Source organism: Microbacterium terrisoli (assembly GCF_030866805.1).
GTDB classification, from domain to species: Bacteria; Actinomycetota; Actinomycetes; order Actinomycetales; family Microbacteriaceae; genus Microbacterium; species Microbacterium terrisoli.
Genome location: NZ_CP133019.1, coordinates 1092973 through 1207540, shown reverse-complemented (window position 1 = coordinate 1207540; position 114568 = coordinate 1092973). Strand labels below are relative to the sequence as shown.

Annotated in this window: 104 protein-coding genes and 2 tRNA genes (2 of these 106 running past the window's edge); 50 read left to right on the top strand and 56 right to left on the bottom strand. The window is 69.7% G+C overall.

What is annotated here, in order from left to right; genetic code table 11:
- The 6 genes from QU603_RS04995 to QU603_RS04970 form a co-directional block, all read left to right on the top strand.
- Nucleotides 1–144, top strand: the end of a protein-coding gene (locus QU603_RS04995) for an NADP-dependent oxidoreductase (protein ID WP_308493391.1). 795 nt of this gene lie to the left of the window's left edge; only the last 144 of its 939 coding nucleotides appear in the window; its start codon lies beyond the left edge, outside the window; the stop codon is at nt 142–144.
- 48 nt (nt 145–192) lie between these two features.
- The gene (locus QU603_RS04990) at nt 193–1134 is read left to right on the top strand and encodes a LysR family transcriptional regulator (protein ID WP_308493390.1); all 942 of its coding nucleotides are present in this window, start codon (nt 193–195) and stop codon (nt 1132–1134) included.
- Between the two features lie 124 nt (nt 1135–1258).
- Nucleotides 1259–2464 (top strand): FAD-dependent monooxygenase, encoded by a 1206-nt coding sequence (locus tag QU603_RS04985; protein ID WP_308493389.1) that lies wholly within the window; start codon nt 1259–1261, stop codon nt 2462–2464.
- 21 nt (nt 2465–2485) lie between these two features.
- Nucleotides 2486–3106 (top strand): NADPH-dependent F420 reductase, encoded by a 621-nt coding sequence (locus QU603_RS04980; protein WP_308493948.1) that lies wholly within the window; start codon nt 2486–2488, stop codon nt 3104–3106.
- Nucleotides 3076–4431 (top strand): ABC transporter substrate-binding protein, encoded by a 1356-nt coding sequence (locus QU603_RS04975; RefSeq protein WP_308493388.1) that lies wholly within the window; start codon nt 3076–3078, stop codon nt 4429–4431. Before QU603_RS04980 ends, QU603_RS04975 begins: the two co-directional genes overlap by 31 nt.
- A 71-nt stretch (nt 4432–4502) precedes the next feature.
- A complete protein-coding gene (locus QU603_RS04970; protein WP_308493387.1) occupies nt 4503–5969 on the top strand; it encodes a DUF222 domain-containing protein in 1467 nt (488 codons plus the stop codon).
- A 95-nt stretch (nt 5970–6064) separates the two neighbouring features.
- Here the strand turns inward: QU603_RS04970 and QU603_RS04965 are convergent.
- The 4 genes from QU603_RS04965 to galU form a co-directional block, all read right to left on the bottom strand.
- A tRNA-Ala gene (locus tag QU603_RS04965) sits at nt 6065–6140 on the bottom strand.
- Nucleotides 6141–6200: 60 nt separating this feature from the next.
- Nucleotides 6201–7217: a large exoprotein gene (locus tag QU603_RS04960; protein WP_308493386.1), complete on the bottom strand. Its 1017-nt coding sequence runs from the start codon at nt 7215–7217 to the stop codon at nt 6201–6203.
- Between the two features lie 96 nt (nt 7218–7313).
- Nucleotides 7314–7943: a GNAT family N-acetyltransferase gene (locus QU603_RS04955; protein WP_308493385.1), complete on the bottom strand. Its 630-nt coding sequence runs from the start codon at nt 7941–7943 to the stop codon at nt 7314–7316.
- Between the two features lie 21 nt (nt 7944–7964).
- Nucleotides 7965–8849 (bottom strand): UTP--glucose-1-phosphate uridylyltransferase GalU, encoded by an 885-nt coding sequence (galU, locus tag QU603_RS04950; RefSeq protein ID WP_308493384.1) that lies wholly within the window; start codon nt 8847–8849, stop codon nt 7965–7967.
- A 32-nt stretch (nt 8850–8881) separates the two neighbouring features.
- Between galU and QU603_RS04945 the strand changes: the two genes are divergently transcribed.
- Nucleotides 8882–9478, top strand: coding sequence for a 5-formyltetrahydrofolate cyclo-ligase (locus QU603_RS04945; protein WP_308493383.1), 597 nt, complete (start codon nt 8882–8884; stop codon nt 9476–9478).
- Between the two features lie 12 nt (nt 9479–9490).
- The gene (locus tag QU603_RS04940) at nt 9491–9793 is read left to right on the top strand and encodes an FmdB family zinc ribbon protein (RefSeq protein WP_308493382.1); all 303 of its coding nucleotides are present in this window, start codon (nt 9491–9493) and stop codon (nt 9791–9793) included.
- A gap of 77 nt (nt 9794–9870) precedes the next feature.
- Here the strand turns inward: QU603_RS04940 and QU603_RS04935 are convergent, their stop codons facing one another.
- Both QU603_RS04935 and QU603_RS04930 read right to left on the bottom strand, forming a co-directional pair.
- Nucleotides 9871–10299, bottom strand: a complete 429-nt coding sequence (locus QU603_RS04935; protein WP_308493381.1) for a large conductance mechanosensitive channel protein MscL — start codon at nt 10297–10299, stop codon at nt 9871–9873.
- 319 nt (nt 10300–10618) lie between these two features.
- Nucleotides 10619–14329, bottom strand: a complete 3711-nt coding sequence (locus QU603_RS04930; protein WP_370655346.1) for an AAA family ATPase — start codon at nt 14327–14329, stop codon at nt 10619–10621.
- Nucleotides 14330–14529: 200 nt separating this feature from the next.
- Between QU603_RS04930 and QU603_RS04925 the strand changes: the two genes are divergently transcribed.
- The 3 genes from QU603_RS04925 (at nt 14530) to QU603_RS04915 (ending at nt 16803) form a co-directional block, all read left to right on the top strand.
- Nucleotides 14530–15051: a methylated-DNA--[protein]-cysteine S-methyltransferase gene (locus QU603_RS04925; RefSeq protein WP_308493380.1), complete on the top strand. Its 522-nt coding sequence runs from the start codon at nt 14530–14532 to the stop codon at nt 15049–15051.
- A 479-nt stretch (nt 15052–15530) separates the two neighbouring features.
- Entirely contained in the window at nt 15531–16379 is an 849-nt protein-coding gene (locus QU603_RS04920; protein WP_308493379.1) for a LuxR C-terminal-related transcriptional regulator, read from the top strand.
- 64 nt (nt 16380–16443) lie between these two features.
- Nucleotides 16444–16803 carry a histone-like nucleoid-structuring protein Lsr2 gene (locus QU603_RS04915; RefSeq protein ID WP_308493378.1) on the top strand — a complete coding sequence of 120 codons (360 nt, stop codon included), beginning with the start codon at nt 16444–16446 and terminating at the stop codon, nt 16801–16803.
- Nucleotides 16804–16810: 7 nt separating this feature from the next.
- On the opposite strand, the gene QU603_RS04910 is transcribed toward QU603_RS04915, so the two are convergent.
- Nucleotides 16811–17860 (bottom strand): putative FMN-dependent luciferase-like monooxygenase, encoded by a 1050-nt coding sequence (locus QU603_RS04910; RefSeq protein WP_308493377.1) that lies wholly within the window; start codon nt 17858–17860, stop codon nt 16811–16813.
- 163 nt (nt 17861–18023) lie between these two features.
- Between QU603_RS04910 and cysK the strand changes: the two genes are divergently transcribed.
- Together cysK and epsC are read left to right on the top strand one after the other, a co-directional pair.
- Complete coding sequence (cysK, locus tag QU603_RS04905; protein WP_308493376.1) at nt 18024–18977, top strand: cysteine synthase A; 954 nt, start codon at nt 18024–18026, stop codon at nt 18975–18977.
- Nucleotide 18978: 1 nt separating this feature from the next.
- The gene (epsC, locus tag QU603_RS04900) at nt 18979–19548 is read left to right on the top strand and encodes a serine O-acetyltransferase EpsC (RefSeq protein WP_308493375.1); all 570 of its coding nucleotides are present in this window, start codon (nt 18979–18981) and stop codon (nt 19546–19548) included.
- On the opposite strand, the gene QU603_RS04895 is transcribed toward epsC, so the two are convergent.
- The 9 genes from QU603_RS04895 to argS form a co-directional block, all read right to left on the bottom strand.
- Entirely contained in the window at nt 19545–19946 is a 402-nt protein-coding gene (locus QU603_RS04895) for a phage holin family protein (RefSeq protein ID WP_308493374.1), read from the bottom strand. The genes epsC and QU603_RS04895 overlap by 4 nt on opposite strands.
- Nucleotides 19947–20060: 114 nt before the next feature.
- Nucleotides 20061–21140, bottom strand: coding sequence for a peptide chain release factor 1 (gene prfA, locus QU603_RS04890; RefSeq protein WP_308493946.1), 1080 nt, complete (start codon nt 21138–21140; stop codon nt 20061–20063).
- A gap of 36 nt (nt 21141–21176) precedes the next feature.
- A complete protein-coding gene (rho, locus tag QU603_RS04885) occupies nt 21177–23348 on the bottom strand; it encodes a transcription termination factor Rho (RefSeq protein ID WP_370655329.1) in 2172 nt (723 codons plus the stop codon).
- A 177-nt stretch (nt 23349–23525) separates the two neighbouring features.
- A complete protein-coding gene (gene thrB / locus QU603_RS04880; RefSeq protein WP_308493373.1) occupies nt 23526–24500 on the bottom strand; it encodes a homoserine kinase in 975 nt (324 codons plus the stop codon).
- Nucleotides 24497–25633 (bottom strand): threonine synthase, encoded by a 1137-nt coding sequence (thrC, locus tag QU603_RS04875; RefSeq protein WP_308493372.1) that lies wholly within the window; start codon nt 25631–25633, stop codon nt 24497–24499. Before thrC ends, thrB begins: the two co-directional genes overlap by 4 nt.
- Before the next feature lies 1 nt (nt 25634).
- Nucleotides 25635–26981 (bottom strand): homoserine dehydrogenase, encoded by a 1347-nt coding sequence (locus tag QU603_RS04870; protein WP_308493371.1) that lies wholly within the window; start codon nt 26979–26981, stop codon nt 25635–25637.
- The gene (gene lysA, locus QU603_RS04865) at nt 26978–28378 is read right to left on the bottom strand and encodes a diaminopimelate decarboxylase (protein WP_308493944.1); all 1401 of its coding nucleotides are present in this window, start codon (nt 28376–28378) and stop codon (nt 26978–26980) included. The genes QU603_RS04870 and lysA overlap by 4 nt, the downstream gene beginning before the upstream one ends.
- Before the next feature lie 104 nt (nt 28379–28482).
- Nucleotides 28483–29514 carry an LmeA family phospholipid-binding protein gene (locus QU603_RS04860; protein WP_308493369.1) on the bottom strand — a complete coding sequence of 344 codons (1032 nt, stop codon included), beginning with the start codon at nt 29512–29514 and terminating at the stop codon, nt 28483–28485.
- 24 nt (nt 29515–29538) lie between these two features.
- Entirely contained in the window at nt 29539–31203 is a 1665-nt protein-coding gene (argS, locus tag QU603_RS04855; RefSeq protein ID WP_308493367.1) for an arginine--tRNA ligase, read from the bottom strand.
- A gap of 135 nt (nt 31204–31338) precedes the next feature.
- Between argS and QU603_RS04850 the strand changes: the two genes are divergently transcribed.
- A complete protein-coding gene (locus QU603_RS04850) occupies nt 31339–31902 on the top strand; it encodes an NADPH-dependent FMN reductase (protein WP_308493366.1) in 564 nt (187 codons plus the stop codon).
- A 7-nt stretch (nt 31903–31909) separates the two neighbouring features.
- On the opposite strand, the gene QU603_RS04845 is transcribed toward QU603_RS04850, so the two are convergent.
- The 3 genes from QU603_RS04845 to QU603_RS04835 form a co-directional block, all read right to left on the bottom strand.
- Nucleotides 31910–33163 carry an MFS transporter gene (locus QU603_RS04845; RefSeq protein WP_308493365.1) on the bottom strand — a complete coding sequence of 418 codons (1254 nt, stop codon included), beginning with the start codon at nt 33161–33163 and terminating at the stop codon, nt 31910–31912.
- Between the two features lie 69 nt (nt 33164–33232).
- On the bottom strand, nt 33233–34879 hold the full coding sequence (locus QU603_RS04840) for an ABC1 kinase family protein (protein ID WP_308493364.1): 1647 nt from the start codon (nt 34877–34879) through the stop codon (nt 33233–33235).
- Between the two features lie 109 nt (nt 34880–34988).
- A complete protein-coding gene (locus QU603_RS04835) occupies nt 34989–35552 on the bottom strand; it encodes a PadR family transcriptional regulator (protein ID WP_308493363.1) in 564 nt (187 codons plus the stop codon).
- Nucleotides 35553–35797: 245 nt separating this feature from the next.
- Between QU603_RS04835 and QU603_RS04830 the strand changes: the two genes are divergently transcribed.
- A tRNA-Arg gene (locus QU603_RS04830) sits at nt 35798–35870 on the top strand.
- Nucleotides 35871–35998: 128 nt separating this feature from the next.
- Here QU603_RS04830 and QU603_RS04825 read toward each other — a convergent pair.
- The gene (locus QU603_RS04825; RefSeq protein ID WP_308493362.1) at nt 35999–36553 is read right to left on the bottom strand and encodes a TetR/AcrR family transcriptional regulator; all 555 of its coding nucleotides are present in this window, start codon (nt 36551–36553) and stop codon (nt 35999–36001) included.
- Nucleotides 36554–36643: 90 nt separating this feature from the next.
- Here QU603_RS04825 and QU603_RS04820 point away from each other — a divergent pair, with 90 nt between their 5' ends.
- Nucleotides 36644–37591, top strand: a complete 948-nt coding sequence (locus QU603_RS04820) for an NADP-dependent oxidoreductase (protein ID WP_308493360.1) — start codon at nt 36644–36646, stop codon at nt 37589–37591.
- A gap of 3 nt (nt 37592–37594) precedes the next feature.
- Here the strand turns inward: QU603_RS04820 and trmB are convergent, their stop codons facing one another.
- Nucleotides 37595–38332, bottom strand: a complete 738-nt coding sequence (trmB, locus tag QU603_RS04815; protein WP_370655328.1) for a tRNA (guanosine(46)-N7)-methyltransferase TrmB — start codon at nt 38330–38332, stop codon at nt 37595–37597.
- 35 nt (nt 38333–38367) lie between these two features.
- Complete coding sequence (locus QU603_RS04810; protein WP_308493359.1) at nt 38368–39207, bottom strand: DUF3097 family protein; 840 nt, start codon at nt 39205–39207, stop codon at nt 38368–38370.
- 127 nt (nt 39208–39334) lie between these two features.
- On the opposite strand from QU603_RS04810, the gene QU603_RS04805 reads away from it, so the two are divergent.
- The 4 genes from QU603_RS04805 to QU603_RS04790 all read left to right on the top strand — a co-directional run bounded on the left by QU603_RS04805 (nt 39335) and on the right by QU603_RS04790 (nt 43567).
- Nucleotides 39335–41329 carry a TPM domain-containing protein gene (locus QU603_RS04805; RefSeq protein WP_308493358.1) on the top strand — a complete coding sequence of 665 codons (1995 nt, stop codon included), beginning with the start codon at nt 39335–39337 and terminating at the stop codon, nt 41327–41329.
- A 54-nt stretch (nt 41330–41383) separates the two neighbouring features.
- The gene (locus tag QU603_RS04800) at nt 41384–42169 is read left to right on the top strand and encodes a PspA/IM30 family protein (RefSeq protein ID WP_308493357.1); all 786 of its coding nucleotides are present in this window, start codon (nt 41384–41386) and stop codon (nt 42167–42169) included.
- A gap of 91 nt (nt 42170–42260) precedes the next feature.
- Nucleotides 42261–43115, top strand: a complete 855-nt coding sequence (locus tag QU603_RS04795) for an arginase family protein (RefSeq protein WP_308493356.1) — start codon at nt 42261–42263, stop codon at nt 43113–43115.
- Complete coding sequence (locus QU603_RS04790) at nt 43112–43567, top strand: Fe-S oxidoreductase (RefSeq protein WP_308493355.1); 456 nt, start codon at nt 43112–43114, stop codon at nt 43565–43567. The genes QU603_RS04795 and QU603_RS04790 overlap by 4 nt, the downstream gene beginning before the upstream one ends.
- Before the next feature lie 16 nt (nt 43568–43583).
- On the opposite strand, the gene QU603_RS04785 is transcribed toward QU603_RS04790, so the two are convergent.
- Entirely contained in the window at nt 43584–44066 is a 483-nt protein-coding gene (locus QU603_RS04785; protein WP_308493354.1) for an SIP domain-containing protein, read from the bottom strand.
- A gap of 89 nt (nt 44067–44155) precedes the next feature.
- On the opposite strand from QU603_RS04785, the gene QU603_RS04780 reads away from it, so the two are divergent.
- The 8 genes from QU603_RS04780 to QU603_RS04745 all read left to right on the top strand — a co-directional run bounded on the left by QU603_RS04780 (nt 44156) and on the right by QU603_RS04745 (nt 51609).
- Nucleotides 44156–45118, top strand: coding sequence for an alpha/beta fold hydrolase (locus QU603_RS04780; RefSeq protein ID WP_308493353.1), 963 nt, complete (start codon nt 44156–44158; stop codon nt 45116–45118).
- 120 nt (nt 45119–45238) lie between these two features.
- A complete protein-coding gene (locus tag QU603_RS04775; RefSeq protein WP_308493352.1) occupies nt 45239–46744 on the top strand; it encodes an ABC transporter substrate-binding protein in 1506 nt (501 codons plus the stop codon).
- Entirely contained in the window at nt 46741–47691 is a 951-nt protein-coding gene (locus QU603_RS04770; protein WP_308493351.1) for an ABC transporter permease, read from the top strand. The genes QU603_RS04775 and QU603_RS04770 overlap by 4 nt, the downstream gene beginning before the upstream one ends.
- On the top strand, nt 47688–48602 hold the full coding sequence (locus QU603_RS04765; RefSeq protein ID WP_308493350.1) for an ABC transporter permease: 915 nt from the start codon (nt 47688–47690) through the stop codon (nt 48600–48602). The genes QU603_RS04770 and QU603_RS04765 overlap by 4 nt, the downstream gene beginning before the upstream one ends.
- Entirely contained in the window at nt 48599–49387 is a 789-nt protein-coding gene (locus QU603_RS04760; RefSeq protein ID WP_308493349.1) for an ATP-binding cassette domain-containing protein, read from the top strand. Before QU603_RS04765 ends, QU603_RS04760 begins: the two co-directional genes overlap by 4 nt.
- Nucleotides 49384–50205, top strand: a complete 822-nt coding sequence (locus tag QU603_RS04755) for an ABC transporter ATP-binding protein (RefSeq protein ID WP_308493348.1) — start codon at nt 49384–49386, stop codon at nt 50203–50205. Before QU603_RS04760 ends, QU603_RS04755 begins: the two co-directional genes overlap by 4 nt.
- A gap of 50 nt (nt 50206–50255) precedes the next feature.
- Complete coding sequence (locus tag QU603_RS04750; RefSeq protein ID WP_308493347.1) at nt 50256–51314, top strand: M4 family metallopeptidase; 1059 nt, start codon at nt 50256–50258, stop codon at nt 51312–51314.
- Entirely contained in the window at nt 51301–51609 is a 309-nt protein-coding gene (locus QU603_RS04745; RefSeq protein WP_308493346.1) for a protealysin inhibitor emfourin, read from the top strand. The genes QU603_RS04750 and QU603_RS04745 overlap by 14 nt, the downstream gene beginning before the upstream one ends.
- A 47-nt stretch (nt 51610–51656) precedes the next feature.
- On the opposite strand, the gene QU603_RS04740 is transcribed toward QU603_RS04745, so the two are convergent.
- From QU603_RS04740 to QU603_RS04725, 4 genes are all read right to left on the bottom strand, one after another.
- The gene (locus tag QU603_RS04740) at nt 51657–53219 is read right to left on the bottom strand and encodes an HNH endonuclease signature motif containing protein (protein ID WP_308493345.1); all 1563 of its coding nucleotides are present in this window, start codon (nt 53217–53219) and stop codon (nt 51657–51659) included.
- A gap of 210 nt (nt 53220–53429) precedes the next feature.
- Nucleotides 53430–54122 (bottom strand): uracil-DNA glycosylase, encoded by a 693-nt coding sequence (locus tag QU603_RS04735; RefSeq protein ID WP_308493344.1) that lies wholly within the window; start codon nt 54120–54122, stop codon nt 53430–53432.
- A gap of 58 nt (nt 54123–54180) precedes the next feature.
- On the bottom strand, nt 54181–54900 hold the full coding sequence (locus QU603_RS04730) for a type 1 glutamine amidotransferase family protein (RefSeq protein WP_308493343.1): 720 nt from the start codon (nt 54898–54900) through the stop codon (nt 54181–54183).
- Nucleotides 54897–55670: an SDR family oxidoreductase gene (locus tag QU603_RS04725; RefSeq protein ID WP_308493342.1), complete on the bottom strand. Its 774-nt coding sequence runs from the start codon at nt 55668–55670 to the stop codon at nt 54897–54899. The genes QU603_RS04730 and QU603_RS04725 overlap by 4 nt, the downstream gene beginning before the upstream one ends.
- Nucleotides 55671–55805: 135 nt before the next feature.
- Between QU603_RS04725 and QU603_RS04720 the strand changes: the two genes are divergently transcribed.
- Nucleotides 55806–57128 (top strand): bifunctional o-acetylhomoserine/o-acetylserine sulfhydrylase, encoded by a 1323-nt coding sequence (locus QU603_RS04720; protein WP_308493341.1) that lies wholly within the window; start codon nt 55806–55808, stop codon nt 57126–57128.
- Nucleotides 57129–57291: 163 nt separating this feature from the next.
- Here QU603_RS04720 and QU603_RS04715 read toward each other — a convergent pair whose 3' ends face one another.
- Nucleotides 57292–58239 (bottom strand): hypothetical protein, encoded by a 948-nt coding sequence (locus QU603_RS04715; protein WP_308493340.1) that lies wholly within the window; start codon nt 58237–58239, stop codon nt 57292–57294.
- Between the two features lie 107 nt (nt 58240–58346).
- On the opposite strand from QU603_RS04715, the gene metX reads away from it, so the two are divergent.
- Nucleotides 58347–59555: a homoserine O-acetyltransferase MetX gene (gene metX, locus QU603_RS04710; RefSeq protein ID WP_308493339.1), complete on the top strand. Its 1209-nt coding sequence runs from the start codon at nt 58347–58349 to the stop codon at nt 59553–59555.
- A 33-nt stretch (nt 59556–59588) separates the two neighbouring features.
- On the opposite strand, the gene QU603_RS04705 is transcribed toward metX, so the two are convergent.
- The 4 genes from QU603_RS04705 to QU603_RS04690 are packed head-to-tail and all read right to left on the bottom strand — an operon-like array spanning nt 59589 to nt 62815.
- Entirely contained in the window at nt 59589–60323 is a 735-nt protein-coding gene (locus QU603_RS04705) for an NUDIX hydrolase (protein WP_308493338.1), read from the bottom strand.
- Entirely contained in the window at nt 60323–60649 is a 327-nt protein-coding gene (locus QU603_RS04700) for a thiamine-binding protein (protein WP_308493337.1), read from the bottom strand. The genes QU603_RS04705 and QU603_RS04700 overlap by 1 nt, the downstream gene beginning before the upstream one ends.
- A 10-nt stretch (nt 60650–60659) precedes the next feature.
- Complete coding sequence (locus tag QU603_RS04695; RefSeq protein ID WP_308493336.1) at nt 60660–61874, bottom strand: glycosyltransferase family protein; 1215 nt, start codon at nt 61872–61874, stop codon at nt 60660–60662.
- 59 nt (nt 61875–61933) lie between these two features.
- Complete coding sequence (locus QU603_RS04690) at nt 61934–62815, bottom strand: ADP-dependent NAD(P)H-hydrate dehydratase (RefSeq protein ID WP_308493335.1); 882 nt, start codon at nt 62813–62815, stop codon at nt 61934–61936.
- 30 nt (nt 62816–62845) lie between these two features.
- On the opposite strand from QU603_RS04690, the gene QU603_RS04685 reads away from it, so the two are divergent.
- Complete coding sequence (locus tag QU603_RS04685) at nt 62846–63928, top strand: NADH:flavin oxidoreductase/NADH oxidase (RefSeq protein WP_308493334.1); 1083 nt, start codon at nt 62846–62848, stop codon at nt 63926–63928.
- A 34-nt stretch (nt 63929–63962) separates the two neighbouring features.
- Here the strand turns inward: QU603_RS04685 and QU603_RS04680 are convergent, their stop codons facing one another.
- Entirely contained in the window at nt 63963–65033 is a 1071-nt protein-coding gene (locus QU603_RS04680; RefSeq protein ID WP_308493333.1) for a hemolysin family protein, read from the bottom strand.
- Nucleotides 65030–66364 carry a hemolysin family protein gene (locus QU603_RS04675; RefSeq protein ID WP_308493942.1) on the bottom strand — a complete coding sequence of 445 codons (1335 nt, stop codon included), beginning with the start codon at nt 66362–66364 and terminating at the stop codon, nt 65030–65032. Before QU603_RS04675 ends, QU603_RS04680 begins: the two co-directional genes overlap by 4 nt.
- A 720-nt stretch (nt 66365–67084) precedes the next feature.
- On the opposite strand from QU603_RS04675, the gene QU603_RS04670 reads away from it, so the two are divergent.
- The gene (locus tag QU603_RS04670; protein ID WP_308493332.1) at nt 67085–68044 is read left to right on the top strand and encodes a hypothetical protein; all 960 of its coding nucleotides are present in this window, start codon (nt 67085–67087) and stop codon (nt 68042–68044) included.
- Between the two features lie 271 nt (nt 68045–68315).
- Here the strand turns inward: QU603_RS04670 and guaB1 are convergent, their stop codons facing one another.
- Complete coding sequence (gene guaB1 / locus QU603_RS04665) at nt 68316–69773, bottom strand: GMP reductase (protein WP_308493331.1); 1458 nt, start codon at nt 69771–69773, stop codon at nt 68316–68318.
- Between the two features lie 175 nt (nt 69774–69948).
- Between guaB1 and QU603_RS04660 the strand changes: the two genes are divergently transcribed.
- Nucleotides 69949–73671: a multifunctional oxoglutarate decarboxylase/oxoglutarate dehydrogenase thiamine pyrophosphate-binding subunit/dihydrolipoyllysine-residue succinyltransferase subunit gene (locus QU603_RS04660; protein ID WP_308493330.1), complete on the top strand. Its 3723-nt coding sequence runs from the start codon at nt 69949–69951 to the stop codon at nt 73669–73671.
- Between the two features lie 115 nt (nt 73672–73786).
- Here the strand turns inward: QU603_RS04660 and QU603_RS04655 are convergent, their stop codons facing one another.
- The 3 genes from QU603_RS04655 to QU603_RS04645 form a co-directional block, all read right to left on the bottom strand.
- On the bottom strand, nt 73787–75211 hold the full coding sequence (locus QU603_RS04655; RefSeq protein ID WP_308493329.1) for an APC family permease: 1425 nt from the start codon (nt 75209–75211) through the stop codon (nt 73787–73789).
- 85 nt (nt 75212–75296) lie between these two features.
- The gene (locus tag QU603_RS04650) at nt 75297–76862 is read right to left on the bottom strand and encodes a glycerol-3-phosphate dehydrogenase/oxidase (RefSeq protein ID WP_308493328.1); all 1566 of its coding nucleotides are present in this window, start codon (nt 76860–76862) and stop codon (nt 75297–75299) included.
- Nucleotides 76859–77470: a TetR/AcrR family transcriptional regulator gene (locus tag QU603_RS04645; RefSeq protein ID WP_308493327.1), complete on the bottom strand. Its 612-nt coding sequence runs from the start codon at nt 77468–77470 to the stop codon at nt 76859–76861. Before QU603_RS04645 ends, QU603_RS04650 begins: the two co-directional genes overlap by 4 nt.
- Before the next feature lie 34 nt (nt 77471–77504).
- Between QU603_RS04645 and QU603_RS04640 the strand changes: the two genes are divergently transcribed.
- A complete protein-coding gene (locus QU603_RS04640; protein WP_308493325.1) occupies nt 77505–79214 on the top strand; it encodes an FAD-binding oxidoreductase in 1710 nt (569 codons plus the stop codon).
- Nucleotides 79211–80110 carry a diacylglycerol kinase gene (locus QU603_RS04635; protein ID WP_308493324.1) on the top strand — a complete coding sequence of 300 codons (900 nt, stop codon included), beginning with the start codon at nt 79211–79213 and terminating at the stop codon, nt 80108–80110. Before QU603_RS04640 ends, QU603_RS04635 begins: the two co-directional genes overlap by 4 nt.
- Nucleotides 80111–80153: 43 nt before the next feature.
- Here QU603_RS04635 and QU603_RS04630 read toward each other — a convergent pair whose 3' ends face one another.
- Both QU603_RS04630 and QU603_RS04625 read right to left on the bottom strand, forming a co-directional pair.
- On the bottom strand, nt 80154–80399 hold the full coding sequence (locus QU603_RS04630) for a zf-HC2 domain-containing protein (protein WP_308493323.1): 246 nt from the start codon (nt 80397–80399) through the stop codon (nt 80154–80156).
- A complete protein-coding gene (locus tag QU603_RS04625; protein ID WP_308493322.1) occupies nt 80396–81061 on the bottom strand; it encodes a sigma-70 family RNA polymerase sigma factor in 666 nt (221 codons plus the stop codon). Before QU603_RS04625 ends, QU603_RS04630 begins: the two co-directional genes overlap by 4 nt.
- A gap of 36 nt (nt 81062–81097) precedes the next feature.
- On the opposite strand from QU603_RS04625, the gene aroA reads away from it, so the two are divergent.
- The 3 genes from aroA to bcp all read left to right on the top strand — a co-directional run bounded on the left by aroA (nt 81098) and on the right by bcp (nt 84077).
- Nucleotides 81098–82429: a 3-phosphoshikimate 1-carboxyvinyltransferase gene (aroA, locus tag QU603_RS04620; RefSeq protein WP_308493321.1), complete on the top strand. Its 1332-nt coding sequence runs from the start codon at nt 81098–81100 to the stop codon at nt 82427–82429.
- Nucleotides 82430–82442: 13 nt separating this feature from the next.
- Nucleotides 82443–83492, top strand: a complete 1050-nt coding sequence (rsgA, locus tag QU603_RS04615) for a ribosome small subunit-dependent GTPase A (protein ID WP_308493941.1) — start codon at nt 82443–82445, stop codon at nt 83490–83492.
- Nucleotides 83493–83609: 117 nt separating this feature from the next.
- Nucleotides 83610–84077, top strand: coding sequence for a thioredoxin-dependent thiol peroxidase (bcp, locus tag QU603_RS04610; RefSeq protein ID WP_308493320.1), 468 nt, complete (start codon nt 83610–83612; stop codon nt 84075–84077).
- 53 nt (nt 84078–84130) lie between these two features.
- Here bcp and QU603_RS04605 read toward each other — a convergent pair whose 3' ends face one another.
- Nucleotides 84131–84550: a histidine kinase gene (locus tag QU603_RS04605; RefSeq protein WP_308493319.1), complete on the bottom strand. Its 420-nt coding sequence runs from the start codon at nt 84548–84550 to the stop codon at nt 84131–84133.
- A 178-nt stretch (nt 84551–84728) separates the two neighbouring features.
- Here QU603_RS04605 and QU603_RS04600 point away from each other — a divergent pair, with 178 nt between their 5' ends.
- Nucleotides 84729–84977 carry a WhiB family transcriptional regulator gene (locus QU603_RS04600; RefSeq protein WP_039397845.1) on the top strand — a complete coding sequence of 83 codons (249 nt, stop codon included), beginning with the start codon at nt 84729–84731 and terminating at the stop codon, nt 84975–84977.
- 43 nt (nt 84978–85020) lie between these two features.
- Here the strand turns inward: QU603_RS04600 and QU603_RS04595 are convergent, their stop codons facing one another.
- Genes QU603_RS04595 through QU603_RS04585 form a run of 3 tightly spaced genes read right to left on the bottom strand, consistent with a single transcriptional unit; the run spans nt 85021 to nt 88493 of the window.
- Complete coding sequence (locus QU603_RS04595) at nt 85021–86514, bottom strand: sensor histidine kinase (protein WP_308493318.1); 1494 nt, start codon at nt 86512–86514, stop codon at nt 85021–85023.
- Nucleotides 86515–86524: 10 nt separating this feature from the next.
- Nucleotides 86525–87793: a CpaE/TadZ family protein gene (locus QU603_RS04590; protein ID WP_308493317.1), complete on the bottom strand. Its 1269-nt coding sequence runs from the start codon at nt 87791–87793 to the stop codon at nt 86525–86527.
- A gap of 43 nt (nt 87794–87836) precedes the next feature.
- Complete coding sequence (locus QU603_RS04585) at nt 87837–88493, bottom strand: SAF domain-containing protein (protein WP_308493316.1); 657 nt, start codon at nt 88491–88493, stop codon at nt 87837–87839.
- 97 nt (nt 88494–88590) lie between these two features.
- Here QU603_RS04585 and QU603_RS04580 point away from each other — a divergent pair, with 97 nt between their 5' ends.
- Nucleotides 88591–88872 carry a helix-turn-helix domain-containing protein gene (locus QU603_RS04580; RefSeq protein ID WP_308493315.1) on the top strand — a complete coding sequence of 94 codons (282 nt, stop codon included), beginning with the start codon at nt 88591–88593 and terminating at the stop codon, nt 88870–88872.
- 63 nt (nt 88873–88935) lie between these two features.
- Here QU603_RS04580 and QU603_RS04575 read toward each other — a convergent pair whose 3' ends face one another.
- Entirely contained in the window at nt 88936–89544 is a 609-nt protein-coding gene (locus QU603_RS04575) for a hypothetical protein (protein WP_308493314.1), read from the bottom strand.
- A gap of 151 nt (nt 89545–89695) precedes the next feature.
- Between QU603_RS04575 and QU603_RS04570 the strand changes: the two genes are divergently transcribed.
- On the top strand, nt 89696–90115 hold the full coding sequence (locus tag QU603_RS04570) for an Rv3235 family protein (RefSeq protein WP_308493313.1): 420 nt from the start codon (nt 89696–89698) through the stop codon (nt 90113–90115).
- Here the strand turns inward: QU603_RS04570 and QU603_RS04565 are convergent, their stop codons facing one another.
- The 3 genes from QU603_RS04565 to QU603_RS04555 all read right to left on the bottom strand — a co-directional run bounded on the left by QU603_RS04565 (nt 90116) and on the right by QU603_RS04555 (nt 94986).
- Nucleotides 90116–91345: a pyridoxal phosphate-dependent aminotransferase gene (locus tag QU603_RS04565; protein ID WP_308493312.1), complete on the bottom strand. Its 1230-nt coding sequence runs from the start codon at nt 91343–91345 to the stop codon at nt 90116–90118.
- A gap of 43 nt (nt 91346–91388) precedes the next feature.
- On the bottom strand, nt 91389–94208 hold the full coding sequence (gene secA / locus QU603_RS04560; RefSeq protein ID WP_308493311.1) for a preprotein translocase subunit SecA: 2820 nt from the start codon (nt 94206–94208) through the stop codon (nt 91389–91391).
- 118 nt (nt 94209–94326) lie between these two features.
- Nucleotides 94327–94986 (bottom strand): hypothetical protein, encoded by a 660-nt coding sequence (locus tag QU603_RS04555; RefSeq protein ID WP_308493310.1) that lies wholly within the window; start codon nt 94984–94986, stop codon nt 94327–94329.
- A 113-nt stretch (nt 94987–95099) separates the two neighbouring features.
- Between QU603_RS04555 and QU603_RS04550 the strand changes: the two genes are divergently transcribed.
- Both QU603_RS04550 and QU603_RS04545 read left to right on the top strand, forming a co-directional pair.
- Nucleotides 95100–95708: a PadR family transcriptional regulator gene (locus QU603_RS04550; protein ID WP_308493309.1), complete on the top strand. Its 609-nt coding sequence runs from the start codon at nt 95100–95102 to the stop codon at nt 95706–95708.
- Nucleotides 95709–96050: 342 nt separating this feature from the next.
- Entirely contained in the window at nt 96051–97079 is a 1029-nt protein-coding gene (locus QU603_RS04545) for an endonuclease domain-containing protein (protein WP_308493308.1), read from the top strand.
- 261 nt (nt 97080–97340) lie between these two features.
- Here the strand turns inward: QU603_RS04545 and QU603_RS04540 are convergent, their stop codons facing one another.
- The 3 genes from QU603_RS04540 to QU603_RS04530 are packed head-to-tail and all read right to left on the bottom strand — an operon-like array spanning nt 97341 to nt 101970.
- Nucleotides 97341–100109 carry a multicopper oxidase domain-containing protein gene (locus QU603_RS04540; protein ID WP_308493307.1) on the bottom strand — a complete coding sequence of 923 codons (2769 nt, stop codon included), beginning with the start codon at nt 100107–100109 and terminating at the stop codon, nt 97341–97343.
- Complete coding sequence (locus QU603_RS04535) at nt 100106–101311, bottom strand: DUF8744 domain-containing protein (protein WP_308493306.1); 1206 nt, start codon at nt 101309–101311, stop codon at nt 100106–100108. The genes QU603_RS04540 and QU603_RS04535 overlap by 4 nt, the downstream gene beginning before the upstream one ends.
- Nucleotides 101308–101970: a helix-turn-helix transcriptional regulator gene (locus QU603_RS04530; protein ID WP_308493305.1), complete on the bottom strand. Its 663-nt coding sequence runs from the start codon at nt 101968–101970 to the stop codon at nt 101308–101310. The genes QU603_RS04535 and QU603_RS04530 overlap by 4 nt, the downstream gene beginning before the upstream one ends.
- 27 nt (nt 101971–101997) lie before the next feature.
- Between QU603_RS04530 and QU603_RS04525 the strand changes: the two genes are divergently transcribed.
- Together QU603_RS04525 and QU603_RS04520 are read left to right on the top strand one after the other, a co-directional pair.
- Nucleotides 101998–102357 carry a DUF2249 domain-containing protein gene (locus tag QU603_RS04525; RefSeq protein ID WP_308493304.1) on the top strand — a complete coding sequence of 120 codons (360 nt, stop codon included), beginning with the start codon at nt 101998–102000 and terminating at the stop codon, nt 102355–102357.
- 142 nt (nt 102358–102499) lie between these two features.
- Nucleotides 102500–103849 carry a hypothetical protein gene (locus QU603_RS04520; RefSeq protein WP_308493303.1) on the top strand — a complete coding sequence of 450 codons (1350 nt, stop codon included), beginning with the start codon at nt 102500–102502 and terminating at the stop codon, nt 103847–103849.
- Between the two features lie 86 nt (nt 103850–103935).
- Here the strand turns inward: QU603_RS04520 and hpf are convergent, their stop codons facing one another.
- The 5 genes from hpf to mtrA form a co-directional block, all read right to left on the bottom strand.
- Nucleotides 103936–104601: a ribosome hibernation-promoting factor, HPF/YfiA family gene (gene hpf / locus QU603_RS04515; protein WP_308493302.1), complete on the bottom strand. Its 666-nt coding sequence runs from the start codon at nt 104599–104601 to the stop codon at nt 103936–103938.
- Nucleotides 104602–104696: 95 nt separating this feature from the next.
- Complete coding sequence (locus tag QU603_RS04510; RefSeq protein WP_308493301.1) at nt 104697–105386, bottom strand: ComF family protein; 690 nt, start codon at nt 105384–105386, stop codon at nt 104697–104699.
- A 123-nt stretch (nt 105387–105509) separates the two neighbouring features.
- Complete coding sequence (locus tag QU603_RS04505) at nt 105510–107219, bottom strand: LpqB family beta-propeller domain-containing protein (protein ID WP_308493300.1); 1710 nt, start codon at nt 107217–107219, stop codon at nt 105510–105512.
- Complete coding sequence (gene mtrB / locus QU603_RS04500) at nt 107216–108916, bottom strand: MtrAB system histidine kinase MtrB (protein ID WP_308493299.1); 1701 nt, start codon at nt 108914–108916, stop codon at nt 107216–107218. The genes QU603_RS04505 and mtrB overlap by 4 nt, the downstream gene beginning before the upstream one ends.
- Before the next feature lie 7 nt (nt 108917–108923).
- A complete protein-coding gene (gene mtrA, locus QU603_RS04495) occupies nt 108924–109604 on the bottom strand; it encodes an MtrAB system response regulator MtrA (protein ID WP_308493298.1) in 681 nt (226 codons plus the stop codon).
- Nucleotides 109605–109768: 164 nt separating this feature from the next.
- Between mtrA and QU603_RS04490 the strand changes: the two genes are divergently transcribed.
- The 5 genes in view from QU603_RS04490 to QU603_RS04470 are tightly spaced (at most 18 nt apart) and all read left to right on the top strand, a layout consistent with a single transcriptional unit that may run on beyond the window.
- Complete coding sequence (locus QU603_RS04490) at nt 109769–111091, top strand: DUF7847 domain-containing protein (RefSeq protein WP_308493297.1); 1323 nt, start codon at nt 109769–109771, stop codon at nt 111089–111091.
- Nucleotides 111088–111813, top strand: coding sequence for a DUF4129 domain-containing protein (locus QU603_RS04485; protein WP_308493296.1), 726 nt, complete (start codon nt 111088–111090; stop codon nt 111811–111813). The genes QU603_RS04490 and QU603_RS04485 overlap by 4 nt, the downstream gene beginning before the upstream one ends.
- Nucleotides 111810–113030, top strand: coding sequence for a DUF4350 domain-containing protein (locus QU603_RS04480; protein ID WP_308493295.1), 1221 nt, complete (start codon nt 111810–111812; stop codon nt 113028–113030). Before QU603_RS04485 ends, QU603_RS04480 begins: the two co-directional genes overlap by 4 nt.
- A complete protein-coding gene (locus QU603_RS04475) occupies nt 113027–114043 on the top strand; it encodes an AAA family ATPase (protein ID WP_308493294.1) in 1017 nt (338 codons plus the stop codon). The genes QU603_RS04480 and QU603_RS04475 overlap by 4 nt, the downstream gene beginning before the upstream one ends.
- Before the next feature lie 18 nt (nt 114044–114061).
- Nucleotides 114062–114568: the 5' portion of a DUF58 domain-containing protein gene (locus tag QU603_RS04470; RefSeq protein WP_308493293.1), read on the top strand. It continues 795 nt past the right edge of the window; 507 of the gene's 1302 nt are visible here — the first part of the coding sequence; its start codon is at nt 114062–114064; the stop codon falls past the right edge of the window.

The following is a 114568-nucleotide window of genomic DNA, read 5'->3' as shown; positions in this document are numbered from 1 at the left end:
CGCATCGTCGCCTTGATCGACAGCGGAGAGCTCCATGTCGAGATCGCCCGGCACGCTCCGCTGAGCGACCTTCCCTCGATCCACCAGCAGGCAGCGGCCGGCCAGGTCCACGGAAAGATCGTCATCGTCCCGCCCGCTGCCTGACTCTTATCGGCACGGGCCGACGCGAACGAACTACTTTAGGATTGCTCAATGGGATCCAGCAACCTTCAGGCGCTCGATCTCTTCCGGCTGCGGATCTTCACCACTGTCGTCGAACGCAACGGCTATTCGGCCGCCGCCCGCCACCTCCACCTTGCGCAGCCCACCGTTTCACACCATGTGGCAGAGCTCGAAAAGGCGCTCGGCTCCGACCTTCTCCGGTATGAGCAGCGGGCGATACACCTGACGCCTGCGGGCAAAGAGGTGTACCACTCCGCCCTCCTCATGCTCCGTGAGCAAGAGTCGCTGCAAGAATCGCTCAACGACCTGCACCACGGTCGACGCGGCAGGGTACGCATCGGAGCCAGCATCGCGTTTGAACAGAGATACTTCGTCGACCAGGTGATTGCTCCGTTCTGCCGAGCACACCCCGGCATCCTGCTCTCTCTTCGATTCGGTCACAGCGGCCAGTACGCCCAAGCGGTCTTGGACCGGGAAGCCGACCTCGCCTACGTGCTCAAGTGGCAACTGCCCCCTGATGCATCCTTCGAGCTCCTGCACGAGGCGCCTCTGAGGTTTCTCGCCCCAAGTTCCCATCCCCTGGCCCAGCAAGAGTCCGTCGATGTCGAGGACATCGCGAAGGCAGGCCTGATCTCCGGCCCTCTTTCGGGCCTCGAATCGATCTACTACCGGCAGTTCCTCCGCGAGAGCGGCATCACCGGAGAACATTCCGTCATCGAGGTCGACGGCCTGCACGCTCGCGTCCTGGCGGCGGAAGCAGGTCTGGGCATCGTGGCGACGTTCATCCCTCACTACGCCCACGGTGCCGTCATGGCCCCACTCGTCGAGCTCCCCGTCAGCGGCCCGACGGCCCAAGCCGAGATCGGTCTGGTCCGTCGACCCGGCGACGACGGGTCGGAAGGTGCCAACGAGCTGGCAAGCTGGCTGCGCCGGCTGACGTCGGCTCCGGACCCGGTCGGGCCGACGCAGTAGCCATTGAAGAACTCTATACATCCATCGACGCCAGCCCGTTGAGGAGGGTGTAGACGCCGCATACGCTCGCTGCCAGTGGCGCGCGATGAAGGTGTCGCGCGACTCCCGCAATCGAGGAGAGCCGATGGCAAATCACACGGTCAGAGTCGCAATCATTGGCGCCGGGATCGGGGGCCTCGCCGCCGCGATAGCGCTCACAAGGATCGCGGGCGTCCAGGTCACCGTGTTTGAGCAGGCGCGGCACATTGCCGAAGTGGGCGCCGGGTTCGGAGTCGCCCCCAACGGTCAGCGCGTTCTCGACCGCCTCGGGCTGCTTGACGAGACCAAGCTCGCAGGCGCTGTCATGGAAGGACCTGACCTCTACAGGAATGCCGACAGCAGGATCATCGCCGAGGGAGCCTACTCAGATTCGTCGGGTCGATACCACACCCTCGGCATGCATCGAGCTGACTTCGTCGACATGCTGACCCGGCAGCTTCCCAGCGGCACGGTACACACAGGTCACAGGTTGACGTCGATTCGTGCTTCCGACACGAGCGTACGTCTCGAATTCGAAAATGGCACGGATGCTGAATTCGACGCCGTGGTGGGCGCGGACGGAATACATTCAGTCGTGCGAGAGTCGATCACGCAGCCGTCGAACCCCGTCTATTCAGGATCCATCGCCTATCGCGGAGTGCTCGACGCGAGCCTTCTGCCCAAAGATTGGCCCATGAAGATTCAGATCTGGATGGGCAAGGACAAGCATTTCATGTGCTACCCGCTGCGCCATCGCACACTGTTCAACTACGTCGGATTCGTCTCGAGCGATAAGCCTCTCAAGGAATCGTGGTCCGCCGCCGGAGACGTCGACGAGTTGGCCGCCGAGTTCGCAGGCGACGGATGGGACCCACGTCTACGCGAGTTCATCGGACGAATCGACAAGACATTCTGGTGGGGTCTTTACGACCGAGAGCCTCTGAGGAACTGGACGCGAGGGCGAGTCACACTGCTGGGTGACGCGGCCCACCCGATGCTGCCCCACGCCGGCCAAGGGGTGAACCAGGCACTTGAAGACAGCGTCACCCTTGCAATGTTCGTGGGCGAAGTCAGGAACTCCAACGATATCGTCACCGCATTCAAGCGCTATACGTCAGCGCGCATGCAGCGAACGGCGATCGTCCAGGCGAATTCCCGCAGGAGCGGCTCGCAGCGCGACTCGCAGGCTGAGTTCGAGGATCTGCGCAGACGCGACGCGGAGATGCGAGCGGGGCGCGACTTCCGCAGGAGTTTCATCTTCGACTACGATGCGGCCGCCGTCGCCCAAAAATATCTGACGCGATCATATTAGGGGAAGAAGGGCGTTGTGAGTATGACATCGATCAGCATCATCGGCACCGGAAAAATGGGCTCGGCAATTGCCGATGTGGCTTCGAGAGCGCATGCGCATATTCAATTGCTCAAGCGAAAGGCCGGCGTCGGCGCCACAATCGAGCGCGACGACGTCGAGTATGCGGTGATGGGCGATGAACTCACCGGTGAACTCGTGGTCATCGCGACTCCGTACGCGGCAATCCCAGACGTACTCGCACGATATGGTGATCGACTGGCCGGAAAAGTGGTCATCGACATCAGCAACCCCATCGAGTTCGTCACGTTCGATGGATTGACCGTTCCTGCGCATTCCTCCGCTGCGGCTGAGATTGCCGAGGCCGTTCCGAACGCCGCCGTCGTGAAGGCGTTCAACATAAATTTCGCTGAAACGTTGACGACCGGCATCAATGGCGGAATGCACACGACGGTCATCGTGGCCGGAGATGATGCCGACGCGAAGATCGCCGTGATGGATCTGGTCGAAGCGGCAGGAATGAGGGCCGTCGACGCCGGTCCTCTTTCGCGCGCGCGGGAACTGGAGGCGATGGGCTTTCTTCAAATCACCTTGGCAGCGCTCGCAAAGACCCGATGGGAGTCCGGGTTCGCGCTGATGACATAAGTAGAGACTTCGACGACAGCGGTGTCGCCGGAGGAAACCGAATCAGAGAGGCAAGATCAGGCATGAACACGCGCAAGACGAAGAGAGCCGTCGGTCTTATCGCCACGGCATCAGCGGTCGCGCTCATCCTCACCGGGTGTGCGCGCGGCGGTGAAACGCCTCAGACGAGCGACGGCGGCTCCGCATCCAGCCCGGGTATCACCGACACGACGCTCACGTTCGGCATCACCACACCGCTGAGCGGCGCTTCGGCCGGCGTCGGCGCCTGCACGGCAGATGGTGCACTCGCCTACTTCGGGCAGAAGAACGCTGCTGGCGGCATCACATTCGGTGACGGCAAGACACGCACGATTCAGATCAAGACCTACGACGACCAATACGACCCGCAGAAGGCGAACGCCAACTTCCAGCAGATGGCCTCCGGCGACGTGTTCGCCGCCGGCATCGGACTCGGCACGCCGACCAATCGCGCATGGCGTGAGGCAGCGATTCAGAGGAAGTTCCCGCAGGTGCTTGTCACCACGGGCGACAAGCTGTTCAGCGATCGCCAGGAGAGCCCGTGGCAGCTCGGCTTGATACCGACCTACCCGCAGGAGGGAGAAGCGTTCGGCAAAGCACTGGTCGCATCGGGCCAGCCGCACAAGGTCGCGGTCCTGTCGCAGAACGACGACTATGGCAAGGGCTACGTCGAGGGCTTGAAGAAGGCCATCGCCGACCACCCGGAGATCCAGATCGTCGGAGAGCTGACATACGAGACGACCGATACAAGTGTCGACGCGCAGCTCACCGAGCTGGCAGACACCGGGGCGGATGTCTTCTTCAATGCCATGTCGATCACCCCGCTGGTGATCTCGTCGCTGCAGAAGGCGCAGCAACTGGGATGGAAGCCGAGCTGGTTCCTGCCCGCGAACACCTCGAGTCCGAAGGCGATCCTCGAGCCTGGCGGCGGTGCGGCGTTCCCCGGCATCTACACCACCGCCTTCGCCGAAGCCGCGGCCAGCCCCGCGTTCCAAGACAGCGACGCAGGCAAGAGCTTCATGTCGGCGCTCGCTGAGTACACGAAGCAGGACGGCATCCCCGCGTTCCCGCAGTGCGTGTGGAGCTGGATCGCCGCCGAGACACTGCAACAGGCGTTTGAGAACATGAAGGAGCCCACCCGGGAGAGCTTCATGACGGCGCTGCGCAGCATCTCCGACTTCCACGCCTCGTTCATGTTGCCCGGCGCAGCGATCGACACGACAAAGGACGGTGTCCCCGCGGTGTCACAGGTTGTCGTGCAGAAGTACGACGGCAAAGGTTACGACACGGTCCAGGCCTTCGGCTGATCACGCCGTACGAGACGAATATTCGAGTCTGGGCACTTCCGAGTATCGAATGTCTGTGCTAGACTGTGGGTATGGATGTTCTCGAGCACACCGACACCGTACGGGTGGACGACGTGTTCGTGCTCAATGCGTTGTTCGAGGATGCCGAGGCGGTCCAGTACGAGTCGAACCGGCGGGACGCGGCCCGGTGTGAGGCGCTCGCCGATGCGCTCGCGTTCGCACGGAACAACCCGGAGGTCTATGTTCGGGCGGACGTGGACGCGGATGATCCGCTGGGCAAGAGACTGGACCGCACCCGGCGGCGTGACCCGGTCGGGCTGCTGGGCGGGGAAGGCGAGCTCGCGGTGCGGTGCGCGGCCGGGGAGGCCGCGTCCCGACTGTGTCTGACCGAACACCAGGTCCGGTCCCTGGCCGGGACCGCCGACCGTGCCCGGACAGACCTGCCGCACGCGTGGCACGCGGCCCGTGAGGGCTTTCTGACCATCGCGCACGTGAACGGTCTGCTCGCCCAGGCCGACGCGTTCGCCGCCTGCCCCGACCTGCTGATCATCTTCGACGAGGTGATGACCGCGGTCGGGGTGGGCGCCTCCGCGTCCTACACGAAACGCAAAGCGAGGGAGCTGGCCGACCAGCTCACCGCCCGCACCCGCACCGACCGGCACGCCGACGCGCACGCGAAACGCTGCGTGTACGTGGAAGACGCCGACGATGGGATGTCGTGGCTGCACCTGCTGATGCCCACCCGCACCGCGCACGCCATCGACCATTCCCTGACCGCGACCGCCAAGGACATGACCGACACCGACCGGGACGGCCGCACCCGGGAACAGATCCGCGCAGACCTGGCCACCGCCCTGCTCACCCGCGAAGACACCGACCACCCGATCGTGACGACGAAAGTGTTCGTCACCATCCCGCTGAACAAACTCACCCCCGACGCACGCGCCACCGTCCGCACCCGCAACACCAAGACCCGGACCGGGACCGCACCGCCCGCGGGGCTGGATCTGAACCGGGACTGCCTGATCCCCGGGCAGGGCACCATCGACGACGCCACCGCACGGCAGACCCTGCTGGAGGCCGGCGCATTCACCCGGGTCATCACCGACCCCGTCACCGGCGTCATCCTGGACATGGACCGCCGATCCCGCACAGCCACGGCCGCGCAACGCGCGTGGCTGGCCCTCACCTTCGGCACCTGCCTGCGCGACGGCTGCCACCGCCTCGCCCTGAACGCCGACATCGACCACCACTGCGCCTACCACGGCCCCGCCCGCGGCACCACCGACATCACCAACCTCGATCCCCTCTGCGACCCCGACCACACCCTCAAAGACGTCACCCTCCTGGAACACCACCGGCGCGAAGACGGCACCATCCAGATCCGGTACCCCACCGGACACCACACCACAAACCCCAACAACGCATTCCGCCGACTCCTCCACGACAAACTCGGGCTCCCCGAACCCCCGAGCCGGCGTCCCGTACCACCCGCCGACAACGGCAAGAACGCCGGCGGTGACGACCCGCCCTTCTGATTCGACTTCGTGCACAGGCGCACGCACGAACCGCTCTCGCGGGCAACACAAAACGCCCGGCCTGGCGATTTCTCGTCTGACCGGGCGTTTCTCTATGGTGGACCTGAGGGGATTCGAACCCCTGACCTCTTCATTGCGAACGAAGCGCGCTACCAACTGCGCCACAGGCCCGTGAACCTCAGCAAGGTTATCACGACTGCAGACCGTGCCAGAACCGCTGCGGAGGTCGTTTCACACCGCGGTGCGCTGGTGCAGAAGCTGCCGCACGTGCGCTTCGATCTCGGCATCGTCGACGTGTCCCATGCGCGCCACGCGCTCCGCATCCAGCCCCGCGGGACGCTCCCGTTCGGCGCGTTCGTGCAGCGACTCGTCCAGCGCAGCCTGTCGCAGCTGCTCGTGGGCGTCCGCGGCATCCAACACGGCTGCAGCGCGCGAACCGGCCGACGCCGTCAGCGGTCGGGGCAGTTCACGCGGCTGCCAGACGCGCTCATCCTCGAGCGAGACGTCTTGCGCTGCCTGCCGTGCACGCGGACGGAAGGATGTCACCACCTGTCCATCCGCCACCGTCGCACGTGCACCGACACGGGCCATCCGCACGAGCAGCAGCGCGCACGCGATCGCAAGCGCGGAACCTGCGACCAGCGGCACGACCATGTCCATGGCCGCCAGCGCATACACACCCCACGCGGCAAGGCCGAGCGACAGCATCCCGATCATCGTCGTCGCCAACCGCACGCGCCGACGCACGCGCGCCAGCCGACTTCGCGCCGCGCGGCGACCGGCCACGGGGTCCTGTCCGGCGGCCGCGATCGAACCGCCTTCGGGGGTGGGCCGCGGCCCAGCCGCACGTGCCAGCGCAACCTGTTCGCGGGCGAGCAGCTCACGCCGAGCCACGCGGTCACGGGCGACCTGCGCATCGCGGGCCAACGCGTTGCGCTCCGCCTGCGCCTTGCGCGCAAGCTCGTCGCGCTCTGCCTGCGCCTTGCGTGCCAGGTGCTCGCGGTCGGCCTGCGCGCGCCGCGCGATCTTCTGCTGAGCCATCGCCGTGCGCGCCGTCAGCTCCAGACGCACCTCGTCGGGGGTCTCGCTCGTCTCGGCGAGCACCCGCAGCGCCTGGTTCAGCCGCACGGCGTTGCGCTCAGCCGCGTCGTACTGATGACGCTGATGCCAGCTGGGCAGCAGATACACCAGCCACAGCACCACCGTCACCAGGACGATGATCCCCCCGCCCAGCACCTGCCCACCCATGTGATTACGGTAAGCGACCGAACGCCGCGCCGGGCTCAGCGGCGCGCGTGTCGGATGACAGGCTCGTGTGCCCGGCGAACCCGGGCAGCTGCCCGCTCACGCCGGCAGCGCATCGGCCGGAGGGATGGATGCCGCGTCCTGCGGCGCCCGTCCGGCCAGCCATCGCGCCAGCACGCCCTCCGGGACCTCTTCGCGGGTCAGCGCGAACGCGTAGTGATCGCGCCACTCGCCGTCGATGTGGATGTACCGACGCCGCAGCCCTTCATACCGGAAGCCGAGCTTCTCGACCACGCGCAGGCTCGGCTTGTTCTCGGGTCGAATGCAGATCTCCATGCGGTGCAGGCGCATCTCGGCGAAGCACACGTCGGTTGCCAGCGCCACCGCGGTGGGGGTGACCCCGCGACCGGCGAACCGCTCGCTGACCCAGTAGCCGATCGTGGCCGAGGCCAGTGAACCGCGGGCGATCCCCCAGACGTTCAATTGCCCGGCGATCTCACCGTCCCACTCCATGACGTAGGGCACTCCGGCGCCGTCGCGGTACTGCTGCAGCAGCCGACGCACACCCAGCCGCATGTCGAACGACACCGGCCCGTCGGGGCTGGTCGCCTCCCAGGGGCGCAGCCAGCCGCGATTGCTCATCAGCTCATGCTGCAGCGTACGGGCGTCCTTCTGGCGGATCAGCCGGATCGAGACGGCCCCGTGGTGATGCGGATCAGACAGCTCCACTTGGTCCCCTTCGGCGGACGGCTACAGCGTCGCCGCGAACTCCTTGAACCACGGCCGCAACTCCGGCCCGAGGTCCTCGCGGTCAGCGGCCAGTTGCACGATGGCCTTGATGTAATCCAGCTTATCGCCAGTGTCATATCGCCGACCGCGGAAGACGACGCCGTACACCCCCCGCGCGGGGTCGTGCGCCAGTTCTTGCAGAGCATCGGTCAGTTGGATCTCGCCCCCCTTGCCCGGCTTGGTGCGCTCGAGGATCTCGAAGACCTCCGGCGGCAGCACGTAGCGTCCGATGACGGCCAGATTCGAGGGGGCATCGGCCGCGTTCGGCTTCTCGACCATTCCTGTCACGCGCACGACATCCGGGTCGTCGGTGGGCTCGACCGATGCCACGCCGTACAGGTGGATCTGCGCCGGATCGACCTCCATCAGCGCGACGACGGTCGCTTCGCGCTTGTCGTACTCGGCGAGCATCGTCTTGAGCAGATCGTCGCGTTCATCGATCAGATCATCGCCGAGCAGCACCGCCAGCGGGTGGTCGTCGACGTGCCCCTTGGCTCGCCACACCGCGTGCCCGAGCCCCAGCGGCTCACCCTGCCGCACCATGTGGATGTCGGCCAGGTCGCTGGCGTGCTTGACCTCGGCCAGCCTGTCGTGGTCGCCTTTGCGCTCCAGCGTCGACTCGAGCTCGGGAACCGAATCGAAGTGGTTCGCGATGTTGTTCTTGTTGCGACCGATGATGATCAGGATGTCTTGGATGCCGGCATCCACCGCCTCTTCGACGACATACTGGATCGCCGGCTTGTCGACGACGGGCAGCATCTCTTTGGGCATCGCCTTGGTGGCGGGCAGGAAGCGCGTCCCCAATCCTGCGGCAGGGATGACGGCTTTGAAAGGCTTGTGCGGCATCGTTCCACTCTAGCGACCGTAGAATCGGGGATATGCCCGATCGGATCGATGATGCCAAGCGCGCCCAGCGCGCGGAACGGCGTGAGCGCCGACAGCAGCTGAGCGATGCGAACCGCACGACGGCCGAGGCCGGCATCACCCGGCAGCTCGATGCGCTGGTCGCCGCGCACGACGCGCGCTCGGTCTCGTGCTACCTGTCCACACCGATGGAACCGGGCACACGGCGCTTCGTCACCGGCGCCATCGACCGCGGCATCCGTGTGCTGCTGCCCATCATGCGCCCGGACGGACTGCTGGACTGGGTCGTCGCCGACCCCGACGCACCCGAGCACGAAGCCTCATTGGGCGTCACCGAGCCCGAAGGCGAACTGCTCGGCCCGATCGCGGTCGGCGACGTCGATCTGATGATCATTCCCGCCGCCTCGGTGGATCGCACGGGCATGCGGCTGGGCTGGGGACGCGGCTACTTCGACAAGACGATCGGCTCGATGGAGAAGCCGCCGCCGGTCTATGCCGTCATCTACGACAGCGAGTTCGTCGACGAACTCCCGCGAGACGTGCACGACCAGTACGTCACCGGCGTCGTCACGCCCACACGCACCCTCACACTCGCGCCCGCCGGGCGCTGAACGGAAAGATCCATGCCCACCTACGCCTACGCCTGCAAACACTGCGGCCACGCCTTCGACGCCGTGCAGTCCTTCGCCGAGCCGTCCTTGACGGTCTGCCCCGAGTGCGGCGGCGCGTTGCGCAAGCGGTACGGCTCGATCGGAGTGACCTTCAACGGGCCGGGCTTCTACCGCACCGACTCGCGCAAGACGCCCTCCTCCGGTGGTCATGGGCACGGCCACAGCTCGGACAGCGGCACTGCCACGCCGGCGAAGACGGAGAAGGCCGAGAAGTCGAAGGCCGCACCGACGCCCGCGTCGACGCCGGCGTCCTGACACGCGCACCGGCCCGGACCACGACCAGACGACCAGACGCCCCGCGGAACGGATCCGCGGGGCGTCCGGTGTGTCGATCAGGCCGTCGCAGGCTGCTCCGTGCCGCAGTGCAGGCACTTGCTCGCCCCGACCGGGAGGTCTTCGGACAGGCACGCGGGGCATGTCTTGGTGGGGGCCGGGTCACCGAACACCGTCACGCCGCGTCGGGCCTGGATCGCCTTGAACGGCACGACGATCACGAAGTACACCACCGCCATGAAGATGATGAAGTAGATGATCGCCGAGATGAACGAGCCCAGGTCGAGGTAGGTGGCCTTGTTTCCCGGCGCGCCCAGCTGCCAGCCGAGGCCGAAGCTCTTGCCGCCCCCCGCAGCCGCGATCAGCGGGTTGATGACGAAGTCGGTGAAGGCCTTCACCAACGTGCTGAACGCCAAGGCGACGACCAGCCCGACGGCTACGGTGATCACGTCTCCGCGCATCAGGAAGTTCTTGAATCCACGTATCATTTCTGCCCCTCCGACTGGAGACGGTGGTGAAACCGCCGCATCACACAATAAGGGAACGGCGTCCCGATGTCAGTCCGCCCCCGCGCGTGTCGGCCCGCCGGTCGATCAGTAGTGCGGCGGCTTCTCGCGTCGCATGCTCGCGTCGTTCGGACCGGTGCCCGCCCACGGCTTCTCCTCATCGGCAGCCACAGGCTCGTCCGTCGTTCCCGGCGCGGGGGTCAGTTTCGCGCGGCGCGAACCAGGCTGGTGCACGATGTGCTGGCGCTCCGACTCCCCCGCAGGCTCTGACTCCCCCGCGGGCTCCCGCCCCGACGGCGCCTCAGTCGACATCGATCGGCTGGGTGTCGTCATCCGCCCGCGGCGTTTCGGGGCTGACGCCCAGAATGCCGGCGATGCGCTGCGCGACCTCGGACGGTTCGCTGTACAGGTCGAATGAGTGCACGCGCACGTAGTGCCATCCCAGGCGTCGCAGCACCTGCGGGCGCAGCCGCAACGATTCGCGCAGCGACCCGGTGCCGGCCTCGGGGTCGCTCTCGACCGCGACGGCCTTGCCGCCGTATTGCGCCACCAGGGGCAGCAGGCCGCGATAGTGCACGTCCACCGATACGCCCAGCCGCCGCAGCTCGCGGGCGAGGGCCCGTGTCAGCGGGTCGGCCAGGTCTTCCAGCCGCGCCTCGCGCGCCCGTGCCGCGATGCCGCCCAGAACGTTCATGAGCGTGGCCGCCCCGTACTGCAGTCGTCCCTCGTCGAACGCAGACGGACGGATGCACGAGACGATCACCATGGACCGCCGCGCACGGGTCATCCCGACCGTGAGCAGCCTCTCGCCGTCCGGGCCCGACAGGTCGCCGAAATCGCTGAGCACACGGCCGTGGCGTGTCAGCCCGAAGCCGAGCGAGAAGATCACGCGGTCGCGGCTCTCGGCGACCGACTCTTCCAACGTCAGCACTGCGAGCGGCTCGGACGTGTCGCGCGAGACGAAATCGGCGACGTCCGACCGTCCGGCGAAGGCCGCATCGACGGCCGCACGAACCCGCTCTGCGTGCTTCGCGCTCGCGGTGACGACCATGAGCGATTCGGTGCCGCGATTGACGGCGTGCTCGACGACCAGGGTGACCACGCGCGCGACCTCGGCGTCGGGGCTCTCCACCGCCCCTGTGTCGGGATCGGGCACTCCCGAGCCGCCCTCGACGTAGTCCACCGACAGGCTCCCGCGCCCGAGATACGATCCCGCCCACGGCAGCGACACCAGTTCGCCGCCGTAGAACGCCTCGTTGACGAGTTCGGCGAGGTCTTCACCACCGGCGCGGTAGCTGTGGGTGAGGGTGTCGACGGGCACGAGTTCGGCCAGCCGCTCGAACACGCTCACCGCGTCGAACGGTTCCTCGTCTTCGCCCGGCTCGTCTTCGGGGAGCGGTCGGCCGGCCGCGATGCGGAACGGGGTGGGCTGCTGCGTCACGGGATCGCCGAAGGCCACGACCTGCCGTGCCCGGCGCAGCGCCGGGGCAGCCTCGGCCAACGACAGGGCGCCGGCATCGGCCAGCAGCACCACGTCGAATGCGACGTCTTCGGGAATCGAGACGACTTCGTAGGGCGATGCGATCCACGCCGGCGCCAACGTCGCCGACAGCGCCGGGGCCACACGGACGAACTCGGCGGGGGTGGGCGAGCCCGCCTTCAGCGTGCGTTTGAGCCCGTCGGCTTCCACCGCGTGGTCGACGATGCCGATGCGCCACTGCGTGGCAAGGCGCGCCGCAAGCAGGGGGCCGGATGCCGCGACATGGGCTTCGTCCACGAGACGGAAATCGCGCTCGAGCCGGTCGACCACCGATGTGTTCGCGCCCAGCAGCGCACGGTCAGTGCGCAGCAGGTGTTCGAGCGCCGACTGCCACCATGCGTATTCGAGCTCTGCGCGCACCTGGTCTTCGGGCACGTGCCGGACGCTGAGCTCGACCAGCAGCGGTTCCAGGCCCAGCGCCGCCAGGTCCGTGCGCAGGCTCGCGCGCTCGACGAGGTTCTCGAAATACGCCGAGTCCGCAGCGAGCGCCCCGAGCCGTCGCACCATCGCCTGAGCAGGCAGTGCGCTCAGCCGCGCGGAGTCGTCGCGCCCGACGATCTCATCGAGGCGGTCCAGGCCGTCCTGCGCCCGCTGCCAGAGGGTGCTGACCTCGCCCAGCCCCACCGGCACCTCGGGCATCACTGCTCCGGTTTCGGCGAGCGACTCCCACTCCGTGCGCTGGCGCTGGATGCGCACGAGGGCATCGTGCATGTCAAGCACGTGAACACCCGGTCGCACGTACTCCCGCGCCAACCGGCGCAGGCGCCGACGACTGGCGCCGTTGAGCCCAGGCGCGTCGCGCCGCGGTCCGTGCGCCTGGATGAGCTCGGTCAGCGGATGTTCGAACACTGTCGAGCTGAACCTGTCGAGCGAGTCGCGAATGCCCTGCAGCAGCCGCAGATAGCCGCCGAGCTCGGCCACCGAGCGGAAGGGGCGCATGCGCGTCTGGGCGATCACCTCATAGCCGCGCTCGAGCAGAACCGGCACGTCTTCGTGGTGCAGACGGCGGGCCAGGGCATGCGCGTCGCGGGCCTGCTCGGTCGTGGTGAAGGTGACGCCGTACCACGCGGAATCGTCGGGACCGTACCTGAACTCGCCCAGCCGGGCGGCCGCCACCAGCTTGTCGGCGGCCTCGCTGCGCGTGTTCTTCAACCGCTGCAGTGTGACCGCGTCGAAGCGCGTCGTCGTGATCGGCGGTGCCTGGGTCGCGGCCAGTGTGGTCAGTTCCCGGACGATGTCCAGAACCGATACGTCGAGCTCTCCGCGCACGCGGGTCAGTGCGCCGCGATAGTCGCGCAGCACGGTGCGCAGCCGCACGAGGGCGTCATCGATGTCGGCGATGCGGGGCTGTTCTGCCTTCTCGTTGCGTCCGATCGCCCGGATGAGGTCACGGCGCAGCTGACGGGGTGAGACCGCGAGCCCGCCCAGACCGATGCCCGCAAGGCGATGCCGCACGCCTTCGAGGGTGGAGCGGCGGGCGCTGACGACCAGGACGCGCTTTCCATCGTCGACGAGGGCGCCCAGCGCGTTGATCACGGTCTGTGTGCCACCGGTGCCCGGCAGAGTGTGCACGACCAGCGACTGCCCGTCCGTGATCCGCGCGAGCACGTCCTCCTGCTCAGCATCGGCATCCAACAGCAGGGTGTCGGATGCCGGAGGCCGGTCATCCGGATCGGCCACCGGGGGCCGATCCCGGCGCAGCGAGAGCCGTGCGCGGTCGTCGGCGTGTCCGGCCAGGGCGTTGAGCACGGGGTGGTCCAGCGACGTCAGGTCGCGCGCGAGCTGTGCGCCCACGTCGCCGAACGTCGAGATCACCAGCCGCGGGCGCACGGTGAACGTCGGGATGTGCGCGGTCAGCTGCCGCAGTCGATCGATGACCGGCTGCGGTTTGAACAGTCCGCCGTCGATCGCCAGTTCGGCAAGACCTCGCCCGTCGATCTCGAGGCCGAAGTGGTCGGACAGTGCACGCACCAGCTCGGTGTTCACCACGAACGAGCCGTGGAGCTTGACCTCGAAATCGGAGTGGTGCCGACGGATCGCCGTGGGACGCAGCAGCACGGGGGCGCAGAAGGACTCGCCCTCCACCGACCATGAGGCCAATCCCACCGCGAGCGCGACCAGATCCAGGCCCCGAGCGGTGCGCAGTTCCACGCTCTTGGCCGCGACATGAGCTGCCGCGATGCGCGCCGTGCGCAGTGCGACCTCGTCGCGGAAGAGGTTCGAGAGCAGTGTCGAGCGCCCGGTGATGAACTGCGGCAGGCTGCCGGGGTGGGCTTTGGTGATCTCGATGCTCGCATCGCCGGCATCGGTGAAGCGCAGCAGGGTGGAGCGCCCACCCAGCATGGCTGCTTGGGTGCGGATGCGTTCGCGCTCAGGCTCGGCCACGTGCATCACGGTCACCCCCTGCTCTGCAAGCCGCAGCGTGTGCGGAGCCACCACCGCCGGGGCGGAGGGATCTTGCACACCCGCCACCGCATTGCTTTCAGCTCGCCACACAGAGATACACTATGCGGCCCTGCTGGGCGAGCCCGGCACCCCGCCCGAGTTTCGCGGGATCACCGGCCCAGAAGCCTCCACCCGGCGTCTCCTGCACAGGGCTCGCACGTGCCCCCGTCATCCACGGATCGGGTCGGCGAGTCCCCGCGGCACCCACGGCCGAGCAGGATGGAGGCATGAACCACCCCACCTTCACGGTCCATCCCACTCCTGTCGGCGACGTGTTCCTGACCACGACCGATGCCGGCCTGGTATGCGCGCAGGTGCTGGAGGGTGACGACGAACAGGGCGTGGGCGAGCAGCTGGCCGAGCTGACCCGTTCTCTGGGCGAGACGCCGGGCCGCGATGACGCCGCGGCCGACGCCGCCCGCCGTCAGCTCGACGAGTATTTCGACAGCCGGCGCCGCGCGTTCGACCTGCCGCTGGACTGGCGCCTGGTAGGCGGGTTCGCGCGCGAGGCGCTGCAGCGCGTCCGCGACATCCCGTACGGCCAGACCGCCGGCTACGGCGAAGTGGCCGTGATGGCCGGCATTCCGCGGGCTGCGCGCGCCGTCGGCAACGCCTGTGCGCGCTCGCCGTTCTCGATCGTGGTGCCGGTGCACCGGGTCGTGCACGCGGACGGCTCGATCGGCGGGTACGGAGGTCGAGCTGAGATCAAGCGGTTCCTCCTCGCACTCGAGCGCACCGCCGGCGAGTAGGCCGCCGACGGAGCACGATCGGCCCGGGCGCGTCTCGTCCGGGCCGATCAAAGTCTGATATTCACCGCGATCGCGTTCCGAATACCGCGGAATAGTGCGGCCGAGTGTCGGTCTCCCGAGATCCCCGATCCATTCAGGGGACCGCGAAAGAACGCACCGCCGCGTAATAGTCGGCGACGGCGTGGTAATTGCGCCCAGGGCTAATGACGTTGAACACAGCCCATGCGCCGCATCCTGACCTCCGTCGGGATCGCTGCCAATAGGCTCGGTCTTCGGTCCACGTTTGCGGTTCGCGCACGACACCTACCACATCGTGATCGCGAACGTCGAGCGGAAAGGCAAGACGTCGGTGCGTCTTGTTCACTGTTCGCAACGGCGCACCGCACAGATGACCGCGTGATCGGGGCTCGTCACACGAGTAGGGTTGGCCCTACGAGACGCCTGTGTCCGACCGTCACCCCCGGAAGTAGGTATTGCCTGTGCGTGCCGCCCCCGCTGACCCGGACGTCGATCTGATCGCGCACGCGGTCGGCGAATTGACCGCACGCACGCGTTTTCCCGTGGCGTTCGGCGGCATGCTGCAGGCCGACGGTGTGCACATCAGCGCCGTGGCGGGCGCCCGCACGCACCACCTCGACGCGCTCGTGGTCGAGCGCGGCCGTGGGCTCGGCGGTCGCGCAGTGCTCGAGACGCGTCCGCGGCTCGCGCTGGACTACCGGACCGCGAAAGGCATCACACACGACTACGACGGCATGGTGCTCGGCGAGGGCATCGCGACGCTGTTCGCCGTTCCGATCGTCGTCTCGGGCACCCCCCGGGGAGTGCTGTACTGCGGATCGTGGGGGCAGGCCCCCGTCGGCGAGTTCGCCGCCCGCCCCGCATTCGCGATCGCCGAGGACGTCGTCACCGAGCTGCGCATCCGCGACGAGGTCGCCCGCCGCCTCACACGCATCGCCGCACCCGAACGCCAGCAGACGGTGTCCGCGGCGACACGAGAAGAACTGCGCGACGCATACGCGCAATTGCGTCAGATCGCCGCGAGCGTCCAAGACGACGCGTTGCGGCAGCGCCTGACACTCGTCGAACAGCGGCTGGCGGCATTGTCGATCCACGACTCCCCCGTTGAACTCGAGATCACCCTTTCGCCGCGCGAGACCGATGTCCTCGCCTGCGCCGCGGTCGGCTCCACGAATGCGCAGATCGGTGTCGCGCTGGGCTTGAAAGAGGCGACGGTGAAATCGTATCTTGCGGCGGCCATGTCGAAATTGGATGCCTCGACCCGGCATTCCGCTGTCGCCAAAGCACGGCGCGCGGGAATTCTTCCCTGACCGATTCATGAGAGTCCTGTCATCAATTCGGGTGGCGAGTACATCACCATGCGAGAATTCGACCATGGCCAGAAAAATCGTGCATCAGTTGGTTGACGACATTGACGGAACCGTCCTCGAACCGGGTGAAGGGCAGACCGTTCTCTTCTCCCTCGACGGCATTGCTTACGAAATCGATCTGACCGATGCGAATGCCGCGTCATTGCGCGAGGCATTCACCGCATATGTGTCGGCGGGCCGCCGTGTGTCGGGCTCCCGCAGCACTCGCCGCAGCAGCGGCGGCGGCGCGCAGGACGGACGCCGACGCACCGGCCAGCGCGACTACGCGCCCATCCGCACCTGGGCGAAGCAGAACGGCTACGAGATCTCAGACCGCGGTCGCGTACCGGCCACGGTGCTCGACGCATACGACGCCGCCCACTGAACCCGCCTCAGCGTCGTCTCGCCGCGTTCGGCGGGACGACCGGCGTGCGCGTGCCCAGCCTCCATCCAAGACCCGGCGCGACTTCGCCGGCGATCAGCTGGATCGAGCGCAGCACGAGTTCGTGCGGCGGATCCACCGGGTGCGCCTGGAACACGATGTCGGTCGCGGCAGCCAGCACATCGTCGGCCCGCAGCTCATCGATGACCTCGGCCGGTGTTCCCACGTGCACGTCGAGTGAGGCGAGCACATCGGCGGTGCTCCCCGACGCCACGTCGGCGCCGGCTCGGCGCGCCTCGTTCGCCGCGCGCTCGAGCCCGCGTTCGGCAAGGGCCCGCGCGGTCACGCGATCGTCGGTGACGAACACACTCCGCGAGGCGAGCACCCGCGGTGCCGCATCGGCCGGCAACGCGCTCAGATAGGCCTCGATCAGGGGCGCCTGCACGTCGGCGAGGCTCTGTCGCCCGTCGGTGCGCGGCTGCGAGCGAGCGAGCATCAGGCCGTGCCCGGCAGCGCCGATGCGCGCCGCACCCTGCGCCGAGAACGTCGCCTCCCAGATGGTGGTGCGCAGCTCCGGCGCCGCCGGATACAGCGCGCCGTCATCGGCGGTCAATCGCGCACCGCTCAGCGCGTCGTCGAGCCTGCGCACGTTCTCGACATACAACTGCGACCGCTGTGCGGCATCCTTGCCGAACGGTGCGAACGCGCTCAGCGTGCTGCCGCTGCCCAGCCCCAGTTCGAACCGGCCGCCAGACAGCCGCGCCAGCACCGCGGCATCCTCCGCCACCCGCAGCGGGTCTTCCAGCGACAATGCGACGATGGCGGTGCCCAGGGTGATCCGCTCGGTGTACGCCGCCGCGTAGGCCAGCAGCACGAACGGCGAGGGCAGCCCGCCCTCCTCACGATGGAAGTGGTGCTGCGCGACCCAGGCAGTGTCGAAGCCCGCGCGCTCGGCAGCGACGATCTGCTCGACGGCGAACCGGTACCGATCGGCAGCGGGCGCCTCTTCGAGCACCCGGGTGAAGAACCCGAGTCGCTGGCGGTGGGCGAGGTGTGACATCCCTGCTGACGCTAAGCCCGGGTCCTTCCCTGCGGGCGCGTCGTGTCGCCGTATGTCTGCCGGTGACGCAATGTGACGAGCGTCATTTTCGACACATTGCACGCCGCGCGTCGCGCGGTGACCGTAGGCTGGGGCGGATCCCGACTTTTTGGAAAGGCTGCACATGCCCGGCATCCACGACGACATCACGACCGCGTTCGGCGGGACCCCCCTGGTCCGGTTGAACCACGTCACCGAGGGTTCCCAGGCAGAGGTGCTGGCCAAACTCGAGTTCTACAACCCGGGTTCGAGCGTGAAGGACCGCCTGGGCATCGCCCTGGTCAACGCCGCCGAGGCGTCGGGCGACCTCAAGCCGGGCGGGACGATCGTGGAGTCCACGAGCGGCAACACCGGCATCGCGCTGGCGCTGGTGGGCGCAGCACGCGGCTACAAGGTGATCATCACGATGCCCGCGTCACTGTCGAAGGAGCGCCGGGTGCTCCTGAAGGCCCTGGGAGCAGAACTGGTGCTCACCGATCCTTACAAGGGCATGACCGGCGCGATCGCGGTGGCCGAAGAGATCGTGGCCAAGACGCCGGGATCGATCCTGGCCAAGCAGTTCGAAAGCCCGGCCAACGCCGAGATCCACCGCAAGACCACCGCCGAGGAGATCTGGACCGACACCGACGGCAAGGTCGACGTGTTCGTGGCCGGGGTCGGCACGGGCGGCACGATCACCGGCGTCGGCCAGGTGCTCAAGCAGCGCAACCCCGACGTGAAGGTCGTCGCCGTCGAGCCTGCCACCTCGCCGCTGCTGGCGGAGGGGCACCCGGGCCCGGCGAAGATCCAGGGCATCGGACCGAACTTCCTGCCGCCGGTGCTCGACACGACGGTGTACGACGAGGTCATCGGCGTCGAATTGGACGATGCGCTGCACACGGCGCGCGACCTGGCCGCGCGCGAGGGGATCCTCGCCGGCATGTCGGCGGGCGCCGCCGTGTGGGCGGCCCTGCAGATCGCGGCCCGGCCCGAAAGCGCCGGCAAGCGCATCGTGGTGATCGTCCCCGACACGGGCGAGCGGTACCTGAGTACCGCCCTGTTCGAGGACCTTCGCGAACCGCCGCGCGAGAAGAAGTGACATGAGCGTCATCGGCCGGATCCGAGAGGATGTCGCAGCCGCGCGACTGCGCGACCCCGCAGCGCGCAGCGGCCTGGAGATCGCACTGCTGTACCCGGGTCTGCACGCGGTGTGGGCGCATCGAGTCTGGCATGCCCTGTGGGTGCGGCGGGTGCGCCTGGTCGCCCGTGCCGGCTCGCAGCTGACACGATGGCTCACCGGCATCGAGATCCACCCCGGCGCCGTCATCGGCCGGAGGTTCTTCATCGATCACGGCATGGGAGTGGTGGTGGGCGAGACCGCCGAGGTCGGCGACGACGTCATGCTGTATCACGGTGTGACCCTGGGCGGGCGGCAGCGCGAAGGCGGCAAGCGGCATCCCACGATCGGCGACGGCGTCGCGATCGGCGCGGGGGCCAAGGTGCTCGGTCCGATCACGATCGGTGCCGGATCGGTCGTCGGCGCGAACGCCGTGGTCACCAAGGACGCCCCGCCCCACAGCGTGCTGGTGGGGGTTCCGGCCAAGCCGCGACAGCGCCACGCCGGCGAGGACACCCGGGCTCTGCTGGCAGCTCCCGAGTACTACATCTAGGACGCCGCGCGGCCGGTCACCCGCTTCTTCAGGAACAGCGCCGGCAGCAGCCACGTGGCAAGCGCGGTGACCAGCCACACGATGAGCGTGCCGATGATCCACGCGACGGGACCGTCGATGCCGATCCCCGCCGCCGGCAGCAGCACGGCGATCAGCAGTGCGACGAACGTCGAGACGAGCCCGACACCGCCGACGAATGCGGGCGCGTGGCGCGCGCTGATCTTCATGATCCACGGGGCCAGGATGCTCTGCAGGACCGCGAAGATCACGACGGCCAGCACGAATCCCCACCAGTCGTCCCAGTGCAGGGTGAACCCCGGCAGAGCCAGGTCGGCGACGATGAGGCCGATCGCTGCTGAGGCGACGAAGATGCCTGCGCGGATCAGGAACGCGATCATGCGCCGAGCCTAGCGACCCGCGTCGATATCATGTGCTCTCGACGAGCACACATGTCTTTTGCGCAAAACCCGTGTGTCGTGGTCGAAATCATATGATTCCGACCACGGAGGGGGTCAGGACTCGTCGGCCAGGGCCGCCAGGCGAGCCTCTTCGTCGGCGCGGATCGCCGACTCGATGATCGGCTCCAGCGCCCCGTCCATCACCTGATCGAGGTTGTAGGCCTTGTACCCCGTGCGGTGGTCCGCAACGCGATTCTCGGGGAAGTTGTAGGTGCGGATCCGCTCAGAGCGGTCCATGCCGCGGATCTGCGAGTGGCGGGCGTCGGAGGCCGCGGCCGCCAGCTCTTCCTGCTGACGGGCAAGCAGCCGGGCACGCAGCACACGCATGCCGGCCTCGCGGTTCTGCAGCTGGCTCTTCTCGTTCTGCATCGAGACGACGATGCCCGTGGGCAGGTGCGTGATGCGCACGGCCGAATCTGTCGTGTTCACCGACTGTCCGCCGGGACCCGAAGAGCGGTACACGTCGATCTTCAGATCGCCCTGGTTGATCTCGATCTCGTCGGGTTCGTCCACCTCGGGAAACACGAGCACGCCGGTCGTGGAGGTGTGGATGCGCCCTTGCGACTCGGTTGCCGGTACGCGCTGCACGCGGTGCACGCCGCCCTCGTACTTCAGGTGCGCCCAGACGCCCTGCGCCGGATCGCTCGATGAGCCCTTGATCGCGACCTGCACGTCCTTGTAGCCGCCCAGATCCGACTCGTTGCGCTCGAGCAGCTCGGTCTTCCAGCCCTTCGAGTTCGCGTACTGCAGATACATCCGCAGCAGGTCGGCGGCGAACAGCGCCGATTCGGCCCCGCCTTCGCCCTGCTTGATCTCCATGATCACGTCGCGCGCGTCGTCGGGGTCGCGCGGAATGAGCAGGCGCCGCAGCTTCTCCTGGGCTGCGGCGGCCTGCTCTTCCAGCGCGGGGACCTCGTCGGCGAACCCGTCGTCCTCGCGTGCGAGCTCGCGGGCGGCCGCCAGGTCGTCGGATGCCGCGACCCACGCTTCGTGGGCCGCGACGATCTTCGACAGCTCCGCGTAGCGCCGGTTGACCCGCTTGGCCCGCGCCGCATCGGCGTGGACCGCGGGGTCGCCCAACTCCTCCTGGACGGCCTTGTGCTCGGCGATCAGGCCCTTGACGGACTCGAACATCGCCGGTTCGGGCTCATGCGACTCGGCCACGGCCGGTCAGCGGATGCTGTTCTCGTGACCGTGCGAGTGACCGCCTGCCGGCGCGGGGATCGACTTCTGCATCTGCACGAGGAACTCGACGTTTGACTGGGTCTCTTTGAGCTTGCCCAGCACGACCTCCAGCGCCTGCTGGGGGTCCAGGCCCGCCAGCGCGCGCCGCAGCTTCCACGTGATCTTGACCTCGTCGTTGCTCAACAGCATCTCTTCGCGACGCGTCGAGGACGCGTTCACGTCCACCGCCGGGAAGATGCGCTTGTCGGCCAGCTGCCGGCTCAGGCGCAGCTCGCTGTTGCCCGTGCCCTTGAACTCCTCGAAGATGACCTCGTCCATCTTCGACCCGGTTTCCACCAGGGCGGTGGCCAGGATCGTCAGCGAGCCGCCGTTCTCGATGTTGCGCGCAGCGCCGAAGAAGCGCTTGGGCGGGTACAGCGCCGAGGCGTCGACACCGCCGGTGAGCACACGGCCGCTCGTGGGCGCCGAGATGTTGTAGGCGCGACCGAGTCGGGTGATCGAATCCAGAAGCACGACCACGTCGCGGCCGAGCTCCACGAGGCGCTTCGCGCGCTCGATCGCCAGCTCGGCGACGGTGGTGTGGTCTTCGGCGGGCCGGTCGAAGGTCGAGGCGATGACTTCGCCCTTGACCGTGCGCTGCATGTCGGTGACCTCTTCGGGCCGCTCGTCGACGAGGACGACCATGAGGTGCACCTCAGGGTTGTTCGTCGCGATCGCGTTGGCGATCTGCTGCAGCACGATGGTCTTGCCGGCCTTGGGCGGGGCCACGATCAGACCGCGCTGGCCCTTGCCGATCGGCGCGACCAGGTCGATGATGCGCTGGGTGAGCTTCTCGGGCGCCGTCTCCAGACGCAGGCGCTCCTGCGGGTACAGCGGCGTCAGCTTGCCGAACTCCACGCGGGCCGCGGCATCCTCGACCGAAAGGCCGTTGACCGCGTCGACCTTGACCAGCGCGTGATACTTCTGGCGGCTCGACTGCTCGCCCTCACGGGGCTGCTTGATCGCGCCGACGATCGCGTCGCCCTTGCGCAGGTTGTACTTCTTGACCTGGCCGAGCGAGACGTACACGTCGGTGGCACCGGGCAGGTAGCCGGTCGTGCGCACGAACGCGTAGTTCTCCAGCACGTCGAGGATGCCCGCGATCGGCACGAGCACGTCGTCCTCGCCGATCTCGGTCTCGAACTCGTCGCCGGTGCCGCCGCGGCGCTTGTTGCGCTGGCGCCCGCGGTTCGAGTGGCGGTCGTCGTCGTCGGAGTCGACGTTGCCGCCCTGGCCGGAGGTGCCGTTGCGGTCGGAGCTGCCGTTGCGGTCCGAGTTGCCACGGTCCGAGTTGCCGCGGTCGGAGTTGCCGCCGTTGCGCTCGGAGCGGTTGCGGTTGCGGTTGCGGCCGCGGTTGCGACCGCGAGAGGGCTGGTCGCCGCCGTCGGCGTCGCCGCCTTCGGCGGAGGCTGCCTGCTCGGCCGATGCCTCGGCCTGGTTGTCGGCGCTGCTGTCCTTGGCAGCCGAGGTCTTGCGCCCGCCCCTGCCGCGGGGGGCTGAGGTCTCGGCCGCACCGTCCGCGGACTTCTCCGTGGCCTCGGGGGCGGCATCGGCCGCCTTGCCGTCGGCCTCGGGCACGGTCTTGGCCTCGCGCGTGGTGTCGGCGGCCTGCTCGGTCGAAGCCGACTCTGCAGACGCAGAGGACGCGGCAGACGCAGCAGACGCGTCGGCTGCGGCATCCACTGCCGGAGCGTCGGAGACCGCCTTCTTCTTCGCCGGCGCCTTGCGTGCACGTGCCGGGGCCTTCTTCGCCGGGGCGTCATCGACCGGAGCGGCCTCGGCGGCTGCCGGAGCGACCTCGGCGGCTGCCGGAGCGACCTCGGTGGCTGCCGGAGCGGCCTCGGCGGCGGCCGGAGCGGTGCCGGCGTCCGTGGCGGCCGGAGCCGCCGCGGACTCGGTCGGCGCCACGGTGGGCGTCGGCGTGACGGTGTCGCTCTTGGCCCGCCGCGGTGCGCGCTTGCGCACCGGCTTGGCGGGGGCGGCGTCGGGCAGGTCGATCAGTGTGTCGGGCGTGCCGGCCGATGCCGCGGCCGCGTCGGCGCGACCGGCGGAACGGTCCGCAACAGGGCTGTCGGCGACAGGGGTGTCGCCGGTCTGGATCTCGGAGATGGACTCCACGAGTTCTCCTTGTCGAACGTTGAATGTGACAGAACCGCTCCGGACAGGCGTCGAGGACGCGCGCCGGTGCGCCGTCGGCTCACAGAGGCCGGGGACGAGTCCCTGACCGGTTCTTGCAGGCCGGCGGGGCGGTGCGGGTGTTCGCAGAATGCGATGGAGGAAAAGAATCTCGCTGGTTCACGACGCGCGCGTCGAGGTCTGCGAAGCGTCCTCCGTATAGTCCCTCACTGTACCACCCTTGAAGTCGACGGCGAGCATCAGCGGCTCCCAAGGCGTGTCTGTGACGGATGCCACGAGCCGCGCCGCCTCGAGCCGTCGACCGGGTCCGTCGGCCAGAACGAGGACGGACGGCCCCGAGCCGCTGAGCACCGCGGCGAAGCCCGCCGCGCGCAGGGCGCGCACGAGACTGTCGGTATCGGGCATGGCCTGCGCGCGATAGTTCTGGTGCAGCTTGTCGTCGGTGGCGGCCAGCAGCAGTTCGGGGCTCTGCGTGAGGGCTGCGATCAGCAGCGCCGATCGCGACACGTTGAAGACGGCGTCTTCGCGTGGCACCTGCAGCGGGGCCAGGCCCCGCGCCACGCTGGTAGGCATCACGAACTCGGGGACGAACACGAGGGGCGCGACACCGCGGTGCACGAGCAGCTTCTTGTGCTGAGGGCCGTGCTCGTCCATCCAGGCGATCGTCAGCCCCCCGAACAGGGCCGGAGCGACGTTGTCGGGGTGTCCCTCGAGTTCGGTGGCCAGGCGCAGCAGCAGCGACGGACCGAACTCCACGTCTCCGGCCAGCAGACCGCGTGCGGCCAGCAGACCCGCGACCACGGCGGCCCCCGAGGAGCCGAGTCCCCGGCCGTGCGGGATGACGATGGTACTGGTCAGCGCGATCCCCGGCATCCGTCGCCCCACGGCCTCGAACGCGTACGCCATGGCCCGCACCACCAGGTGGGACTCGTCGCGGGGTACGGCATCGGACCCGGGGCCGGTCACGTCGATGCGCAGCTCGCCCTCGGGCAGGGCCTGCACGACGAGTTCGTCGTAGAGACTCAGCGCAAGACCCAGCGTGTCGAACCCCGGCCCCAGGTTCGCGCTCGTGGCCGGCACGCGCACAGCGACGGTGCGCCCGGCCACGACCGGCGAAAGGAGGGCTGGGCTCACGCCGTCGCCTCCGCGGGAGTGTCGGCGGCACTGTGCTCGGCGCTGCTGCCGGCGCCCTTCTGTGCGGCGAGCTCGAGCACCTCGGCGACCTGGTGTGTGTCGGCGTCGACCACCGTGGGCGTGATGGCGGCACCGGCCAGGTCGCGCAGCGCCCACTGCGGATCCTTCAGCCCGTGGCCGGTGACGGTGACCACGATGCGTGCGCCGGCGGGGATGGCACCCGCCTCCGCGCGGTCCAGCAGACCGGCGATGCTGGTGGCCGAACCCGGCTCGACGAAGATGCCCACCTCGGCTGCCAGCAGCTTCTGCGCGGCAAGGATCTTGCCGTCGTCCACAGCGCCGAACCAGCCGTTCGTGGCATCGCGCGCCTCCAGCGCCAGGTGCCACGAAGCGGGGTTGCCGATGCGGATGGCGGTGGCCACCGTCTCGGGGTTCTTCACGATCTCGCCGCGCACGATCGGCGCCGAGCCCTCAGCCTGGAAGCCGAACATGCGGGGGACGCGCGTGGCGGCCCCACGGGCTGCCTCTTCGCGGTAGCCGCGGCTGTAGGCCGTGTAGTTGCCGGCATTGCCGACGGGGATGAAGTGGAAGTCGGGGGCGTCGCCCAGCTGCTCGACGACCTCGTACGCGGCGGTCTTCTGTCCCTCGATGCGGTCGGGGTTGACCGAGTTGACCAGGTGCACGGGGTAGTTGTCGGCCAGCTCCCGGGCGATCTCGAGGCAGTCGTCGAAGTTTCCGCGGATCTGCAGCAGCCGTCCGCCGTGGATCACGGCCTGGGCGAGCTTGCCCATCGCGATCTTGCCTTCGGGAACGAGCACTGCGGCGGTGATGCCGGCGTGCGCGGCATACGCCGCGGCCGAGGCGGACGTGTTGCCGGTCGAGGCGCACACGACCGCCTTGGCGCCGTGCTCGACGGCACGCGAGAGGGCGACGGTCATGCCGCGGTCCTTGAACGACCCGGTCGGGTTCATCCCCTCGAACTTCACCCAGACATCGGCGCCCGTCCGGCGCGACAGCGCCGGGGCCGGAATCAGCGGCGTGCCGCCCTCACCGAGTGTGACCACGGTCGACGATTCGGTCACGCCGAGCCGATCGGCGTATTCGCGGAGCACTCCGCGCCAGACATGAGCCATGTCAGTCCCCTTCTACACGCAGGACGGAGGCGACGCGGATCACCACGTCGTCGCCGGCGAGCCGCTTCACGGTCTCGTCGAGGTCCTGCTCCAAAGCCTTATGCGTTCCGATCACCAACCGGGCCGAGCCCGTGCCCGCCTCGCCGTCCGGCGAGGGTTGGATGGTCTGCTCCACCGTCGCGATCGAGACCCGTCCTTCGGACAGGATGCCAGCCACGCGTGCGAGCACGCCGGGCCGGTCGTCGACTTCGAGGGTGACCTGGTATCGGGTGACCACCTGGCCGATATCGAGCACGGGCAGGTTCGCCCTGGTCGACTCGCCCACTCCGACGCCACCGGCGATGTGACGCCGGGCCGCCGAGACGACGTCCCCGAGCACGGCGGAGGCGGTCTGCACTCCCCCGGCTCCGGCGCCGTAGAACATGAGATTGCCCGCCGCCTCGGCTTCGACGAACACGGCGTTGTTCACGCCGTGCACGTTCGCCAGCGGGTGCGAGCGACGGATCAGCGCCGGGTACACACGCACCGAGATCGCCTCGTCCGAGCCGGCGGTCCGATCGGATGCCGAAGCCCGGCCGGTGACGCGCTCGCAGACGGCGAGCAGCTTGATGACGTAGCCGGCGTGGCGCGCGGCATCCATCGTCGTCTTCGTGATCGACGTGATGCCCTCGCGGTGCACGGCATCCAGCGGCACGCTCGTGTGGAAGGCGAGGCTGGCCAGGATCGCCGCCTTCTGCGCGGCGTCGTACCCCTCGATGTCGGCGGTCGGGTCGGCCTCGGCGTAGCCCAGGCGCTGCGCGTCGACGAGGATGTCGCCCATCTCGGCGCCTTCTTCGTCCATCCGGTCCAGGATGTAGTTCGTCGTGCCGTTGACGATGCCCATGATGCGCTGCACACGGTCGCCGGCCAGCGAGTCGCGCAGCGGGCGGATGATCGGGATCGCGCCTGCCACGGCCGCCTCGTAGTACACCGACGCGCCCACCTGGTCGGCCGCGTCGAAGATCTCGGCGCCGTGCGTGGCCAGCAGCGCCTTGTTGCCGGTCACCACGTCGGCGCCCGAGTTCAGCGCAGTCAGGATGTGCGCCCGGGCGGTGTCGATGCCGCCCATCAGCTCGATGACGATGTCGCTGCCGACGATCAGCGTGTCGGCGTCGGTGGTCAGCAGCTCGCGCGGCAGATCGACGTCGCGCGGGGCGTCGATGTCGCGCACGGCGATGCCGGCCAGTTCCAGCGCGGCACCGGATCGGTCCGCCAGTTCGTCGGCGTGCCTGATCAGGAGGTCGGCGACCTGGGATCCCACGGCTCCGGCCCCCAGCAGGGCGACGCGCAGGCGACGGTAATCGATCATGCGTTCCTTTCTTCGGCGATGCCGACATCCCGCCGCAGCAGGTCGGCGACCGTCTCCCCGCGCACGATCACGCGGGCCCGTCCTTCACGCACGGCGACGACGGCCGGGCGCGGCAGGTAGTTGTAGTTGCTCGAGAGCGAGAAGCAGTAGGCACCGGTCGCGGGCACGGCCAGCAGGTCGCCGGGAGCGACGTCTGCCGGCAGGTACTCCTGATCGACGACGATGTCGCCGGACTCGCAGTGCACACCCACGACCCGCACCAGGGCGGGCGCGGCATCCGAGACCCGTGACGCCAGTCGCGCGGAGTACTGGGCGCCGTACAGGGCCGGACGGGCATTGTCGCTCATGCCGCCGTCGACGCTCACGTACAGACGCTGGGCGTCCGGGCCGATCGTGACCGGCTTCGTGGTGCCCACTTCGTACAGCGTGACCCCGGCGCGCCCCACGATGGATCTGCCCGGCTCGAACGCCAGTTCGGGAAGGGGGATGCCGCGCACCTCGCACTCCTGCGCGACGGCCGCCACGATGCCCGACGCGAGATCTTCGACGGGGCTTGGGTCGTCGGCTGCCGTGTAGGCGATGCCGAAGCCGCCGCCGAGGTTCAGCAGAGGCAGCGGGCCGCCTTCCAACAGCTGCGCGTGCAGGTCGACCAGGCGTGCGGCCGACTCGGCGAAGCCGGCGACGCCGAAGATCTGCGAACCGATGTGGCAGTGCAGTCCGAGCAGCTCGAGCGAGCTGAGCTCACGGATGCGGGCCACTGCGGCGGGCGCGGCATCCATCGCGAAGCCGAACTTCTGGTCTTCGTGGGCCGTCGCGAGAAAGTCATGGGTCTCGGCGTGCACGCCGCTGTTGACGCGCACCAGCACCCGCTGCACGGCCCCGTGGCGGTCGGCGATGGCGGCCAGGCGCTCGATCTCGATCGCGCTGTCGACGATCACGGTGCCCACGCCCACCTCGACGGCGCGCTCGAGCTCGATGGTGCTCTTGTTGTTGCCGTGGAACCCCAGGCGCGCGGGGTCGGCCCGGCCCGCCAGCGCCACCTCGAGCTCGCCCAGTGTGCACACGTCGACGTTCATGCCGCACTCGGTGACCCAGCGCACGACCTCGGTCGACAGGAACGCCTTGCCGGCGTAGTAGACGCGGGCGGTCGTGCCGTAGGCGGCGGTGGCGGCGTCGAAGGCGGCGACGGTGCGCAGTGCGTGCGTGCGCACCTCGTCCTCGTCGAGCACGTACAGCGGAGTGCCGAACCTGTCGCGCAGGTCGGCGGCGCGGACGCCGGCGATCGTCAGCTCTCCGTGCTCGTCGCGGGCGGCCGAGGCGGGCCAGACCTTCTGTTCCAGTGCGTTGGCGTCGTCGGGGACCGGCGGCGGGGCGACGGTGTGGGCGGAGGCGGACAAGAACGGTCCAATCGTGGGTGCTTCGGTGCGGCGTTCCAGAAGGATCTCCGGTCGCGCCGCTCGGGTCGACGCCTGCACCGGGAGTGCCTCCGAGTCTAGTCGGGTCACCCGCAGGTGCCTGGCTTCTGTAACGACGGGTCCGACATGATGCGCGGGTCGACGTCGAACGAGGTGACCACGGCATCCTTGCTCACCTCGATCGAGGTCATCGTCATGCCCTTCGGGAACGCCGATGCCACACACACCGTGCGCGGGGCGAGGATGCCCGGGGCCAGCGATCCGAAGCGCTGGCGGATGATGTCGGCCGACATGCTCGCTCCGCCGACCTCGAACGCGACGGGGGCGAGCACGAGTTCGCCGTCCTTCGCGCTCGGACGCAGCGTCAGGGTGAAAGAGACACCGCTGAGGAATTGCGACGGGTCGAGTGAGATCGCCACGTCGTGGCCTGCGATGTGCAGCGACCCGGGCACGGTGCGGCCGAGGGAGCCGGCGAGCTTCGCGATCGCGTCGGGTTTCAGGCTCACGGTGGCCTGGGCGCCGGCGGCGGCGCCGTCACCGCGGATCGGCACGCCGGTGGCATGCAGTGTGACGTCACCGGTCGTCTTGCCCAGAGGGGCATCGGGCACCGTGACACTGAGCGAGCTGAGGTCGCCGGCGATCAGCTGGGGCAGCATGGGCTCGGCGACGGTCACGTCGACCCGGTGGCCGGCGGGCAGGCTTAGGGCCTGGCGGGTCTTCTGCTGCACTTCGTCGATGACGGTCTGCTTCGCCCACGCATTGCCGGCGAACCAGCCGACACCGGCGAGCACCGCCAGCACCACGACGATGCTGAGCGTGATGACCGGTGCTTTCCAGCGCCGGCGCCTGCGCGGCGGGGCGGGAGCCTGCTGCGGCTGCACCGGCGGCTGCTGCGCGTACTGCGGTGAGGCCGGCTCTCCCACCGGAACCACCGGCAACGGCAGCGTCGTCGCCTCGGGCTCCACCGGGGGTTCGGCCGCAGCGGACGAGGATGCGGCGGCCGCGGCATCCGGCGTCTGTGACGAAATGGGCTCGGTCACGGCCGCCGGCAGCGGCGGCTTCGGCGGAATGCGCAGCGGCTCGGTCGGGTCGGGCAAGGGTGCTGGTCGATCAGCCATGGCGTTCGGGCCCCTCTCCGGTGACTACATGCGCTCGGGCGCGCTCACTCCCAACAGGTCGAGCCCGTTGCGCAGCACCTGTCCGGTGGCATCGTTCAGCCACAGACGGGTGCGGTGCACCGACTCGATGGGAGCCTCGCCCAGCGGGATGACGCGGCAGTTGTCGTACCACCGGTGATACAGCCCGGCGAGCTCTTCGAGGTAGCGCGCGACGCGGTGCGGTTCGCGCACCTCGGCGGCGAAGGCGACCACACGCGGGAACTCCTGCAGCGCACCCAGCAGCGCCGACTCGGTCTCGTGCGTGAGCGTCTCGGGGGCGAACTCGCTGCGGTCCACGCCGGCCTGAGCCGCGTTGCGCGCGACGTTGTGCGTGCGCGCGTGCGCATACTGCACGTAGAACACCGGGTTGTCGTTGGTGCGCTTGCGCAGCAGCTCGGGGTCCAGCGTCAGGGGCGAGTCGGCCGGGTAGCGACCCAGCGAATAGCGCAGGGCGTCGGTGCCCAGCCACGAGCGCAGGTCGTCCATCTCGATGATGTTGCCCGCGCGCTTGCTCAGCCGCGCACCGTTGACCGAGACGAGCTGGCCGATGAGCACCTCGACGTCCTTCTGGGGGTCGTCGCCGGCCGCGCCGGCGATGGCCTTGAGGCGGTGCACGTAGCCGTGGTGGTCGGCACCGAGCAGGTAGATCTTGTGCGCGAAGCCGCGGTCGCCCTTGTTCAGGTAGTACGCGGCATCCGACGCGAAATAGGTGTACTCGCCGTTCGAACGACGGATCACCCGGTCTTTGTCATCACCGAACGCGGTGGTGCGCACCCACACCGCGTCGTCGGCCTCGAACACGTGTCCCTGCTCGCGCAGGCGGTCCACGGCCTCATCCACCAGGCTGGGGTGGCCGTCGATGCTGTCTTTGAGCGTGCGCTCGCTGAACCACACGTCGAAGTGCACGTTGAAGGCCTCCAGCGAAGCCTGCAGCTCGGCGAGCTGGAAGGAGTATGCGCGCTCCCCGGCGACGACCAGCTGCTCGTCGTCGGGCAGGTCGAGCAGCCCGGGCTCGGCAGCGAGCACCCGGGCGGCGAGCTCGCCGATGTAGCTGCCGGCGTAGCCGTCCTCCGGGGTCGGCTCGCCCTTGGCGGCGGCCAGGACCGAGCGCGCGAAGCGCTCCATCTGGGCGCCGGCGTCGTTGATGTAGAACTCGCGCACGAGCGTGGCACCGCTGGCCAGCAGCAGGCGCGCCATCGAGTCGCCCAGCGCGGCCCACCGGGTGTGCCCGATGTGCAGCGGGCCGGTGGGGTTCGCGCTGACGAACTCGAGATTGATCGTGTTGCCGCGCTGCGACTCGTTCGTTCCGTATGCGGCACCGGCCTCGACGATGGTCTTGGCCAGAGAACCGGCGGCCGCGGCATCCAACCGGATGTTGATGAAGCCGGGACCGGCGACCTCGACCGTCGCGATGCCCGAGACGACGGCGAGCGCTGCTGCGATCTCGGTGGCGAACTCGCGCGGATTGACGCCGACCTTCTTCGCCAGCTTCAGCGCGGCATTGGAGGCCCAATCGCCGTGGTCGCGGTTCTTCGGCCGCTCCAGCGGAAGGTCTTCGGCCGTGAGCCCTGCCGTCGACTCGGGTCGTCGGGCCTCGGCCAGCGGGCGGACGACATCGAGCAAAGTGGCGGAGAGAGCTGCGGGATCCATAGAGGACTGATTCTAAGTGCTCCGGCCGACGATCCCCTGAGGGCGTGGCCGCAACCGTTCGACACGATGCCGTTCGACACAAGGGGAATGGTCATCCGGTGCCGCCGGTTGCACCGCGCGGAAAGGAGACACCATATGACCCGTCTCATGATTCTCGCCGCCAGCGTCCGCGAGGGCCGCATCGGACTGCCCATCGCCGAATGGGTGCACGGTGAAGCCCAAGCCGACGGGCGATTCGAGGTCGACTTCGCCGATCTCAAGCAGATCGCCCTGCCCCTGATGGACGAGCCCAACCACCCGAAGCTGCGCCAGTACACACAGGAGCACACCAAGGCGTGGAGCGCCCGCGTCGAGGCCGCCGAGGGGTTCGTGTTCGTGCAGCCGGAGTACAACTACAGCTTCGCGCCGAGCCTGAAGAACGCCCTGGACTATCTGCACCAGGAGTGGCGGCGCAAGCCCGTGGGAACGGTCAGCTACGGCGGGATCTCAGGCGGCACGCGGGGCGCGACGGCCATCCGGCCGGTGGAGATGGCGCTCGGGCTGGTCCCGACCACCGTGAACATCGAGCTCGCGTGGGCGGCTCAGCGCATCGGCGACGAAGGCGACTTCGAGCCGACCGAGAACAACGAGCGTCTGCTGCGCGCGATGCTCGACGAGATCGCGCAGCTGCACGTGGCCCTGTCGCCGCTGCGCGCATAGAGCATCTCTACTCGATCGGGCTGGGTCGCCGGCCTCGCGCCATGTACAGGCCGGTGAGCCCTGCACCCACTGCCAGCAGCAGACCGCCGATGATCACGGTCAACGGGATTCCCACCAGGGTGCCCAGCACGCCGACCGTCACTCCGCTGAAGGTCTGCATGCCGGGGCCGAACATGCTGTAGGCGCCGAGCACGCGTCCGCGCTCGGCGGGCGGCGCCTCCAGCTGCACGATCGCCTGACCGGTCGCCGTCGCCGTGATCTGAGCGACGCCCGTGAGCACCAGCGCGATCAGGGCGACGGCGAGCGACCCGGTGAACGCGAACACGAACGCGAACGCGCCGAACAGGATCGAACTGATCACCGCGGTGGTCGCCGTCGGGCGGAACCAGCCGCTGGCCTCGAGGAAGAAGCCGCCGGCCACACCCCCGATGCCCAGCGCGAACAGCAGCGCCGTGTAGACGAGTTCGCCGTCGGCGCCGGCGGGAGTGAGCACGGCGATGAACACCGGCATCGAGGTCTGCAGCACCGCACCGATGCTCACCGAGGCCAGCGCGGCGAGGATCAGCATGCCCATGATCCGCGGATGGTGCCGAACCACCCCCAGGACCTTGAACGACTGCAGCATCGACACGCGTCCCGTCGAGAACAGGCCCTCTCGCGCATGCCCGGTGAACTTCGTGCGCGCCAGGAACAGCACGACGGGCAGATAGAACAGGATGTTCGCGAAGATGCCCCATGTCGTGCCCAGGGTCAGCAGCAGCGCCGACCCGACGACGGGTCCGAACAGGATGCCGAGGCTGCGGAAGGTCGCATTCACCCGGACGGCCGAGGGCAGCTCTTCGCGCCCGGCGAAGTCGTAGAGCATCATCTGCTCGGCCGGCCCCCACAGGGTGCCGGCCAGGCCATGCAGCACGAGCAGCACGCACGCCTGCCACAGCTGCAGAGTTCCGGTCAGGAACAGGATTCCCCAGCACAGCGACACGAACATGAACAGGTACTGCGCGATCTGGATGATCCGCCGGCAGTCGAAGCGCTGTGCCAATGAACCGGCATACACCGAGAACAGCAGGAACGGCAGCCAGTGGCTGACGAGCTGGAACCCCACGAGCACGGGCGAGTGGAACGTGTTCCACAGCACCAGATAGGTGATGACGTGCTCGATGTTGTCGCCCATCATCGCCAGCCCGGCACCGACGAGGTACGGGGCCGTCTTCCAGCTGCGCAGCACGCCGAATCGGCGCACGGGGCTGGCAGAGGTCACGTCTTCATCTTGGCAGGCGGGACGGGCGTTCGCGCACGTCGCCCGTCGGGCCGCGGCATCCTGCTCGCCTCAGCGGGACCCGTGCCCGAACGCACCCGCGAACGCCGCGTGCAAGAAGGGCACGGCCGACACCGCCATCAGCACGATGCCCAGCGGCAGGTTCAGCGGCAGCAGCAGCACTCCCCCGATCATCAGCCCCGCGAACAGCACGGCCGACACGGCGCGGCGCACGAGCCGTTCCAGCCGACCCAGCCGCCGGTCGATTTCGGGCGTGGTCACCGTCACGCGGCCCTGCTCGATGCGCGTGACCAGCGAATCGAACCGCTGCGGCATGCGCACCGTGGCGCCGGCCACCGCCAGCGCCTGGGTCGACAGCTCGCGCAGAGCGTTGCCGCTCTCGGCGCGCAGCAGGCGCCCGGCGAACGGCTCGACGGCATCCCAGATGTTGAAGTCGGGGTCCAGCGAGCTGCACACGCCGCTGGTCAGCGACATCGACCGGATCACGAGCAGGAAACTGTCGGGCAGCTGGAACGGCAGCGATCGCACGACCGATCCGAACTCCTCGGCGAAGTCGCGGAACTCGCGCGGATCGACGGTGCGCAGCTGCGCGAAGCCCATGCCGCCGAACCGGGCGAACAGCTGCGTCATCGCCCGCTCGAGCTGGGTCGTGTCGGCCGAGGGCAGCAGCACCCCGACATCTTGGATGCTGTCGACCAGCGCCTGGCCGTCCCGTGCGGCGACCGCGATCAGAAGGCGACGCAGACCCTTGCGCAGTTCGTCGTCGACCTCGCCCATCATCCCGAAATCGACGAACGTGAGCTGCCAGGCGTGCTCCGCGCGCTCCTCGCCCGACGGCGTGACGAACACGTTGCCCGGGTGCGGGTCGGCGTGGAAATAGCCGTGGTCGAACAGCTGCTCGAACATGACCTCGGCGAACCGCCCCGCGACCTCGGCGGGATCGATCCCGGCCGAGCGCAGCCCCGCGACGTCGGTGATCTTGATCGCGGTGACGTCAGAGAGCGTCAGCACGCGCCGGGTCGTGCGCTCCCAGGCGATCGCGGGCACCGTCACGCTCGCGTCGTCGGCGAAGTCCTCGGCGAATCGCTCGGCGTTGGCCGCCTCGTGCAGGTAGTCGATCTCCTGCAGGCTGGTGTGCGCGAACTCTTCGACCAGAGCCGGCAGATCGACGTGGTCCGAGACGACGCGCACGCGGCTGAGCCAGCCTGCCACGCGGCGCAGCGCCGACAGGTCGATGTCGACGATCTCGTCGATGCCGGGGCGCTGCACTTTGACGATGACGTCGGCGAATCCGGCATCGGCGGCGCCTTCGGGCGTGAGTCGTGCCCGATGCGCCTGACCGAGGGATGCCGCGGCCACCGGCGTCGGGTCGAACCGGGCGAAGGCGCGCTCGAGCGGCATGCCCAACTCGCCTTCGGCGCGCACACGGATCTGGTCGAAGTCGACCGGCGGCACCTCGTCTTGGAGGCCCGCGAGCTCGGTCGTGATCTCGGGCGGCAGCACGTCCAGGCGTGAGGAGAGGAACTGCCCCACCTTGATCATCAGGCCGCCCAGCTCCACCGCCAGCCCATGGAACCGCTGCGCGAGCTCCGTCAGCCGCGCAGTGCGGCCGCGGGCGGCCAGACGCGCGAATCCGATGCGCGGCAACACCAGCTCGAACCACCACATCTGCGCGATGTAGCGCATCGCGAAGCGCATGATGCGGCGATAGCGCGGCCCGTCCACCGGAGCCCCGGGGCGCGCTGAAGCCTGCTCACCTCCCGGGCGGGAGGGCGCGCTCGGGCCCCCGGCACCCCCCATCACCCGCTCAGTCCTCCGCAAGGATGCCGTGCAGCCGGCGCCGCGCGTCGACGAGCACCGAGATCGCCTCCTGCACCTGCTCGGGCGTGCCCGTGCGCGCGACCTGGGCTGCCGCATGCGCGAGCTCGACGCCGGCCTTGGGCAGGGCGCCCATCGGTCCGCGTGCGCCGACGCCCGCCCACGGCGTCGCGCGGTCGGCCGTCTCTTCGGCCTCGGCGCGGCCCGCATCCGTCAACGAGTAGGTCTTGCGGCCGCCGGATTCTTCGGCGGTGATCATCCCCTCGTCGGCCAGCAGCTGCAGCGTCGGATACACCGAGCCGGCGCTCGGCTTCCATGTGCCGCCGCTGCGCGTGGAGATCTCGCTGATGATCTGGTAGCCGTGCATGGGCTCCTCGGCCAGAAGCGAGAGCACCGTGGCGCGCACATCGCCGCGCGAGACCCGCGGCATCACCTTCTTCTCGAATGTCGAGCGCATCTGCTCGAGCATGTCCCACAGTCCCTGCGCGCCTGCGGCCAAGCCCGGACCCGGGCCGTGCCCGCCGAATCCGCCGCTGGAGTGTGCACTGGTCATGACGTCCTCCTTGATGAAGCCCTGTACGGGCCTTGCCGATATATAACGATATATCGTTCAGGATGCCGCAGCCAGGCCCTCTGGGGATATTCTCGGCGACGCACGGCCCCCGCGCCAGGCACGACCGGCGACACGGCGTGACATCCTCGCCCCGTGCGAGGGCCCCGATCGGCGTGCGCCGGTGCGCCTGCGGTGCGCCGGCGGTGACGGGATCGCACCCGCATCCTGATAGTGTTGACCGGCACGCCTCCGTAGCTCAGGGGATAGAGCGTTGGTTTCCGGTACCAAAGGTCGCAGGTTCGATTCCTGTCGGGGGCACGAAGAGAAAGCCCAGGTCGTGCCTGCGGTTTCTTGCATTCGACGTGCGTCCGCATCCTGTGGATCGGCCGTTCGCGGTCCCGCATCCCCCTGCGAGCCGGCCGCGAGCGGGCACAGACGAGTCCGCCTCAGCCCAGCGAGCGCATCTCGTCGAATGCCTCCGTGATCCGCTGGGCGAGGTCCGAGGCCGACGTGCCGTCCCAGCCCCCGACGGCACGATGGAACGCGGCCAGCCCGACCTGGGCAGCCAGCAGCGCCGTGGCATCCGCGAGCCCGCGTGCGACCAGCGCGTCGCGCACAGCGTCGACGATGGCGGCGCTCTTGGCGTGCGCACGCTCCTGCAGGGCCGGGCTGGCGTCGATGACCGGTTGGCGAAGCTCGGCGACGCGGCGGCCGGCCACGAAGAGCGGGATCGATGCCATGAATGCGCGCGACAGCACGGCGAGCGGCAGGAGGTCGTCGGGCGCGGCCGCGACGGCGTCGACGAGGACGCGATTCACCTCGCCCTCACCATCGAAGAGGACCTCGCGCTTATCGGTGAAATGCCGGAAGAAGGTGCGCTCTGTGACACCCGCGCGCTCGGCGATCTGCGCGGTCGTCGTGGCGTCGTAGCCGTGCTCGCGGAAGAGAGTGAGTGCGGCCTCGCGTAAGCGCATCCGCACTTCGGCACCACTTCTCGGCATGGATCGATCCTACAGACTGTGTCAGCGACTGACGCAAAGTGATAATGTCAGTGACTGACAGAATGTATGTCGTCGATGCAAGGAGTCGCCATGGCCACCGTCTCTTCTCGAGTCGTCCGCTTCCACGAGTACGGAGAACCCCTCGACGTGCTGCGCGAGGAGCGCATCGAGATCTTCGATCCGGCGCCCGGACGCCTGCGCGTCCGAGTGCTCGCCACCGGGCTCAATCCGGCGGACTGGGAATTGTGCCGTGGTTTTCTGCGTGGCACTTTGCCCCGCGGCATCGGCTGCGATGTCGCAGGCGTCGTGGACGCGATCGGCGACGGGGTCGACGACGTCTCGGTCGGCGATCTCGTTGCGGGTGCCGCGGACGTCGCGGAACAGGAGAGCGCCGGTGCTGCAGACTACGCGATCCTCGCCTCATGGACGCGCGTGCCGGCGGGCCTCGATCCCGTGCAGGCGGCCGTGCTGCGGACGGTCGTCCAGACCGCTGTCTGGACCCTCGACGCCATGGGAGTAGACGCACACACGACTCTGCTCGTCCACGGCGCCGGAAGCATGGTGGGGTACGCCGCCGTCCAGGTCGCACGCGAGCGCGGTGCCACCGTCATCGCGACGGCGGGCCGGGCACTCGCCGCCGACCTCGAGGGATTCGGAGCGAAAGTCACTGCCTACGGCGCGGGCATGGGCGACCGGGTGCGGGCTCTTGCCGACGGCGCCATCGACCTCGTCCTCGATGCGGCGCCCAGCACCGTGGGAACCATCCCGGCGCTCATCGCCATCGCCGGTGACCCCGGCCACGTGTTCACGGTCAGCAACCACGCGGACGCGCGGGAGCTCGGCGCCGTCGTGAACCTCGATCTTCTTCGGGGCGGCGGCGGACTTCCGACGGACCCGATGCCCGACTACGTGGCGAAAGCCGCGCGCGGTGAATTCCGCCTCCCGATCGCACGCGCCTTCGCACTCGACGACTGGCGATCCGCTGCCGGACTCAGCCTCTCGCGCGCCGCCCACGGCAAGGTCGTTCTGCGGCCTTGACAGTCACGCCCGGCGGTAGGCCAGGTCACGGATGTCGCGACCCCTCTCGATGCCCTTGCGCTCGAACGCGGTCATCACGCGCCCGTCGAAACGCTCGGCCCACTCGCCCTCGAAGGCGCGCGCGAAGCCGGGCGCGGCATCCATCACCGTGACCATCTGCACGGCGTAGTCCTCCCAGTCGGTGGCCAGGCGCAGCATGCCGCCCGGGCGCAGGGCCGCGGCCGCGATGCCGGCGAACTCAGCGGTGATCAGCCGCCGCTTCGTGTGCCGCTTCTTGTGCCAGGGGTCGGGGAAGAACACCCACACTTCCGAGGCCGACCCCGCCGGCAGCAGATGCTGCAGCACTTCGGGTGCGTTAGCCTCGACCAGCCGAAGGTTGGCCGCCCCTGCGGCCGCGGCATCCTTCATCGTGCGCGCAAGCCCCGCGCGGAACACCTCGACGGCGAGAAAGTCGACGTCAGGACGAGTGGATGCCGCGTGTACGATCGCATGGCCCTGACCCGACCCGATCTCCACGATCAGGGGCGCAGTGCGCCCGTACACGGTCGCCGGGTCGAACCGTGCGTCGCGCGCCACACTGGTCGAAGCGATGTCGCGAGGCACGTCGACCAGGTACTGCGGCGCGAGCTCCTGCCAGGCGCGCTCCTGCCCGTCGCTCATCCGTCCGCTGCGGCGCACGAACGACACGGGGTGGTCGCGGAACGTGCGCGGCTCGGCGGGTTCGGGGTCGGTGTCAGACACAGCTCAAGGGTATGCGCGGTGAGCTGCGGCCCGCCTCACGGCTGTTCGGTGACGAAGTCGATGAGCTCTTCGACCCGGCCGAGCAGCGCGGGCTCGAGATCGCGGAACGAATGCACCCGCGACAGGATGTGCTGCCAGGCACGCGCGATGTCGGCCTGGTCCTCTGCCGGCCAGCCGAAGGCCCGGCACACCCCCACCTTCCATTCGATGCCTCGCGGAATGACCGGCCATGCCGAGATGCCCAGCGCCGTCGGGGTCACGCACTGCCACACGTCGATGAAGGGGTGACCGACGATCCGCAGGTGCGCGCCGTGCGGCCCGCGCAGGACCGCCTCGGCGATGCGGGCCTCTTTCGAGCCGGGCACGAGGTGGTCCACGAGCACGCCGTACCGGCGCGTGGCCGACGGCGGGTCGTCGCGCAGCGCGGCATCCAGCAGGTCGACGCCCTGCAGATATTCGACCACGACGCCTTCGGCGCGCAGATCGTCGCCCCACACCTTCTCGACGAGCTCTGCGTCGTGCCGGCCCTCGACGAAGATGCGGCTGGCACGCGCCACGCGGGCACGCGCGTCTTCGGCGGCGAAGGAACCGGATGCCGTGCGCCGAGGCGCTGCGGCCTGCACGGGCGTGGGCGCGGTCAGGATCACCGCCTGACCGTCGACGAGAAAGCCGGGGCCGAGCGCGAACACGCGCGTGCGCCCATGCCGGTCCTCGAGCTCGACCAATCCCTTGGCACAGCCGGTGACCGCACCGCAGAACCCATCGTCGGCGACCTCGATGACCGTGTCGCGGTCTGCCGGCACTCTCGGCAGCGTCTTGCGGAATTGCTCGCGCCATCCGGCCGACAGCACATCGGTGCCATAGCGATCGTCCATCTCGCCTCCCGAAGCGCCGAGCCTATCCCGGCCACGCCGGCCGGGACGGGACCGACGCACCGCTTTCCGAGTGCGTGCTCATCTGAATAGACTCGCGGGCAGGAGTGACATCGATGGGGAGGAACCGATGCGCCTACGTCGACTGCTGGCCGTCGCTGCCGCCGCCTCTGTGGCAGCGGTGATCGCAACGGCCGGCGCTGCCTCCGCCACCGACCCCGTGTCGCTCGGCCAGGGCTACGTGGTCGACGACGTCAATGCACTCGATTCCGGTCAGACCGCCGCCGCCGAGGCGGCGCTGGACGACCTGTACGACGCCACCGGGGTGGATCTGTACGTCGTGTTCGTCGACACCTTCACCAACCCCGACGACCGTCAGGACTGGGCGAACACGGTGGCCGACGAGAACGGCCTCGGCAGCACGCAGTACCTGCTGGCGGTGGCGACCCAGAGCCGACAGTTCACCATCTCGGCCGACGACAGCGGCCCGCTGAGCAACGCGCAGCTCGCCTCGATCGAGGCCTCGATCAAGCCGAAGCTGTCTGACGGCGACTACCTGGGTGCCATAACGACCGCCGCCGCCGGATTCCATTCCGAGCTGAAGGGCGGCTCGGGCGGCGGGTGGATCGGCGGCGTGGTCATCGCGCTCATCATCCTCGCGATCCTCGCCGTCGTGATCTGGCTGATCGTGCGCTCGCGGCGCAAGAAGACCGGCACGGCCGGTTCGGGCCCCGCGCTGGAGCAGCTCGACACGAAGGAGCTCGCTCGACGTGCCGGGTCGGCCCTCGTGCAGACCGACGACGCCGTGCGCACCAGCGACCAGGAGCTCGGCTTCGCCCGTGCCCAATTCGGCGACGATGCGACCACCGAGTTCGCCGCCGCGCTCACGCAGGCCAAGGCGAACCTCGATGAGGCGTTCGGACTGAAGCAGAAGCTCGACGACGCCACCGAAGACACCGAAGCCGACACGCGCAGCTGGAACGCGCGCATCATCCAGCTGTGCGCGCAGGCCGGACAGCTGCTCGACGAGAAGGCTGCGGCATTCGATGAGCTTCGCAAGCTCGAGCAGAACGCCCCCGAGGCGCTGGCCACGCTCCAGCAGCAGCGCACCGAGGTGGCCGCAGGAACGGATGCCGCTGCCGCCCGGCTGCAGGAGCTGGCGGCGTCGTACGCCCCCGAGGCACTGGCCACCGTGACCGACAACATCGACCAGGCACACCGGCGCCTCGCGTTCGGCGACGAGCAGATCGCGGCGGCGCAGAAGGCGCTGGCGGCGGGATCGGGCGGGCAGGCCGCCGTCGCGATCCGTTCCGCCGAACAGGCAGTCGATCAGGCGCAGTCACTGCAGCAGGCCATCGGCAAGCTGGGTGCCGACCTGGCCGAGGGCGAGAAGACCATCGCCACCATGATCACCGACCTCGAAGGCGACCTGGCGGCCGCCTCGGCACTGCCCGATGCAGACGGACGCATCGCGACGGTGACGGCGGCCACCCGCACACAGGTCGACGCGGCCAAAGCAGACATCGCGGGCGCCAAGCGGCATCCTCTCGCCACTCTCAAGGCTCTCGAAGCGGTCAACACGCAGATCGACGGCGTCGTGAGAGGCGCACGAGACGCCGCGGCCCGCGCCCAGCGCGCACAGCAGATGATCGGGCAGGTCATGATGCAGGCCCAGGCACAGGTCTCGGCTGCCGAGGACTACATCACAGCGCGCCGAGGCGCCATCGGAGCCGACGCGCGCACGCGGCTCGCGCAGGCCGGCGCCGAGCTCGTGCAGGCCCGACAGCTGCAGGCCGCCGATCCCGACCAAGCGCTGCAGCACGCTCAGCGCGCGGACCAGCTCGCCGGCCAGGCCCTGCAGCTCGCACAGAGCGACGTCGGCGGGTTCAACGCCGGTTTCGGCGGGCAGCAGGCCGGCGCCTCGCAGGGCGGCGGCAACGTGATGGGTGCCGTGCTGGGCGGCATCCTCATCAACTCCCTGCTCGGCGGCGGCAGCCGCGGCGGCGGGTTCGGCGGTGGATTCGGCGGATTCGGCGGATCGTCCGGCGGCTCCGGCGGCGGATTCAGCCCCGGCAGTTTCGGCGGCGGCGGAACACGCAGCCGTCGAGGGGGTGGTCGGTTCTGACCGCCGAGATTCTGACCTCCACGACCTGACACCGTGACCCGGAAAGGAAAACAGATGGCAAAGCAGTCCATCTTCGGCCGCATCTCGACACTCGTGCGCGCGAACATCAACGCGATGCTCGACTCGGCTGAAGACCCACAGAAGATGCTCGACCAGCTCAAGCGCGACTACGCGAACAACATCTCCGATGCCGAATCGGCCATCGCTGAGACGATCGGCAACCTGCGTCTGCTCGAGCGCGACCACGCCGAGGACGTGCAGGCCGCCACCGAATGGGGCAACAAGGCGCTGGCCGCGTCCAAGAAGGCCGATCAGCTGCGCGGGGCGGGCAACACCGCCGACGCCGACAAGTTCGACAACCTCGCCAAGGTCGCCCTGCAGCGTCAGATCAGCTCCGAGAACGAAGCGAAGGCCGCAGAGCCTCAGCTGGCCTCGCAGAACGAGACAGTCGAGAAGCTCAAAACCGGCCTGAACGGCATGAAGCAGAAGTACCAGGAGCTGAACGCGAAGGCGGCAGAACTGGTCGCCCGGCAGAAGACCGCCGAAGCCCAGAACAAGGTCGCCGATGCCGTCAAGTCCATCGACGTCATGGACCCGACCAGCGATCTGGGCAGGTTCGAGGAGAAGATCCGGCGGGAAGAGGCGCTCGCGCAGGGCAAGCAGGAGCTCGCCGCCTCGAGCCTGGACGCGCAGTTCAATCAGCTGGACGATCTCGGAGAGCTCACCGAGGTCGAGGCGCGCCTTGCGGCGCTGAAGTCCGGCGACAAGCCGGCGGTGGCGGCGGCTCCTGCCGCTGCGGCCATCGACGCTCCCACTGCTCCGTACACGCCCGGCCAGTGACCACACGCCGTCGGCGGGCTCGGATCCGAGAAGATCCGGGCCCGCCGATGGTGCGCGCGATAGAGTCTGAACAGCGCTCAAGGGGGCAGTCGTGACCCGTTTTCTCGTAGTGCCGCAGTGGCAGGGCTCGTCCTCATCTCGGGCGATGCAGCTCATCGACGGCGCCGCAGCGATCGCCGGAGACCTTCCGCGGACGGCGAGCGTCACCGTCGACGTTCCCGTCGAGGCCGGCGAATCGCTTGACTCGGGCGTGCATCGTCTGAGCGCTCTGCAACGCGTCGCGCGGATGCACCTGACAGCGCTGGCCGAGATCCTCGGCGAACACGTCGACGGTGCCCACGATGAGATCGTGCTGACCGTCGGCGGCGACGGCGGTGTGGCCACCACTGCGGCGCTGGCGGCGACCGGGGCCACCCGCGGTGAGCTCGACCCCGGTGCGGTCGTGGTGTGGTTCAGCGCCCACGCCGATCTGCACGACACCACCACCTCACCCACCGGTGCGTTCGACACGATGGCCGTGCGCGCCCTGCTCGACGACGCCGTGCCGCGGCCCGCCGAGCACGGGCTGGCAGCATCGCAGCTGCTGCTGGCCGGCGTGCGCGCGATCGAGCCCGCCGAGGCCGAGGTCGCACAGCGACTGGGCATCGGCATCCTGACCACCGACGATCTGACGCCCGCCTCTCTCGTGGCCGCCGTGCGCGAGCGCGGCGCGACGAGCGTGTTCATCCATGTCGATGTGGACGTGCTCGACCCCGGTGCGATGACGGGCCTTGCCAGCCCCGAACCGTTCGGGCTGGATGCCGCGGCCCTGATCGCGTGCATCGGCGCCGTGCGCGCCGAGGTTCCCCTGCGCGCGGCGGCGATCACGGAGTTCTCGCCCGCCTCTCCCGCTGCTGCGGTCGAAGATCTCGGCACGATCCTGCGTCTGGTCGGGGCGCTCGCGTGAGTCCGATCCCCGCTCCCCCGGCGGATTGGCGGTGCCGCGCGGACCGTGCCGTCGCCCGCGGCCGACTTCTGGACCGGCTGATCCCCGGGTTCCTGCTCGATTCGCGGTTCAGCCGCGCGGGCGCCTGGTACGGCACGACGGTGGGGTGGCTGTGGGGCAGCATCTGGAGCACCGGTCGCGTGGAGCGGTACGGCCGGCTCTGGGTGTTCCGGGGGCTGCCGGCGTGGGCCTTCCGCCGCGGCGGTGTATGCGTCGGGCGCTGTTTCCTCACCGGCGACGAAGAGCCCACCGAACACGTGCTCACCCACGAGGCGGTGCACGCGCGGCAGTGGGAGCGCTACGGCGTGCTCATGCCGCTGCTGTACCTGTTCGCCGGCAGCAATCCGTTGCGCAACCGCTTCGAGATCGAGGCGGGCCTCGAAGACGGCAACTACGTGCCGCGCGGGGCGTGACGAGCCGTCGGTTCGCTCAGTTAAGCCGGTACTCGCGGGGCGTGTGCACGCTCTCGCGCGCACGGCCCAGCCGCTCGACCAGGTGGTCGACGATCTCGGCGGCACCGAGGTAGCCGCCCGAGACGAACACCTGGGTGTGGTCACCGTCGGTGCACATCATCTCGTCGGCCCATGCGGTCACCGCACGGGTCAGCGCTGCACCGCGGCGGCACGAGGCTCCCGAACCGGGAGCGCCCCGGCGAGCCGAGCGGTCGAGCCAGGTGACCGTCATCCGTCCCGGGGCCTGCAGCCGGCCGATCCACGAGGCATCCGGCACCTCGATGAACACCCGCCCGGTCGCACACAGCGGCAGCGTGGCCAGCAGTGCCTGCGTCTGCGCCAGCGCCGTCTCGTCGGTGGCCACCAGGTACTGGACCAGGCCACGACGCGCGATGCGACGCGCGACGGCGCTCGTGGGCGCGGCGGCGGTCTGAGTGGCGGAGGCTGCGGAAACGGTCATGACCACGTCAGTCTACGGCAAAGATAGGCATGCCTTACCTCACTTCGACGGCTGCTACCGGATCGCGCACCGCCTGGCAGAATGAGCGCGTGACCGACGACGCCTTCGACGAGTTCTCGTTCCTGCCCGAGCAGGCCGCCGACAACGATCTGCCCGGCCCGCTCCCCCACGGCGAGCGCCGAGAGCTGACCCTGTCCGACGGTCGCGTGCTCAGTGCACTGCGGTATGCACCGGCAGACGAACCGGATGCCGTGCCCCAGGTCACGTTCCTGCACGGCGCGGGGCTGAACGCCCACACGTGGGACACCACGATCCTGGCGCTGGGCCTGCCCGCACTCGCGATCGACCTGCCCGGCCACGGCGACTCCTCCTGGCGCGACGACGCCGCCTATGTCGCATCGACCCTGGCACCGGACGTCGTGTCAGGCATCCGTGCCTGGACCGATCGCCCGCAGCTGCTGGTCGGCCAGTCGCTGGGCGGCCTGACGGCCGCCGCGGTCGCGGCATCCGCCCCCGACCTCGTGCGCGCACTCGTCGTCGTCGACATCACTCCCGGCATCGACCCGAACGGCAACGCGCAGCAGATCGCTCAGTTCTTCGCCGGGCCCACCGACTGGGCGAGCCGTGACGAGCTCGTCGAGCGTGCGCTGAGCTTCGGCCTGGGCGGCACTCGAGAGGCCGCCACCCGCGGCGTGTACCTGAACTCGCGGATCCGTCCGGACGGCCGCGTGGAGTGGAAGCACCACTTCGCGCACGTCGCGAACGCGCTCGCCGCCGACCCCGACGCCGCGCGCGCAACCGCCGAACGTCAGAACGCGGTGGGCGCGGTGCTCACCGACGCCTTGTGGGCAGACCTGGGCACCGCAGCAGCGGAGGTGCCCGGCGGGGTTACGCTCATCCGCGGCGACCGCGGCTACGTGACCGACGACGAGGCCGCCGAATTCCGCCGCCGACTGCCCGCCGCGACGGTCACCACCGTTCCCACCGGCCACAACGTGCAAGAGGAGATACCCGTCCGACTCGGTGGCATGCTGCGCGATGTGCTGCGCTGAGCAGGAATGCGCAGGTCCCTCCGGCACTTAACGGCTGTGTTGCGTTCACCTGACACGAAACGGTGCCGCCCGCGCGCTCCCTCTAGGCTGGTCGGCAGCCCGCGAAAGGATCTTCTCCCCATGCTTCGACGCTCTCTGGCGGCCGCAGTCGCCCTGGTCGCCGCCTCGACTCTCGTGCTGACCGCGTGCAGCGGGGCCGGCCCACAGCCGAGCGCGACCGGCACTCCCGACCCCGACGCCTCGGTCGCGATCCGGCTGGTGCTCGAGCCGAGCAACCTCGACATCCGGCAGACCGCCGGCGCCGCACTCGACCAGATCCTGATCGACAACGTCTATCAGGGGCTGGTCTCGCGCACCCCCGAGCAGAAGATCGTCCCGGCACTGGCCAGCGAATACACTGCCTCGCCCGACGGCCTGACCTACACTTTCACGCTGCGCGAAGGCGTCACCTTCGACGATGGGCAGAAGCTCACCCCCGACGACGTGGTGTGGTCGCTGACGCAGCACAAGACGCAGGCGACGTGGACCGACTCCGACCGCCTCTCGCGGGTGAAATCCATCACCGCTGACGGTCAGAAGATCACCATCGCGATGGCGCAGCCCGATTCGCAGCTGCTGTGGAACCTGTCCGGCCGCGCCGGGATCATCCTCAAGAAGGGCGACAAGGTCGACTACAAGACCCAGGCCAACGGCACCGGTCCGTTCACGCTGTCCAACTGGAAGCAGGGCGACTCGATCACGTTCGAGCGCAACGCCAAGTACTGGGGTGAACCTGCCAAGGCCAAAGAGATCGTCTTCGACTACATCCCCGACAACCAGGCGGCGCTCAATGCCGCACAGGCCGGCGAGGTCGACGTGCTGACCGGATTCGACGCGAACCTGAAGAAGCAGCTCGAGCAGAACGGCGACTTCAGGCTGGTGCTGGGCAAGTCGACCGACAAGGGCACCCTCGCCATGAACAGCCACAACCAGTGGCTGAAAGACAAGCGCGTGCGCCAGGCGATCCGGCAGGCCATCGACCACAAGGCCGTGATCGAAGCGCTCGGCTCGGGCCAGACGATGTTCGGCCCCATCCCCGAACTCGACCCGGGGTACGAAGACCTCTCCTCGGTCGCACCGTACGACCCCGCAGCATCCAAGAAGCTGCTCGCCGAAGCGGGCGCGAAAGACATCACGCTGACCCTCACGATCTACAACGGCTACGGCACGACGATCCCGCAGATCCTCGTCTCGGACCTGAACGCGGTCGGCATCACGCTGAAGGTCAACGCCGTCGAGTTCCCGACCTGGCTCAACGACGTGTACGTCAACAAGGACTACGAACTCAGCTTCGTGCTGCACACCGAGGCACGCGACTTCGAGAACTGGGCGAACCCCGACTACTACTTCACCTACGACAACCCCAAGGTGCAGCAGCTGTACCAGGAGTCGCTGGGGGCGACCACCGATGAGGCGGCGGCCGGCTACCTGCGCCAGGCTGCACGAATCGTCTCCGAAGACATGGCCGCCGACTGGGTCTACAACGGCGCATCGGTTCTGGGCGTAGCCACCGACATCACCGGGGTGCCCTCGGTGAACGTCAACGAACGCCTGAACGTGGCCGAGATCGCCAAGAGCAAGGGGTGACCCGCTACGCGCTGACCCGACTGGCCCTCCTGCTGGTGGGCCTGTTCGTGGCCAGTGCGCTCATCTTCTTCACCCTGCGGGTGCTGCCCGGAGACGTCGCACAGCTGATCGCGGGGACCAACAGCACGCCCGCGCAGGTCGAGGCCATCCGCGCCGATCTCGGTCTGGACACGCCGCTGACGTCGCAGTATCTGAGCTGGATCGGCGGCGTGCTGCACGGCGACTTCGGCAGGTCGCTGCTGACAGGTTCACCGGTCTGGGACCAGCTCGTGCAGAAAGCGCAGGTCACGGTGCCGCTGGGCCTTCTGGCAATGAGCATCGCGCTGGTGATCGCCGTTCCCCTCGGCGTGCTCTCGGCGATCCTGCGCGGACGCGCCGGCGGAACATCATTGAACGTCGCTTCGCAGGCGATCGCCGCGGTGCCGGTGGTGTGGGCGGGCATGATGCTCGTGGTGGTGTTCGCGGTGTGGCTGGGGTGGCTGCCCGCTCAGGGCTTTCCCCGCGCGGGCTGGCAGCAGCCGGGCCTCGCGCTGCGCGCCCTCCTGCTGCCGGCCCTGACGATCGGCCTGGTCGAGGGCGCCATGCTGCTGCGGTTCGTGCGCAGCGCGACCCTGCAGGCGGTCGGGCAGGACTTCGTGCGCACGGCGGCGGCGAAGGGCCTGACCCGCAACCAGGCGCTCATCCGCCATGGCCTGCCGAACATGGCACTGTCGGTGATCACCGTGCTCGGCCTGCAGGTGGCCGGCATCATCGTCGGCTCGGTCGTCATCGAGCAGCTGTTCTCGCTGCCCGGCATCGGGCGCATGCTCGTGGCCGATGTGGGCAACCGCGACCTCATCAAGGTGCAGGGCGAACTGCTCGTGCTCACCGGGTTCGTCTTGATCGTCGGCTTCGTCGTCGATCTCGTGCACCGCGCGATCGACCCCCGGCAGCGGGAGGCGGCATGAGCGCACAGACCACGCATCGGGCGCCGGCGCGGGAGCGGCCCGGCTGGCTGCGCCGCCTGTGGCGACTGTCCACCGGTCGGTTCGGGCTGATCGTGGCCGCCGTCATCGTGCTCACCGCGGCGGTGTCGCTGCTGTGGACGCCCTTCGACCCGCAGCACGTGGACATCGCCGCCCGCTGGCTCAGCCCGAGCTGGCCCCATCTCCTCGGAACCGACGGGTCGGGCCGCGACATCCTCTCCCTTGTCATGACGGGGGCCCAGACCACCGTGTTCGTCGCGATCGGCTCTGCGGTGATCGCCTCGGTGCTCGGCATCGCGCTGGCGGCGATGGGCGCCCTCACCGCGCGGTGGATGCGCGAGTCGGTGGCCGTGCTCGTCGACATCCTGATCGCGTTCCCCGTGCTGCTGATCGCGCTGATGATCGCCGGCGTGTGGGGCCGCTCGCTGTGGGTCGTGATCTGGGCGGTGGGCATCGGTTTCGGGGTGAACATCGCCCGCGTCACCCGGCCCGAGCTTCGCCGCGTGCGCCACAGCGACTTCGTGCTGGCCGGCACCGCGTCGGGCCTTTCGACCGCGCAGAACCTGTACCGGCACCTGCTGCCGAACGTCGCGCCCGTGTTCATCGTGCAGCTGTCGTGGGGAATGGCGGTGGCGGTGCTGGCCGAGGCGGGGCTGTCGTACCTCGGGGTGGGCGCACCGGTCACCGCCCCCAGCTGGGGCCTGCTGCTGGCAGAGCTGCAGCAGTATCTGACGGTGCATCCTCTGTCGGTGCTGTGGCCGGGGCTTGCGATCACGTTCACGGTGCTGGGCATGAACCTGCTGGGCGACGCCCTGCGCGAGGCGACGGATCCCACACTCTCGCAGGCCCGCGCAACCCCAGAGCGGATGTCGCAGCCGGGGGTGGTCGCATGAGTCTTCGGGTGCGGGACCTGGCCGTCGACATCGCCGGCACGCGGGTCGTGGACGGCGTGGGCTTCGATGTCGCCGACGGGCAGCGTCTGGGGCTGATCGGCGAATCCGGGTCGGGCAAGTCGCTGACGGCCCTGGCGATCCTCGGGCTGCTGCCGGACGGCGCACAGGCCAGCGGCAGTGTCCGCTGGAACGACCAGGAGCTGGTCGGCATGCCCGACCGACGGCTGGCACAGCTGCGCGGCGACGAGATCGGCATCGTCTTCCAAGAGCCGCGCACCGCGCTGAACCCGATCCGCACCGCCGGGCGACAGATCGCCGAGGCGATCCGCATCCACGAACGCATCAGCCGACCCGATGCCCGGCGGCGTGCGATCGCCGAGGCCGCGCGCGTCGCCCTGCCTGACCCGGAGCGGATCATCGACCGCTACCCGCACCAGCTGTCGGGCGGGCAGCGCCAGCGGGTCGCCATCGCTATGGCGCTCGCGTGCCGACCGCGGCTGCTCATCGCCGACGAACCGACCACGGCGCTGGACGTGACGATCCAGGCCGAGATCCTCGACCTCCTGCACAGCCTCGTCGACGACGACGGCATGTCGCTGATCTTCATCACGCACGACCTCGCCGTGCTGTCACAGATCGCATCCGACGGGGTCGTGCTCGAGCACGGGCACGTCGTCGAATCGGCCCCGGTGCGCCGGCTGCTGACCGAACCGCAGTCGCCGGTCACGCGGGGCCTGCTGCGCGATGCCACCGCGACGCTGTGGAAGCCGGAGGGCCGAGCATGACGGCATCCCTTCTTCTGCAGGCCCGCGGCCTCACGCGCCGCTTCACGGTCGCGCGCAAGACCCTCTTCGAGCACCGCACGTTCACCACCGCCCTGGACGACGCCGACATCGATGTGCGCGAAGGATCGGCGGTGGGTGTGATCGGCGAGTCCGGTTCGGGCAAGTCGACGCTCGTGCGGCTGCTGCTGGGCCTGGACACCCCGACGGCGGGATGGGTCGCGTTCGACGGGCGCAGAGTGGATGCCACGGCCCGTGCACGATCCCTGCACTGGCTGCGCCGCGAGACGGGCATCGTGTTCCAGGACCCGTACGCGTCGCTGGACCCGCGCATGAGCGTGGGGCGCATCGTGGGCGAGCCGCTGTGGGCCCTGGGGCTGTCGGGATCGGGCACTCCCGGCTCCGACGGCAGGCGCGAGCGTGTGCGCGAGGTGCTCGCCGACGTCGGGCTGGACGCCGAGATGGTCACTCGCTATCCGCACGAATTCTCGGGCGGGCAGCGCCAGCGCATCGCCCTGGCCCGTGCGATCGTGCACCGCCCACGGCTGCTGGTGGGCGACGAACCGCTGTCGGCGCTGGATGTCACGGTGCGCGCGCAGATCTTGCAGGTGCTCGCGCGACTGCGCGAACGCGACGGCCTGTCGATCGTGATGGTCTCGCACGACATCGGCGTCGTGCAGAACCTGTGCGACGAGGTCGTGGTGATGAAGGACGGCCGCATCATCGAAGAGGGACCGACCGAGAAGGTCCTGCTCGAGCCCCAGGTCGCCTACACGCGGCGCCTTCTGGCGTCGATTCCGGTGATCGACCCGGACGCGTGAGCGCGGCGGCGTCACGGCCGGATGTCGCGGCCGGGCGATACGGTCAGAGCATGCACTACGGCATCGTTCCCCCGTTCCTTCTCGACCGCGTGGCCCAGGCCGACCAGCCGCACTTGGCGCGCGCGGCCCGGGCGGCACGCCGCACTCTCGTGGCACCGCGGGAGTACCGCCCGCACCGAGCCCAGCTCGAGCTGAGCGTCGAGGACGGGGAGCTCGTCGCCCGCGCCGAGCCGTCGCCGGACCGAACGATCACCGATGCGCAGGGCACCGAGAACCTGCCGGGCACGACGGTGCGCACCGAGGAGCAGCCGCCGGTCGGCGACACGACGGTCAACGAGGCTTTCGACGGCCTCGGCGAGACGTTCGAGTTCTACTGGGAGGCCTACCAGCGCGACTCGATCGACGGTCGCGGCCTGCCTCTGGAGGCGACGGTGCACTACGGCCACGACTACGACAACGCCTTCTGGAACGGCGAGCGAATGGTGTTCGGCGATGGGGACGGCGACGTCTTCGCCGGGTTCACCGGATCGATCACGGTGATCGCGCACGAACTGACGCACGGCGTGACCGAAGCAAGCGGTGGCCTGGACTACCAGGGTCAGTCGGGGGCGCTGAACGAGTCGATCTCGGATGTCTTCGGTGCGCTGACCGAGCAGTTCACCGAGGGCCAGTCGGCAGACCAGGCATCGTGGCTGATCGGCGCCGGTGTGCTCGCACCGGGCATCCACGGAGTCGCCCTTCGATCGATGAAAGCGCCCGGCACCGCGTACGACGATCCCGTGCTCGGCAAAGACCCGCAGCCGGCGACGATGGCCGACTACGTGCAGACCACCGACGACAACGGCGGCGTGCACATCAACTCCGGCATTCCGAATCACGCCTTCTACCTGTTCGCGACCGCATTGGGCGGCAAGGCGTGGGAGCGTGCGGGCCTGGTCTGGTACAAGACGGTGACAGCGGGCACCCTGCCCACGAGCGCCGACTTCACGACGTTCGCGAACGCCACCCTGACGGTGGCGCACGCGGAGTACGGTGAGACCTCAGAGGAGGCCGCCGCCGTCCGCACCGCGTGGACCAGTGTCGGCGTACTGAAGGATGACAGGCCCTGACGTCGTTGTGACGGTCGTGCGCACCGGAGGCTTCGCCGGCATCCGCCGCGAATGGACAGCCGAACCCACCCGCGACCAGGCGCCGCACTGGATCACGCTCGTCAAGGAATGTCCCTGGGACGACGAGGACGCTACGGCAATCCCCGACGCGGGGGCGGACCGGTTCGTCTGGCGCATCGAAGCACGCCTGGGCGACGACAATCGCCGCGCGGAACTGCCCGAGACGCACTTGCACGGAGCCTGGCGCGACCTCGTCTGCGAAGTGCAATCGTTCGAGAGCACGCCCGGGCGCTGAACCTGTCCGGCCGCGTCGCTCGTTCGCGACGCTTCGGGCTGCGCGGGTCAGTAGGGTGCGGGGTTGTCGGCGAGTTGTTGTGCGAACTGGTGTTTCAGGTGCGGGTCAGGGTCGATCAGTTGTACCGGGGTGAATCTGACGGTCCCGGGTGGTCTGGTGGTGTGGACGCGTCGGGTGGGGGCGGTGAACCGGAGGATCCCACCGGGGAGTTGCTCGACCGACCAGTCGGTGTCGTGTTTGACGGTGTGATGCCTCTTGCAGAAGTGTTCCAGGTTGCACAGGCACGTCGGCCCGCCCTGCGCGTACGGGATGGTGTGGTCGATATCGCAGGTTTGGGCGGGGCGCCGGCAGCCGGGGAACCGGCAGTGCCGGTCCCGGACCTGCAGGAACAGTTTCTGTTTCTTACTGGGCCGGTACCGGTCCACGCTGATCGGGATCCCGGAGCACGGGTCGGTGAACACCCGCACCCATGTTTTCGCGAGCCCGGCAAGGTGTCGGGCGGTGTCGGTATCGATGGGTCCGAACCCGTCCACCGCGGCCCCGCCGACCGTGGCCCCGGCAAGGGTGGCGGCAGGGATCGTCACGTGCACGGTCGGGACGATGCTGTTGACCGCGTCTCTGCCCGCGTCGGTGGTGCCGTGCCCGTGCGTGTTCCCGGTCAGCAGCAGGTCGCAGAACACGTCGGCCATGATCTGCGTGTGCGTGCGCTCATCGAACACCACAGCATCCGCATCCACATCCTCGCCATCGACGCTGGCTTCGCTGGCGGCGGCTTCGGTAGTACCGGCGCCCGCAGCTTCGGCGCCATCAGCCTTGGCCGCAGCGTCAGCCGTGGCCGCGGCGTCCGCCGCGGCCTTCTCCGCCACGGCCTTCTCCGCCACGGCCTTCTCCGCCGCGGCCTTCTGCGCCGCAACGTCAGCAGCGGCGGCTTCGGCATCGGCCTTGGCGGTGGTGTTCTGGTCGTGCAGTTCGGTGGCCATCGCCCGGATCCGGTCGATGATGCCCGCACCCTGGGTGGTGGGCACATCCGCGGTGATCCGGGTCAGACCCGGCTCGATCTCCCGGGCGGTGACCTTCCGGCGTGCCACCGCGTCCCGCACCCGCCTCTCGCAGCCTTCCGGGTCCAGGCGCTGCACCAGCCCGGCCAGGGCCGCCTTCAACTGCCCCGGCGTCAGCTCGGCCGCCAGCTCCCGCGCGATCCGTTCGAACTCCGCCCGGATCCTCGCGTTCTCGATCACCGTCCCCGCGTCGGCGATCAGCATCGCGTGCTCCCCGGAGAAGACCCCGCAGCTCGCGTCGCACAGCGTCTCATGGAACTGGTGCATCAACGTCCACGCCGAGGACACTTTCCGCGCGACCTGCCATTCGCTGAGCTTGAGTGCGGCACCGATCTCGGCGAACACCTCCCGCATCCCCAACTGCGAACTCCGGGTGATCGCCCCCTCATGGACCGCGGCACGCTCCGCCTCCCGGCGTTCGACGATCCCGGCGACCTGTTCGAAGAAGAACATCTCCGCCGCGAACATCCGCGCCGCCCGCTCCCGCGACGCGGTCAGATCACCCACCAACTCATCCAACTCCACCAGCACCGGAGACAAGCCCTCATCCATTGACATCGACGGCCTCCCTCCCGGATGATCGATATCACCAATACTATCGAAGATACCTTCGGCTAGTCAAGAGTGATCGTCGTCGGGTTTGCCAATGACAGCCGGCTTGTACACATCGCCGCGGGACAGAAGCCATTCGACAAACCATCGATCCACTGAGCACACTGTCGAACCTAACAGCGACAGCCGACAGTGCGCGCCCCGAGAACGTCAGTCGGGCAGGCGCCAATCGACCGGGGCTGCGCCCTGCTGCGCGAGCAGTGCGTTGGCACGGGAGAAGGGCTTCGAGCCGAAGAACCCGCGGTGCGCCGACAGCGGCGACGGATGCGCGGACGAGATGATCGGTGTCTGACCGAGCAGCGGACGCAGGTTCGCGGCATCCCTCCCCCACAGGATCGCCACCAGCGGGCCGCCGCGGTCCACGAGTGAGCGAATCGCATGCTCGGTGACCTTCTCCCATCCCCAGCCCCGATGGGATGCCGGGGCCCCCGGCGCAACCGTCAGCACACGGTTCAGCAGCATGACTCCCTGGTCGCTCCATGCCGACAGGTCCCCGTGGGTCGCCGGCGGGATGCCGAGGTCGTCGCCCAGCTCCTGATAGATGTTGGCGAGGCTGCGCGGCAGCGGCCGCACATGCCGGTCGACGGCGAAGGACAGCCCGATCGGATGCCCAGGCGTGGGATACGGGTCCTGGCCGACGATGAGCACTTTGACCTCTGCGAGCGGCCGCGCGAACGCGCGCAGCACGCGGTCACCGGCCGGCAGATAGTGCTTGCCCGCCGCGACCTCGGCACGCAGCCGTTCGCCCATGGCGGCGATGTCGCCACTGACGGGCTCCAGCCGCTGCGCCCAACCGGCGTCGATGAGGCCGGCGTCGGCCAATTCGGGAAGAGTCATCGCCACAACTCCAGCGTAGACGCGGGCACCCCGCGCGCCGCCCATGCTCGTCTTCGGCCGGCGCTCAGGCGCCCAGCGTCCGCACCAGCACTCCCTGGTCGGTGCGTGTGACGCTCCAGACGCTGCCTGACCCCGCTACGCGCAGCGCGCCGCTGCCGGCGATCAGCACCGTGTTCTCGTCGACCGCGGCTCCAGCATCCACCACACCGGCCTCGACGGCGGCGATCAGGCGCGACAGCGTGCCCCACTGCGCGGCATGCACGTCGATGGAGATGTCGACCAGACCGATCCCCGGCAGCACGCTGAGCTCGTCGAGGTCTTCGCCGGCGTCTTCGGGCGCGACCTCCACTCCCCCGACGCGCCACCCGCCCACGACCGCCCGCGATGAGGCGATGGCCGACCCGGCCGAGAAGCCGAGGTAGGGAACCCCTGCGAGCACCCGTGCACGGATCAGGTCGAAGTGCGGCTCGATGCGGTCGCGATACACAGGGGTCAGTCCCCCGCCGATCATGATCGCGTCCACGTCGTCGAAGGCGGTCACCGGGATCTCATCGTCGAGGTCTCCGGCGGTGACGACCGGGTCGAACGCACCACCGGCCGCAGCGTGGGCGATCAGCTTGGCGGCGTGCTCGTGCCCGTCGCCGTCGCGCACCGAGATCACCGCGATCCTCGGGACGTCGCGTCCGGCGGTGACCCCGCGCGCGGTGGCCTCGGCCACGAAAGCGCGGTAGGCCTTGCCGTCGGGCTCGTCCTGCCAGCCGCCGCCGACCAGGTGGACGCTCACTCGCGCACTTCGAGCGGACCGCGGGCGAGCAGGTGCGCGGCGGACTGGGCCACCGGGCGCATCGTGACCAGATCGAGGTTGACGTGCCCCGGCGCGTTCAGCGCATAGGCGATCACGTCCGCGACGTCGTCGGCCGTGAGCGGCGCGGGAACGTCCGCATAGACGCGGTCCGCGGCACTCTGATCCCCGCGCAGACGGTTCAGCGAGAACTCCTCGGTGTGCACGAGTCCCGGCGCGATCTCGATCACACGGATCGGCTCGCCGTTCAGTTCGAGTCGCAGGGCGTGCGCGAGCATGGCCTCGCCGGCCTTGGCCGCGTTGTAGCCGGCGCCGCCCGGGTAGGCGTCCAGCGCAGCTGTCGAGGTGACGAACAGCGTGTCGGCGTGACCGGCGGATGCCGCGGCGCGGCGCAGCAGCGGCAGCACAGCGGCGATGAGCCGCTGCGTGCCCAGGACGTTCGCGTCGAACATCCACTGCCAGTCCTCGGGGCGGCCGTCCTCGACCCGGTCGGTGCCGCGGGCGCCGCCGGCGACTTGCACGACCGCGTTGACCGGACCTGTCTCGCCGAGCCAGCCGGCGAGTGCGTCCACGTCCTCTTGCCGCGTGAGATCTGCGGCGAAGGCCGTCGCCCCCGTGGCGGCCTCGACCTCGGCGAGCTTGCCCGCCCGTCGTGCCACGGCCACGACATCCCATCCTGTCGCCCTCAGGGCCCGCACGGTCGCCTCGCCGATCCCTGAACTCGCCCCGGTCACCACTGCACGTCTGGTCATGGATCAACCGTACCGAGTCGGCCCCGGCGAACATTACGTCATATTCCGGGCTCGTTGTTGACACGCAGGGCCTTCCGTACTCTCGGGAGCGTCGTCCTACCCGCCTTGGTCGACCCGATACCCGAGGAGCATCCGATGTCTGCACCCGAGAACTGGCGCTTCGAAACCGCCCAGATCCACGCCGGCGCACAGCCCGACCCGGTCACCGGGGCACGCGCCACACCGATCTACCAGACCACGTCGTACGTGTTCAAGAACACGGAGCACGCGGCGAACCTCTTCTCGCTGGCCGAGTCCGGCAACATCTACACGCGCATCCAGAACCCGACACAGGACGTCGTCGAGCAGAGGCTCGCCGCGCTCGAAGGCGGCACCGCCGCGCTGCTGACGGCATCCGGGATGTCGGCGGTGACCCTCGCCATCCTCAACATCGCCAGCGCCGGCGACCACGTGGTCGCCTCGTCGGCACTGTACGGCGGCACCTACAACCTGCTGCGCTACACGCTGGAAAGGCTCGGCATCTCCACGACGTTCGTCTCGGACCAGGATGACGCCGAGGCATGGCGCGCCGCCGTGAAGCCGAACACCAAGCTGTTCCTGGCCGAATCGATCGGCAACCCGAAGATCAACGTCCTCGACATCCGCACCGTCGCCGACATCGCGCACGCGGCCGGGGTTCCGCTGATCATCGACAACACGATCGCCACTCCGTATCTGCTGCGTCCGTTCGAGCACGGCGCCGACATCGTCGTGCACGCGGCCACGAAGTTCCTCGGCGGCCACGGCACCGTGATCGCCGGCGCGATCGTCGACGGCGGCACCTTCCCCTGGTCGCAGCACGCCGACCGCTTCCCGGGCCTGACCGAGCCCGACCCGTCGTACCACGGCGTCAGCTACAGCGGTGTGCTCGGCGACGCCATCGCCTACATCATCAAGGCGCGCGTGCAGCTGCTGCGCGACCTCGGCCCCGCGATCTCGCCGAACAGCGCCTGGCAGCTGATCCAGGGCATCGAGACGCTGTCGCTGCGCATGGAGCGTCACGTGCAGAACACGCAGGAGATCGCCGAGTGGCTTGAGGCGCGCGACGACGTCGCCTCGGTCAGTTACGCGGGCCTGCCCAGCTCGCCGTGGTACTCGCTCGCCAAGAAGTACACGCCCAAGGGCGCCGGCGCCGTGTTCTCGTTCGAACTGACCGGCGGCGTGGACGCAGGCCGCGCGTTCGTGGACGCCCTCACGCTGTTCAGCCACCTCGCCAACATCGGGGACGTGCGCTCGCTGGTGATCCACCCCGCGTCCACGACGCACTCGCAGCTCTCGCCCGAAGAGCAGCTCTCCAGCGGTGTGACGCCGGGCCTGGTGCGCCTGTCGGTGGGCCTGGAGAACGTCGAGGACCTGAAGGCCGACCTCGAGCAGGCCCTGGCAGCCGCGCACGAGGTGCGCGAGGCCGCGCGGGTCTGAGCCGCGCCGACTCTGAACCGCGTCGACTCTGAACCGCGTCGACTCTGATCCACAGAGACACAGAACCCCTCCTCAGGGACAGGATGCCCCGCCCGATCTGTTCACTCAGGTCGCGGCGGGGCATCCGTCGTCCGGCACCGATCGTGCGACCCGGCGTCGCGCGTCAGGCCGAGGCATCCCACCACCGCAGCACCCGGAGGGCACGCAGCGTCACCCAGCGGCTCGGGAATCCCTCCCGCTCCCCCTCCATGTCGAACAGCGTCGGACCCTCGTGCGTGTTCTCGAGGCGCCACAGGCCGTCGGCGCCGCGCCGAGAGCGCACCAGCTCCACGGCAGGAGCGCAGCGCGGGTCGCGCTCGGGCCGAGCACGCCGCAGGTAGTCCAGCCCGCGCAGCACGTCGTAGTACCAGCGCACCGGGTACGAGGCCAGGGTGAATCGCGGGTCGATCACCTCGCCCGTGCTCCGGCGCTGGAAGAGCCGCCGCTCCAGCAGGTACTCCTCGGCGTCGTGCCGTGCGGCACGCGAGGCCGCGGTGCCTCCCGTCGCCTGCTCCCACGCCCACAGCCCCTCCAGCACGCAGATGGTCGAGTGCAGGGAGGCCACCGTCGCGCCGTAGTCGGCCCAGCAGTTCCAGCCGCCGTCGGGCAGCCGGCCGGCCAGAGCGCTGTCGACCACGGTGTCGACGGATTCACCGAAGTAGGCACCGACCGTCATCACCACGCCGTTGACGCAGGGCTCGGTCTCGCCGTCGAAGTATCGCTCACCCGCGTGATCCCACCGCACGTTCTCGCGCACCCGGGCGATGGCCTGCCGGACGCGGGGGTCGCCGGGGTCGACACCGAGATCGACGAGCTGCTGAAGGCTGAAATGGGTCGCGGTCCACGCGTCGTACATCGGCCGGGACTCGTCGGCCCAGCCGGGACGGTAGACACCGCCGTCCCAGAGCCCGTCAGCGGCCTGTTCGGCCAGCAGCCGAGCGCCCCACCCCTCCGCTGCCACACGCGCACGCTCGGCGGCGATCTCCTCCGGCGCGGCGTCGGTGAGATCGCTCATCGCCTGCCAACGGATCGCCGGGTCACCGGCGAGCAGATATTCCATCACCTCGTCCATGACCGCGACGTTACGCGCGGGCTCCGACACTCTCGCGCCTTCAGTCGGACGCACCCGCGCCCGTAACAGGCAGCGGCCACAGCGCACGGCACGAGAGAATGGACAGCGTGGATTGGCAGCAGACGCCCGAAGACACCGTGCCCAGCGCACCGGTGACCGAGGCCGATGCCCGATCCCTGCTGGGCCGCCCGCCGGCCAGCGGCGCATGGCGTGACGGCGACCGGCCCGGCAACCGCCGGTTCGCGGGCATCGGCGCGTTCCGCACCGAGAACGGCGCCGAGCTGCCGTTTGTGCGCATGGCGTACGAGTCCTGGGGCGAGCTGAACGACGCGCGCGACAACGCCGTGCTGATCCTGCACGCGCTCACCGGCGACAGCCACGTGCGCGGCGAGGCGGGTCCGGGTCATCCGACCTCGGGCTGGTGGGATGAGATCGTCGGTCCCGGCTGCGCGATCGACACCGACCGCTGGTTCGTTCTCGCCCCGAACATGCTGGGCGGATGCCAGGGTTCGACAGGACCGGCGAGCATCGGTCCGACCGGTCGGGAGTGGGGCTCGCGATTTCCCTATGTGACGATTCGCGATCAGGTCGCCGCCCAGCAGCGCCTGGCCGATGCGCTGGGCATCGACCGCTGGGCTGCGGTCATCGGCGGGTCGATGGGCGGCATGCACGCCCTGGAATGGGCGATCACCGAGCCGGACCGCGTCGCGCGGCTCGGCATCCTGTCTTCTCCTCCGTTCAACACCGCCGACCAGATCGCCCTGAACTCGGTGCAGCTGGAGGCCATCCAGATCGACCCCCATTTCGCCGGCGGCGACTACTACGACGCCGGCGACGGCGCAGGGCCGCACCGCGGACTCGCGCTTGCCCGCCGCATGGCGCTGCTGAACTACCGCAGCCCCACCGAGCTGAACCAGCGATTCAGCCGTTCCTGGCAGTCGGGCGTCTCACCCCTCGGCGACGACGGCCGGTTCGCCGTCGAGTCCTACCTCGACTTCCACGGCAACAAGTTCACCCGCCGATTCGACGCGAACAGCTACATCCGGCTGGTCGAGGCGATGGACTCGCACGACGTGGGCCGCGGCCGCGGCGGCATCGAAGACGCTCTCGCACGAGTGACCGCGACCACGCTCGTGCTCGGCATCGACACCGACCGGCTGTTCCCGGTCGAAGGACAGCACCGCATCGCCCGCGGCATCGGCAATACGCTCGACGGCAGCGAAGCGGTCGTGATCGCCAGCGACTTCGGCCACGACGGATTCCTCATCGAGACAGACCTCGTCGGTCTGCACCTGCGACGGCTGCTCGCGGCGTGAACCGCACGCGCACGCCGACAAGCGGCGCACCCCTCAGCCGGGTGTGACGATGTACTGCCACGGCAGCGCGGCGGTGACCAGTCGATGCCGCGCGCCGGGTGCCTCCAGCGGCACGGCCGGATCGTAGGCCGCGTCAGGACGCCAGACGAAGACCGTCGCGTCGGCGTCACGGCGCAGATTGGTGGCGAAGACGTGGATGCCGCGGCCCGCCGCCGCGGCCAGCATCGCGTCGCCGGTCGCATGACCGGCCAGGCCCTGCAGGGTCACCCACGTCGGCGGGTACAGGGTGAGCTCGCCCCGCGCGTGACGCTGCAGCGCATCCTCCGGTCGCACCCACAGCGCCTCGACCACCTCGTCGGTGCTCAACGTCAGCTCCCCGGCGCCGGCACGCGCCAGGTAGAACCACGTGCGGATGCGCTTGGGAATGCCCACGGGCGGATCCCACCGGCTGATCGGCACGAGGTGCTCGGCATCCACCACCATGCCCACTTCTTCGGCGGTCTCGCGGGCGGCCGCGCGGCGCGCGTCGTCGATCGGCTCGGCGCCGGCGACCTCGTCGACCGGTTCGACTCGACCGCCCGGGAACACCCAGGCGCCGGCGAACGATCCGCGCTCGGGCCTGTGCATCATCAGCACCTCGGGCCCCGCCGCACCGTCGCGCACGACGATCGCCGTGCCCGCGCGAGCAAGAGCGGCATCCGGGTCCGCCCCGGGCCCGCGCACGGCGCCCACGGCCGACTGCAGGTCGTGCAGGGCGCGGTCGTCCATCAGGCCTGGGCGTCGATCGCGGTCTCGAGGCGCTGGATCTTGCCGTCGATCTCCCCCGAATAGCCGGGGCGGATATCGGCCTTCAGCACCAGCGACACGCGCGAGCCGAACGGCATCACGGCCTCCGTCGCCCGCTTGACGACATCCATCACCGTGTCCCAGTCGGGACCTTCGACCTCGGTGAACATCGACGTCGTGCGGTGGGGCAGACCCGATTCGCGCACGACCTTCACGGCTGCGGCCACGGCGTCGTGCACCGAGGCGTCGTCGCGGGAGGTTCCGTCTGTGGGTGCGCCGCTGGGGGCGACGGAGAAGGCGATCAGCATGCTCTCGACGCTACCGCGTGCGAGCGAGGCGGGCACGAGGAGCGCGCGTGCGCACCCGCGCGAGCCGCACGAGAGCCCACACCAGCAGCACGACCAGCAGCACGTTGCGCACCGTGAGCACGAATGCCGGTCCGGCCTCGGCCTGCAGCAGCCCGCCGTAGGTGATCGGGTAGACGATCTGCGTCAGCCCCGCCAGCACGAGCCCGAGCGCCGCCGGGGCCGCCCATCGGCGTCGGTCCAGGACCAGGCCGATCACCAGCGGCACCGCGATCCAGGTGAGGTACTGGGGAGAGCCCACCTTGTTCAGGACGATGAACACCGCGACCAGGCTCAGCGAGAGCGGCACGAACAGGGTGGCGAAGGTCGCACCGCGCCACGCCTTGACCGCGCCGACGACCGCGATCAGCACGAGCCCGGCGATCAGCAGCGGTGTCATGACCGCGATGACGACGTCGACATTGGGCCCTGCCACCTGGAATGTGAGGATGTCGGGATCGTAGTAAATGAACGACCCGTCCACCCCCAGCACCGCCCGCCACAGATAAAGCGCACTCACCGGGGCTTCCAGCTGCAGCCCGCGTCCGGTCTGATCGCCGATGAAGCCGAACGCGTGGGCGATACCCCCGGCGGCGGCGATCGCGATCAGCGTCAGGGCCGAGATCACGAGCGCTCCCCCGGCCACGGCCATCCGGCGTCGCACCGCGATCACCGCCGCGGCCAGCAGCGCCACCGGCCACACCTTGATCCAGGCGCCCGCCGCCAGCAGCATCGAGCCCAGCCACGGCCGGCCGACCAGCCACAGGCAGCCGGCGATCGCCAGCGGGATCGTGATGGCGTCGATCCGATACAGCCCGACCGGTCCCAGCAGCAGGATCGACCCCAGCCAGAACCAGGCCGCGCGCACCCGCCCGCGCGAGCGGGCGCCGCCCACCAGCATCCAGAACGCGAGAGCGTTGCACCCGATCGCCAGCAGTGCCCAGCCGACGACATACCCCCCGACCCACGAGAAGCCGTGGGCGAGCACCATCGGCACGAGCGCGAGCTGCGGGTAGACCCACGGGGAGGTGATGCCGACGATCCCGGCACCCGACAGCGCCTGGTTCGACCACGGCTCGTAGACGAGGTACACGTCGCCCATCGGCTGATTCGGCATAATCCAGCCGAGCCAGGCGACCACGGCATGGATGACGATGAAGGCTCCCCAGAGGATCGTGCGTCTGCCCACCCGGCCATCCTAGGTGGCGGGCTGCGACACACCGCATCCGGCGCGATATGGGAGTCGGGTCAGGATGCCGCAGCCAGCGCCTCCGCGACGGCCCGCGGCAGCGCGTCGGCGACATCCAGTGCGACGATCGGGCCCGGGCGGCCGGCGCCTGCCCGATGCGCGGCGACCATGCCCGCCCCGCCGTGCAGCCAGGCGGCCGTCGCCGCGATCGGACCGAGGGCCTCGGCATCCAGCCCGTCGCCCGCGCCCGCTCGCTCGCGCTGCGCCTGCGCACCGGCGACAAGGGCGCCCAGCACTCCCGCCAGCACGTCGCCGGTGCCGGCGGTGGCAAGCCACGGCGAGGTCTGGTCCACCCGCGCCGTCCAACCCGCCGGCGTCGCCACGATCGTCACGGCACCCTTCAGCAGCACCGCCACGTTCAGCGCCGCTGCCGTCTGGCGCGCCGCGGCGATCCGCGCCTGTTCGTCCTGCGCGTCGGCAGCCGGCAGTCCGATCGCGGCCCGCAGCGCCGCGTGCTCACGCGCGTGCGGAGTGATCACGCAGGGCGCGACCGAGCCCGAGACCAGATCCAGCGCGCCGGCATCGACGACCACGGGCAGGCGCCCGGTGAGAATGCCCCGCTGCGCGCGGGTCTCGTGCGCTTCGCGGGCCGCGGCATCCATCCCCGACCCGATGACCCACGCCTGCACCCGGCCGTCCGCCGTGACCGTCTCGGGGCGCCGCCGCAGCACGAGTTCGGTCGGCCTGGTGGCGCCCAGATACCGCACCATGCCCACTCCGGTACGCCACGCTGCCTCGACTCCCAGCATCGCAGCGCCGGGATATGTGTCGGACCCGGTACGCATGCCGACCACGCCACGGGAATACTTGTCATCTGAGGCGGTCGGCGCACGCAGGACTTCCGCCGCGTGGACGACCGTCCACGTCACCGCCTCGCCCATGGCCACACCATACCTTCAGGAGTCCCCCTCATGACCATTCTGTTCGCCCCGCTCACGATCGAGGGGACGACGTTCCGCAATCGGCTGTGGGTCTCGCCGATGTGTCAGTACAGCGCCGTGGATGGGATGCCGCAGGAATGGCACCACGTGCATCTCGCTCAGTTCGCCACCGGTGGGGCGGGCCTGGTGATGGCCGAGGCCACAGCCGTCACCTCCGAAGGCCGCATCTCACCCGACGACACAGGATTGTGGAACGACGCGCAGCGCGAGGCATGGACGCCGATCGTGGCGGCCATTCACGCGCGTGGGGCCACCGCGGGTGTGCAGCTGGCCCACGCCGGACGCAAAGCGTCGACGTGGCCGCCGTTCGCCGCGCAGCGCGGGTCGGTGCCGGCGGCACAGGGCGGCTGGCAGACCGTCGCACCGTCGGCGATCGCCTACGAAGGGCTCGAGGCGCCGGTCGAACTGGACCATGCCGGCATCGCCCACGTGATCGGGTCGTTCGCCGCGGCGGCCGTGCGTGCCGCGCAGGCCGGGTTCGACGTGCTCGAGATCCACGCGGCGCACGGCTACCTGCTGCACCAGTTCCTCTCCCCGCTGTCGAACACGCGCACCGACGGCTACGGAGGCGATCTCGCCGGGCGGGCACGGCTGTTGCTGGAGGTCGTGGACGCGGTGCGCGACAGCTTGCGGGATGCCGGGTCCCACGCGCTCGTGTTCGTCCGGCTGTCGGCGACCGACAGCGCCGACGGCGGGTGGGATCTCGCCCAGACCACGACGGTCGCTCGGTGGGCGGCCGACCACGGGGCCGTGCTGTTCGACATCTCCAGCGGAGGACTCGTCGCCCACCAGCGCATCGAGATCGGACCCGGCTACCAGGTGCCGTTCTCCTCGGAGGTGCGGCGCGAGGCGGGAGTGCGCACCAGCGCGGTGGGCCTGATCGGCGAAGCCGCCCACGCCGAACTGATCCTGGCCGACGGCGACGCGGACGCGGTCATGGCGGGGCGGGAGTGGCTGCGCGACCCGCACTTCGCGCTGCGGGCCAGCAGCGAGCTGGGCGTCGACATCGACTACTGGCCGCCGCAGTATCTGCGCGCACGCCCGCAGCGCTGAGCCTGCCGGTGGCGGGCGCCTGGAGGCGCCCCGGTCACCGGCCGTTGCTGCGGTAGCCGCGGCGGGTCGCGTCCTGCACCTCGCCGACGAGTTCTTCGAGCACATCCTCCAGGAACAGCACACCGGTGGTGTGCCCTTGCGCGTCGCGCACCTCGGCGAGATGACGACCCGCACGCCGCATCAGCGCCAGCGCGTCTTCAAGGTCGGTCGTGGTCAGCACGGGCACCAGGTGATGGATGCGCCCGGCCGGGATCTGCCGCTCGATTCCGGCTGCGGCATCCACATCCTGCGCCGCGCGCAGCACGTCCTTCAGATGCACGTAGCCGGCGACCTCTCCGCCCTCATCCACGATCACATAGCGTGAGAAGCCGTACTGGGCGACCGCGCGCTCAACGTCGGCGGGGGTGGACGAGCGCGGCAGCGTGATCAGATCCGCCAACGGAACGGCGATGTCAGCAGCCTTCTTGTCGGTGAATTCGACAGCGGCGGCGACCGTGCCCGAGGCATCCTGCAGCACTCCCTCGATGCGCGAGCGGTTCACGATCGTGGCGACCTCGTCCAGCGTGAAGGTCGAGGCGGCCTCATCTTTCGGCTGCACGCCGAACAGCCGCACCACGTGGTTGGCCAGCCAGTTCAGCGAGACCACGATCGGGTGGAAGACCTTCGAGATCCACACCAGAGGCGTCGCCAGCATCAGCACCGCCCGATCGGGCATGGAGAACGCGAGGTTCTTCGGCACCATCTCGCCGAACACGACGTGCAGATACGAGACGAGCACCAGCGTGATCACGAACGCGATCACGTCGACGGCCGCCTCGCCGACGCCGGTCAATCCCAGCGGCACCGCTACCAGGTGGTGGATCGCCGGCTCCGACACGTTCAAGATCAGCAGCGAGCAGATCGTGATGCCCAGCTGGGTGGTCGCCAGCATGAGCGTCGCGTGCTCCATCGCGAACAGCGCCGTGCGCGCCGCGCGCGAGCCGTTCTCGGCCAGAGGCTCGATCTGCGAGCGACGTGCAGACACCACGGCGAACTCCGCACCGACGAAGAATCCGTTGAACACCAGCAGCACGATGAGCCACACGATTCCGACCCAGTCGTTCATCGCAGCTCACCCCCGTCGGTGTCGTCGGCATTGCCGTGCGGATGGGGAACCGGGGTGAAGGTCACGCGCTCGATGCGTCGGCCGTCCATGCGGACCACCGTCAGCGTGCCGTCTTCGATCTCAACGACATCGTTGGGCTTCGGGATGCGCTCGAGCACGCTCATGATGTATCCGCCGACGGTGTCGTACACGTCGCCTTCGGGCACGCGCACGCCGGCTCGGTCGTACAGTTCGTCTGGGCGCCAATCGGCGGGGAACGTGACCGTCTCCCCTCCGCGCACGAGCTCGGCCCGCCGGCGGTCGTGCTCGTCGAGCACTTCGCCGACGATCTCTTCGACGAGGTCTTCGAGCGTGACGATGCCGGCCGTGCCGCCGTACTCGTCGAGCACGATCGCCAGCTGATAGCCGCGGGCACGCAGCTCTGCCAGGAGGCCGTCCAGGTGCGCGGCCTCGGGCACGCGCAGCGGCTCGGAGGCGAGGGCGGCCGCCGGCACGTCGGCGCGCCGGTCGCGCGGAACGCTCACCGCCGCCTTCAGATGCACGATGCCCACGATGTCGTCCATCGACTCGCCCGAGACCGGAAAGCGGCTGTGGCCGGTGCGGCGGGCCAGCTGCACGACGTGTTCGGCCGAGTCGTCGGCGGCGACGGCGTGCACGCGCGGACGCGGCGTCATGACGTCGGCTGCCGTCAGCCGCGAGAAGGTCAGGCTGCGATCCAGTAGCGTCGCGGTGTCCTGCTCGAGCACGCCGGCGCTGGCCGAGCGGCGCACCAGACTGGACAGCTCGGATGCCGTGCGTGCGCCCGAGAGCTCTTCTTTCGGCTCCACGCCCATCGCCCTCAGCACGCCGTTGGCCGAGCCGTTCAGCGCGAGCACCGCAGGGCGGAACACCGCGGTGAACGCGACCTGGAACGGCAGCACCAGCTTGGCTGTCTGCCGGGGCAGCGCGAGGGCGAAGTTCTTCGGCACGAGCTCGCCGAGGATCATCGAGAGGATCGTGGCCACCGACACGCCGATGATCACCGCCAGCGGGACGAGCACGCCGTCGGGAATCCTCCATGCCGCCAGCACCGGCCGAAGCAGGTTCGAGATCGCCGGCTCCATCGTGTAGCCGGTCAGGAGCGTGGTCAGCGTGATGCCCAGCTGTGCGCTGGAGAGGTGCGTCGACGTCTTCTTCAGCGCCGCGATCGTCAGCGCGAGACGGGACTCGCCGCGCTCCTCGCGCGCCTCGAGATCCGCGCGATCGAGGTTGACCAGCGCGAACTCGCTGGCCACGAACAGCCCGGTCCCGATCGTGAGCACAAGCCCCACGCCCAGCATGATGTAATCCATCACGCGTCACACCCTGTGCGGGCGACCGGCCCTGTGGGGGCAACGGGGTCGTGGGGCGGGCGTCTGCAACTCGGCGGGTCGTCCATCGTGTCGACAAGTTTACGGCGTCCGTCCGGCGCCCCGCTTTACGGTGTCCTCCCGGAGCCCGCTTGAGGTGTCCGCGTGTCCGGGTGTCCGCCCGGTGCCCACCCGGTGCCCGCTTCGCACACGAAGCCGCAGCCCCAGCCGTAGCCGCAGCCGCAGCCGCAGCCGCAGCCGCAGACCCAGCCGTAGCCGTAGCCGCAGCCGCAGCCGCAGCCGCAGAAGCAGCCGTAGCCACAGCCGCAGACCCAGCCGCAGCCGCAGCCGCAGAAGCAGACCGCGCCGACCCGGCTCCGGCATCCCGCGCTGCCTCGATCCTCATCCGCTACCGCGAGTCGCAGGCGCGAACGCAGAACCAGACAGCGTGCACCCAGCGCACACGACCGCGAACGCCGAACGAGGGCGCGCATGCCGAACGAAGCAGCGCCCTAAGAAGCGAAATGCACCCGCAGAAGCGGAACGATAGCGCGGAGGCAGAGCGCAGCAGCGGCAGAGCACAACAGCGCACGCAGTACCGGACTCCAGGCGCTGGCCACCGTCTCCTCCCCTGGAGCAGCCGGGACCGATGAAGAGTTCTGTTGTCCACAGGCTCGCGGATTCCCGCGCACACGCCGGCTGAGAAGCGACATCCTCATTGCCATGGCCACGCTTCTGACACCGACCCTCACCGTCGTCCGTCGTGCCGATCGACCCCTCGAGCTGATCGACGACCGGCGCCTGCGAAAGGCGATCGACTCGGGCATGTGGGTCCGCCTCGGGCCTGGCGCGTTCGCCACCGCCGATGAGTGGAGCCCGCTGTCACCGATCGAGAAGCACCGCGTCCGCGTCGAAGAGACAGCGCGCAGACTGCGTCAGCCCGCGGTCGTTTCGCACCGGGCGGCAGCGGCGAAGTGGGACATCGACATCCTCGGAGCGTGGCCGAAGTACGTGGACGTCACGACCTCGCGCGCGAGCGGCGGCCGCAGCGGAGGGACGGTCCGCCGCCATGCCCTCGGCCTGGACGGCGTCGAGCGTCTCCCGTGGGGGCGGCATGAGATCACCACCCCTGCCCAGACGGCGCTGGATCTTGCGCGAGACCTGCCCTTCCTCAAAGCCGTGACAGCGGTGGATCAGGCGATCTGGACCGGCCGTCCCGGCGGAGCCCTGACCACGATCGACAACATCTTCGCCCTGATGGATGACGAGCACCCGCGCCGCGGCGATGCACAGGCGCTGCGGGTGCTCGGGTTCGCGAACCCGCTCGCGGCCAACGTACGGGAGTCGCAGAGCCGGGTCGTGATCGCGGAACTGGGATTCCCGAAGCCCCGGCTGCAGGAACGACGCCGCTTGCCCAGCGGGCGGGTCGTCTTCGGCGACATCTATTTCGTGGAGGAGGACCACTGGTGTGAGATCGACGGCCGGGGAAAGTACCTGAGCCCCGACTTCGGCGCGGACCGCCCTGCCGCCGACATCGTGATCGATGAGAAGAACCGCGAGAACGAGATCCGCCGGGAGGTGCGCGGCTTCTCACGATGGGAGGCGACCGAAGCGGATGTGCCGCGCCGGATCTGGGACATCCTCACGGGTGACGGGATGCCGTGTCCCAGACCCCGTCCGTGAGCGCTCACGGGCCTGCGGAACTGGGCGATGCGCGGCCGCATGGGCCGCAGCGGGCGCATCCGGCGCATCCGCGAGCCCGCAGAACGAACGCGCGGACGCAGAACGAGACAGCGTGAACGGAAAGGTCGCGGCTCGCGCTACCGGAATCGGCACTCGCCACCGCAAGAAGCAGCCGCGGACGCAGAACAAGACAGCGCGGGGAACGGGCCAGGGCCACAAACCGGCAAAACGAACCCGCGGACGCAGAACGAGACAGCGTGTGCGGCGCGGGCTACCAGCTGACGGGCAGGGCCTTGCCCTCTTCGTAGCCGGCAGCGGACTGCAGGCCCACGCGGGCGCGATCATGGAACTCGTCGACCGTACGGGCGCCGGCGTACGTGAACGACGAACGGACACCCGACGTGATCATGTCCAGCAGATCCTCCAGCCCCGGACGCAGCGGGTCCAGGTAGATGCGCGACGACGAGATGCCCTCCGCGAAAAGCTCCTTGCGGGCCAGCTCGTACGCATCCAGGCGCCCGAAGCGCTCGCGGACGGCCTTGGTCGAGGCCATCCCCCACGATTCCTTGTAGACGCGGCCCTCGGCATCGGTCAGCAGCTCGCCCGGCGCCTCGACCGTGCCGGCGAACCACGAGCCGACCATCACCGACGACGCGCCGGCGGCCAGTGCCAGTGCGACGTCGCGCGGGTAGCGCACTCCCCCGTCGGCCCACACATGCGCGCCCATCAGGTGCGCGGCCTGCGCCGTCTCGAGCACCGCAGAGAACTGCGGGCGGCCGACGGCGGTCATCATGCGCGTCGTGCACATCGCCCCGGGGCCGACGCCGACCTTCACGATCGATGCGCCCGAGCTCACCAGATCGTGGACCCCTTCGGCGGTGACGACGTTGCCGGCAGCGATCGGGATCGGCAACCCGAGCTCGGAGACCTGCTGCAAGGCGCGCAGCATCCCGTCCTGGTGGCCGTGTGCAGTGTCGACCACGAGCACATCCACACCGGCGGCGACCAGCGCCTTCGCCTTCGCCTGCGCGTCGCCGTTGATGCCGACCGCCGCCGCCACGATCAGACGCCCGTCCGCGTCGACCGCCGGCCGATACAGGCTCGCGCGCAGCGCGCTGCGACGAGAGAGCGTGCCCACCAGCATCCCGTGCCGCAGCACGCACACCGTCTCGGCGCCGCTGTCGACGATGAGATCGAACGCGTGCCGGGCGTCGGTGACGTCTTCGGCGTCGATCGAGGTCGGCCGCGCGCGGGCGAGGTCGCCCAGCTGCGCGTCGGGCAGGGCCGTGCCCAGTCGCCCCGCCGAGACCACTCCGCGGATCTTCTCGACCGGCAGCACGTCGGCCGACTCGTCGGCCACCACGATGCCGTAGCCCTCGAGCGGGGGGAGGATGCGCGCAGCCTCGGCGACGGTGGTGTGCGAAGGCAGCACGGTGGGGGTGTCCCACGGCACCGGCTGCTCCTTGACCCACCGGATCGCGGCATCCAGATCTTGCAGCGGCATGTCCTGCGGGAGCACTCCCAGACCGCCTCGGCGAGCCAGCGTGGCGGCCAGTCGAGGCCCGGTGACGGAGTTCATGTTCGCCGACACCAGCGGGATCGTCGCCGTCGTGCCGTCCTTAGGTGACAGGTCGACGTTCAGGCGGCTGGTGACCTCCGAGCGGCGCGGCACCAAGAAGACATCCGAATACGTCAGGTCACCGGCCGGCTGCTCCCCGTAGAACTCCATGCTGTCAAGGGTAATGATTCTTTCGGGATGGGAAACGATGCCGATTCGTGGCGTGCGGCGGGCTGCGGCATCCCGGCGACGTCCAGGTCACTGAGATACGCTTGTTGTCTGTGTGCAAGGGCGACAAAGAGCCCGTACACCTCCATATCTCAGCGAGGAAAGCAGGCGAGCGGACGTGTCGAGCCAGGTGAACGGCGTCGGGACTTCGAGCGAGGGAGAATTCGGGGCCAATGAGTGGCTCGTCGATGAGCTCTACGAGCAGTTCACGAAGGACCGCAACTCCGTCGACAAGTCATGGTGGCCCATCCTCGAGGCCTACCACCCTGTCGACACCAGCGCGCCCGCAGCCGCTCCGGCGGCGCCGGTGGCAGCACCACCGGCCGCTGCGGCGACCAGCACGCCGCCGTCGGGCGAGCACCCGGTCACCGCGCCGGTCCCCGTGATCGGAACGCAGCCGGTGGCGCGCACGACGGCCAAGCCCGCAGCCCCGCAGCCGATCCCCGCGCAGGCTCCGAAGGTGAAGCCGTCGGCAGTCGAAGAAGAGCACGAGCACGTCGACGAGGATGTCGTGACCCCGCTGCGCGGGATGACCAAGACGCTCGCGGCCAACATGGACCAGTCGCTGACAGTGCCCACCGCCACCAGCGTGCGCACGGTCCCGGCCAAGCTCATGATCGACAACCGGATCGTGATCAACAACCACATGTCCCGCTCGCGCGGCGGCAAGGTGAGCTTCACGCACCTGATCGGCTGGGCGCTGATCCAGACGCTGAAGGAGTTCCCCAGCCAGAACGTGTTCTACACCGAGGTCGACGGCAAGCCGTCGGTGGTGGCGCCCGCGCACATCAACTTCGGAATCGCGATCGACCTGCCCAAGCCCGACGGCACGCGGGCGCTGATGGTCCCCTCGATCAAGCGCGCCGACACGCTGACTTTCAACGAATTCCTCGCGTCGTACGAAGATCTGGTCACGCGCGCCCGGGCGAACAAGCTGACGGCCACCGACTTCGCCGGCACCACCTTCTCGCTGACCAACCCGGGCGGAATCGGCACCGTGCACTCGGTGCCGCGCCTGATGAAGGGCCAGGGCTGCATCATCGGCGCCGGCGCCTTGGAGTACCCGGCCGAGTTCCAGGGCTCGAGCGACAAGACGCTGAACGAGCTGGGCATCGGCAAGACCATCACCCTGACCAGCACCTACGACCACCGTGTCATCCAGGGCGCCGGCTCGGGCGAATTCCTCAAGAAGGTGCACGAGCTGCTGGTCGGCGAGCGCGGCTTCTACGACAACATCTTCGCGGCCCTCCGCATCCCCTATGCCCCGATCCGGTGGGCCAAGGACATCAACGTCGACATCGCCGAGCGCGTCGACAAGACCTCGCGTGTGCAGGAGCTCATCAACTCCTACCGGGTGCGCGGTCACCTGATGGCCGACACCGACCCGCTGGAGTACGTGCAGCGCACGCACCCAGACCTCGAGATCGAGAACCACGGCCTGACGTTCTGGGACCTGGACCGCGAATTCGTCACCGGCGGCTTCGGCGGCAAGCGCATCATGAAGCTGCGCGACATCCTGGGCGTCCTGCGCGACTCGTACTGCCGCACCATCGGCATCGAGTACATGCACATCCAGGATCCCGTGCAGCGCAAGTGGTTCCAGGACAACATGGAGGTCAAGTACCAGAAGCCGAGCCACGACGAGCAGCTGCGCATCCTCAGCAAGCTCAACCAGGCCGAGGCGTTCGAGACCTTCCTGCAGACCAAGTACGTCGGCCAGAAGCGCTTCAGCCTCGAAGGCGGGGAGTCGCTGATCCCCCTGCTCGACCAGATCCTGCAGGGCGCGGCCGAGGTGGGAATGGATGGCGCCGGCATCGGGATGGCCCACCGCGGGCGCCTGAACGTGCTCACCAACATCGGCGGCAAGACCTACGGCCAGGTGTTCCGCGAGTTCGAGGGCTCGGTCGCAGTCGGCAACAAGAGCGGCTCGGGCGATGTCAAGTACCACCTGGGCACCGATGGCACCTTCGTCGCCGACGGTGGGCAGCAGTTGCCCGTGCATCTGGCGGCGAACCCGTCGCACCTCGAGACGGTCGACGGCGTGCTCGAGGGCATCGTGCGCGCCAAGCAGGACCGCAAGCCGATGGGCTCGTTCACCTACCTGCCGATCCTCGTGCACGGCGACGCCGCGTTCGCCGGGCAGGGTGTCGTGGTCGAGACGCTGCAGATGTCGCAGCTGCGCGGCTACCGCACCGGCGGCACGGTGCACATCGTCGTGAACAACCAGGTCGGATTCACGACCCTGCCCAACGACGGCTTCACCTCGGTGTATGCCACCGATGTCGCCAAGACCATCCAGGCGCCGATCCTGCACGTGAACGGCGACGACCCTGAAGCCGTCGTGCACGTCGCCGAGGTCGCGTTCCGCTACCGCCAGCAGTTCCACCGCGACATCGTCATCGACATCGTCTGCTACCGCCGACGCGGACACAACGAGGGCGACGACCCGTCGATGACGCAGCCGCTGATGACGAACCTCATCGAGGCGAAGCGCTCGGTGCGCCGGCTGTACACCGAGTCGCTCGTCGGCCGCGGTGACATCACGCAGGACGAATACGAGACCGCCAAGAAGGACTTCCAGAACCGCCTCGAAGTGGCGTTCGCCGAAACCCACGCCGCCGAGACCGGCACTTCGCCGATCGTGAGCGTCACCGGCCCGACCGATACGGCCAGCGGTGCCCCCGACACCACGGGTGTCGCGCGCGAGGTGATCGAGTCGATCGGCGACACGTTCGTGAACAAGCCCGAGGGCTTCACGGTCCACCCGAAGCTCGACAAGCTGCTCACCAAGCGGCTGGACATGAGCCGCAACGGCGACATCGACTGGGCGTTCGGCGAACTGCTCGCATTCGGCTCGCTGCTGCTGGAGGGCACGGCGGTGCGCCTGGCCGGCCAGGATTCGCAGCGCGGCACGTTCGTGCAGCGCCACTCGGTTCTGCACGACCGTGAGAACGGTCAGGAGTGGATCCCGCTGGTGAACCTGTCGGCCACGCAGGGTCGGTTCTGGGTGTACAACTCGCTGCTGAGCGAGTACGCCGCGATGGCGTACGAGTACGGCTACTCGGTCGAGCGCCCCGACGCCCTCGTGCTCTGGGAGGCCCAGTTCGGCGACTTCGCCAACGGCGCCCAGTCGGTCGTGGACGAGTTCGTCTCGTCGGCCGAGCAGAAGTGGGGCCAGCGCTCGAGCGTCGTGCTGCTGCTGCCGCACGGCTACGAGGGCCAGGGTCCTGACCACTCCTCGGCGCGCATCGAGCGATACCTGCAGATGTGCGCACAGGACAACATGACCGTCGCACGCCCGTCGACACCCGCGTCGTACTTCCACCTGCTGCGTCGTCAGGCTTACGCCCGGCCGCGTCGGCCGCTGATCGTCTTCACCCCGAAGGCGATGCTGCGACTGCGGGGCGCGACGAGTCAGGTCGAGGACTTCGTGACCGGCAAGTTCGAAGAGGTGCTCGACGACGACCGCGGCATCGACAAGAGCGCTGTCACCCGGGTGCTGCTGCACTCGGGCAAGATCCACTGGGATCTGAAGGCCGAACTCGCCAAGAACCCGAAGCCCGAGATCGCCCTGGTGCGCCTCGAGCAGTTCTACCCGGCGCCTGTCGAGCAGCTCGCCTCGGTGCTTGCGACGTACCCCAATGCCGAGCTGGTGTGGGTGCAGGACGAGCCCGAGAATCAGGGCGCCTGGCCGTTCATCGCGATCGAGGTCGACCCGCAGCTGGGCGGTCGCCCGATGCGCGTGATCTCGCGCGCCGCAGCGGCGTCGCCGGCGACCGGCTCGCCGAAGGTGCACGCCGCCGAGGCCGCCGACATCATCGCGCGCGCCACGACCCTGTAGTCGGTCGACCGCGGGGAGGTGATCGACGCGCCGGCGCACGGGCGCGTGGCGAGTGCGAAGCAGGATGCCGCAGCCTGCCGCGCGGTGTGCGCAGACGCTGCAGAGCCGGCGCGACTCAGGCGGACGCGGTGCAGGGAGTCGTGGTTCCTTCGCTATCGACGCACGGCACCTGCCGTTGCACGGGCGACACAGCGGGAGCGACCTCGTCGATGCCGGGCATCCCCGGCTGCAGGGGCGACACGGCGGCGAGCGACGCTTCGGCAGCACCCGGCCCACCGCGTCGTGCGCCCCGGCGACGCCACAGCGTTACGGCAACGGCTGCGACGGCAAGCAGCGCCGCCGGCGCCAGATGCGAGACGTTCAGGGCGAGCAGCAAGACCGACAGCGCGGCGGCCACGAGCGCCATCCACCACCCCGGCGTCCGCCTGGGCAGAATGCGCAGCGCGGCGATCATGCCGGCCGCATAGATCGAGACCATGTTGCCGGTGTGGATCAGGATGAACGTCTCGAGGTTGCCGCCGGTCGCCACCGCCGCGCCGAAGTACGCCAGGGCGACGGCGAACGTCAGCAGAAGCGCACGCCGCGGCACTCCGCCTGCCTCGGCACCGGGCGCGAACATCTTCGGCAGATCGCCGGTGACGGCCAATGACGCGCCGAGCTTGCCGAACGCCGCCAGATACGAGTTCAGCACGCCGAGCGCGACGATGCCCGCGGCGACGCCCACCAGCACGCGACCGACACCGGGAGCGACCGCTTCGGCCAGAGCGACCAGCGGCGCGTCGCTGTCGCCGGCCGCCCCGCCCAGCACGCCGACGGTGACGACCTGCAGCAGCAGATACGCGGCGCCGGTGACGACCAGGGCGATGCCGGTGGCGATCGGAATGGCTCGACGCGGATTGCGGAACTCGTCGGAGATGTGCGTGCCGACCTCCCATCCGGCGAACGCCCACACGAACAGGCTCACCGCGACCCCGACTCCGGCCCAGCCGTGCGGAAGCAGCGGCACGAAATGCTCCGGCGCGACGGCGGGGAACGCCACTCCCACGACGAACACGACGATCGCCGTGAGCGTGCCGGTGAGCACGAACTGCACCCACCCTGCTGTCCGCACGCCGAGCATGTTGATCGCGAACGGCGGAACCAGCACCGCGAGGCCGAGCAGCGGGGCCGCCGAGGCATCGACGCCGGTGAGCGCCGTGAGGTAGTTGCCGCCCAGCAGTGCCAGGACGGGGAACCCTGCTGCGACCCCGAAGTAGAACCAGTATCCCGTCGCGCGCGCCGCCGTCGGGCCGATCGCCCGACGTACGTAGCTGGCGACCCCGCCGGGGTCGGGATATCGCGCCGCGAGCGCGGCGAACGTACCCGCGAGAGGAGCTGCCAGCAGCATCACAGCGAGCACGGCGAGGATCGAGGCCGGCCCCGCCACCGCCGCTGCAAGCCCCGGCAGCACCAGCAGCCCGCTGCCCAGGATCGCGGCGACGTACAGCGCCGTGCCCTGCAGCACGCCGATGCCGCGCGTGCGGTCACGCACATCAGTCACGTCGTCCAGCATGCACCACATCTCCGACACTCGATGTCGACGCCGCGTTCCGCACCCGCGACGAGATCGAGCGCTGTTCGGCGGATCAGGCGGGGGTGACGCCGGCGCGGTCGAAGGCGGATGCCACGGCTTCCGCAGACTCGGCACGGTCGGCGGCGACCAACCCGAGCCGGGTGCGGCGATCGAGCACGTCGTCGACGGTGAGGGCGCCCTCCACGCGCACGGCCCACTCCAGCTCCTGCGCTGTCACGCCGCGCGCCGCTGACGGTCCTGCTCCCAGCCCGGCCGCGAACCGCGCCTCGGCGCCGTACCGCCGCACGAACCGGGCGGGCGCCTCGGGCGCAAGCCACGCCAGCCGTTCGCGCGGCCACGCACCCACGAGCGGCAGCGAGGCCGTGACGCAGGTCCCCGCACGCAGCCCGGCGTGGCGGGCCGCGGCATCCACCGCGTCCTGCGCCATGCGGCGGTATGTGGTGAGCTTGCCGCCGACGATCGAGACGACACCGTCCCGCGAGACGCGCACGGCGTGCCGGCGCGACAGGTCGCTGGGCTCGGCCGCCTCGTCGTCGCCCTCATCACCGCCCGCCAGCAGCGGACGCAGCCCCGCGAACGTGCCGATCACGTCGTCGCGCGACAGTGGCACCTGCAGCACGTCGCCGAACACGTCCAGCAGCTGGTCGATCTCGGCGTCGGTGGCTGAGGCGACCTCGGGCGGTTCTCCAGGGGCATCGACATCCGTCAGCCCGATATAGGCCCGGCCGTGCGGTGCAGGCACCGAGAACACGAACCGCGACGACGATCCGGGCAGGGGCGCGGTCAGCGAGACGTCCGAGAAGCCCAGGCGCGCGGCATCCACCACCAGATGCGTGCCGCGGCTGGGGTGCACGTGCACACCGGCGTCGAAGCGGCCCGCCCACACCCCGGTGGCGTTGATCACCGTCCGCGCGCGCACGGTGAGCTCGGCGCCGGTGAGCGCATCGCGCAGCACCGCGCTGTCGCCGACCGCCGACACCGCCTCGACGCGCGTGAGGATGGATGCGCCATACCCCGCAGCCGTGCGTGCGACGGCGACCACGAGTCGGGCGTCGTCGAAGAGCTGGCCGTCCCAGCCGCGCACGCCACCGCGCAGATCACCCGAACGCACCGCCGGTGCCAGCCGTTCCACCTCGGCGGCCGAGACGAACCCGGGATCAGGCAGCACACGGCGCGGGGTGCGGGCAAGGGCGCGCAGCGCGTCGCCGAGCACGTAGCCGGTGGCGATGTACGCACCGCGAGCGGCGGAGTCGGCGGCGAACAGCGGCACGACCTGCGCGAGCGGCCGCGTCAGGTGCGGGGCGATGCGGGTCATCAGCCGGTGGCGTTCGACGGCGCTCTCATGGGCGATGCCGTACTGCCCCGAGGCGAGGTACCGCAGCCCGCCGTGCACGAGCTTCGAGCTGAACCGGCTCGTGCCGTACGCCAGGTCGTGCTTGTCGACCAGCACGGTGCGAAGCCCGCGGGTCGCGGCATCCAGCGCCACCCCCGCTCCGGTGATCCCGCCACCGATCACGAGCACGTCGACCGGACCGCCCACCGCCAGTGCCTCGAGTTCTCGCGCGCGCCGGGCGGCGTTCAGCGCCGTGGGGCGGGGCGTGCGCCCGACCACGCTCATCGCAGGTATCCCGTCAGCGCGGCCGTGAGCTCGGTGCGCCACGGGTCGCCGTGGAGCCACGCGTGGACCAGGGGCGCCGACAGGGCCGCTGACTGCGTGATCAGCAGCACCATCCCTGCCATGGCGACCTCGTCGCCTGCGCGCACGAAGCCGGCCGCCTGCCCGGCGTGCACGCGCGCGGCGATCTGGGCATGGATCTCCCGCTGGCTCGTTCCCACCTGCTCCAGCACATAGCGCGCGAGCAGCTCGGGGTCGCTGGTGCGCAGCGTCTGCAGCAGCGGCATGCGGCGAATGCGATCGGTCGTGTCCACCAGAATCATCACCAGGCCGTCCAGCGACGTCGGCTCATCGAGCCCGTCGCCTGCCTGCTGCGGCAGCTGCGCCAGCAGCTCGCGGGTGACCAGGGCTGCCAGCAGCGACTGCACGTCGGGCCAGTACCGGTAGAGGGTCTGCCGCGACACGCCTGCGCGGCGCGCGATGTCGGATGCCGTGGTGCGGCGGATGCCGTGCAGCCGCACTTCGTCGGCTGCGGCATCCATGATCTCCGCCGCGGTCCGCGTCGGCGCGGCCGCGCCGCCGACAGGAACACCACCGTTCACACGAGCCATGCGACAAATATACGCACTGTGTCATACTGTCGCCATGCTTTCGGATGAGGCGAGGATGCCGCACCCCCTGCCTGCGGTTCCCTCCACCGCGCCGCGCCCGCCGTGGGATGCGTGGTCCGACGACGGCCGCGCGCTCCCGCCCGGGGCGCGGGCGATCGCCGGCCTGCTGCTGCACGGCAAGCCGCATCCGGTCCCCCGGCGCGCGCCCGCGCCGCTGCCTGCCGCGCGTCTGGCCGCCGACGACCTCGCGGCGCTGCGCGCGATCACCGAGGTCGACACCTCCGACGAGGCCCGCCGCGCGCATCTGGGCGGCAAGAGCACGATCGATCTGCTGCGCCGCCGGCTCAGCATCGATGACCCCGCCCCCGACGCGATCGTCCTTCCGGCCACGCACGCCGAGGTCGACGCCGTCCTGCACGCGTGTGACGCGCGCGGCATCGTGGTCGTGCCGTTCGGCGGGGGCACGAGCGTGGTGGGCGGGGTGGATCCTGTCGACGGCATCGAACGCCACAGCGGCGAAGGCCGCCACAGCGGCGACGGCGACGGCCGGAGCGCCAGCAGCTCCGCATCTCGTCCGGTCATCACGCTGGATCTGGCGCGCACGGCGGCCCTCCTGGCGCTGGACGAGACGTCGCTGCTGGCGACCTTCGGCGCGGGAACGACCGGACCGCAGGCAGAGGAGCTGCTCGGTGACCGCGGCTACACGCTCGGCCATTTTCCGCAGAGCTTCGCCTTCGCCACGCTCGGCGGGTTCGCCGCGACCCGCTCGTCGGGTCAGGCCTCGCGCGGCTACGGCAGGTTCGACGATCTGGTGCAGCGGCTGCGCATCGCGACCCCGACCGGCGCGCTCGACCTCGGACGTGCCCCTGCCAGTGCTGCAGGGCCCGATCTGCGCGAGCTGTTCCTCGGCTCGGAGGGCACACTGGGCGTGATCACCGAGGTCACCGTCGCCATCCGCCCCACCCCGGCGGCCACCGCCTACGGCTCTTGGACCTTCCCCGCCTTCGCCGACGGCGCCGACGCCCTCCGCGAGCTGACCCAGCAGGGCATCCGGCCGACGGTGATCCGTCTGTCCGACACAACCGAGACGCGGGTCAACGCCGTCCTCGGCGGGCACGTCACCCGCCTGCGCGGCAGCCTGGCCATCGCCACGTGCGAGGGCGCGAGCGCGCAGGAGGCGGCATCCACCCTCGCACGCACCGACGCGGTGTTTCGCGCACACGGCGCAAAGGCCCGGGGCGAGGAGCCCGCCCGCGCGTGGGAGCGCGGCCGATTCGCCTCACCTGCCCTGCGCGACACCCTGCTGGACATCGGCGTGCTCGCCGAGACCCTGGAGACCGCCACGACGTGGGCGAACCTGAACGCCCTCACCGGCGCCGTGACCACCGGACTGACCGACGCCCTCACCGCCGAAGGCACCGCACCGGTCATCATGTGCCACATCTCGCACGTCTACCCGTCAGGCGCCTCGCTGTACGTCACCGTGGTGGCAGCCCTCACCGACGATCCGATCGGCCAATGGACCCGCGCGAAGGATGCCGCGTCTCGCGCCATCGTCGACGCCGGCGGCACGATCACCCACCATCACGCGGTCGGCCGCGACCACCGGCCATACCTCGACGCCGAGATCGGCGAGCCGGGAGTGCGGATTGTGCAGGCGGTGAAGACCGCGATCGATCCGCACGGGATCATGAACCCCGGCGTGCTGATCCCCGCGCGGGCGACGCCGCAGGAGCGATCATGAGGGTCGCCCTGGTGGCCAACCCGACCGCGCACGCAGGAGCCCGCGCCGACGCCGCCGACCGCGCGGCGACACGTCTGCGCGTGGCCGGCGTCACGACCTCGATCATCTCCGGAGGCTCGGCCGAAGACACCACGATGCTGCTGCGCGCGGCGCTGGAGGTCGGCGTCGACGGCGTGCTGGTCGCCGGCGGCGACGGCACCGTCAACCTCGCCCTGCAGCAGGTGGCCGGCACCGGCATCCCGCTCGGCATCATCCCGATCGGCACCGGCAACGATTTCGCCACGTCGCTGGGGCTTCGCTCCGACGACGTCGAGGGCGCCGCCGACGCGGTCATCGCCGGCCGCACACGGGACGTGGATCTGGCCCGGCTCACCCGCGCCGACGGCTCGACGACACTGTTCGGCACCGTGCTGGCCGCCGGGTTCGACGCCCGGGTGAACGATCGAGCGAACCGCATGCGGTGGCCGCGCGGATCTTCGCGCTACACGATCGCGATCCTCGTCGAGTTCCTGACCCTGCGCGGCGTGCCGTTCACACTCGACCTCGAGCACGCCGACGGCTCCGCACAGCGGCTCCAGCGCGATCTCGTGCTCGCCGCGGTGGGCAACGGCCGCAGCTACGGCGGCGGCATCCCGATCTGTCCTGACGCCGATCTCGAGGACGGACTGCTGGAGGTGACCGTGGTCTATCCGGCAGGACGACGGCGACTGCTCAGGCTCCTGCCGCGGCTCTACCGCGGCCAGCACACGACGGTGCCCGAGGTCTCGACGTTCCAGGTGCGCGGCATCCGGCTCGACTCACCGGACGCATCGGCGTACGCCGACGGCGATCCGGTGGGCATGCTGCCGCTGAGGGTGGATGTCGTGCCCGGCGCCCTGCGCGTGTTCGGCGCCTGAGCCGGTCGTACCACGTGCGCCGGCCGCGTGCGACCGGACTCGATCAGTCGAGGACGGCGTGCTGGTCGCGCAGGCGCGCCAGCACCATGTCGCGCAATTGCTCGGGAGCTGCCTCTTTGCACGAGCGCGCCAGCACCTCGGTCAGCGTGCGCGAGACGAGGGCCTCGTCGCGGCAGCCGGGGCAGCCCGCCAAATGCTCGCGGATGTCTGCCTGCTCGGTCTTGCACACTTCGTGGCGCAGGTACTCCTCGAGGTCCTTGCGGGTCTTCTCACAGCCGCAGTCGGTCATTTGGTGCTCCCTGATGCGATGATCCCGCGCTCCTGGGCGTATTCGGCCAGCAGCCCGCGCAGCATCCTCCGGCCGCGGTGGAGGCGGCTCATGACGGTGCCGATCGGGGTCTTCATGATGTCGGCGATCTCCTGGTAGGCGAAGCCCTCGACGTCGGCGAGGTACACCGCCAGCCGGAAGTCCTCCGGAATGGACTGCAGCGCGTCTTTGACCACCGATGCCGGCATGTGGTCGATCGCCTCGGCCTCGGCCGACCGCGACGAACTCGACGTGGTCGACTCGGCTCCGCCGAGCTGCCAGTCCTCCAGTTCATCGATCGGGCTCTGGAAGGGCTCGCGCTGCTTCTTACGATAGGTATTGATGTACGTATTGGTGAGGATGCGGTACAGCCACGCTTTGAGGTTCGTCCCCTGCGTGAACGTCTTCCACGAAGCGAACGCCTTCACGAACGTCTCCTGCACCAGATCTGCCGCGTCTGCGGGGTTGCGCGTCATGCGCATGGCAGCGGCGTACAGCTGGTCCATGAAAGGAAGGGCCTGCTCTTCGAACTGTGCACGTGCATCGACCGGCGTCTGCGACTCGTCCATTAGGGGCAAGTCTACGTGCGCACTCCCGTCGACAGTGGGGCTCGGCGAACCGACGCGCTCCAGGGTGGCGATCATTCGACTCCTCTCCAGGGTTCGTTAGGGTAGAACCCGATGACCGACCACCGGTATTCCCCTGATTCCTCATGGCGCGCGCCGTCGGCCGCCGAGCCCCTGGACGCGGTGGTCACCGTGCCCGGCTCGAAGTCGCTGACCAACCGCGAATTGGTGCTGGCGGCGCTGGCCGACGGCCCCAGCACGCTGCACGCCCCGCTGCACTCCGACGACTCGGCCCGCATGGTCGAGGCGCTGCGCGCCCTGGGCGTGGGAGTGGACCCGGTGCCCGGAGACGGCCCGTTCGGCGACGACCTGCTCGTCACGCCGGTCGCGCCGTTCACGGGTTCGGGTGAGATCGACAGCGGCCAGGCCGGAACCGTCATGCGCTTCGTGGCGCCGCTGATCGGCTTCGTCGACGGCGAACTCACCCTGACGGCCGACGGGACCGCGCTGCACCGCCCCATGGGTGCGATGATCAAAGCGCTGCGCGACCTGGGCGTCGACATCGACGACGGCGGCCGGTGGGCGCTGCCGTTCACCGTGCGCGGCCACGGCCAGGTGCGCGGCGGCGAGATCGTGATCGACGCGAGCGCGTCCAGCCAGTTCGTCTCCGGGCTGCTGCTGGCCGCCGCTCGCTTCGATGTCGGTCTGCGCCTGATCCACGAGGGCGCGCACCTGCCGAGCATGCCCCACATCGACATGACCGTCGAAGCCCTCAGCCGCCGCGGCGTGATCGTGGAACGGCCGACGGCCACCGAGTGGGTCGTGCCGGCGGGCCCGATCCGCGGCAAGGACGTGCACGTCGAGCCCGACCTGTCCAACGCGGCGCCGTTCCTGGCGGCGGCGCTGGTGGCCCGCGGCCGCGTCGCCGTCACCGGATGGCCGCTGCATTCCACCCAGCCCGGCGCCATGCTCCCCGAGATCCTCGCTCTGATGGGTGCGCGCACGCAGCGTCGCGGAGGCGCAATGCACGTCGCCGGCGGCAGCTCGATCAGCGGCATCGACCTGGACCTGTCGGCTGCCGGAGAGCTCGCCCCCACGATCGCGGGCGTGGCGGCTCTGGCCACCACCCCCACCTCGATCCGCGGCATAGGACACATCCGTCACCACGAGACGGATCGACTGGCAGCCCTCGTCGAGAACCTGCGCGCGCTCGGCGGCGACGCCGAAGAGCTCGAAGACGGCATCCGCATCGTGCCGCGCCCCCTGCACGGCGGCGTGTGGAAGGCGTTCAACGACCACCGCATGGCCACGACCGGAGCACTGATCGGGCTGGCCGTCGACGGCGTCGAGGTCGATGACATCGGCACGACGGCCAAGACGATCCCGCAGTTCCCGCAGCTGTGGGCGCGCATGCTCGGCGACGAGTCGGGGGATGCCGCGGCCTAGCCGCGTGAGCGTCATGAGCTGGCTCGCCGACGACGAAGACGAAGACGACGAATTCGACGAGTCCGACGTGCGTGTGCGCCCCAACCCGAAGGCGAACCGCCCCCGCACCAAGCGGCGTCCCGCGCACGAAGACGCGCGCATCGCGCGCGTGCTGGGTGTGGACCGCGGCCGATACACCGTCCTGGTCGACGAGGACGGGCCCGACGAGCACACCGCACTGGCGGTGCGGGCCCGCGAGCTGCGACGCACCCCGATCGTCACCGGCGACCTGGCGCGCATCGTCGGAGACGTGACCGGTCAGCAGGGCACGCTCGCGCGCCTCATCGGCATCCAGGACCGCGCCACTCTGCTGCGGCGCAGCGCCGACGACACCGACCAGGTCGAGCGCGTGGTGGTCGCCAACGCCGACCAGATGCTGATCGTGGTGGCCGCCGCCGACCCCGAGCCGCGCGAAAGGCTGGTCGACCGCTACCTGATCGCCGCGTTGGATGCCGGCATCCGCCCGCTGCTGGTGGTGACCAAGACCGACCTGGCCGACCCCACCGCCTTCCTGACCCACTTCGAGGGACTGGACCTGCGCGTGTTCACGAGCGCGCGCGAGGCCATGCCGACAGACGAGATCGGCGCGGCGCTGGTGGGCCATTCCACCGTGTTCGTCGGGCACTCGGGCGTCGGCAAGTCCACTCTCGTCAACGCGCTGGTACCCGACGCCGGTCGTGCCACGGGGCGTGTGAACCGGGTGACCGGGCGTGGCCGGCACACCTCGAGCTCGACGGTGTCGCTGCGCTACCGGTCGCCGGACGGAGCGGGCTGGGTCATCGACACCCCGGGGGTGCGCTCGTTCGGGCTGGGGCACGTCGATCCCGCACGCATCCTCGACGCGTTCACCGACCTCGCCGAGGTCGCCGAGGAGTGTCCGCGCGGCTGCACACACCTGCCCGATGCCCCCGACTGCGCGATCATCGAGGCCGTCGAATCCGGACGGCTGGGCGCGGGCGCAGCCGGTCGCCTGGACTCTCTGCAACGGCTGCTGACGACATTCGCCGAGCACTCAGCCCGGTGATCGACGGTGCCGACCTACGGCACTGATCCGCGGCACTGATCCGCGGCACTGAGACAGCTACAGACACGGCCGCCCGCGGCGAGATGCCCACCGTGTTCAGCGCCGTAGGCTGAGAGCATGACCCAGTTGCAGACCGGTGACACCGCGCCCGACTTCACCCTCACCGACCAGGACGGCGGCGACGTCTCGCTGCATGACCTGCGCGGGAGCAAGGTCGTGCTGTACTTCTACCCCGCGGCGATGACGCCCGGTTGCACGACCGAGGCGTGCGATTTCCGCGACAGCCTGTCGTCGCTGAAGTCGGCCGGCTACACGGTGCTCGGCGTCTCGCGGGATGAAGCGGCGAAGCTCCGCGAGTTCCGCGACCGCGACCACCTGACCTTCCCGCTGCTGAGCGACCCCGACCACGCGGTGCACGACGCGTACGGCGCGTGGGGCGAGAAGATGAACTACGGCAAGAAGATCGAAGGAGTGCTGCGCTCGACCTTCGCCATCGATGAGACGGGCACGATCACCATCGCGCAGTACAACGTGAAGGCGACCGGACACGTCGCCCGGCTGCGCACGGCCCTCGGCCTGGACTGAGAGGCCCCTGGGCCGCCCCGGACCGGCGCGGCTCCGTTCTCATCCGCCGCAGCTCAGTGCTTGTCGTCGTCCGCCTCGTGCTGCTCGCGCTGCTCCCGACCGCTTCGGCGAACCTCCACCACCAGCGGCACAAGGCCGATCAGACCCGCGGCGGCCAACGCCAGACCGATCAGCGGGTGCGCGTAGGCGCCGGTGACCGCCCCCAGAGCGATCGCGAGGATCAGCAGCTGGGTCACGACGCCGCCGCTGCGCGCCCACATCGCCCCGCGTGCCACGCCGACGGCGAAGGCACCGATCGCCGCCGCGCCGATCACGGTCAGCACGATCAGTGCGATGGCGCTGGCCACCGACTCGACGTCGCCTGCCAGCAAGGCGAGCACCTGCCAGATCGCCAGGGCCAGCACACCGACCGCATCGATGGCCAGAACCGCGGCGGCGACCCGCCGGGCGGGGTTTGTTCGTGGACCTGACAATGTAAAGAAAACCCTTGATTCGTATGCGGCGCTATGGAAGCATGTAACGAGTTGTGTGCTCCCACAGCGGCGTGGGGCGAGCGCTTCTGCTCGCACGACCTCCAGGCTATCGGAACCCGAAACCACCCTGGCGCAACCCCCACACGACGTGACACACTCTCAGTCAAGGAGCACCCCCATGGATTGGCGCGACAAAGCCGCATGCCTCACTGTCGACCCCGAGCTGTTCTTCCCCGTGGGGAACACCGGACCTGCAGTCGATCAGATCGAGAAGGCGAAGGCTGTGTGTGCGCGGTGCACCGTCACCGAGATCTGCCTGCAGTACGCCCTCGAGACCGGCCAGGACTCGGGCGTCTGGGGCGGCCTGTCCGAAGATGAGCGACGCGCGCTCAAGCGCCGCGCCGCTCGCGCGCGTCGCGCATCCTGAGGCTCTCGCCTCGCGGCGCCGCTGCGCGCCGCGACGCGCCTGATCATTCCTCGTCGAGGTCGATGTAGCGCAGCGGGATCTCGATGGTGACCTCGGTGCCCTGACCTTCCATGGTGTGCCAGTCGATCGATCCGCCGAGCTCCCCCTGGATGAGCGTGCGAACGATCTGCGTCCCCAGGCCCCGGCCGACCTGCCCCTCGGGCAGACCCACGCCGTTGTCGCGCACACGCACCTCGAGCATCTGATCGGTGCGCTCGGTGACGATCTCGACGTCGCCTTCCTTGCCGGCCAGACCGTGTTCGACGGCGTTGGTGACCAGCTCGGTCAGGGCCAGGGCGAGCGGAGTGGCGTATTCGCTGGGCAGCGTGCCGAACTTTCCCGTGGTGCGCGTGTGCGCATGGGTGTTGGGCGCGGCCGCGACCTCGGCGACGAGCTTGAGCACCGCCTGGAACACCTCGTCGAAATCGACGTTCTGTGCGAGGCCCTGCGCGAGTGTGTCGTGTACCACGGCGATCGCCGAGACGCGACGCATCGCCTGAGTGAGGGCGTCACGCGCTTCGTCGGAGTGCGTGCGACGCGCCTGGATGCGCAGCAGCGATGCCACCGTCTGCAGGTTGTTCTTCACCCGGTGGTGGATCTCACGGATCGTCGCGTCCTTGGTGATCAGCTCCTGCTCCTGGTGCCGCATCTCGGTGACGTCTCGGCAGAGCACCACGGCACCGATGCGCGTGCCGTGGTCGCGCAGCGGGATCGTGCGCAGCGAGATCGTGACCCCGTTCGCTTCGAGATCCGCACGCCAGGGCGCGCGCCCGGTCACCACCAGCGGCAGCGACTCGTCGAACTGCCGCTTTTCGGGAAGGATGCCGGTGACCACCTCGACCAGCGACTGGCCCTCCAGCTCGTCTTCGAATCCGAGCCGGTTGAACGCCGACAGCGCGTTCGGGCTCGCGAACGTCGCCATGCCGTCCACGTCGAGGCGGATGAGTCCGTCCGACGCGCGCGGAGCGCCCCGTCGAGGGCCGGTGGGCGCCGACAAGTCGGGGAAATCCCCGGCCGAGATCATGCCGAACAGGTCGTCAGCGCAGTCGTTGAACGTGATCTGCTGCCTTGAGGGCGTCCGCGCCTCGCCGAGGTTGGTGTGTCGGGTCAGCACGCCGATCACCGCGGCCTTCTCGCCGACGCGTGCGTGCTCGCGCACGATCGGCACAGCCCGCACGCGGGTCGGGGTCTCTTCGAACCAGTCCGGCGACGCGGAATCGACGATCTGCCCGCCGATGAAGGCGGAGCGCACCTGCGCGCGCCACTGCGGCCGCAGGCGCTCGCCCACGATGTCGCGATAGAACAGCGTCGCCGCTCCCCCGGGACGAGTGTGCGTCACGGCGACGAAGGAGTCGTCGGCGGTCGGCACCCACATCACGATGTCGGCGAACGCCATGTCGGCCAGCAGCTGACAGTCGCCGGCGAGACGGTGCAGCCATTCGACGTCGGCGGCGTCGGACAGGCCCTGGGCGTAGACGATATCGGTGAGGGTCGGCACGCTGATCAGCCTACGATGCAGCGGCCCCTTGCGACGCCACCGCTCGTGCCCGTCGCTTCGCGAACCGCGCGGGATGCCGCGGCGCGGGCGGCGCGATCGCTTCGGCCGCGAGCCTGCGCACGGCGAGGGTCAGCGGTGCCTTCGGTGCGACCTCGGCGACCGGTCGGGCAGCCAGAAGCGCGGAATCGACACTGCGCGGGTCCTGCGGCACGAACCACACTTCACGGATCCCCGCGAACCGTTCCAGCGTGCGCCGCACCTGTCCCCGGGCGTCGACGCCCAGCGTGCCCGGGCGCAGACGGTTGGCCACCACCGTGATCGGCGTCGCCCCCACCGTCGCACGCAGCTCGGCGTGCGCGCGCAGAAAGCGGGCGACGCCCAGCGGGTCGGCGGCGACCACCGCGACGATCTGGTCGGCCGCGCGCAGGGCTGCCAGCGTCGCAGCGTTGCGCCGCGGCCCGTCGGTCAGGTCGCTGACGATCTCTTCGTCGCGTTCGAGGCTGGATGCCACATCCACGACGGTGTGGTCGGCCCAGTGCCTGCACGCTGCCAGCGCCGCGCCCACCCGCCGCTCGCTCAGCTCAGGCCAGCGCGAGGGGCGATTGATGCCGGTGAGCACATCGATCTGCCCATCGCCGATCGGCACCGGTCGGCTGATGCGCGTCAGCTCTGCGGCATCCAATCCGCCGCGCTCGGCACTGCGGCACGCGGCGGGAAAGCCCGGCCCCTCATCGGCCAGCCCGAGCAGCAGAGCGAGCGACGGCGCGTGCGCATCGGCGTCGGCCAGACACACCTGGCGCCTGCCGCGGCTGAGCTCCGCGGCCAGCTCCACGGCGAGGGTCGACCGACCGGGAGCGCCGGCCGCACCCCACACCGCCACCACACGCGCACCGCGCGCACCGACATCGGCCGGTGCCGTCTGCGGCGCGGGTCCCGGCGACGCCTGCAGCGCGTCGGCGATCACCCAGGCTTCGGCGTCGACGGCCAGCACCGGCGCGAGACCGAATGCCGCCGCCAGTCGTGCTTCGCTGTCCCCTGCGCACAGCGGAAGGATGCGGGTGCCCGCACGGTCGCACGAGGCGACCAGGCCTGCGTCCAGCGTGTGCCGCATCACTTCCAGCACGAGGGTGTGCACCCGGCCGGCACGTGCGAGAGCGTCGGCGGCCTGGACCGCGGTGACTGTCTCGACCACCTCGACGCCCAAGCGGGCCAGCCCGGTGGCGATCCGGGCGCCACGCGGTTCGTCGGCGGCCACGATCACCGTCGGCGGCGGGGTCACGACGTCACTCCCGCTGTATCGACCGGCCGCGGCGCGGGCACCCTCATCGTGCGGCTCCGGTCGGCACGATCGACAGCGCCGCCTGCGCCGAGATGGCCTCGAGCGTGGATGCGACGTCGGCACGTTCGATCCTCAGTTCGATCGCCGCCGCCCCCGCCCCGAGCATCGAGTCGTCACGCTGCACGGAGACCACCGTCGCCCGAGGAATCAGCACGCGGGGCGTGGCGAACACCCCGCGCTCGGTCTGCGCGGCCGACCAGAGTTCGACGACGGTTCCGGCACGTACGGCGCTGGGGACATCGGCGCTGGAGTGCACGACGACGCTGGTCAGGCTCGACTGCGCGGCGGGCACGGTGGCCGACGCCGGGACGAGCTCGCCGGCCTGCACGGTGCGGGTGGCCACAGCATCCGACAACGCGGCACCCGGCGCGAGATACCTCTCACGGGCCGCACCCAACGCGACCTCGACGACGGTCAGATCCGACGAGGTCACCGCCTGACCGGGCACGAGAGTGTGCGCTGCGGCATAGACGGGCGAGGTCTGCCGCGACAGCGTCACCACCGCCCAGACGCCGCCGATCGCGGCCACGATCAGCACGATGCCGAGCAGGAAGCGGGCGTCGGTCCAGAACACACGCCGCCGAGGACGTACGGAGGGACGGGCGTCCGGCGGGGCGGAGAAGCTGCCGAGTGCGCTCATGGAACCATCGTCGCGCATCGCGCGCAGGGGCATCGGAAGTTATCCACAGGGTGGATTCGCAGGGCCATCGACGGCACTTGCTGGCCATAATTGACGCATGCCCGAAACGTCCGTACCCGACGCACGTCTCGTCGCCCCCTCCGAGGTCGCCGAGGCTCTCGGCATCACCGTCGATGAGGTGATCGCCCTGGCCATCGACGGCCGGCTGCGGGGCGTGCGCGTCGGCCGCCCGCCGCAGTGGCGGATCGCCGAAGACAGTGTGATCGCCTACCTCGACGAGCAGACGGAAGAGACCCGCCGCATGGCGCTGTGGCGGCAGTCGAACGCCGCGAGCTTTCCCGAGCTGTGGGGCACCGGAACGGTGCGCCGGCCCGACTGACGGCACGACCCGACTGCCGGCACGACCCGACTGCCACGGCGAAGCCCGCCCGTTGCGGCGGTGTCAGACGTCGAAGTACATCCGCTCGAGCCGCACGGCCTCGACGGCGGCCAACGGGATCATCCGCATGCCGGACACGGCACCGGCCCGGCGAGGCTCGGCGCCGTCGTGCAGCGCGAGATCGAGATGGTCCGCCAGGGCACGATCGATCGTGCCGGTCAGCGTCCGTCCGTCGCACAGCTGCACGGCCACCGGCATCCTGCGCCGCGCGACATCGCGCAGCACGAAGCCCAGTGTCATCCGTTCGCGCAGCGTGGTCGGCGCCGCCGTGGCCGCATCCGCGCGTGCGCTGCGCAGAAGGTCGGGCTGCGGCATCCCGAACGACACCACCGCCGCCAGTGGCAGCAGGGCGACGCCGGCGCGTTCGTCGGGCGCGATGACGCCGACCCAGTCCGCCCCGACCGCCCCCAGCCGCCCGCGCACACCGGCCCCCGCGAGCAGCTCGACCGAGATCTGCGGGCCGTCGACTGTGCACAGCGATCGCAGACGATCGCGCAGACCGAGCCGGGCGAGCCGCAGCCGCTCTGCCTCGGAATCCAGCGCGGCGCGCTCGGCCTCCCACTCGGAGTCGAGCTGATCTTCGAGATCTTCGAAGAATCGGTCCCATCGCACGGTGCGAGAGTACGCGGACATGACGCCGCGCGACGGGTTATCCACAGGTGAGAGGCTTCTCATGAAGCTGAGAGTTGTCTGTGTGCTGTACTGGAGCGGTCCTGACATCCTTCCTCGGTCGCATCCGAGGTGCAGCGAGAGAGGCGATCGGATGACGGTGAGGTCTGCGACGGCGCGACGGCGGCAAGACGAACGAGACCCCGGTGCTCCGCAACGCACGCCGGCCTCGGCTCTGCCCGATCCCGACCCCCTGCTGCGAAATCTCACCCAGGGAGTGCTCGAGGTGCTCGCCGGGGTCCGTGACGTGAACCAGCTGGCACGGTGGATGACCGAGGACGCCTTCCGCTCGCTCGTGACCCGCGCAGGCCTGGCCGCACGGGCCCGCAGCGCACGCGGCGTGGTCGCCACCCGTCCGGTGCACGCGATCCGATCGGTGCACCGCACGGCGCCGACCGCCGATGCGATCGAGGCGGTCGTGATCATCGGCGGGCCCGCGCGCACCCGCGCCGTGGCGATCCGGCTCGAGGGCATGGACCACCGGTGGCGGGCGTCCTCGCTCGCGCTGCTGTGACTACTGCTGCTTGTACGAGACCAAGAAGTTGCCGATGCGCTCGACGGCATCGGCCAGCACTCGCGGCTCAGGCAGCGTCACGATGCGGAAGTGATCGGGCGCAGGCCAGTTGAAGCCGGTGCCCTGCACGACCAGCACGTGCTCGGCGACCAGAAGGTCGTAGACCATCTTGGCGTCGTCGCGGATCTCATACACGTTCGGGTCCAAGTGCGGGAACGCATACAGCGCGCCCTGCGACTTGTAGCAGGTGACGCCGGGGATGGACTCCAGGCCCTTCCAGGCGATGTCGCGCTGCTCGTGCAGCCGCCCCGTGGGGCCGATGAGGGCGTCGATGGACTGCACGCCCGACAGGGCCGCCTGCACCGCGTACTGAGCGGGCACGTTCGGGCACAGCCGGGTGGAGGCCAGCAGGGTGATCCCCTCGAGGAAGCCCTTCGCGTGGCTCTTCGGCCCGGTCACCACCAGCCAGCCGCTGCGGTAGCCGGCTACGCGGTAGGTCTTGGACAGCCCGTTGAACGTCAGGCACAGCAGGTCGGGCGCGAGGGTGGCGAGGCTGATGTGCTCGGCACCGTCGAACAGGATGCGATCGTAGATCTCATCGGCCAGCAGCAGCAGCGAATGCTCCCGGGCGATGTCGACGATGCCCTGCAGCGTCTGGCGCGTGTACACCGACCCGGTGGGGTTGTTCGGGTTGATCACGACGATGGCCTTGGTGTGCTCGGTGATCTTGCTGCGGATGTCGTCCAGGTCAGGCTGCCAGTCGCCGTCGGGGTCGCACCGGTAGTGCACCGGCACCCCGCCGCCGAGACTGGTCATCGCCGTCCACAGCGGGTAGTCCGGCGCGGGTATGAGCACTTCGTCGCCGGTGTCCAGCAGTGCCTGCATGGTCATCGTGATCAGCTCAGACACACCATTGCCGAGGTAGACGTCGTCGGGGTCGAACGTCGGGAAGCCGGGGATCTGCTCGTAGCGCGAGACGACCGCGCGGCGGGCGGGCATGATGCCGCGGCTGTCGCTGTAGCCGTGCGCGTAGGGCACCGCCTCGATCATGTCGCGCACGATCTGGTAGGGCGCATCGAAGCCGAAGATCGCGGGGTTGCCCGTGTTCAGCTTCAGGATCTTGTGCCCGTCTGCCTCCAGCCGGCCGGCCTCCACCAGGGCGGCTCCACGGATCTCGTAGAGGACGTCCTTGAGCTTGGTGGATTGGTCGAGCGGGCGAAGCGGGTTCATCCGTAAAGACTACTGCCGCCGCGCGCCGCCCGATTCGCGTCGGCTACTTGTTGCGCCCGGCCGCGCGACGCTGCGCGCGGTTCTGCGCCGCAGGCTCGGGCGCCTCGGGCGCCGAGGTCGGTTGCCCGAAGGCTCCACGCGCGGCGGGCTGAGCAGGCTGCTGCTGTTGCTGCTGCTGCGCTGCGGCGGCCGCTGCAGCCGCCCGACGCACCCGGTCAGTGGCCGCCTGCTGCACCTGCCCGCGGTCGTTGCGCACCTCGACCTCACCGGCGTCGTTTGCCGCGGAGTACTCCAGGCGCTGGCCGTCCTGAGACGGGGCGGTCAGCCCCTTGGCCTCGACATCCAGCTCGCCTTCGGCCTGGGCACGCACCTCGACCTCGAGGTTGTACAGGTACCCGACGGACTCCTCCTTGATCGAGCCCATCATGGCCTCGAACATCTGGAAGCCCTCGCGCTGGTACTCCACGAGAGGATCACGCTGGGCCATGGCCCGGAGGCCGATGCCGTCCTTCAGGTAGTCCATCTCGTACAGGTGGTCGCGCCAGCGGCGGTCGAGCACCTGCAGCACGACGCGGCGCTCGAGCTCGCGCATGGCCGGCTCGCCCAGAGCGTTCTCGCGCTTCTCGTACGCGATCTTCGCGTCGGAGAGGATCTCGCGCTTCAGGCCGTCGGCGGTGATCCGACCCCGGGTGCCGGCCTCGGCGACCACCTCGTCGATGGTCACGCTGACCGGGTAGAGCGTCTTCAGTTCGCTCCACAGGGCATCGAAGTCCCAGCTCTCGGTGTGACCGATCGACGTGTGCTGCTCGATGATGTCGTTGATGGTGTCTTCGACGAAGCGCTGCACGCGATCGGCGATGTCGTCGCCTTCGAGCATCTGCCGGCGGTCGGCGTAGATCGCCTCACGCTGGCGGTTGAGCACATCGTCGTACTTGAGCACGTTCTTGCGGATCTCGGCGTTGCGCGCCTCGACCTGGGACTGCGCGCTCTTGATCGCCCGCGACACCATCTTCGACTCGATGGCCACGTCGTCGGGGAAGTTCGTGCGGTTCAAGATCGCCTCGGCCGCGCCCGACTGGAACAAGCGCATGAGGTCGTCGGTCAGCGACAGGTAGAACCGGCTCTCACCGGGGTCGCCCTGACGTCCGCTGCGGCCGCGCAGCTGGTTGTCGATGCGACGGGACTCGTGACGCTCGGTGCCCAGCACGTAGAGCCCACCGGTCTTCACGACCTGCTGGGCTTCGACATCCACCCGCTCTTTCATGGCCGCATACACGTCGTCCCAGGCAGCCTCGTACTCCTCGGGCGTGGACTCGGGGTCGAGCCCCTTTGCCTTCATCTCCTGGACGGCCATGAACTCGGCGTTGCCACCGAGCATGATGTCGGTACCACGGCCGGCCATGTTGGTGGCCACCGTCACGGCGCCCAGCCGCCCGGCACGGGCCACGATCTCGGCCTCACGCGCGTTGTTCTTGGCGTTGAGGACCTCGTGCTTGACGCCCTTCTTGGCCAGCAGCCGAGACAGGTACTCGCTCTTCTCGACGCTGATCGTGCCCACCAGCACCGGCTGGCCGTTCGCGTGGCGCGCCGCGATGTCTTCGACGACCTGCTCGAACTTGGCCTGCTCGTTCTTGTAGACGAGGTCAGGCTGGTCCTTGCGGATCATCGGCTTGTTCGTCGGAATCGGCACGACGCCGAGCTGGTACGTCGACATGAACTCGGCCGCCTCGGTCTCGGCGGTACCGGTCATGCCGGCGAGCTTCTCGTACAGGCGGAAGTAGTTCTGCAGCGTGACGGTGGCCAGCGTCTGGTTCTCGGCCTTGACCGGCACTCCCTCTTTGGCCTCGATGGCCTGGTGGATGCCCTCGTTGTAGCGACGGCCGACCAGGATGCGGCCGGTGTGCTCGTCGACGATCATGACCTCGTCGTTCATGACGACGTAGTCGGTGTCGCGCTTGAACAGCGAGTTGGCCTTGATCGAGTTGTTCAGGAACGAGATCAGCGGGGTGTTGGCGGACTCATAGAGGTTGTCGATGCCGAGGTAGTCCTCGACCTTCTCGATGCCCGGCTCGAGCACGCCGACGGTCTTCTTCTTCTCGTCGACCTCGTAGTCCACGCCGGCCTCGAGTGTGCGTGCGACCTTGGCGAACTCGGTGAACCAACGGTTGGCCTCGCCCGAGGACGGACCTGAGATGATCAGCGGGGTGCGCGCCTCATCGATGAGGATCGAGTCGACCTCGTCGACGATGGCGTAGAAGTGGCCGCGCTGGACGAGGTCCTGCTGCTGCCAGGCCATGTTGTCGCGCAGGTAGTCGAATCCGAACTCGTTGTTCGTGCCGTACGTGATGTCGGCGAGGTACTGCTCGCGGCGAACGTCGGGCGTCTGCCCCGAGATGATCGTGCCGGTGGTCATCCCCAGCGCCCGGAAGACACGGCCCATGAGTTCGGACTGGTAGCTGGCGAGGAAGTCGTTGACCGTGATCACGTGTACGCCCTGGCCGGCGATCGCGTTCAGGTACGACGGCAGGGTCGCCACGAGGGTCTTGCCCTCACCGGTCTTCATCTCGGCGATGTTGCCGAGGTGCAGGGCCGCGCCGCCCATGATCTGCACGTCATACGGCCGCTGGCCGAGGGTGCGCTTGGCCGCCTCGCGGACGGCGGCGAAGGCTTCGGGCATCAGTTTGTCGAGCGGCTCGCCGTTGCTGTACCGCTCGCGGAAGTGGGCGGTCTCGTCGCGCAGCTCTTCGTCGGTGAGCGCCGCGTACTCGTCTTCGAGCGCGTTCACCGCTTTGACGACCTGCTGCAGCCGTCGCAGCAGACGGCCTTCACCGGCACGAAGCAGTTTCTCGAGAGGGTTGGCCACGGAGGATCTCCATCTATCGGGTGGTCATGCCGCACAGGTCAGCGCCCGGGCACACCCACCCATGTTATCCACCGCAGACCTTTGAGGGTGCTGGCAGTGAGAGGACGGCGAGCGCCCGTCAGTCGGCGGGCGGATAAACGACGGTGCCGGATGCCGCGGCCTGCCGCGGCTGCAGGCCCGAGACGATCGCGACCACTCCCAACCCGACCAGGCCGACCACCGCGCACAGCGAGGCGAATTGCGACAGTCCGACGAACATGCCGGCCGAGACGCCGCCCGACATCGCCATCGCGGTCGCCCCGATCTGGAAAGCGATCGCCGGCACGATGCACAGCCCCGCAGCGATCAGCGGCACTACACGGAATTCCCGCGGCACGACGCCCCCGCGCCACACCGCGAGAGCGGCGATGACGGCGGCCACTGCCGGGACGAGCGCATCGACCGTGCTCGCGATCATCCACCACGTCGGCGTGGCGGCATTCGGGTCGAAACCGGGGGTGAGCAGCCGCCAGACGATCTGGCTCGCCACCGGCCACAGCGCCAGGACGAACAGCGCGACCACGCCCGACGCGCCGGGCACGGCACGGTCGCGGCCGACCGCGAACAGGATCCACGCCCCCGCGACCAGGATCATGCCCAGCCAGGGCAGCCACCACGTGCCGCCGACGCTGCGCGGCATGAGGCCGAGAAGCGTCCCGACGATCAGCACTCCCCCGGCCCACACCCAGGTGGGCCGGACGATCCGAACGGGACGGGCCGGCGGGGCTGCAGCATCCATGCTCTGACCCTACCGACCACGCAGGCCGTTGCGGGCGGCGCGCGGGGTATGCAGGTGTTGCCGAGTATGCATATACTCGGCAATTACATACTCGACATGCACAAGGAGGCCGGATGTCGGTCAAGCAGAGCCTGCTGGCGATCCTGGATCAGGGTCCCTGCTACGGATATCAGCTGCGCAGCGAATTCGACCGGCGCACCGGCTCGACCTGGCCGCTGAACGTCGGTCAGATCTACAACACGCTCGAGCGCCTCGAGCGCGACGGCCTGGTCGCCAAGGCCGAGACCGACGCCCAGGGGCACGTGTTCTTCGAGATCACCGACGCCGGCCGCGCCGAGGTGCGCGCCTGGCTGGGCTCCCCCGTCCAGCGCGGGAAGGGCACGCGCGACGAGCTCGCGATCAAGCTCGCGCTTGCTGCCACCCTGCCCGGCGTCGATGTGACCGACGTCATCCAGACCCAGCGTCGCGCGTCGCTATCCCAGCTGCAGGAGCTCAACCGCGCCAAGTACGCCGGCGCCGACCCCGAGGGGCCCGAAGAGCTCGCATGGTCGCTCGTGGTCGATTCGATGATCTTCTCGGCCGAGGCCGAAGTGCGCTGGCTCGACCACACCGAGCAGCGGCTGGCGATGCGCCCGCACCGCGCGATGGCGCTGGAGCTGTCGACCGAACTGCCCAAGCGCGGCCGTCCGGTCGCTGCGACCCCGACGGAGAAGGTCCTGTGAGCGAGACGGTCCTGCGGCTGGTCGGCATCACCCCGGCGACGACGGACTCAGCGTCATGGTCGAGTGGGGGCCCGCTCGATCGCGTGACGGCCCGGTCGGCGCGATTCACCAGTTCTCACGCCGAAGCGCCGCGAAACGCGTCGACCGAACGACGGCGCGAAGTTTCAGTCGACGCGTGTGACCGCCCTCAGCGCCGAAAGTCGTGAAACGCGCCGACTCAACGCTCCGACACGACTGCACGCGGGGTGGAGAAGGCGGTGACACCGGCGGGCGCCGCCGATGGATGCCGCGGCCTGTGGACAACCGCAACGGGCGAACCGCCGACCGTGCCACAGTATGTGCATGCCGGCCGACGACCTGCCCACAGCGCTGGGCGCCGCGTTCAGCGTGAGCGCTGCGCGGCGCGCAGGCGTGAGCCGTTCGCGGCTGCGCCGACGCGATGTGCGGACCACGTTCCACGGCGCCCGTGCCGTGTCGGGCGCCTCGCTCGTACCCGACGCCGCAGCCGATGCAGGTCGCGCATATCCGCGCAGCGCCGAGGCGACGCGCATCCACGAGAGGGCCGCGCAGTACGCCCCGGTGATGAAGGACGGCGCCTTCTTCTCGGGGGTCACGGCGGCGGTCTTGTGGGATGCCCCGATCCCGGCACGCAAGTTCCGCTCCTTCGACGATCAACCGCCCGAGATCGATCCCGACGTGCTCGAGGTTGCCGTCCACTGGCCGAAGCGGGCACCGCGGACGACCGGAATCAGGGGCCGTGCCGTGCGGATCGGACTCGCGAACGCGACCCGGCATCCGGTGTCGAAACTGCTCCTGGCCAGCCCCGCATCGACCTGGGCGACGCTCGCACCGGTGCTGCGGCATCCGTACGACCTGATCGCCGTGGCCGACCACTTCGTGCACAGAACGCGTCCGCCGCACAGCGTGCCGAACAGGCGCGTTCCGCTTCCGCTGTCATCGATCGCGCAGCTGGCCGCCGCGATGAACGCCGGTCGACGCGAAGGTGTCGCCCTGCTGCGTGCGGCGCTGCCGCGGGTGCGCACCGGGGCTGCGTCGCGCACCGAGACCTGGACACGGCTCACCCTGGTCGACGGCGGACTTCCCGAACCCATGCTCGATCACGATGTCTTCGACAGCGTGCGCCGCTTTCTCGCGCGAGTCGACATGGCGTATCCGCAATGGAAGATCGCGATCGAATACGAGGGCGCTCATCACAACACCGACGAACGGTGGGAGGCGGACATCGACCGTTACGCGCAGCTCGAGGCAGAAGGTTGGATCATCATCCGCGTCACGCACACGATGCTGTTCGTCACCCCCGACACGCTCGTCGAGCGCGTGCGCGACGCCATCGCTCGCCGCACGCGCTGACACGCGCCGCGGTCGGCCGCCGCACTGTCGTCGGCGGACTTCAGTCGGCGCGTCTTGCCGACCGGCCGGCAGAAGTTCGTAAAACGCGTCGACTCAAGGATCGCTGGCCGCGTTCGGTCGGCGCGATGTGCGGGTTCGCCCACGCGCAGTTGTAAAACGCGTCGACTGAGGACCGGCCGAGGGGCGGAGGCCCAGGGGCGGAGGCCGAGGGGCGAAGCCCGTCCGACATCGTCGTGGGCGCGTTTCGACCCGCAGCGCCCGCTACTTCGTCACGTCGAAGATCCCGTGGGCGCCGCGCTCGGCGTCGACCATGAAATGCGACACGAACGGATAGTGCCCGGCCTCGAGGAAGGCGAGCTCCACGAACCCGCCCTGCGCGGGCATGAGCCCGAGCGCCTGTGAGCCGGTGTCGACGGCGTGCTTGATGAGGTACCGCCCCTCCGACCACACGGTGTCGAACTGGCCGCCCACGACGTGGAAGCTCGTCGCCCTGTCGATGCCGGCATCCAGCACCCAGATGCGCACGCGCTCTCCGACCTTCGCCGTCAGCGGGGCGTGGTCGTACTGGTTCGCGTAGCCGTTGAAGACGACCAGGTCCGGCCTCTCTTCGTCGACCTTGGTCAGGTCGACCGAGCCGCCGTCGTGCGAGCCGAGGTAGAACTCGGACTGCACGATCACGTACGTCTTGGCCACCGGCGCGAGGTCGGGCGGGTCGATGACCACCGCGCCGTACATGCCGTTGGCGATGTGCGCAGTCATCGGCATGGTCGAGCAGTGGTACATCCAGATACCCGAGCGGTTCGCCGTGAACGTGTAGGTCAGGCTCTCGCCGGGCGCGATCGTGCGCATCGGCTTGTCGGGCGCCAGCTCTCCCGCATGGAAGTCGATCGAATGCCCCATCGTGCCGTTGTTCACGAGCGTGACGACGAAGGTGTCGCCCACCCGCCCATGCAGCACAGGCCCTGGCGCCGTGCCGTTGTAGACCCACAGCGTCTGGGTGACCCCGGGCGCGACCTCGATCTTCTTGTCGGTGATGTCCAGCGTGACCCGCCGGGTGACGGGGCCGGATGCCGGGGGCAAGGGCGCAAGTTCCGCCTTGTACGGCTGGAACCCGGGTCCGGGCTGAGCGCTCAGATCGATGCCGCTGCTGCCGTGGTCCATGCCCGGCATGTCCATGCCCGGCATGTCCATGCCCGGCATCGTCGCGGTCGAGGACGGCGTGGGCGCCGGGGCGGCAGACCCCGACGTCTTCACCGTCATGACCATGCCCAGCTGGCGGTGCCCGATGATCGAGCACCAGCCGTCGAGCGTGCCCGAGATCACGCCGACGTCGATCAGCTCGCTTTCGCCGGGCGAGATGCGGGGGCCGGCGACGCCGTTGGCGAACACCAGGTCGTGCACCATCGACGGATCGGTGTTCTTCAGCTCGATCTTCAGGTGGGTGCCTGCGGGAACGGTGATCGTGCTGGGGCTGAACCGGTAGTTCGCGGCGGTGACCGTCACGGTCTTGACCGGCGCGTCACTGGGTGCTGTCACCGGAGCGCTCCAGCCCAACGCGACCGGGTCGATCGCCGCGGTCACGGCCACTGCCAGCACGACGGCCAGCAGGCCCGCCACCGCCTGACCCGCGCGGTGAGGCTTCGCGCCCTCGGGCATGATCGGCCCGTGCGGCCGGGTGCCGGCGGCCATGTCGGCCTTCGTCTTGGCCAGGGCCGCGCCCGAGCGCTTGGCCGCTGCCTGCGCACGCATGCCGACGAGCATGAAGTACAGGAACGACGCCATCGCGACGAAGTAGAGAAGGGAGGCCACGACCCGCATCAGGCTCGAGACCGGCAGCGCGCACACGAGCAGGGCGGCGTTGGCGGTCGCGATGCGGAACGAGCCGCCGCGGTCGAAGGCCGCCGTGCCCACGCGCACGGGAGTGGGCCCGCCCCCGACCACGACCGGGATCAGGTAGCTGAGCGCACCCACCAGCACCTGGGCGGCGAATCCGGCGGCAAGGAACGGGATGACCGCAGCGACGGCATCCTGCGCCTTCGCGAAGCCGGACCCGTCGACGATGCCGACGAAGGCTGCCACGACCAGTGCGACCACGCACCCCGCCCACCACACGAACGCCATGCCGACCGAGAGGGCCGAGAACGTGCGCGGCGGCGCGCTGCGGGCGGCGCGCCACAGCGACACGGCGATGATGCCCAGACCCGTGACGTAGGCGAGAAGGCCCAGCGCGAGTCCGGGCAGCCATCCGCCCGCTGCCCCCGCCGCGGCCACCAGCACACCCCCGGCGAGCACCGGCAGCGCCCGGGCGGCGCCCTGTGCGGCCTTCTCGTCGGCGCGTGTGCGCAGAATCGTGGGCCACAGCGTGACGATCGTGCCGGCCACGGTCAGCCCGATCCAGCCGAGCACGTTCAGCAGCGCATGGGCCAGCACGAGCGTGCCCGCGCTGTTGTCGTGCGCGAGCCAGGCGCCCAGCGCGGCGCCGATCGGCAGGATCGCAGCGGCGACGATGTAGTAGCGCAGGGTGCGCCCGAACCGGCCCGGCAGACGTCCGCGCGAGCGGGCGTACAGGCTGACACCGTGCCAGATGACGCCCGCGATCAGGGCCGCGGCACCGACGAGCGTGATGGCCCACACGGCCGTCGTGACGCCGATGATGACCAGCGCGGCTCCCCCGTTGGTCAGCCCCAGGCGCACCGACTGCCGCCGCCGATCGCGGACGGTGGGCGCGGTGCGCAGCAGCGCATAGGAGAAGTACTGGCTCCACACCAGGATCGCGTGCGTGACCGCGCCCAGCAGCAGCAGATGCAGCATGAGCCAGGTGGCGACGCCGTGGGGCAGCAGCTGATGGAACAGCACCGCCAGCGCGACGAGGATCAGCCACAGCAGGGTCGGGATGTCGCGGATCACCCAGAACCCGCGGTTCGGTGCCTTGTCGTCGGGCGACGGGCGGGTGGCCGTGCCGCCAGCAGGCTGCTTCGGCGAGCCGGCGGGATCGTGTGCGGAACCCTCCGGCGACGTCGGGGCGTTCATTCGTCTCCTTCGGAGGCCGACGGCGCGGCCGGTTCGTGGATCGGCGCAGAGGCGGAAACAGTGCCGGATGCCGCGGATGTGGTCGTGCGGGCAGCCCCGGTCTTCTTGACCGGAGCTGCGTTCTTGCGCGTCGGGCCGAGCACGGCGCTGGTGACGGCGACGATCACGAACGCCAGCAGCGCGATGACGCCCAGCACGCCGCCGACCTGCCATCCGAGCGGAAGGCCGAGAGCGTCGCCGACCCACAGTCGCACGACGAGGCTGAGCTGCAGGATGGCCGCCGGAACCCAGAACGCGGGGCGGTACGGCAGGGCGATGTGCAGCACGGCGGGCAGGATCGTGGTGGCGTGGGCCATGATCATCGAGATCGTGTAGCCGAGGAAGACGGCGTGCACGACGGCGTCGTATGCGGGCTGGGCGGTCGGGCTGCCGAACAGCAGCGCGACGGCGGCCACCGCCAGCCAGACGTACCCCGACAGGATGCAGGCGGCCATGTAGCGCGCCGCGCCCTTCGCACGGATCGTGCGGCGGGCGATGTCGTGCACGACCAGCCACGAGACCAGCCCCGCCAGGGCCAGGCCCAGTGCAATGGCCCCGGCATCCGGGAAGGGCACTCCGATCAGCAGCGCGATCACGATCGTCCATGCGTGCACGAGCAATCGCACGCCGGCGTGCGGGCCCATCGTGATGCGCGCGAGCTCCACGCGCTCGGCGGCGATGGTGAGCACGACGAAGCCGATGAGCCACGGCAGCACCTGCTCCATCGTCGGCTGGTTCAGCCAGATCACCGCTCCCGCGCAGCCGAGGGCCGCTCCCAGCAGCTGCACCAGCAGCGGCTCGTCGAACTGGCGGTGCCACAGCGGGATGTAGACCAGGGTGAACGCCAGGGTGCCGGCCACCAGAATCACCTTGGCCACGATCAGCGGCACGGGGTCTGCCAGCAGGGCGATGCCGCCCGCGCCCAGCAGCGCCGGTGCGAAGAACCCGTACCACCGCCCGAGCGCGGTGGCGCGCTCCAACGAGATGAGCGTCCCGACGAACCCGAGCACCATGAGCATGCCGTGCACGTCGGGCAGCCGCGCCGCGGTGACCGGAGCCCCGACGCCCAGCAGCAGCAGTGCGGCGTCAAGACCGGCCAGCAGCGACAGGCCGGCGGGAAGGATCCAGAGCAGGCGCCATGACGGGCGCCGCGCGGCCGTCACCGGCGTGCTCGCAGTTCCAGCGTGCACTCGCTGGGACCGGTGAACGGATGCAGGCGGCTGAAGGCCTCTTCGCCGCGCGCGGCCAGGACGCCGTCGATCATGCCCTGGTGCACGGCGCAGACGATGTCGGGATGCCGCGTCGCGGCCTCGATCAGCGGGCAGCGACGCAGCAGCACGTCGTCGCCGGTGTCCTGTGGGGCGAAACCCTGTTCGCGCATGGCCTCGATCACGGCCTCACGGCCCGACGCCTCGCTGTGGTGGGTCGCGGCGATCTCATCGCCCCACGCCCGACCGGCATCCCGCGCCCGACCGATGGGGTCGTCGCTGGATCGGGCCAGCGAGTCGGCGAGCGCCGTGGCCAGGCCTGCGTAAGGGTTCTGCATCGCCTGACTGTTCGCGCGCCACCGCCATGCGGGCCGGCCCCGCCCTTCGGCGGGGTGGGCTTCACGCCGCACGTATCCGTCGGTGCGCAACTGCTCGAGGTGGCCGCGGATCGTGTTCTCGTGCAGCCCGGTCGCCTCGCTCAGGGCGGCCGTCGACACCGGCGACGCCTGCGCCTCGACCATGCGCAGCACCATCTCGCGGGTCGAGGAGTATCGGCGGCCGCTCGCCGAGATCCGGCGGCGGCCCCCCACGATCTGCGCCGAGGTATTTTCCACGGGATCCAGTGTAATAAACTCTGACCGATGTTCGGAACGGCAATCGACAGGAGAGACATGACCGATATCGAGATCAACCGGTCGAAGCAGGAAGCGGCCGAGAACAGCCAGGCGGCGCTGAACCACGCCGCAGAGTGCACGTGCGGTGAGGCCAACGAAGATCTGCCCGAGATGGACGTGCAGCAGATCCCCCACGCGATCCGCCATGCCATGATCTTCGGCGCCGTCGATGCGCTCAAGCCGGGCGCGGGACTGATCATCTCAGCGGGCCACGCACCGATGCCGCTGCTCGCGCAGCTCGAGCTGCGCTACGGCGAGAAGGTCACCGCGACCTTCGTGGAGAAGGGTCCGCAGCGCTGGCGCGTCCTGCTCCGCAACGTCGCATAGAGCGTCGCAGACAAAGCTCCTCTGGGGAATGACCCACGCGGGCGGCCGATCCCCCCTCGGCCGCCCGCGTGATCTGCGTGCGGGGGTTCTCGTACGACGGCACGTACAGCCGGTTGCGAGCGAGCGCTCATAGGATGCCGGAATGACCGGATTCTGGGGACGACGCCAGCGCGCGCAGATCACCGAACAGGATGCCGATCTCACCCGGCGTGCCGACGCCGCGCTGATCGCCGCCGACGAGCGCGTGCGGCTGACCACCGACGAGCTGACCTTCGCCGAAGCCGAGCTCGGGACCGAGGCCACGCAGCCGCTGCGCGAGGCACTCGCGGCCGTCAAGCAGCATCTGGGCGAGGCGTTCCAGCTCAATCAGCTCAATCACGACGACATCCCCGACACCGTGGAAGAGCTGCGCACCCGGAACGCACGGATCGTGCAGCTGTGCGAGTGGGCCGAGGGCCTGATCGAGGAGCGGATGTCGGTCTTGGCCGACCGCATCGCGCATGCCCGCCGGGCCCCACAGATCCTCGCTCAGGTGCAGCGCGACATCGTGACTCTGCGCGACGCGCTGGAACCGGCCCGAGCGACACTCGTGCGGCTCGGCGCCCGCTACTCCCCCGCCGCGCTGCACCGCGTCGAAGGCAACCCGGCCGAGGCCGAGCAGCTCATCGGGTTCGCCGAGCACAGTTCCCGCATCGCCGCAGAGCGTCGCGAGGCCGGCCAGCGCGAGCCGGCGAACGTCGCCCTGGAGGCGGCGACCGAGTCCGTGCGGCGCTCACGCGCGCTCATCGATGCGGTCGACAGTTTCGAGATCGAGGCGCTGCGCGCCGAATCCACGCTCAATGCGATCATCGAGGACTCCCGCAGTGATCTCGTCGCCGCCGGCAGTGCGCCGCAGACCCCCGAGGTGCGCGCCGCCGTCGCGAATCTGGAGGCTGCACTCGCGGCGCTTCCAGCCGCGGGCGTGAACACCGATCCGTTCGCGCAGCTCACGGCGCTGCGCGAGGCGAACTCCGGCTTGGATGCCACGATCGCGGCCGCTCGCGAGCGGGCCGCACACCCGCTGCCGGGCGCCGACCAGGTGCGCAACGCGATCGACGATGCGGACCGCCAGCTGGCGATCGCACGCGACATCATCGGCGGGCACCGCGGCTGGATCGGCGCCGACGCCCGCACCCGATACGCCGAGGGCGAGCGCATCCGCGAAGAGCTCACCCGACTCGTGGGCCACGATGCCGCGATGGGGGCCCGGCCGATCGACGAGGAACGACGTGAACAGGCCCTCCTCCTCGCGCGCCGCGCCGCCTATCTCGCCGCCGAGGCCCTTCAGCTCGCACAGCGCGACATCGACGCTGCGCGCCCGCAACCGGCGCAGGGCTGGGGCGGACCCGGCGGATCCGGCTGGGGCGAGGACCGGCGCGGCGGCGGCAACGCGATCGGCGGCATCCTCGGCGGGCTCGTCATCGGCAGCATCCTGGGCGACTTCTTCAACTAGCCGTCTGGGGGACGTACCGCGCTTGTGACGCAGAGAACCGCCCGCGCACAGCGCGGACGGTTCTCTGCGTCACTTCGCCAGGATCGTCAGGAGACGAGCTCCTCCTGCGGCGGTGCCAGCGTCGTCAGCGAGATCACGCCGTAGTCCCAGCCCTTGCGGCGGTAGACGACGCTCGGGTGATCGGTGCGCGCATCGATGAACAGGAAGAAGTCGTGGCCGACCAGCTCCATGCGGTCCACGGCGTCTTCGACCGTCATCCACTCCGCGTCGAACCGCTTGGTGCGGATGACCACGGGCGTGTAATCCTCTTCGCCCTCGTTGCCCGTGATCACAGGGATCTCACCGGTGGCCACCGCTCGCAGCACGTCGACCGACGCCGGCTGCAGATCCACTCCGCTGATGGTGCCGGTGCCCTTGTCGAGCACGGCGCCACGCGGATGCCTGCGCGCGTCCACACGCTTTTCTTTGGCTCGGCGCACCTGCTCGGTGAGCTTGTCGACCGCGATGTCGAGAGCTGCGAACTTGTCGCCGTCCACGGCTTCGGCGCGTACGAGCGGAAGACCCTTGCCGGTGAGCGTCAACTCGACCGTGGAGTCCTCCATGCGACCGTTGTGGTACGCCCGATGCGTGACCTTCACGTCGAGGGTCTGCGCGCGCGGGGCGATGTTGGCGATGCGGAGTGCCTTCTCGTCCACCACGCCGCGGAACCGATCCGAAACGCTGACGCCCACGCCGACGATGCTGGTTTCCATCCCTGACCTCCTTGTTCCGGTCCCCCCGGCCAAGGGCGGACCATCAGTCGCCTTGTGCCCCCCACCGTAGTCGGCCCACCGCAGGATGTCACCCTTCAGCCACCACCGATTTGCCGGGCGTTCCCGATGCGGTCATCGAACCGTGCACGGCGTCGTGCGGTCGACGCCACCGTCGCCGCCCCCACCGGCACGGCTCCGGCCGCCTGCAGCGCGCGGGTGGCCTCGGCCAGGGTCGCGCCCGTGGTCACCACGTCATCGACGATCAGCACCCGCACACCGTCCAGCCGTCGCGCTGCGCGCATGCTGCCGGAGACGTTGCCCGCCCGCGCCCCGCGCCCGAGCCCGCGCTGATCGGCCACGGCACGGGTGGTCGTCAGCAGTCGACGCGGACGCAGCCCGGCACGGCGCGCCAGCAGCTCGGCCACTCGGTACCCGCGTCGGCGCATCGCCGCGCGCGAGGTCGGCACCGCGACCACGACGACGTCGGGCCGGCTCCAGCCCGCCGCCGCGGCTGCCAGCGCAGGGGCCAGCGCGCGGGCGAGCCCCGTGCGCCCGTCGGCCTTCAGCGCCCGCAGCACCCGGGCAGGCACCCCACCGAAGTCTGTGCCGCTGCGCACGACCAGCCCCGCCACGTCACGCTCACGCACCTGCGGCACGAGCAGATGCCGACATTCATCGCACAGCGACACATCCCGCAGGTCGCACCCTGCGCACGCGGTCGGAAACATCAGCGAGAGGGCCTCGCCGAGGGCGGCGCGCACGAGCTGCAGCTCTGATCGGGGCATGACTCCAGCATCCGCGCATGCGCACCGGCCCACGGGGCCATCCCGGCGCATCCGTGGACACAGGGACCCGGCACGCGCCTGTGCAGGAGACAGCGTGCAGGAGCCAGGAGACAGTGTGCAGGCTCAGCGCTGCGTCTGCGCCTGCGGCGGCATTCCCTGCACCGTGGCGAGCACCCGGACGCCACTGCCGGCCCGCTCCCAGTTCGACCCGCGCTGCGCATACAGCGCGCCGTCTGCACCACGCAGCCGCACGGTCGTGCCTGTGGTGCCGGAGATCGAGGTGATGTCACCGGGAGCCGCGATCGAACTCGCGGCCGGTCCCCCGACGGTCTGCCGCATGACTTCCGCGTCAGACCCGGTGCGCGCGGCGATGGCCAGCGTCGAGTCGTCGATCCACGTGAGATCGATCCCCGGGCCCGACAGCGCGCCGACCTGAACGACATCTCCCAGCCGCTGGGGAACGCCGTTCTGGTCACGCACGATCCCGGCCACCTGCACGACATCCTGCCCGCCGACCTCTGCGATCGCCGCGATCCGCGTGCCGTCGCGCGAGATCGAGATCGCCCGCAGCCGGGTCGCGTTGGCCCAGGCGCTGCCGTTGACGGCGTGCTTCTTGCCGTCGGCGCCGAATGCGAGCAGGGCCGCGGGCGTCTGTCCGGGAACGCTCCAGATGAAGCCGTCCGCGTCCACGGCGGGGTCGATCAGGCCGGCGCGGTCATCCAGGGGCGTGACCTGGTCGGAGATCCTGGCCACGACGTGCGATTGCGTGCGCACCGCCGCCGATGCGTAGTCGCCGGCCAGCTCGATCGCCTCGGGCCGCACGGTGCGCATCGCCTGGGTGAGCCCGGGGATGGCTTCGATGCGGTTGCCCGGCGAAAGGAACCCGAAGTCCTTGTCGGTCTCGACGAGGGCGCGTGCATCGATGCGGGTGGATGCCGTGGCCACGTCGCTGGCGCTGAGCTCGGCGCCGGTCGCCCCGGTCATCGACACGTCCGTCACGCCCGCGCTGGCAAGGCTGCGCTGCAGCTGCGTCTGCATGCGATCGAGGGTCGGCTGATCGAGTGCGAGCACGGGTCCGGAGAGTTCGACGCGCGCGACGCCGCCCGCTGTCAGCGGCACCGACGGGACGTTCAGCGAGACGCTCTCGGGGAAGGCCGACTTCACGCTCTCGGCCATCCACGGTGTGGGTTTGCCGTCGATGAGGCTCTGCGCGATGCGGGTGGCCGCGTTGTACGAGGGGAACCAGCGCACGTCGGGGACGAGATAGTGCCAGCCGGGGTCGAAGTACATGACCGCGTACTGGTGGAACACGCCGGTGAACTGGTCGGCTCCCACGATGATGCCGTTCGGCGCCTGCGTGATGCGCCATTGCCCGTCCACCTTCGCCAGTGCGAAGGGCGGCAGCGTCGAGCGTCCGCCGCCGGACGGCCGGTATGCGCCGGTCGCGTCCACGGTCGCCCGCTGCGTGATCGTCAGGGTCACGGTGTCGTCGCCGCTGGTGGAGTATGCGCGATCGGAGCGCGCGTCGATGGTGGTTCCCTCCAGCGGGTTCCACTTGCCGCGGAACGACGGCGCCAGGTACAGCTGCGCAACCGCCCAGTTTCCGTCGGGCCCGGTGGCGGCATCGACGAATCCCTGCACGATCTGCTCGGGCGTGGCCCCGTCCTGCGGCTTCAACGGGATGAACGAGAAGTCCGGCGGGGCGACCGCCCCGGGCTTGAGCCCGGCGAACACGGGCCCCGACGTGGGCAGGCCCGCGCAGGCCGAGAGCATGAGCGCCGCCATGATCATGACCGCCACCTGCAGCGGTCGCGGCATCCTTCGGCGTGTCATGCGGCACCTCCGTCGTCTGCGCCGGGTGTGCGAGCGGTGAGCGAGATCGGCTGGGTCAGCCCCAGAGCGTCCAGCGACGCGGTGTCATCGCCCGGGTCGGTGGGGATGGGCGAGCCGTCGGTCAGCGACGCGCCGCCACGCGGCAGCGTCAGCACGAAGTTGGTGCCGATGCCCGGCGACGACCACACCGTCAGCGTGCCGTGGTGCAGCCGCGCATCGCCGAGGGCGATCGACAGGCCGAGGCCGGTGCCGCCGATCGTGCGCTTGCGTGAGGGGTCGGCGCGCCAGAACCGGTCGAACACGCGCTCGCTGTCGGCTTCGGTCATTCCCATGCCGTAGTCGCGCACGCCGAGGGCGACCGCCTGCTGGTTGCTGTCGACGGTGATCACGATCGGTCGTCCCTCGCCGTGCTCGATCGCGTTGCCCAGCAGATTGCGCACGATACGGCGGATGCGGCGCGGATCCATGTCGACGAGCGAGTACCCGCCCGGCGCGACCAGACGCACGTCCGACCCGTGCTGGTCGGCCAGCTGCTGCATCGAGTTCATCACGTCTTCGGCCAGGTGGGCCAGGCTCGTCGGCTCCAGCTCGAGCTGCACCGACCCCGCGTCGTACCGGCTGATCTCCAGCAGATCGGTCAGCAGCTCTTCGAAGCGCTGCACCTGGGCATACAGCAGCTCGGCGGCCCGGGCGGTCGCCGGATCGAAAGCCTCGCGCTGGTCGTTGATCATGTCGGCCGCCAGCCGGATGGTCGTCAGAGGCGTGCGCAGCTCGTGCGAGACATCCGAGACGAACCTCTGCTGCACGAGCGAGAGCTCGGCGAGCTGGGTGATCTGAGACTGGATGCTGTCGGCCATCGCGTTGAACGAGCGTCCGAGGGTGGCCAGTTCGTCTTCGCCGTGCACGGTCAGGCGCACGTTCAGGTCTCCGGAGGCGAGTTCCGCGCTGGTGTCGGCGGCCTGCCGGATCGGCACCGTGACCGCGCGCAGGGTGAACCAGGCGATGGCTCCGATCAGCACGACCAGCGCCGTTCCGACGATCCACAGGGTCGCCTGGACGAAACTGAGGGTGCGGCCCGCATCGTCGAGGTCGTAGGCGAGGTACAGCTCGTAGGGTCCGACGTCGGGAACGACGATCTGCTGGCCCACGATGATCCCCGGGCGGGTGGCTCCGTCGTCGGGCAGCGCGATCGACTGCCCCCACTGCAGGTCGGCCTGATTCGGCGAGCGCACGTGCGCCCGCAGCGCCGGGGAGATCATGTCCTCCTGCAGCCCCCCGGACTGGAATCCGGGCGGGGCGGTCTGCGACGGCGTCTTATCGATGCGCACGGCCAGCGTCATGTCGGTCGCCGCCTGCTGTGACAGCGAGGTCTGCACGCTGCGCAGCAGGTTCTGCATCTGCACCGGGTCGTCTTGCACGACAGCGTCGTACAGCGTCGTCTGCGCCGAGTCGACGGCGCGGCGTGCGTCGGTGAGAGCCTGCGATTTGCGCGATTCGAAGAGGTCGTTCTGGATGGCCAGTGCCATCCAGACGCACGCGATGATGATCGCCGACGCCGTCAGCACCAGGGTGATCGCCACGGTGCGGAACCGCAGAGACCGCCGCCAGAGGGTGCTGAGGTCTTCGTACCGCGCCCGCCACCAGTCGGCATCGCGCCAGGTGGGCGGCGATGAGGCGGTGGGCACCACACCGGTCATGGCGTGCTCAGATGACGGCGCCGGCTCGGTAGCCGACCCCGCGCACGGTCGTGACGATCTTCGGATTGTCGGGGTCGCGCTCCACCTTGGCCCGCAGACGCTGGACGTGGACATTCACGAGCCGCGTGTCGGCCTTGTAGTGGTAGCCCCACACCTGCTCGAGCAGCATCTCGCGGGAGAACACCTGCTGCGGCTTCGACGCCAGCGCCACCAGAAGCTCGAACTCCAGCGGCGTGAGGGCGATCGCCGCGTCGCTGCGGCGGACCTCATGGGCGGCGACATCCACTTCGAGGTCTCCGATGCGCAGCACATCGGCGATCGCGTGCGTGCCGGGGCGCAGACGCGTGCGGATGCGCGCCACGAGCTCCTTCGGGTTGAACGGTTTGACGATGTAGTCGTCGGCCCCCGACTCCAATCCCCGCACGACGTCGGCGGTGTCGGTGCGTGCGGTGAGCATGATGATCGGCACGCCGGACTCGGCGCGGATGCGCGTGCAGATCTCGATGCCGTCCATGCCCGGCAGCATCAGGTCGAGCAGGATGAGGTCGGGTCGCCCGGCGCGCCAGGCGTCGACGGCCTTCGCGCCGTCGGCGCAGAAGTCGGTCTCGAACCCTTCGGTGCGCAGAACGATGCCGATCATCTCCGCCAGTGCGGTGTCGTCGTCGACCACCAGGATTCGTGAAGTCATCGGAATGGTTCTGGTCCCTCATCCGCCGCGCGGTCCGCGGCACATCGCGTAGCGCAGTCCCCGTGCGCCTGCTACAGCGTAGCCGAGGCAGCGGGCAAGACGGTGGGAGCCGCGCAGGGGTGTGACACGATAGAGAATGGAACCGTCCCGCGCGAGGAGGCTTCGTGACCGCCTATCCCTCTTGGACGCCCGCACCGCGCCCGGGTATCATCCCGCTTCACCCGCTTTCGTTCGGCACCGTTCTGGGGCGCTCGTTCGCCGCGCTGCGCCAGAACCCGCGCGTGCTGCTCGGCTTCGCGATGGTCGTGCAGGTCGTGGGGTTTCTGGTGATCGCCGCGGTCGTGGGCGCGGTGACGTTCTGGTCGCTGTCGCGACTGGACAATGTGCCGCAGAACACCGAGGCCTACAGGCAGATCCAGGCCGGGTCGATCGCGATCATCGCCGTCGTCTCGTTCGCTCTGGGCCTGGTCGCCGCGGCGCTGAGCATCATCGTGCAGGGGGTCGTGCTCACCGAGGTCGCCCACGCCGTGGTCGCCGAGCGCCTGCGGCTGCGCGGGCTCTGGCAGCAGGTGCGGCCGGTCGCGTGGCGCCTGGTCGGATATGCGCTGCTGGTGGCCATCGCACTGCTGGCCGCGGTCGCCGCCGTCACCGGGATCGTCATCGCCGTGGCCACGATGGCACCGATCATCGGCATCGTGCTGACGATCCTGGCGGTGCTCGCGGCGATCCCGATCGTGCTGTGGCTGTCGACCAAGCTGCAACTGGCACCGGCGGTCATCATCCTCGAGCACGGCACCATCCGCACCGCGATCGCGCGCTCGTGGCGACTGACACGCACCCGCTTCTGGCCGATCCTGGGCGTGATCGTGCTGATCCAGGTGATCTTCGGCGTCGTGGCCCAGATCGTCGCGATCCCGTTCTCGCTGTTCGGCGGGCTCATCGGGTCGCTGATCGCCCCCACCGGCGACCCCGAGACGACCTCGGTCATCACGTTGATCGTCGCGATCGCCCTGCCCCAGATCATCAGTCTGCTGATCTCATCGGTGGCCGCGGTGGTGCAGGCCACCGCGACCTCGCTGCTGTACATCGATGCCCGGATGCGACACGAGGGCCTCGACCTCGACCTGCTGCAGTACGTCGAACGACGCGACGCCGGGGCGACCGCGCTGCCCGACCCGTACACGCAGCACATCGGGCGGACGCTCGTGCGCCCACCGGCGTATCCCGTGCAGTACGCGCCGGCGCCGGCCGGGTACCCGCAGCAGGCGCCCTACGGACAGGCACCGTACGGACGGGCACCGTACGGGCAGGCACCGTATGGACAGTCGCCCGCACCGCAGGCGGCCGAGCCGCGGCATCCCGACACTCGCGACGGGGAGCCTGCATCGCCTCCGACCGCCGATCCCGGGCCCGGCGCCGACCGCGCCCCGACGGCCACCCAATGGACCGCGCCGGGTACGTCCTCCGATGACGCGGAGCGGCCGTGATCGTCCTGCTCGCCGATGACGCGCCTCCCCTGACCCCCGATGCCGAACAGGCACGCCAGTGGGCGCAGCACGAACTGAGCGACCCGGCGTATGCGGCCGCCCACCCCACGCCCATCGACCGCATGGCCCGCGCCGTGCAGGACTTCTTCGCGAGCCTGTTCAGCGGCAGCGCCGACGGCGTGTGGGCCGTGTGGCTCGCGGTGGGGGTGGCCGTCGTGCTCATCGCCCTCATCGTGGTCGCGGTGGTGCTCTCGGGCCGCTCGCGCCTGTCACGGCGCACCGCGGCCGGCCAGTCGCAGCTGTTCGGCGACGTCGAGACGCGTTCGGCTGCCGAACTGCGGCGCACCGCGGCTGCGGCCGCCGACGCGCAGGACTGGAGCGAGGCGGTCATCCTGCGCTTCCGCGCTCTGGCTCGCGGCACCGTCGAACGGGGAGCGGTCGATCTGACGCCGGGCGCGACCACGCACTCCTTCGCGCGGGCCGCCGGCCGCGTGTTCCCCGCCCACGCCGGCGCAGTGGATGCCGCAGCCGACGCGTTCGACGACGTCCGGTATCTGCGCCGCCCCGGCACCGCAGACCTGTATGCGACCGTGGCCCGCGCCGACGACGGCGTGCGGGCCGACCGGCCCCTGGATGGCGAGCCCGCACCGCACGCCCGCGAGCGGGTGGGTGCCGGGCGCAGTTCATCCTCGGGCTCCCGTTCACACGGAGCGGCCGAGTGACGGTCATCGAAGCGGCCGCCACCGTCGCCCCCGGCCGCCGTCGGCGCGCCGGTGCCTGGGTCGTGATTGCCGTCGTGATCGTGGTCGGCGGGATCGCCGCCGCCGTGATCGCCGGGCTCGTGCAATGGAACAAGCACGACCTGCTCGACCCGGACTCCACCGGCGCGAACGGCGCCCGGGCCCTGGCCCACGTGCTGAGCACGCACGGCGTGCACGTCGAGGTGGCGCGCACGGGCGACGAGGTCGACAGGGCGCTCGCCGAGGCGGGGCGCAGAGGCGGGCAGCACGCCCACGCGACGCTCGTGCTGCCCGACAGTCCGCTGCTGACCGACAAGCATTTCAGCTCGTTGAGCGGCGCCGCCGAGGACGTCGTCATCATGCAGCCGCTCGCCCGCGGCATGCGTCTGACGTTCGATGCGAGGCCCGCAGGATTCGGTGCCGACGCACCCGTCGCCCCGCAGTGCGCGGTGGATGCCGCCGTGCGCGCCGGAGCGATCCTGCCGGCCACGCTGTACACCCTCAGCGCGCAGCCGGATGTGCAGACCTGCTACCGCTCGGGCCAGGACGTCGCCCTGCTGCAACGCACGCTGGCCGGTTCGCGCATCACCGCGATCGACGGATCCGAGCTGTTCACCAACGCCACGCTCACGCAGAACGGCAACGCCGCGCTGGCGGTCAACCTTCTGGGCGCGCACGACACGCTGATCTGGTTCGTGCCGCGCAACGCAGACCCGGGCATCCAACCGCCGACCCTGGGCGAGCTGACCCCGTCATGGGTCTCGCCGGTGATCGTCCTGCTGCTGGTGGCCGGCATCGCCGCCGCGATCTGGCGGGGCCGGCGTTTCGGGCCGCTCGTGGCCGAGAACCTGCCGGTGACCGTCCGCGCGATCGAGACCACCGACGGCCGCGCACGCCTGTACGCGCGCTCGCGCGACGTCGCGCACGTGGCCGGTCGATTGCGAGCGGGCGCCCTGGTGCGCCTCGCGCGGGCGCACGGGCTGGGCCGCACCACCGACGCCGGTGCCGTCTCCGACGCCGTTGCGGACCTGCTCGGGATGCCGCGGATCCAGGTGCGCGCCATCCTGATCGACGACGTGCCGCACACCGAACGCGATCTGCTCGATCTCAGCGACCGGCTGGGCGCGCTCGAACGTGCCGCGCAGGCGGCACTGCGCCCCGACTCCTCATCCACCGACACCGGGAGGACCCCTTCATGACCGACCCGACCTCCGTTTCCGATCCCGACGGGTTCGCCGGGCACCCAGCCCCCGGGGCCGAACCCGACCACGCGGCGCTGCGCGACGCACTGCACCAGGTGCGTCTGCAGGTCGGCCACGCGGTGGTGGGTCAGGACGGCGCGATCACGGGACTGCTCATCGCGCTGCTTGCCGGCGGCCACGTGCTGCTGGAAGGTGTGCCGGGGGTGGCGAAGACCCTGCTGGTGCGCGCATTCAGCCGGGCGCTCGGCCTGGACACCAAGCGCATCCAGTTCACCCCGGACCTCATGCCCGGCGACGTGTCGGGCTCGCTGGTCTACGACGCCCGCACCGCCGAGTTCGAGTTCCGGGAGGGGCCGATCTTCACGAACATCGTGCTGGCCGACGAGATCAACCGCACGCCGCCGAAGACCCAGGCGGCGCTGCTGGAGGCGATGCAGGAGCACCAGGTCACCGCCGACGGCGTGACCCGGGCCCTGCCCGACCCGTTCCTCGTCGCCGCCACGCAGAACCCCATCGAACACGAGGGCACCTACCCGCTGCCGGAGGCGCAGCTGGACCGCTTCCTGCTCAAGCTCGTCATCACCGTGCCCGAGCGCGAGGCCGAGCTGGACGTGCTGCGCCGCCACGCGGCAGGCTTCGACCCGCAGACGCTCAGCGAGGTGCACGCCGTGGCCGACGCCGAGCAGCTGCGCGCCGCGCGCCGGGCGGCCGCATCGGTCGCCGTCACCGACGACGTGCTCGGCTACATCGTCGATCTCGCCCGGGCCACCCGCCAGAGCCCGTCGGTGCAGCTGGGCGTCAGCCCCCGCGCAGCGGCCGCCCTGCTGGCTGCGGCCAAGGCGTGGGCGTGGCTGGGCGGATATCCGGCGATCACTCCCGACCACGTGCAGGCGATGCTCGTGCCCACGTGGCGCCACCGCATCCGCCTGCGGCCGGACGCACTTTTGGAAGGCGTCTCGGTGGATGCCGTGCTGACCTCCGTGCTGCAGCAGACCCGAGTGCCGATCTAGAAAGCCGCCCACTCGCACATGTATCTCACCGGCCGCTTTCCCCTGCTGGTCGCCCTCGGGGTGATCCCGGTGGTCGTGCTCGCCGTCGCCGGCGTGGACGCCTGGATCACCGCGGGCGGCTGGATCGTGCTGTGCGCAGTGCTGGCAGGGGTGGATGCCGCCTCCGCCGCATCGCCGCGCGCAGTGCGCGTGCAGCGCGACGTGCCGCGACGTGCGCTGCTGCACAGCACGGTGATCACGACGGTGGCCGCGCGCAGCCCGCGCCGGCTGCGCGGGTGGATGCGCGACGGGTGGCAGCCGACGGCGGGGGCTCCGGCATCCCGCCTTCTGCTGCGGCTGCAACCGGACCAGCCGCAGAGCTTCGAGGTGCCGCTGCGTCCGCGACGGCGGGGAGAACTGGTCAGTGAGTTCGTCGTGATCCGCAGCGCGGGGCCTCTGGGTCTCGCCGGCCGACAGGGGCGGATCGCGGTGCGCGGGGCCGTGCGCGTGCTTCCCCCGTTCACCGCGCGCCGGCACCTGCCCTCG

Bases quoted from the DNA above. Each gene is read 5' to 3' on its own strand.
- QU603_RS04555 (WP_308493310.1), bottom strand. From the start codon at position 94,986: ATGGATGCTGCAGCCCCGCCGGCCCGTCCCGTTCGGATCGTCCGGCCC.
- QU603_RS04600 (WP_039397845.1), top strand. From the start codon at position 84,729: ATGGATTGGCGCGACAAAGCCGCATGCCTCACTGTCGACCCCGAGCTG.
- QU603_RS04870 (WP_308493371.1), bottom strand. From the start codon at position 26,981: ATGATCGATTACCGTCGCCTGCGCGTCGCCCTGCTGGGGGCCGGAGCC.
- QU603_RS04970 (WP_308493387.1), top strand. From the start codon at position 4,503: ATGGATGTTCTCGAGCACACCGACACCGTACGGGTGGACGACGTGTTC.
- QU603_RS04520 (WP_308493303.1), top strand. From the start codon at position 102,500: ATGACCGGATTCTGGGGACGACGCCAGCGCGCGCAGATCACCGAACAG.
- QU603_RS04960 (WP_308493386.1), bottom strand. From the start codon at position 7,217: ATGGGTGGGCAGGTGCTGGGCGGGGGGATCATCGTCCTGGTGACGGTG.
- QU603_RS04715 (WP_308493340.1), bottom strand. From the start codon at position 58,239: ATGGACGAGGTGATGGAATATCTGCTCGCCGGTGACCCGGCGATCCGT.
- QU603_RS04915 (WP_308493378.1), top strand. From the start codon at position 16,444: ATGGCCAGAAAAATCGTGCATCAGTTGGTTGACGACATTGACGGAACC.
- QU603_RS04975 (WP_308493388.1), top strand. From the start codon at position 3,076: ATGGGAGTCCGGGTTCGCGCTGATGACATAAGTAGAGACTTCGACGAC.
- QU603_RS04650 (WP_308493328.1), bottom strand. From the start codon at position 76,862: ATGAGCGTGGTCGGGCGCACGCCCCGCCCCACGGCGCTGAACGCCGCC.
- QU603_RS04805 (WP_308493358.1), top strand. From the start codon at position 39,335: ATGCGCCTACGTCGACTGCTGGCCGTCGCTGCCGCCGCCTCTGTGGCA.
- QU603_RS04785 (WP_308493354.1), bottom strand. From the start codon at position 44,066: ATGACCGTTTCCGCAGCCTCCGCCACTCAGACCGCCGCCGCGCCCACG.
- QU603_RS04740 (WP_308493345.1), bottom strand. From the start codon at position 53,219: ATGGATGAGGGCTTGTCTCCGGTGCTGGTGGAGTTGGATGAGTTGGTG.
- rsgA (WP_308493941.1), top strand. From the start codon at position 82,443: ATGAGCTGGCTCGCCGACGACGAAGACGAAGACGACGAATTCGACGAG.
- galU (WP_308493384.1), bottom strand. From the start codon at position 8,849: ATGCCGCACAAGCCTTTCAAAGCCGTCATCCCTGCCGCAGGATTGGGG.
- QU603_RS04850 (WP_308493366.1), top strand. From the start codon at position 31,339: ATGACCCGTCTCATGATTCTCGCCGCCAGCGTCCGCGAGGGCCGCATC.
- QU603_RS04820 (WP_308493360.1), top strand. From the start codon at position 36,644: ATGGCCACCGTCTCTTCTCGAGTCGTCCGCTTCCACGAGTACGGAGAA.
- mtrB (WP_308493299.1), bottom strand. From the start codon at position 108,916: ATGACCGGTGTGGTGCCCACCGCCTCATCGCCGCCCACCTGGCGCGAT.
- QU603_RS04835 (WP_308493363.1), bottom strand. From the start codon at position 35,552: ATGACCAGTGCACACTCCAGCGGCGGATTCGGCGGGCACGGCCCGGGT.
- QU603_RS04705 (WP_308493338.1), bottom strand. From the start codon at position 60,323: ATGGACGACCGCGCCCTGCACGACCTGCAGTCGGCCGTGGGCGCCGTG.
- QU603_RS04580 (WP_308493315.1), top strand. From the start codon at position 88,591: ATGCCCGAAACGTCCGTACCCGACGCACGTCTCGTCGCCCCCTCCGAG.
- QU603_RS04750 (WP_308493347.1), top strand. From the start codon at position 50,256: ATGCACTACGGCATCGTTCCCCCGTTCCTTCTCGACCGCGTGGCCCAG.
- QU603_RS04540 (WP_308493307.1), bottom strand. From the start codon at position 100,109: ATGAACGCCCCGACGTCGCCGGAGGGTTCCGCACACGATCCCGCCGGC.
- QU603_RS04545 (WP_308493308.1), top strand. From the start codon at position 96,051: ATGCCGGCCGACGACCTGCCCACAGCGCTGGGCGCCGCGTTCAGCGTG.
- QU603_RS04645 (WP_308493327.1), bottom strand. From the start codon at position 77,470: ATGGCTCGTGTGAACGGTGGTGTTCCTGTCGGCGGCGCGGCCGCGCCG.
- QU603_RS04825 (WP_308493362.1), bottom strand. From the start codon at position 36,553: ATGCCGAGAAGTGGTGCCGAAGTGCGGATGCGCTTACGCGAGGCCGCA.
- QU603_RS04760 (WP_308493349.1), top strand. From the start codon at position 48,599: ATGAGTCTTCGGGTGCGGGACCTGGCCGTCGACATCGCCGGCACGCGG.
- QU603_RS04720 (WP_308493341.1), top strand. From the start codon at position 55,806: ATGTCTGCACCCGAGAACTGGCGCTTCGAAACCGCCCAGATCCACGCC.
- QU603_RS04945 (WP_308493383.1), top strand. From the start codon at position 8,882: ATGCCCGATCGGATCGATGATGCCAAGCGCGCCCAGCGCGCGGAACGG.
- QU603_RS04630 (WP_308493323.1), bottom strand. From the start codon at position 80,399: ATGACCGACTGCGGCTGTGAGAAGACCCGCAAGGACCTCGAGGAGTAC.
- QU603_RS04585 (WP_308493316.1), bottom strand. From the start codon at position 88,493: ATGAGCGCACTCGGCAGCTTCTCCGCCCCGCCGGACGCCCGTCCCTCC.
- QU603_RS04505 (WP_308493300.1), bottom strand. From the start codon at position 107,219: ATGACACGCCGAAGGATGCCGCGACCGCTGCAGGTGGCGGTCATGATC.
- QU603_RS04725 (WP_308493342.1), bottom strand. From the start codon at position 55,670: ATGACCAGACGTGCAGTGGTGACCGGGGCGAGTTCAGGGATCGGCGAG.
- QU603_RS04935 (WP_308493381.1), bottom strand. From the start codon at position 10,299: ATGATACGTGGATTCAAGAACTTCCTGATGCGCGGAGACGTGATCACC.
- thrC (WP_308493372.1), bottom strand. From the start codon at position 25,633: ATGGCTCATGTCTGGCGCGGAGTGCTCCGCGAATACGCCGATCGGCTC.
- hpf (WP_308493302.1), bottom strand. From the start codon at position 104,601: ATGGAAACCAGCATCGTCGGCGTGGGCGTCAGCGTTTCGGATCGGTTC.
- QU603_RS04800 (WP_308493357.1), top strand. From the start codon at position 41,384: ATGGCAAAGCAGTCCATCTTCGGCCGCATCTCGACACTCGTGCGCGCG.
- bcp (WP_308493320.1), top strand. From the start codon at position 83,610: ATGACCCAGTTGCAGACCGGTGACACCGCGCCCGACTTCACCCTCACC.
- QU603_RS04990 (WP_308493390.1), top strand. From the start codon at position 193: ATGGGATCCAGCAACCTTCAGGCGCTCGATCTCTTCCGGCTGCGGATC.
- QU603_RS04985 (WP_308493389.1), top strand. From the start codon at position 1,259: ATGGCAAATCACACGGTCAGAGTCGCAATCATTGGCGCCGGGATCGGG.
- QU603_RS04565 (WP_308493312.1), bottom strand. From the start codon at position 91,345: ATGAACCCGCTTCGCCCGCTCGACCAATCCACCAAGCTCAAGGACGTC.
- QU603_RS04840 (WP_308493364.1), bottom strand. From the start codon at position 34,879: ATGCGCTTCGCGATGCGCTACATCGCGCAGATGTGGTGGTTCGAGCTG.
- QU603_RS04475 (WP_308493294.1), top strand. From the start codon at position 113,027: ATGACCGACCCGACCTCCGTTTCCGATCCCGACGGGTTCGCCGGGCAC.
- QU603_RS04940 (WP_308493382.1), top strand. From the start codon at position 9,491: ATGCCCACCTACGCCTACGCCTGCAAACACTGCGGCCACGCCTTCGAC.
- QU603_RS04690 (WP_308493335.1), bottom strand. From the start codon at position 62,815: ATGGGCGAGGCGGTGACGTGGACGGTCGTCCACGCGGCGGAAGTCCTG.
- QU603_RS04895 (WP_308493374.1), bottom strand. From the start codon at position 19,946: ATGATCGCGTTCCTGATCCGCGCAGGCATCTTCGTCGCCTCAGCAGCG.
- QU603_RS04640 (WP_308493325.1), top strand. From the start codon at position 77,505: ATGCTTTCGGATGAGGCGAGGATGCCGCACCCCCTGCCTGCGGTTCCC.
- QU603_RS04700 (WP_308493337.1), bottom strand. From the start codon at position 60,649: ATGCTGATCGCCTTCTCCGTCGCCCCCAGCGGCGCACCCACAGACGGA.
- QU603_RS04550 (WP_308493309.1), top strand. From the start codon at position 95,100: ATGTCGGTCAAGCAGAGCCTGCTGGCGATCCTGGATCAGGGTCCCTGC.
- QU603_RS04775 (WP_308493352.1), top strand. From the start codon at position 45,239: ATGCTTCGACGCTCTCTGGCGGCCGCAGTCGCCCTGGTCGCCGCCTCG.
- QU603_RS04670 (WP_308493332.1), top strand. From the start codon at position 67,085: ATGGCCACGCTTCTGACACCGACCCTCACCGTCGTCCGTCGTGCCGAT.
- QU603_RS04525 (WP_308493304.1), top strand. From the start codon at position 101,998: ATGTTCGGAACGGCAATCGACAGGAGAGACATGACCGATATCGAGATC.
- QU603_RS04510 (WP_308493301.1), bottom strand. From the start codon at position 105,386: ATGCCCCGATCAGAGCTGCAGCTCGTGCGCGCCGCCCTCGGCGAGGCC.
- QU603_RS04765 (WP_308493350.1), top strand. From the start codon at position 47,688: ATGAGCGCACAGACCACGCATCGGGCGCCGGCGCGGGAGCGGCCCGGC.
- QU603_RS04925 (WP_308493380.1), top strand. From the start codon at position 14,530: ATGAACCACCCCACCTTCACGGTCCATCCCACTCCTGTCGGCGACGTG.
- QU603_RS04910 (WP_308493377.1), bottom strand. From the start codon at position 17,860: ATGTCACACCTCGCCCACCGCCAGCGACTCGGGTTCTTCACCCGGGTG.
- QU603_RS04685 (WP_308493334.1), top strand. From the start codon at position 62,846: ATGACCATTCTGTTCGCCCCGCTCACGATCGAGGGGACGACGTTCCGC.
- epsC (WP_308493375.1), top strand. From the start codon at position 18,979: ATGAGCGTCATCGGCCGGATCCGAGAGGATGTCGCAGCCGCGCGACTG.
- QU603_RS04680 (WP_308493333.1), bottom strand. From the start codon at position 65,033: ATGAACGACTGGGTCGGAATCGTGTGGCTCATCGTGCTGCTGGTGTTC.
- QU603_RS04745 (WP_308493346.1), top strand. From the start codon at position 51,301: ATGACAGGCCCTGACGTCGTTGTGACGGTCGTGCGCACCGGAGGCTTC.
- prfA (WP_308493946.1), bottom strand. From the start codon at position 21,140: ATGTTCGAGTCCGTCAAGGGCCTGATCGCCGAGCACAAGGCCGTCCAG.
- cysK (WP_308493376.1), top strand. From the start codon at position 18,024: ATGCCCGGCATCCACGACGACATCACGACCGCGTTCGGCGGGACCCCC.
- QU603_RS04810 (WP_308493359.1), bottom strand. From the start codon at position 39,207: ATGGACGATCGCTATGGCACCGATGTGCTGTCGGCCGGATGGCGCGAG.
- QU603_RS04980 (WP_308493948.1), top strand. From the start codon at position 2,486: ATGACATCGATCAGCATCATCGGCACCGGAAAAATGGGCTCGGCAATT.
- QU603_RS04570 (WP_308493313.1), top strand. From the start codon at position 89,696: ATGACGGTGAGGTCTGCGACGGCGCGACGGCGGCAAGACGAACGAGAC.
- guaB1 (WP_308493331.1), bottom strand. From the start codon at position 69,773: ATGGAGTTCTACGGGGAGCAGCCGGCCGGTGACCTGACGTATTCGGAT.
- QU603_RS04675 (WP_308493942.1), bottom strand. From the start codon at position 66,364: ATGGATTACATCATGCTGGGCGTGGGGCTTGTGCTCACGATCGGGACC.
- aroA (WP_308493321.1), top strand. From the start codon at position 81,098: ATGACCGACCACCGGTATTCCCCTGATTCCTCATGGCGCGCGCCGTCG.
- QU603_RS04625 (WP_308493322.1), bottom strand. From the start codon at position 81,061: ATGATCGCCACCCTGGAGCGCGTCGGTTCGCCGAGCCCCACTGTCGAC.
- argS (WP_308493367.1), bottom strand. From the start codon at position 31,203: ATGGATCCCGCAGCTCTCTCCGCCACTTTGCTCGATGTCGTCCGCCCG.
- QU603_RS04860 (WP_308493369.1), bottom strand. From the start codon at position 29,514: ATGGCTGATCGACCAGCACCCTTGCCCGACCCGACCGAGCCGCTGCGC.
- QU603_RS04635 (WP_308493324.1), top strand. From the start codon at position 79,211: ATGAGGGTCGCCCTGGTGGCCAACCCGACCGCGCACGCAGGAGCCCGC.
- mtrA (WP_308493298.1), bottom strand. From the start codon at position 109,604: ATGACTTCACGAATCCTGGTGGTCGACGACGACACCGCACTGGCGGAG.
- QU603_RS04755 (WP_308493348.1), top strand. From the start codon at position 49,384: ATGACGGCATCCCTTCTTCTGCAGGCCCGCGGCCTCACGCGCCGCTTC.